Origin of the sequence: Streptomyces tailanensis (assembly GCF_008386495.1) — a bacterium.
GTDB classification, from domain to species: domain Bacteria; phylum Actinomycetota; class Actinomycetes; order Streptomycetales; family Streptomycetaceae; genus Streptomyces; species Streptomyces tailanensis.
This window is the reverse complement of record NZ_VTHJ01000016.1, coordinates 22,307-135,694: the sequence shown is the minus strand read 5'-3', so window position 1 is coordinate 135,694 and position 113,388 is coordinate 22,307. Positions and strand designations below refer to the sequence as shown.

Genomic DNA, 113,388 nt, shown 5'->3' with positions numbered 1-113,388 from the left:
TCGACCTTGAAGCGGTTGTGCTGGAGGGGCCGGGCCCCGTCCGCCGCCCGCTCGGCGGCCTTGGTCCACAGGGCCTCGGACGGGCGCTTGCCGATGAGCTCGCGCTCGACGGCGGTGAGCTTCCAGGGGATGGTGCCCACGCCTCCGGCGGCCACCTTGGCCTGGCGGATCACTCCGCCACGGATGTGCAGGGCGACGGCCGCCGAGGTGAGAGCGAACTCGTACGATTGCCGGTCGCGCACCTTCAGATAGCCCGACTTCAGCGGACGGGGAAAGGCCGGAATCTCCACTGCGGTGATCAACTCACCCCGGCGGAGGGCCTGTTCGCGGTTCGGTGTGCTGCCCGGCTTGAGCAGGAAGCTCGCGAAGGGCACCGTCCGCTCGCCGTCCGGCCCCAGCAGGACCACGGTCGCCTCCAGGGCGGCGAAGGCCACGGCGACGTCGGAGGGATGGGTGGCCACGCAGTCGTCGGAGGTGCCGAGGATGGCGTGTGTGCGGTTGACGCCGTGCAGGGCCGCGCAGCCCGAGCCCGGCTCGCGCTTGTTGCAGTCGGCGTTCACGTCACGGAAGTACGTGCAGCGGGTGCGCTGCATGATGTTGCCGCCGATGGTCGCCATGTTCCGCAGCTGCGCTGACGCGCTCAGCTCCAGCGCCTCGGAGATGACCGGATACAGGGCGCGCACTCCCCGGTGGGCTGCGACATCGGCCATCCGGACCAGCGCGCCGATGCGCAGGCCCCCGCGCTTGGCGACCGTGATCTCGCGCAGGGGCAGGGCGCTGATGTCGACCAGTGTGCGGGGGCGTTCGACGGTCTCGCGCATCAGGTCGACGAGTGTGGTGCCGCCGGCGATGTAACGGCCGCCGTCACGGCCCGCGGTGAGGGCCTGCCGGGTGTCGGTGACCCGGGTGTAGGAGAAGGGATGCATGGGGGCCGTGCCTCATTTCCCGTGCGCGGTCTGCTCGACCGCCCGCACGATCTTCACGTAGCAGCCGCAGCGGCAGAGGTTGCCGCTCATGAACTCCCGGATCTCCTCCGGGGAGCCGGTGTGACCCTCGTCGATGCAGCCGACGCCGGACATGATCTGGCCGGAGGTGCAGTAGCCGCACTGGAAGGCGTCCTGGTCGATGAACGCCTGCTGCAGCGGGTGCAGCCGTTCGCCCTTGGCCAGGCCCTCGATGGTGGTGACCTCGGCGCCGTCCAGGCGGACCGCCAGCGTCAGGCAGGAGTTGACCCGGCGGCCGTCGACCAGGACGGTGCAGGCGCCGCAGGCACCGGCGTTGCAGCCCTTCTTCGAGCCGGTCAGGTTCAGGTGCTCGCGCAGCAGGTCGAGGAGCGAGGTCCGGTTGTCGACCGTGACGGTGTGCCGCTTGCCGTTGACGGTCAGGGAGACGCGGCTGCCGGGCGGCGCTTCGGCGGCTTCCGCGGGCTCGGCGCCGAACACGGACGGCCCCGCTACCAGACCGCCCGCCACGACAGCACCACCGACGGCGGTGGTCGCGATGAACGTACGCCGGGACGGCGCGGACGCGGATCCTTCGGGAGATTGCTCGGGAGATCCCTCGGGGGGAGAAACAGTTGACTCGGGGGGCTCGGTGGACATGACCACTCTCTCGGTCGAGGGAAGGCGGATGGTGGTACCGACCACCGTCATGTGCACGAATCGGCGTGAGGACGAGTCATCACGGCCTCTTTCAGGAGGACGTGACGGCGCACATGCGGGTGGGGGCGTGATGGTGCCGCAAGACGGTCATGCGGCAGATTCCGCGTCGGACCCGGGCCGTGTGCAGCCGCCTGGGAAGCGGGCGGGTGGCGCGCGTCCTGGGCGAAGAACGGCTTCGCGCGCGCCAGTGCCTCGGTGTCCTTCAGGACATCGCCGGGCGCGGTGCCGATGCCGCGAAGGACGCCGCCGAAGTTCATCTTCATGAACGCGGCCCAGTTGTTCACCGCGCTGACCAGCGGTTCGGCGATCCAGGGCAGGTCACCCGCGGAGGTGGTGACGCCCCAGAGGGTGCGTCCGGCCATGGCAGCCCGGAAACCGAGACCGGGGATGTACATCCAGGAGGTCCAGCCGTCCAGGTAGCGCTTGGTGTGGGAGGACAGCGAGTACCAGTACACGGGGGAGACGATCACGATGTCGGTCGCGGCGAGGGTGGCATCGAGGAGCAGCGCGTGGTTGCCCTCCTCGGGCCGCGAGGGATCCCCCGCGCCGTGCCGCAGGTCGTCGAAGTCGGGGAGCGGATGCTCGGCGAGCGAGATCCACTGCTGCTCGACGTCCGCGGGCAACTGCCTGGCGGCCTCACGCGCGAGTAACTCGGTGTTCCCGTTGCTGCGGTGGCTACCGAGGATGAAAAGGAAACGGCGGGACAATGGGGGGATCTCCTTGGTCGGCGCGTGGACGACTGCTGCGGGTGAGCAGCCCCGCCAGGTGGCGTCGTGGGCTGCCGAGTCCCGGCGGTGCCGGTGGGACCGGCGTCCGGGGACACGCTTCACGCCGCGACGGACCAGGCGGGCCGTCGGCCCAGGAGTGGTGCGGCGACCGGAGGTCGAACACGATCTGCAGCCGCCTCACCAGGCCTTCGGTGCGGCACGGCATCCACTGTGCGGCACGGGGAGCGCCACAGCGAGCACAGATTTTTGGGACGACTCGGGTACGTACCACTGCCGTTGGTACGTCTGGCAGTAGCAGCCAGAGCGATCCGACCGCCGGCGGTGGCGTTTCGGTGCCGTCGTCGTAGCCGATCAGGCCGAGAGCACCGAGAAGGTGGGCTCCGTGGGCACCGCACCGTTGGAGGCACTGCTGGGGCAGATGACCCACGCGGTCCAGGAGAGCTGATCGGCGGCCTTACGGCGGCGTGTGATCGCGGGGTGATTCAGCCTGTTCTTGCGAGGAACCCCGGGCGTTCACGCCCGGGAGGAACCGCATCTGGTGGTGGCGGTGCGGAGCACCGCGGAATCGGGCCGGAGGCGACAGGGCCGCGCCGTGGCGCTGTGGCCCTGGGACGGGGGCTGGTCGCTCGTTCGGGTGAGGGAAGGGGAACGTGTGGTGGGTGCTCGTACGGGTGTGTCCGTTCAGGGTCATGAAGCTGGTGGTGCGGGTCAAACTCCTGCCGACGCCCGTGCAGGCGGCGGCACTTGAGGCGACCCTGCATGCCTGCAACGAGGCCGCCACCTGGGCCGCCCACGTCGCCTTCGAGGAGAAGGCGGCCAGAGCCCTGGCCCTGCGCAAGCACACCTACCAGCAGATCAAGACCCGTCGGAATCTGGGTGCGCAGGCCGCCCAGCACGCGATCAAGAAGACCTGCGACGCCTACACCACGCTGCGCGCCAACCTCCGTAACGGAAACTACGGCAGGCCCGGCTCCAGGCGGTACGAGAAGGCGGCCGGCAAGCCGGTCACCTTCCGCGCGGATGCCGCGCAGCCCTATGACGACCGGATGCTGTCCTGGCAGCACGAGCAGCGCACGGTGTCGGTCTGGACCACGGCCGGGCGGATGAAGAACGTCGCGTTCACCGGCGAGCCGGGGCAGCTGGCGGTGGTGGCCGCGCACCGCAAAGGTGAGTCCGATCTGCTGTGCCGGGGCGGGCAGTGGTACCTGCTGGTGACCTGCGACATCGCGGAGGCCGAGGGGAACGCACACCCGGTGGGGTTCGTCGGGGTGGACCTGGGCATCGTCAACATCGCCACCACCTCCACCGGCACGCGGCACAGCGGGCGCCGTCTGAACCGGCGCCGTGAAGCGGACCGGAAGCTGCGCACCAAGCTGCAGAAGAAGAACACCAAGTCCGCCAAGCGGCGGGCGAAGAAGCGCGCGGGCAAGGAGAAACGCCGGGCCCGCGACATCAACCACAAGATCAGCAAGCGCATCGTGGCGGAGGCTCAACGCACCGGTCGCGGAATCGCCCTGGAAGACCTGTCGGGCATCCGCGAACGGGCACGGCTGAGAAGGCCCCAGCGCGTCACGCTGCACTCCTGGTCGTTTCACCAGCTCGGCGCGTTCATCGCCTACAAGGCGAAACGCGCCGGGGTCCCGATGGTGTACGTCGATCCGGCGTACACCAGCCGGGAGTGCTCCCGCTGTCACCACATCGAGAAAGCCAACCGGCCCTCCCAGGCCGTGTTTGTCTGCCGGTCGTGCGGCTTCGCTGAGCACGCCGACCGCAACTCGTCCCACAACATCAGCCACCGCGGCTGGTACGCGTGGGTCCGCGGGGCCGAGTCACAGGCCCCTGCCCTCACCCTCATCGCCTGACCGGCGACACCATCGAGTGTGAGAGCTGGACGCAGCCGGGACCACCGAAGCCATCGGTGAACCCGAGCAGCAAGCCCGTCGCTTCAGCGACGGGTAGTTGACTCTCACCACGTGCGCCTCCGATCGGGTCCTGCTCCGACCAGCCCGGCGAGTCGGCGTACGAGCGTGCCGTGCCCAGCCAGTAGCCCTCGGGACGCTGCCACGCCTCCATCGGCTCCACGGATGTACAGCGACGGCTCCGTCCCTCTGCGGGTGCAGGGGGAAGGAGCCGTCGGTCGGCCGTCGGGGGCCGGTCGGGTCAGCGGGTGCCGAGGAGGGCGCGCCAGGTCTGCGGGCCGATGATGCCGTCGGCCTGCAGCTGGTGGTTCTTCTGGAAGGCGACCACCGCCGACTTCGTCTTGGAGCCGAATGCGCCGTCGACCGCGAGGCCGTAGCCGTAGACGTTCAGTTGCGTCTGCGCTGCCTTGACCGCCTGGCCGGACGAGCCGTACCTCACCGTCTGGATCAGCTTTGACCAGGTGTTCGGGCCGATGACGCCGTCAGCGGCCAGGGACCGGGACTTCTGGAACTGGATCACCGCGGAGCGGGTCTTCGGGCCGAAGACGCCGTCGGCCTCGACCGTGTAGCCCCGCGCGGTCAGCAGCTGCTGGGCGGACCGCACGTCCGCGCCCTTGGAACCGTTCTGGAGGATCGGCCAGGAGACACCCGGGGAGGGGAGCTGTCCGCCGCCACCGCCGTCACCCAGGTTGACCGGGCGGAAGGGGTCGTAGTTGTCACTGCCGATCCCGTACTTGAGCTGCCGGTGGGTCGTGCCGTACGTACCGCGCTGTTCGTACGCCCAGTAGGCGCTGTGCGACGTGTTGGCCCACTTCTCGAAGATCACTACGTGACGGAAATCGCCGTCAGTGGTGCTGTAGTCGATCAGCAGGTCACCCTTCTTGAGCTGGCTCATGCTGCTGAGCCGTGTGGTGACGCCGTTTCGCGAGTCGGCCAGCCCGACGGTGTTCAGGCCGGGCTTCCCCAGCCCGAGCGCCATGGAGACATAGCCGGAGCAGTCCTGGCGGTAGCCGTCCTTCCACGTGCGCTCCATGCTGTAGGGGACCGGGCCTCCGTTGTTGGCCGTGAGCCAGGTGCGGGCCCGGTTGATCATCGTGTCGCGCGAGAGCGTGGCCGTGGCCATGGTCGACAGCTCGCCGGCCTGGGTGACGAGCTTGCTGTCGGCCTCGGGCTCGGGCCCGTAGCCGGTCTCCTTCTGGGCGGCGACCGTCACCGGCGCCGAGGAGTCGCTGTCGGCGAACGACGGTACGACGGCGATTGCGGCCGCGACACCTCCGGCGGCGACGCCTATGAGAGTGACCTGCGCGCGGCGCGTGAGTCGGCTGCGAAGAGACATGATTCCCCCGTATTTCCTTTTGTTGTGGCACGCCGAGCCGAGTGGGCCGACCAGGGCTTGGAATGCTTGTCGTTCATCGAGTGCCGCCTGCGGCCCCTGACGGGGCATCACGATGGCAAGGATTGCTGCCCGGTCCCGGCGTTGTTGCGAAGGACGGGACCAGCCAGGCGGTTTCATCCGGATCACTGGGTGGACCGGAGGGGACGCACGCGGCCTGTCCCCTCCTGCACGAGGGGACGGGCCGCGTGTGTCAGGGGCGCCGGCCGTCCTTGATGCGGCCCTGCGGCACCTGCCAGGTGCCGCTGCACTTCCCGTCGTCGGGGTCGCGCCAGATCTTGATGGCGTAGGCGTCGTTCGCGTAGCTGCCAACCGACGGCCCTCGGAAGGACGTGTGGTCAGCTGCAGGTGCGGTAGTTGTAGCCCGCGAGGCGCCAGGCGCCGTCCTGGACGAACCCGTACCGGTTGTTGTCGTCGCGCCTCAGGGTGAAGTCGTGGGCCGCGCCGTCGTACGTGAGGTAGAGCGTCCCGGAGGACGTGCTGCCCGAGCTGTACCGCAGCTTGTTGTCCGCCTTGCCGAGCGTCAGGGGGCCGACCCGTCCGTCGTCGTCCAGGCCCCAGCGCGTCTGAAGCCGCTTGCTGGCGTATGTGGTGTTGGGGCCGAAGACGCCGTCGATGTCCGCGTAGTCGTAGGCGGTGCCGTTGCTCTCCGTCGCGCCCTCGGCCCAGAGGATCTTCTGCCACAGGCAGGTGGCGTTGGACCTGGCGTAGCTGGCGGACGACAGCGTTCCCTCGTTGCTCCAGTCGTCCGTCCATGTGGTGCCGTAACCGGTGAAGTACCCCTGGGAGGAGGTGGCCGAGGCGGGCGAGGCGCTCATGGCCAGCGCGCCCGTCGCGACGGCGGCGGTGACGGCGGCTGCGAGGCGGGTCCGGGTCATACCGAAGTTCATTGTGTTCCTTCCCCAATTGGCGTGCGTTTGCCGGAGCCGACCGCACCGGCCGGCTCCGCAACGAGCCTGCGGGTTCGGTGTGATGTTGGGCCACAGCTGACGCAGAAGTGACCTCATCCCGGGACGTCCCGCGCGCTGACCTGCGGAGATGTCGCCCGCCGAGTCCCTGCGGCGGGACCGCGACGAGGGGATGGCTGATTCCGCGCCAGGGCGGGGTCGCGCCGGGGCGGGGTGCCCGCTCTGTGATCCCCGTCCCAGCTGATGCAGAATGAGACGGGAACACGGGGGGCGGGCCTGCGGTCCCGGACGCGAGTGGGGGGAAGCGTGTCGCGCTGGAAGGCACTGCCTGTAGAACTGCATCCACACGCCCATCAGTTGATCGTGCGACTGCGCAGGCTGAAGGACCGCAGCGAACTGAGCACGCGGCAACTGGCCGCGAAGACCGGGTACAGCGCGAAGTCGTGGCAGCGATATCTGAACGGCAGGTCTCTGCCGCCCCGGGAGGCCGTCGAGGCGATGGCCCGCGTCGGCGGTGACGATCCGCACCGGCTGCTGGCGATGCACGAGATCGCCGCCCAACGCTGGGCGGAGGGAAGGGCGGTCACCACCGACACCCCCGAGGACTTCTCCGCGACACCGGAACACACCCCCACGGAGCAGCAGCCGTACGGGCGTCACCTGCGCGTCGCGGTCACGGTGGGAGCCGTGGTCATGGCGCTGTCCGTCTCCGCCGCGCTCCTGCTGGCCGTGCGGCTCGCCGAGGCCCGTGCCCAGCTCGCGCACGACCGCAGCGATGCTGTCGCGACGGCCCTGGCCACCGTGTCGGAGTCCATGGTGCCGGTCATCTACACCTGTCGGCTGGAGCAGCGTGACGGCCGCTGGTACGCGGGCCTGAGCCGGACCACGGACATCCTCCTGTCCAACACCCACGTGGGGCTCGAAGTGGCCGAGGCGCAGTGCCTGCTGCGCCGGGCGGGCACTGAGCCAGGGGACATCGACGGCGTCTTCGGCCCCAAGACGCGCCGAGCGGTCGAGCGCATGCAGAAGCAGAACGGGCTGGTCGTGAACGGAGTCATCGACCCGCCCACCTGGCAGGCCCTGCGGGAGGCGGATCCGAAGTGACCGCGGAACACACCCGGCTGGTCGCGGCGCTGCGGGAGCTGCGGGCCGGTGCGGGGCTGAGCCTGGCGGCGCTGGCTGAGCGGACGGCGTACAGCAAGTCCTCGTGGGAGCGTTACCTCAACGGCAAGAGCCTGCCTCCTCGCCAGGCCGTACGGGAACTGTGCCGGCTCGCGAACGAACCGGACGGGCGGCTGCTGGCCCTGTGGGAGATCGCCGAGTCACACTGGAGCGGACGCGCGGTGGCCCCCGCACCCGCCCCTCCCACGGACGAGTCGCCGCGGCCACAACCTCAGGAGGCGCCACCACCCGCCGGGACCGGGCGGCGGCGACGTGGCGGGAGCAGGCTCCTGGTGGTGCTGGCGTCGGCGTACACAGTGATCGTCGGTGGTGCTACGGCCCTGCTGTTCCTCCTGCTGCCGGACTCGGAGTCTCAGGAGGACGAACCGCTACAGGCCTCCGTCCCGTTCTCCCTCGCTCCCCAATGCCACGGAGCCGCCTGCGAGGGCCGGGACCCGATGCGCCTGATCTGCGGCCTCGGCCCCGACACCCTCGCCTCGTACCCCACTGCCACCGGCGCCCACGTCGAGCTGCGCTACAGCAAGAAATGCGGCGCGAGCTGGGCCCGGATCTGGGGGACCGAGATCGGCGACCGGGTGGACGTCACGGCAGGCGGCCCGACCCACAGCGTGCGCATCAGGAACAAGGACGACGCGGCAACCTTCATCTATACGGAGATGACCGAAGTCCGTCCCGGCAGCACCGTCCGGGCCTGCTTCCGGCCCGCGTCGGCCGACGGCGAACGGGAGTGCTTCGAGGCCCGTGTGGGCGGGGCCGCCACCACGACCCAGCTGCCCTCACCTCCAGTGGCGTCAGGCTCTCGCGAGTAGCGTCCGGCCCTCGGACGTGTCGATGCCGAAGTCGGGAATCCTCGGCACGCTCCTGCGCCGGGATCGGCCGGGATCGGCCGGGACCCGCCGAGAAATGCGCGAAGAACTGGCCGACGCCGCCTGATCGCATCGAAGGCACCGTGCTGCGATTCGGCCCGGGCGTGACCAACGCCGTCGCGTACCGCACCCACCGGACGCTCCCCTCCGTACCGCCGCCTCTCGTGCCCCCGCGCCGATGACTGCGCAGCCATGCTCTGCTCGTGCTGGTGGTGCTCTGTGCCCTCGCGTTCTTCGCCTGGCAGCGCCTCGGTCGGCCCCTGCGGTCACACCGAGGGCGGCCGCTACAACTCCCTTGACACCACAGGTCCGTGGAAGACGACGGACATCTCCAGCAACTTCACCGTGAAGCTGTACGACCAGGCCAGCCATGGCGCGGACTAGCTCGACAGGCCCCACCGCGTCCCCGCCCGCACACCGCGCACCGACCCCGGCGTGTGCCGACTCGCCGGTGGACCGGCTGGGTGGGGCAGGCGCCCGGTCACTCCGGCCGGTCGCTCCGGTGCCACCTTCGGCAGACGACGGACCAGTGGTGCGTGCAGCCACCTCCCTGTCGGCACGGTGACGAGGACCGGGCACGCCCTGCTGGCTTGGGAGGCGGCCGTGTTGGGTGCGGCGGTAGCGCTTCCGGTCTACGAATACGTGCCTCCGGCTGAGGCCCCGAGAGGCCCTCAGTAGAAACCGGTTGCTATAAAAGTCGGCCGACCTCTTGACGATGAACTTGCTCGTGCAGCAGATTGCCGCTTGACGGACCAATCCCGCCCATACGCCGCTGTGGCGCCGGGCTTTCATGCGCTGAACAGGGATTATCACCCGCCCGAACGTTTCACCAAGGAGTCCCCATGAGCTCGATCCTGTCCCGGCGAACTGCCCTTCAGGCCGCAGGAGCCGTCGCTGTCGGCAGTATGGTCAGCGGTGTCGCGGGCACCGCTCAGGCTGCGGTTGCAGAAAACGGTTCCACGGACGACACCGTTGTCATCCACCCGACCTTGCCGCAGGTGCCGGTCAACAACTCCTTCACCGTCAAGGTCCGGCCGCTCGGCGGCACCTGGCAGAGACTCGACATCTACCTGGCCAAGCTCGCGCTGATCGACGCCGTCACCGGCAGCAACCCGGTCCAGAAGTCCTCCTGGGCAGCCTTCGACTTCTCCGGCACCGTCGAGGTCGAGGTCACCTACAACCCGGGCGGCGCGGAGAAGTTCCGCATCCGGCCGGACTCGTACGGCATCAAGCCCGAGGTGCTCGGCGACACCGCGCGCTTCACCCTGGACCGGCCTCGCAACGTCGTCGTCCAGGTCGACGACAAGATCTTCGACTGCCTGCACCTGTTCGCTAACCCGATCGAGCAGGACGTGCCCGCCGAGGGCGACAAGAAGGTCATGTACTTCGGGCCCGGTTTCCACACTCCCCCCAACGGGGAGCTGACGGTGCCCAGCAACACCACCGTCTACCTGGCCCCCGGTGCGGTCCTCCAGGCACACGTGAGAATCGAGGGGGCGGAGAACTCCCGGATCATCGGCCGCGGAGTGATCTACAACTCCAAGTGGGGCGCGATGCTCATCCGCAAGTGCGAGAACGTCACGATCGACGGCATCACGATCCTCAACCCCCGGTACGAGAACATCCGGGTCGCCGAGTGCCGGAACCTCACCATCAAGAACCTGCGCGCCTTCAGCCGCGAGGGCTGGGGCGACGGCATCCAGCTCTACTGCTCCGAGAACGTCACGATCGACGGCTGCTTCCTGCGCACCTCCGACGACTGCATCGCCCTCTACACCCACCGCTGGGACTTCTACGGCGACACCCGCAACATCACCGTCAAGAACACCTCCCTCTGGGCCGACGTCGCCCACCCGATCAACATGGCCGTGCACGGCAACCCCGACCCCGCCGCGCCCGAGATGCTGGAGAACCTGAACTTCGAGAACATCGACATCCTCGACCACCGTGAGCCGCAGGTGAACGCCCAGGGCTGCGTCGCCATCCAAGCCGCCGACGGCAACCTCGTCCGGGATGTGAGGTTCGACGACATCCGCGTGGAGGACTTCCGCTGGGGCCAGCTCTTCCACATAAGGGTCATCAACAACCCGAGATGGAACATGACGTCCGGCCGCAGCATCGAGAACGTCTACGTCAAGGACCTCAGCTACAACGGCAAGAACGCCGACACGTCGATCATCGCCGGGACCGACGCCGAGCGCACCGTCAAGGACGTCACCTTCGAGAACCTCCGCGTCAACGGCAGGGTGATCCGCGACAGCGGGGACAAGCCGCGCTGGTACCTGGCCTCGGACGGCGTGCCCATGTTCGTCAACGAGCACGTGCAGAACCTCCGCTTCCTCACCACCGCGGAGGCCGCGGCCCTGTAACCGCAGACGGCCGGCCCCGGCGCCCGATCGAGGGACGCCGGGGCCGGCCGCCCTTTGCTGTGCGGCAGCACCACAGCTCCGGCCTGGCTTGCCTTCGGCGCCTCAGACCAGGCGGTTGACGACGGGGCGCGGACACCGCGGGGAGGCGGGCCGCCGCAGGGACGATCCAGGGAGCCGCCCCGGAGCGGTGGCGGAGCCATTGCCCGAGGCCAGGGCCCTTCTGACGGATCTCCGCGGCGTCGCGACGCCCGGCACGCACCCACCCTCGACTTCGCTCGAGCGGGAGGTGCCCCCACCGCCGCACCGCGCGAAAGCCCAAGTAACGCCTCCCCCACTCTCGGCTCCGCTCGAGCGGGGGGACTCCCATCGAGGACTTCTCGAGGACTTCCGCGCGGCACTCCGAGAGCACGCACGACGCGCTCCCAGCTTGGGAAGCGGGCGCGCTGGCGCGGCCGCCGGGGTGTCGACCTGTGGGGATTCGGTGTGCTGACACCGTCACGCGGGCCTGGTGTAGCGCTGTTGCGCGAGGGTTTGCGCGTCCGCGCGGAACTTCGCTCGTTGGCGTCGCGGAGCGTGCGCAGGATGCGCTCCAGGTGGCGGCGGTCCTCGGCCGGGATCGGTCCTGTGACGTGGCTGCGGAGATGGGAGACGTGGGCGGTCAGGGCGCGGTCGAGCGCCTCGGCGCCCTTGTCGGTCAGTGCGGCGAGTGCGGCTCGTCGGTCGGCGGGGTCGGGGTCGCGGCGGATCAGTCCCTCCTTCGCCATGCGGTCGGCGAGCCGGGTGAAGCCGCAAGAGCTGAAGGACACGGCCTCCGCCAGGTCCGTCATGCGCAGTCGGTGCCCGGGCGTGCGGCCCAGTCGCAGCAGCACCTCGAACCAGGTGTCCGGGACTCCCAGGTCGCGGTGTACGAGAGGTTTGAGGCGAGCGAACGCCTCCACGAACAGGCCGTAGAGCGTCACATCGTCGTGCTTGTGAGTGCACAACCCTGCCGGTGTCGGAATCGCCGATCAGACACCACAGCGCCTTCCTGGCTCATGCCGGACAGGATCTCGACGCCAGGCTGACCGGCAGTGCCAAGGCGACGCGAGCGAGGTTGATGTGAATCGCCTGCTGCACACGGCACCTCGTCGCGCGTTTGACGCTCATCCTCCTCGACGTCGCGAACCGTCCGGCCGCAAGTTCCTATCAAGCCGTAGGGAAATCCCCACAGTTCACGGCAGCCGACCTGTGAGAGTGAACTCTCAAGTAGCGTCTCCTGACACTCCGCTCCAACGGCCTCCCCACCCCCCCCATTTCGACGGAGACCACCCATGTCCGCTGTGACGAACGCATCCGGGTCCGGCGCGCGACTCGACAACGAAACGGCCGCCCGCGAGGTCGACACCGCACTCGCACCCTGGCCGCCGGACGCGTGACGACGGTAACCATGCCAGGCGCGCCGCCGCTGCCACCGCCCGGGTCGGCAGCGGCGGAGCCGGGCCGGGGCGAGGGCGTCGTGTTCCCGGGCATCGGACACCGGCCAGGTTTCCCCGCCGGGGTTCCGCGCAGCTGGAGAACCTCACCGTCTGGCCCGTATGGGCGTGATCACCATTCGCGTAGCTCGGAGCGAGTACGCAGAGGTCGCCACTCGACTTCACATTCACCACCGGATGAGAGAGACATACACAGCATGCGATCGATCAACCGACTGACAACGTCAGCCGTCGGAGCGGCCGTGCTCCTGGGCTGCGTCTCGGGACCGGCCGTGTCACAGGCGAAGCAGGACGGCACACGGGTGCTGGTGTTCTCCAAGACGGCCGGCTTCCACCACGGCTCGATCTCCGCCGGCATCGCGGCGGTGAAACAGCTCGGCGAGACGGGCGGCTTCACGGTCGACGCGACGGAGGACTCCGGAGCCTTCACGGCCGACAACCTCGGGCGCTACGACGCGGTCGTGTTCCTGTCGACGACCGGTGACGTCCTGAACGCCGCCCAGGAGACGGCCTTCGAGGGCTACATCCGCAGTGGCGGGGGCTACGTCGGCATCCACGCGGCCGCCGACACCGAGTACGACTGGGCCTTCTACGGCGGGCTCGTCGGTGCCTACTTCGAGTCGCATCCGTGGTGGCCGATGCGCGCGACGGTGCACGTCGAGGACCGCGCCCACCCGGCGACCGCTGACCTGCCCACCACCTGGAACCGCACCGACGAGTGGTACAACTTCCGCTCGAATCCCCGGGAACGGGTCCGCGTCCTGGCCTCCCTCGACGAGTCCTCGTACTGGGGCGGCACCATGAACGGCGACCACCCGATCGCCTGGTGCCAGAACTACCAGGGCGGCCGCTCCTTCTACACCGGCGTCGGCCACAGCAAGGAGTCCTTCGCCGAACCCGCCGTCCGTCAGCACCTGTCGGGCGCAATCCAGTGGGCCACCGGCGCCGTCCAGGCGGACTGCCGGCCGGAGAACGGCTAGCGGCCGCTCTTCGACGGCACGGCCGCGTCGCTGTCGGCACGGCCGCGTCGCTGTCGGCACGGAGGCAAGCGGGACCCGGCGCCTTCGAACTGAGCGACGACGCAACACCGACGTCGGCCGGCGGCCTCGGGATGCTCTGGCACGCCGCTGAAACAGTTCGTCTCCGTCCGCAGCAACGGGGGCAGGGAGTGGAGGGACATCGCCCTCCGGACCGCAGTCGACTACGCGACGTACCTCCTCCTGACCGCGCTCGGCCCGGTCAGGACGCCCAAGCAGGCGGACGGGCGGCCCGAGGCCGGCATCGACAGCCCCCGGTGGAACTCTTCCCCCGTTCCCGCCGGGGGCTCTGCGTCCGCCGGGGCTCCCGCCATCCCTGCGACTGATCCGCACCTCCGCCACAGGTCGACCGGGTTCCGCTCCGGCGCGACGCTGTTGGCGCCCCTCCCGCGGCGAAAGCCGCCGTGAGCCCCGGCCAGGTGGCCTCTCCCTGCCCGCGACGGCTCCGCCCCAAGCCGTCCCGCCGCCGGCGGCGTACAAGTTTCTGGTCGAGGGGCTGCGCGTCGCGCGCGTACACCGCCCGCTGGTGGTCGCAGGGGCTGGCAGCCTGAAGACCTCCTCGGGCCGGGAGCGGGTCGACACCCCGGTCCCCACCCTGTGGGGAAAGTCTGGGAGGCCCGCCGCCGAGGCGGCATGGGGATCAGGAGACACGACGGCGGGCCGGTCAGCGGGACGGGAAGAAGGGCGCTCCCTTCCGGCGCAGCACCTTCGGGCGGACGTGGCGAAAGGCGCGTGAGACCGTCGGCCTGCCCGAGGATTTCCGGTTCTACGACCTCCGGCACACCGGGCACACGCTCTCCACGCGGTCCGGTGCCACCCTGAAGGACACGATGGTCCGAGCCGGGCAGGCCTCGGAGAAGGCCGCGCTGATCTATCAGCACTCCGACGAGGAGCGACAGGAAGAGGTCGCCGCCGGCCTCGACGCCACGGTCCGGAAGGCTCGGGAGGAGGCTGCCCAGAAGGCCGCCGAAAGGTGTTCTGGCACGGATCTGGCACGCGGCGAGTGATCACAGTGGACAGCAAAAGGGCCCAGGTCTTTGACCTGGGCCTTCTTCGTGGAGCGGGTGACGAGAATCGAACTCGCGCTCTCAGCTTGGGAAGCGACGGCGCTTGGGCGGACCGTATGGCTCTGACGTGCACATATGTCGTGTGCGTGGTGTAATCGCGCGTCGGTTCGTGCCGCTGTCGACCGTGGCTGTCCGCTCTTATGGGCACGCTGTGGGCACGGGCGCCGCCGGCAGCCAGTCATACGCGCGCACGATGCTCGCACCGACCGGACCGCATCGTGTCTCGGGCTGACCCGGGGTGTCCGTCGCGACTGCACATGGACCCTCGACGGTGTCGGCTCACGCGGTCCTCGAAGCCCTGCTCATCCTCCTGGGAATCAGCGTCCTGGGCCGTTGCCGTCGTAGGCTGCCCGAGGCGGTCATGGCTCGGGGGTCGTGGTGTTCGCGGGGGTTCTCGCAGGGTCCAGCGCGCGGATGATGCGGGTCAGGTCGGCCAGGGCGGCCGCGAGGCGGACCGGGTTGCCCGCGTCGTCGAGTTCGGCGATGTGCCAGCTTCTGGGGATGGTGTCGCCGTCGCCGTCGCCGTCGCCGTCGCCGTCGCCGCCCTCGCCGCCGCGCAGGCGCCGCACGTCCTTGACGGTGAGCCGCTCCACCGGGATCCGTTTCGCCGCGAACCGGCCCGGGCCGGGGTGGGGTGTGACGGCGGGCGGGCCGCCTCCGAGGACTATGTGGGTGCCGAAGCCGTGCGGGTTGTAGTCGGTGGGCTCCAGGAAGCGGGCGGCCAGGAACCTCCGCCTCGGCGGGCTCCTGGGTCGCTTCGCTCGCTCCGGTCGCTGCGGCGTCTCCGGGCGTACGGATGCGGGTCGCGCGCCAGGCCCAGGTGAAGAGGCCCAGCGTGGCCAGGGAGCCCGCGGCCGCCCACGTGAGGGTCACGGGAGAGGTGGGCAGGGTGGTGGGGTTGAGGTAGCAGAGCGGCAGCAGCCACAGGGCCGTGGCGACGAGCGCGCCCGCGAACGGAAGCGCCGACGGCAGGACCTCGTCGTCGGCCAGTCGGCGCCCGCGCCCGCGCCGGCGCAACAGCGCCCGGGAGCCGGGATAGACCGCGCCGAGGGCGCACGCGGCCGCGATGACGGCTACCTCTCCGGCGCCGGTGAAGTGCTCGCGCCACACGTGGTGTTCTCCGGTGACCTCTCTCACCTGGCGGCGCCAGACGGTGAGTTCGACGCGATCGCCGGGCTCGAACCCCTGGGCTCCCTCTTGCGAGACCGAGAGTCGCTCCAGAGGCCGGCTGTCGGCGAAGTACAACCAGCTGCGCTGCTTCGCTGTGCCGACCTCGGTCCGCGCGATCACGGCAGGCAGGGTGGTCAGGCACTCTCCGCGTTCCGCGGCGGGTGTCTCGGTGGTGCACGGGGCAGCCGACGCCCACGCCTGCTTCTCCGACTCGACGATCGGCACGAACCATGCGGCCAGGCCCGCGCCCGCGAGCAGCAGCGCGCACAGGCTCAGTGACACCGCCGAACCGCGCCGGGCGGTGCGTTTCGAGATGACGAGGACGTGCCTCGACTCCGGGGCTCCGTAACGGCGGTGCAGCGCGCGGAGCGCGTCCAGTTTCGCGTCGAAGTCCGGTCGGTCGTCGGAAGACCCGCTCAGCGGCAGGGGCAGGCGCCGTGTGTGTCCGTCGCGCAGTACCACGCCGATACGACGGAACTCCTGCCCGTAGCGCCCGTACTGCAGGTATACGCGCAGGTCGGCGATGTCGCGCCATGGCACGCTCCGGCGGCGCAGCGGCGTCCGGGAGTGCACCCCGAAAGCGTCGGCGCCCACCTGGACGATGCCCCCGCAAAGACACGCGATGCTCACCAGCGCGACGAACAGGCCCACGTACGCCCACCCGTCCACGAGTCCGCCCCAGAACACCATGCGTACCGCGGTCAGGGTCGCCCCCGCCGCCCCAAGTCCGGCGAGGAACCACAGGGCGCGCTTCTGGAGCGCAGAGCGCCAGGTCACTTCCCGGCCATCGGTCATGCGCGGAATCGTGCCGTCAGCCGGGCTGCACCCGCTTGTGCGGTGTGCGGCAGCTTTCCGACCCGACACTGCCGGATCGGGTACGTCGTGGAGCCCGGATCGCCGAGTGCCGCGCGTGTTACGGGAATAGGTCCCCGGGGTTACGGATGCGCGGCCCGCCTGCTGGAGTCAAGCGGCTGACCAGGGGTTTCATCGATCTGGATAGGTACACGATGAAAGTTGTACATCCTGATGCTGGTGCTCATGTCCTGACGTCCGCTCCACTGCTGTCTCTCCTGACTTGAGAAACCCCCCAGATGGGCAGGATCGGCGAATGACGGACAACAACGGCGGATTCCTCAGAGTGCTCGGCAGAGGGGACGTTCTGGCACTGGCCTTCGGGGCCATGATCGGTTTCGGGTGGATCGTTCTCACCTCCGGTTTCATCAGCGACGCGGGGCCGGTGGGCGCGGCGATCGCCATCACCATCGGCGGCGTGGTCGTCACGCTCGTCGGGCTGACGTACGCGGAGCTGGTCTCCGCCATGCCGCACGCGGGCGGCGAGCACCACTACGCGCTGCGGGCACTCGGTGGCCGGGGTGCCTTCCTGGCCTCCTGGGCCATGGTCCTCGGCTATGTGTCGGTCGCCGCGTTCGAGGCCGTCGCGCTGCCGCACAGCATGGTCAACCTCTTCCCCGACATGCTCGTGGGCCACATGTGGACGATCGCCGACTACGACGTTTACGCGAGCTGGGTCGCCGTCGGCGTGATCGCCGCGATCGCGATCACGGCCGTGAACTACATCGGCATACGTCCCGCGGCGGTCTTCCAGACCATCGCGGTGCTGTTCCTGCTCTGCGCGGGCGCCGCGCTGCTCGTCGGAGCCCTCAAGGGCGGTTCCGCCGACAACATGGAGCCGATGGTCAGCGGAGGCATGGACGGGATCTTCACGGTGCTGGTCGCCGTGCCGTTCCTCTTCGTGGGCTTCGACGTGATCCCGCAGTCAGCCGGCGAGATCAAGCTCCCGTACCGCCAGGTGGGCAGGCTTCTGGTGATCTCCGTGCTCTGTGCGACCGCGTGGTACGTCATGATCATGCTCACCGTGGGCTCTGGTCTCAGCGCCTCGGCCCTCGCCGAGTCCAACCTCGCCGCCGCCGACGCCATGACCGCCCTGTGGAACAGCCAGGCCATGGGCAACGTCCTGGTCATCGGTGGCATCGCGGGCATCCTGACGAGCTGGAACGCCTTCCTCATCGGCGGCAGCCGACTGCTGTACGCCATGGCCGAGTCCCGCATGATCCCCGCCTGGTTCGGCAAGATGCACCCGAAGTACCGCACCCCGGCGAACGCCGTGGTCTTCATCGGCGCCCTCTCGGTACTGGCCCCGTTCTTCGGACGGCCGATGCTGGTCTGGCTGGTCGACGCGGGCGGCATCAACATCGTCGTCGCCTACCTCGTCGTCGTGCTGTCCTTCCTGGTGCTGCGCCGCCGGGAGCCGGGCATGGAGCGCCCCTTCCGTACCCCGGCCGGACCGGCTGTCGGTGTCGCCGCGCTGGTGCTCAGTCTGGGGCTCGGCGTGCTCTACCTGCCCGGCATGCCCGCGGCCCTCGTCTGGCCCTCGGAGTGGGCGATCGTCGGCGTGTGGTGGCTGGCCGGCGCGTTCTTCATGTGGCGACTGCCCAAGGTGGCGGCGGGCGAGGACGCCGAACAGCGCCTCATCGCTGCCGTCGCCGCCCGCTGACCGGGATCCCTTCGTGCCCGGTGACGACCGGGTGCGAAGGGATCCGCAGGTGCTTCGGACCATGCGGCAGCCGGAGTGCCACTCCCGTGCGAGTCCCGAACAGGCTGTGGTCTGCGTTCTGGCAGGCCCAGCTGCTGTTGGTCTGCGACCGAGCCGATGTCATCGGTCGTTGTTGGTCGCCCGGGAGCGAACGTCGGACGGTCCGGCGACGGCTCGAGCGGCTGCTTCCTGGATCGCCTCTGCGACCTCGTCTGCCCTCGTACGTCGACCCAGCCACACCGACAGGTTGGCCTTCTGTACAGCCATCGCCGTCATGTGCCGACTCTCCGAGGTCTCGATCTCGATGCCGCTGTATCCGGCCTGCGCCCGGGTGACCGTCGCCAGCGGCGCGGTGCGCGTCCAGCCCAGATTGCGAATGATGACCTCGTGATCGGTCAGGGTCAGAGAGGTCCAGAACGAAGTCGCGAAGAACGCGCCGGCGACGGCCGACAACACGACTGGGACGAAGACACCGCCGTTACGCAGCATGGTGTCGAGATCCGCAGCGATGGCGGCCAGTACACCGAACCCAACGACAACCGAGAAGACGCGCCCCAGCGGAGAGACACGCCACGTGCGCTCGGAGTCGGATGCGCCCTGCGGCACATGTATCAGGTCTTCCATGAAAAGAGGACGATACCGACTCCTGCACAGAGGCCGATGGAGTCTCAATGACCCGGTCAACCAGCCCGTGGTGGTTGCGGTCGGTGGGCAGACCGCCAGTTCGGAAGATCGCCTGTGTGGGTCCCTGTCGGCCTGCCAAGTGCTTGCTGAGAGAACGCGGCTGTAGTCGTGATTCACCGTGGCCCCCAGCCTCCCGCCTGAACGGGCACGCAACGGGCACGGCACACTGGGAGACATCGGCAGTGGTGCGTGATTCTGGCAGGGGGCAACGTGGACAAGGGGTGGCCCGAGCGCTGGTGGACGACGGCTCTCCTGGCTGTGGTGCTGACCGGCATCGTGGCCTACGACGTCTGGTGGGTCGTGGAAGTGCTTGCGAAACCGGTAGTGGACTGGTGGGGCCTTCTCGGGCCCTGCCTGGGGGGAACTTGGCTCGCACTCATGGCGGTTCAGGCTGCCCGCCGGGCGATCACCCTCCACAGGAGGACACGAGCCGTGATTGGTGACACGCAGGCCGACCACTGACTGGTTCTTCCGGCTCTTGTGACCGAGCTGTGGCGAGCTGGGTTCTTTGCTGGTCAGGGCAGTGCCCCCGGGCGCCTGAGCGGTCATCAGTCGTCGGCCGCTGCCGAGCAGCCCCGGAAGACCCAGGGACGGCCCGGAAAGCCGAGCCATCCCTGGAGCCACCTTCCCTCGCAGCTGTGCGAGTAATTGTCAATAGTTGTGGATCAGCATGTTCTCGGTGGTCAACTTGGTCGGGTGCTGCGGTAGTAGAGCATCCCTTCGTGGTCTGGTTCGAGGTCGGGGAGGGTGAAGCCGGCGGATACAGCGCAGTTGCGACTGGAGTGGTTGTCGGCGTCGATCCCGCAGAAGAACGTCTGGACATCGCCGACGTCGGGGTGGGTGAGGACGGCTTGGAGGGCGGAGCGGCCGTATCCGTGCCGCCACCGGTCGGGGTCGACCAGGTAGGCCAGGCCCATGGCGAGCCGGGGGTCGGCGTCGGACAGGATGGGGCCCTCGGGACCCTCGCCGTGGTAGCGGACCCAGCGGTCATAGACGTCGCCGCAGATGAACGCGACCGGCCTCCCGGCCTGATCCAGGCCGATCCACCCGTGGGAGCGCAGCACCATCGCGCCGCGGAAGGTAGTGCAGGGGTGCTGGCTGATCAGCCGCAGCTGACGGTGGATCCAGAACCGGCCGCCCAGGCGTCTTTGGACCTCGGGGTGGTCGAACCAGTGCTCGATCTGGTGCGCCCTGGTCTCGGTCAAGGGGTGCAGCCGCATCCGCGGGCTGTCCGGCTGTGTCTGCGAGGGCCGGCTCATGCTGCCGCCTCGCGTTCGACGAGGACGCCGTTTTCGAACGTGGCGCCCGCGCGGACCAGGGCGACGAGGTGGACTTCGGTGACCGCGCGCCAGCGGGCCTGGGCGGATTCGACGAGCTTGAACACCATCGCGAGGGCTGCGGCCGGGCTGCCTGCGCCGCGGGTGACCTTGGTGCGGAGCTTGACGGTGGAGAACGTCGACTCGATCGGGTTCGTGGTCCGCAGGTGGATCCAGCGCTCGGCCGGGAAGTCGTAGAACGCCAGCAGCTCCTCGGCGTCGTCGGTGATCTTCGCGACGGCCTTGGGCCACTTCGCCCCGTAGGTCCTGGCGAACGCCTCGATGGCCTTCTTCGCGTGCGCGCGGTCCTCGGCGTTGTAGATCTCCTGCATCGCCTTCGTCGCGCCCGGCTGCGCGGACTTCGGCAGGGCGTTCGTGACATTGCGGGCCTTGTGGACCCAGCACCGCTGATGGCGGGCGGCCGGGAACACCTCGGCCAGCGCCTTCCACAGGCCCATCGCGCCGTCCCCGACGACCAGCTCGGGGTCACGCATGCCCCGGCGGCGGCAGTCCCGCAGCAGGTCGGCCCAGGACTCGGTGGACTCGCGCAGCCCCTCGGCCAGCGCGATCAGCTCCTTGGTGCCGTCCAGCCGCACACTCATCAGCACCAGGACGCAGGAGTGCGCCTGCCCGAGCCGGACCTTGGGGTGCACCCCGTCCGCCCACACGTACACGTAGTCGGACTCGGCGAGGCCGCGCTGCTGGAAAGCGGCGTGGTCGTCCTGCCACTGCTTCGTCAGCCGGGTCACGGTGGCCGACGACAGACCGGCCGCAGAGCCGAGGAACTGCTCCAGCGCGGACACGAAGTCCCCCGAAGACAATCCGTGCAGGTAGAGCAGCGGCAGCACCTCGCTGACCTTGGGCGACTTGCGGCACCACGGCGGCAGGATCTTCGAGGAGAACCGCATCCGCTCGCCGGTGGCCGCGTCCACCCGCTTGTCGTTCACGCGCGGGGCCGTGACCTCGACGGGACCCGCGGCGGTGGTCACGGTGCGGGGCCGGTGATGGCCGTTGCGGACCACCAGGCAGCGCCCGGAACCGTCCGTCTCGGCGGCCGTGGGCGTCGTGCTTCGACCTGCCCCCATACGTCTCCCTGTTCGCCCCACTCCAGCCCGGCGGCGCGCACCAGCAGAGTGCTGACGAGGAGGGAGGTCTCTTTGGGGCCGGGGAGCCCGCTGGCGCTGTCGGTCAGGTGCTGGTGGTAGTCGAGGACTCCGACGCTGTCGGTGTGGAACAGGATGTGGGCGAGCGCCATACCGTACGGGCCGCCGAAGGCGATCGTTTCCGACTCGTACAGGGAGGTCCACCACCGTTTGGCGACGCCCAAGGACAGGGCGCTGTCGAGTACTTCGGTGAGGTGTGCGATGGCGTCCTTCATCTGCGTACCTGGCCCCGGCTGGACGCGTAGGCGCCAGCAGGGGCACTTGCGCACGAACCCACCATGCTCCGATCGGCCCGGTGCGCAAGGCGGGCAGGGGATAGGCGCGGAAGGTTCGTTCCGCTGTGGGGTAGTCGGTGAACTCGATGTTTACCTGGTGCCAGCTGCCGAGTTGGGGGTCGAGTGCTGACCGGCCGGCGTCACGGTAGCGCTTGGTGGCCTCGGCGAGATGCTCGGGCGACGTCTGCGCTTGCATGGCGGCTTCCGTGAGCGGGGTGCCGGTGAGGACGGCCAGGATGGCCTGCTCGATGGTGCTGCTGTCGTGCAGGTTCATCCGGATCCTTCCGGTGGCGGGGTCAGATGAGGAGGAGGCAGGCGTCCCAGTCGCTGGCTGGGAGGGTGCCTTCCTGGATGTTCTGGGAGGCGAGGGTCGCGCCGACCGAGCCGTTGAGGAAGCCGGTCTCGGCTGGAGGTTCGGTGGTCAGGAAGCGCTCGCTGAGCTGTGGCAGGTGGTGGACGAAAGCGCGTGGTTCGCCGGCGTCCTGGGTGACGCGTTGGACGACGCGGAGTAGGCCGCCGAGGCCGTGGCACAGGCCGCGGCTGGTGAGTTGGTCGAGTTGGGTGGGGTCGGCGAGGCAGTAGCGGAGTGCTCGTTCGGCCATGCGTTTGCGGTCGGGGTCGTTCAGGGCGAGGGCGGCGAGTTGTTGGGCGCGGGCCAGGCCGGGGGTGCCGTAGCACCAGGAGGGGGCGGCCAGGTGCGGGGGCACGGTGGTGGTTTCGGTGATCCAGCGCGGCCAGCGGGTGCCTCGGTGGTCGTTCACTCGTATCTGGTCCAGCCAGCGGCAGATCCGCAGCATCGCCTTCTCGTGGCCGGGCACGGTGATGCCGCGGAGTTTGGCGAGTGCGAGGAGGGCGAGCGGGCCGGTGATGCCGTGGGCCAGGCTGGCGTTGGCGTGGCCGCCGGGGGTGGGAGCACTGAGGTTGACGCGGCTGTGGCTCATCCACCAGCCCAGGCGGGGTCGCCCGTCGGCGGTGTGGAGCGGCTCGGTCAGGCGCACCAGGTACTCCAGCACGCCCTTGAGCTCGTCACCCTCAGGGGCGCGGCGTAGGAGGAGGGCGCCGAGGCCGGTCAGGCCGCGCAGGAGGTCGTATTCGGCAAAGGTGGTCGGCTCGCCGCGGTCGATGCGGGCGTGTGCTGCTGTCAGTCGGCGTCGGATGTGGGCGGCAACGATGCGGTCGAGCGTTTGCAGGGCGCCGGTGTACCGGTTGCTGTCGACGGTGGTCCAGTGCAGCACGTACGTCATCGCAGGCGCGCCGAGGAACAGGCCGGTCTCGTTGCCGTCCAGGAGCGGGCCGATGTCGGCGAGTTGCTGATGGACGGTCTGCCAGGATCCGGTGCCCTGGCGAGCGCGTTCGACGTGGAGCAGGGCGATGCCGAGGGAGCCTCGGGCGAGGGACTGCCGGAGTGTGGCGTCCGTGTCCGGGGCGGGCGGAGCGGTGGTCACCGCAGGGCTCCTTCTTCTCTTGCGGTCCAGGAAAGGGCGGCGGCGCGGGCCAGGCGGCGGCAGATGGCTTCGCTGTCGGGGGCGATGCCGGCGGCCCGGTTGTGGTGCATGTGCAGGAGGGACGGCAGAACCGCGGCGGGGTCGGCACCGTGCGCTTCGAGAGCCTGGCGGTAGGCCGTCAGGGCGGTGCGGCGCAGGGCCCACGTTGTCACGACGTGCTCACCGTTGGGCAAGGCTCGCAGGGCCGGGTGGTCGGGGCCCTGGGAAGAGAGGCGTACGGCTGCGGAGAGTACGTCGCGGGTGGTGGCTTCGCCGTCGTTCTTCAGGAGATTCGTCGTAAGCCATGCCCGTCCGTCCGCTGGGGAGCCGAGGAAGGCGTCGGCGATGTTGACGAAGCTGCTGGCGGTGACGGCGGGCCGGAGGCTCTCGGGGATGGGGAGGGCCATCTGTGCGAGGGCGGCGGCGGAGTCTGCGGCGAAGACTTGTTCGGCGGCGTCCAGGTGGGGCCGGTGCCGTAGCGTCCGGTTTCCGGCTCGTCGGTGTCCCACTGCACGCGTTGGAGCAGGCCCTCGGCACGTAGTGCGTTCGCCCAGGCGGCGACGTGCTGTGCCGCTTCGCCGAAGGCGTTCGGGTTCGGGAGGCGGAGTCGCAGCCGGAGGTGGCTGTCGGGGTCGTTGTAGCGGGTGAACCACCACGTCGGTGCGTCGGCGTCCCAGTCGTGGAGGAGACTCGGGAGGTGCGAGGTCAGCAGTTCGGTGCCCGGTCGGCGTTGCCGTACAGCTTCAGGTAGGCCCACTCGCCGGCGCCGGGCAGGCGGCTTGAGTCGTGGCGGACGACGGTTGCCGTGCGGTTGATCGGCGCGAGGGAAGGCGGTTGGTCGGAAGCGAAGGACACGGTGATTTCGTGGGCGCGGCCGACCCAGCCGAAGGCCGCCTCGTCGGGCGCTTCGTGCACGGTCACCGTTCCGTGGCGGTCCAGTTCGGCGCGCAGGAGTTGGCGGTGGGCGCTGATGTCGAGGTCGAGGCGGAGCCGTTGGTCGTTGCCCCCGACGTACACGGTGCGAGGCACGCCGTAGCGGATGCGCCAGTCGGTGAAACGGAACATCCAGTCGCGACTGTCGTCGGAGAGGTCGCGTGCGTTCAGCCGCCAGCAGGCGGCGGACAGGATGGTGCGGCCGGCGCGGACTTCGGGCAGGAACGGCAGCCGGGCCGCGGCACCCCAGGCGAAGGGGGTGAGTATGGCGGTGTGGGAGCGGTGCAGTTCAGTGACGAAGCGGACGAGGGGGTGGGTGGCGCTGCTGAGTTCCACGGCGTTCATGACCGAGGGCTCGATGAGCTGTCCGGTGGAGAGGGAGAGCAGGTAGAGGCGTCGGGAGTCGGCGATGACGCCGAGGTCGTCCAGGTCGAGCGTGGCGTCCGGGTTGTACTCGCCGACCGAGAGGACGTGCGGGACGACGGCTGGAGCGCGGCCGACGTTGCGGGTCGGGATGCGCAGGGGTGGGCTGGACACCTGCCCGCGCACGGCTCCGGCGGCCAGCGTTGGCAGGGCGGCGTACAAGGCAGTCATCCGGTCGCGGTCCGACTGATCCAGCATCGTCAGGAAACGGCCCGTCGTGGTGCCGGCCGCGAGAGACAGACCAGCGGTGACCAGATCGAACCGGCCGTGCTCCAGGTCCTCCAGTGAGGGCGACAGCACGGTGAAGCACAGTTCGACGTGCGCGGGTACTTGCGTGGGTTCCCCGAGTGACATGGCCTCGATGTCCTCCTCGGTGAGGACGACTTCGCGCCGATCATTGAGGGCCGCCGACTGGGCGAGGGCGAGGAGATGTTCGTCGCGGCGGGTCGTGGCCAGCACCGGCCGCTTCAGGACCGTGCCCCGGTAGCCGACGGGGAAGCCGAGGCCGGTGTCCGGGTCGGTCAGGTCGCGCAGGGGGACGATCGCGCCCATGCTGTAGCGCTCCAGGAACCGTGCACGGTAGTCCTGCCACGCCGGAGAGCCGTTCGGGTACGGCGAGATGCGGGACATGACTTCCAGGGCACGCTCCGCCTCCCGCGCGACCGCTGTCGGCAAGATGATGTCGCAGTCGGGACGCACGTTCACGACCAGGGTGTGGGTGGTGGCGTCGGTGAGGGTGTTCATTCGCGCAGCCGCCTGGACGCGCAGGGCTTGCTGCTCATCCTGGGCAGCGATGTCGTGCAGGGTGAGGAGCTGGTGGATCTTTCGCAGCTCCTCGGCTGTCTCCGCCCCACCTGATGTGGCGTCGGCACCCGTGGCGTCGAGCTGCGCGATGAGATGTCCGAGCGCGTCGTCGCACGTCATGGGGGCGTGGAGGCTCGTCAGCAGGACGCGATGGGCGACGAGGCTGGACAACATGTCCTCGATCACCGCAGTCGGCGTATCTGGGGAGTCGCCGTGGAGTTTGGCCACGAGGTCGCCCACCGTGATCGGCGTACGGGCCAAGGTAAGCACCGCTTCCACGGCTCGGGTTCGTCGCAGTGTGGTGTCGGTGGGGCCATTCGTGCCGGACTGGTGCGGTACTGCCACCCGAGTGCCTCGTACCGTGCAGGTCGGATCTGCCATCACGGGCAGGCGCCGCAGCACCTCGCGGTTGCCTTCCAAGGCGGTGATGGCGGCGTTCAACCACTCGGCATCGGCCCGGGCGAAAGCACGGTGCTCCTTCCCCCATTTCACCCGAGCGGTGCGGCCGATGCTCACGGGGGCGGGGCCGGCGAACAGCCCGAACGGTGTGGCGCGGTGCTGCATGCGCAGCAGGTAGCGGGCGAGCGAGGCCGCGGTGCGCCGGACGGAGCGCGGCCGTTGCCGCTCTCCGCTGAGCACGTCGCGGATGGCGGCGGCGATCAGCGGCGCGGCGAACTCGATGGCCGCAGCCCGGGTGTCGTCCGCCCAGACCTGGGCGATCCAGTCGCGTCGGCGTTCGACGTCGGCGGGGGTTTCCCCATCCAGGTCGGGCCAAGGAGGAAGCGTCGCGGCCAGCGGGAAGACTGATGTGCGGATCATGCTCGCGTCGATTGCGTGGTACATCGCTGTGCCTCCTTCTTCGTCACGGCGGTGCGCGGGGCCGGGCGTGTCAGATTCCGCCCGGCCCCTGGTTGGGTCAGCCGCCGATGCAGGTGCTGTTGGTGCAGGCGGACTGGCAGGTGGAGGTGCAGTTGTCGCTGGTGTCGTTCAGCAGCGAGCCGATGACCGGGGTGGAGGCGAGGGTCTCGATGTTGAGGTCGAAGTCCGACCCGGTGTTGGTGCTGTAGTCGGTCGCGGCCTTCAGCGTTGTCGTGGGATTCTGCTGTGCCATCACGTACTCCTCACGGGAAAAGGCGGGTGGGATGTGCTGTGCCGGCCTGGCCGTGGCGCCGCCGACGGCGTCACGGCCAGGTGATCGTGACCCGCGTGTGGGGTCGGTCGACGAGACGGCCCGCGGGAAGCCGGTCGTCCGGCGTACCTGCCGGGTGGACCTCGATGTGCGCACGGTGGGCCCGGTGGTCGCTGTGCCAGACCTGGATCTCCTCCACCAGACGGTCCGCGACCTTCTGTCCCTGCGGCCCGTGGCCGATCGCCCCGAGCTCGTACCGGTCGGGGTCGTCGGTGGGGCGCGCGGTGCGGTAGGCGAAGCTGTCCCCGTCCACCAGCGTGGGGACGCCGATCGGCGACGCGGAGCCGACCAGCCCACGCTTCCGTGCGCCGATCTTGGCAGCCATCAAGGGGAGGTTGTCGAGGGCGGTCGTCAGCCACAGGTCCAGGTGCTCGGTGGACTCGTCGCCGGCCACGGTGACGCCCGACCACGCCTCGACACGCGGCATGCCCAGGGCCACACCCAGGGCCTCGGCGTCAGGCTCGGGATGGCCGTCCAGGCGGAGGGCGATCTCCTCCCCTTCCAGGTCGTGGAGCAATACCAGGCGCACGCGGTTCCCCCCGACGCCCTGCATCGGCACGAACCCGCACAGCTCGAACCCGTCACTGACGAGCCGCTCCCTGTCGCGGACGAACGCCACCGTGCGGGTCATGCCACGCATCCGCAGCGGCACCACGAGCCGACCACCCTCCTTCAGCTGGTGGACCCAGGCGGGCGGGATGTCGGCGGCCTGCACGGTGACGACGATGCGGTCGTACGGCGCGTGGCCGGCTACGCCATGCTCGCCGTCGGCTGTGATCACGGTGACAATCCGGTCGTAGCCGGTCGCCTTGAGGAACTCCTCGGCACGCTGGGTGACGTCGTGGTCGATGTCCATCGTGACGACGCGGCCCTGCTCGCCCACCATCTCGGCGAGGTAGGCCGCGTTCACCCCGCCGGAGCCGATCTCCAGGACGTTCATCCCCGGCTGGATGTCCGCCTGCTCGATCTGCATGGCCTGGATGCGCGGGGCGGACACCGAGCTGATGTTCACGCCCGTCGCATCCGTCTTCGTGACCGGGGCGAACTCGGCCTCGTAGGTCTTGGCCATGTCCACTTCGGGGGTGGCCAGGTGCCGGGGTACCGAACGGAACGCGGCCACGACGCGGCCACTGCGCGCGGCCCCCAGTTCGATCAGCCGCTCCACCATGGCATCACGCATCTGCTGTTCGGATGCGGGGGCGTTGTGCTTCTCGGACGTTGGGGCGGGAGTGTCATTCACAAGCATTCTCCTTCTCGGCACTACGTCGTCTTCTTGAACTGGGCCAGCCTGTCTGCGGTGTTGTCGGCCAGGTCAGCGGCGAGTTCGCGCACGTCAAGGGGAAGGCCCTCGTCCTTACTGGCATTGATTCCGGCGCCGACGGCGCCGATCAGGTCGAACAACGTGTCGTCGTCTGGTTCCTCGGTTGCCAAGGCGGCTCTCTCTTCTTGTGGCGGTGCGACCCGCTCCCGCTGTGACCTGTCCTTCTGAGGTCGGGGATACCTCCAGCTCGAACAGCGGGAGCGGGGTTGAAGGCCCGCCCAGGACGCGGCCGTTCTCCTACGCGACGTGGGCGGGCGGTCTGTTGAGTGGCGCTTTGGTGGGCCACTGGCCGAGGGGACTGGGCTGTCCGGGAGCCGGGGCATTCCGCAGGCGGGCGGCGCGCTCGCTCATAGTCCAGTGGAGCTGTTCGAGCCTGAAGACGCATCGCTGGCAGGCGCAGAGGGGAAACGCCGTGCCCGCCATCGCGATCTCGCCGACCTCGGCCACGGGGACGTTCGTCTGCTCGCACCTGAAGCAGCTGCCGGTCGCCCAGTCGAAACGGCTCCACAACTCTCCTGGCCTCACCCCCATGGCGGGCCTCCTCCCGGGAGATGGGGCATCGGGTTACCGCCGACGAGCAGAAAGGCGACGGGGCGCGCATGCCACACGAAGGAGCACGACCCCGCTGCGAGCGGCAGCGTGAAATCCACACCTTGTTGAAGAGCTGAGACGGCGTCCCGCCAGCTCTGGGCACGTCGGTCCACGAGAGGGTCGATGAAGGCCGGCTCAGCGGCCGAGGCGATGACGCGGACTTGAATGCGTGCCCATCGGACAGCCGAAGCGGCGGTCGGCTGCGCGGCACAGCTGATGCGCCGCCCATCCGTATGACGCCACTCGCACCAGAACCCGGACTCAGGCCCGCAGACGGCGCGTGCCGGCGTGGGAGAGACATGAAGGAGCACGGGGTGATCAGGGCGCATGGCCGCCTGCCTCCGGGCAGATCCACAGCAGTCGGCGGGTGAGACTGGCGACGTCGCGCATGTAGAAGAAGGCGCTGAAGGCCGGCGTCTCCTTCGTAGGACGCTCTGACAGATCCAGCAGCTTGTTCGCCCGTCTGACCAGATGCCTGATGTCGGGGTCCTCGTCCGCGCCCAGGTCCATGCCGAGAAGCCGGTTCAGCTGCTCGATGACGGCCGTGGTCCTGATGTCGATGCTTTCGCGGGTGGAGGTGCCCAGCTTGATCCTCAGGGCGGCGTCGGTGCTGTCCGCGATCAACTCCGTGTCGATGGGCTGGTTGTCGACGGCTGGAGCCTTGCGTCTGTCCGTCACGGTGCTCACCACGCATCTCCCCTCGGTACCGCAACGTGCGGCGGCTGCCTCGGTTGCTCGGGTTCGGAGACGAACGTAGAGGGCCGTCACCCAAGTCCCAAGGAGATTGCGCGAGTTTGCAGCAAGCCGATTGACGGCCCACAACAGCCCATCGACCATCGTCATGTCGCGCAATCCCAAGCAAGGCAGCAGACAGGAGAACCACCATGAAGCTACGGTTCCTTGGTAAGAACTCCACGGTCGGCGACTGCCCGACCCTGTACGCCACAGACCGGGACACCTACCTCGTCCAGGGCTGGAAGATCTTCGCGAACGACCTGCTGACGCAGCTTGAGATCCCGGAGGGGGAGACAGCGGTGGAGGTGCCCACAGAGCTGTTCGAGCACCTCACGAAGGACGACCTGGCCGCCGGGGAGATCAGGCGTGTCGAGGATCCGATCATGATCCTGACGCCGAGCGGTACGTTCGTCGTCCAGGGCCGCGAGGTGACCGACCCCGAGGCTCTGGCCCAGATGGAGATTCCGGACTACGAGACCGTGGTCGAGGTCCCCAAGGCCGCGATCACCGCCCTACTGGAGGAACCGCGTGGAGCTGATCTCCAGCGCCGAGCGCAACCAGCTCTTTGAGAGCTTCGCGCAGGACGCATTCCATCTGGAGCTGAGGGACGACTACTCCGTCCCCGACGAGGACAGCCCGTTCACGAGCTGGCTCCGCGGTGAGACCGTCGACTACTCCTACATGGAACCCTGGACACAGCTCATCCGGCGCGTCACCGCGCAAGGGAAAACCGTCCGACGCGTCCGAGTCGTCACCGAGCCGCACACCCCCTACATCCAGTGGGAGCACGCCACCACCGCCCTGAACGAGGAGGCCGGTGAGGAGATCCGCTGGCTGCCCCGGCACCGCCTGCCGGAGGGCATCACCTTCCCCGTGGGAGGCAACGACTGGTGGCTGTACGACGACCGCCTGCTCGCCGTGGGCCACTTCGCCCCCGACGGCCGTGTGCTCGGGTCGGAACTGATCGAGGACCCGGACACCGTGGCCGAGTGCGTACGCCTACGGGACCTGCTGTGGTCCGCCGCCATCCCGCACCCCGAGTACAAGCCCTGACCAATCCGTGAGCACCCAAGTACAAGAGGCACTGCAAGCGCTCGGTGCCCGGCTGCGCGGCTTCCGCAAGGATGCCGGATTCGCCAGCGGCCGGGCATTCGCGCGCGCCACCACGTGGCAGGAGTCGAAGGTCTCCCGCATCGAGAACGGCAAGCAGCGCCCCAGCGAGGATGACATCCGCGTCTGGTGCGAGACGACCGGCCAGGGCGACCAGCTCGGCGACCTGGTCGCGATCGTCCGCCACGTCGACGAACTGTGGCTCGAATGGCGCCGACACCTCCAGACCGGCGTCGAGAAACGACAACGCCAAGCCATCCCGGTCTACGCCAAGACCAAGGTCTTCCGCATCTGGCACCCCACACTCATCTGGGGAACCCTCCAGACCGCGGACTACGCCGCCGAGGTATTCCAACAGGGCGTCAGCTACTACGAGATACCCAACGATACCGAAGCGGCCGTGGCGAAGAGACTCGAACGCCAGCAGTACCTGTACCAGGGCGAACGCATCTTCAACGTCCTCCTCGGTGAACAGGCCCTCTACACCAACTTCGGCGGCCCGGAAGTGATGAAGGGACAGCTCGACCGCCTCCTGGCGGTGATGCGCCTTCCCCGCCTCAGCCTGGGCATCGTCCCCAAGTCCGCCCCGACCCTCATCTGGCCGGGCAACGCGTTCTCGATGTTCGACAGCCGACTCGTCCTCCTCGAGACCTACTCGGCTGAGTTCTCCGTCTCCCAGCCCCGAGAAATCGAGCTGTACACCAAGGCGTTCGCCCTCCTGAAGCAGTCAGCGGTCTACGGCACCGCCGTCCGAGACCTCATCTCCACGGCGATCCAGCACTACGACCAGATCCCCAACGACTAGGAGAGCGCACCGTGCAGCCGATGACCCCGAACTGGCGAACCAGCTCCTATACAGAGACGCAGAACTGCGTCGAAGTGGCAGACAACGACCCGACCAAGGTGATGATCCGGGACACCAAGGCACGCGGCCGGGGAATGATCGAAGTCCAACCAGCCACGTGGACGGCTTTCGTGGAGCACACCAGGCAGAGACAGCACTGAGGCGTTCGCGTAGGGCCCTGTGGACGGTGCCGATCATCCTCATTTGTCAGATCAGCGAGAGGTGCTCGGCTCACTTCGCTGTTGTAGGGTCTCGCCGCTCGTGACATGTCGATCTTGCGTGACCTGGGCGTTCTTGGCTGTCTCACGGCCTTGTCACCCATGATCAGTCTCAAATCCGTGGCATTTCCTCGCGAAGGCGAGGGCGAGGGCGAGGTCGAGATCAGGCGGCTTGTCCGAGTCGGCTGAGTACACCACGCTGAGCCCCGAGCACGAGGACTACATGTGAGCTCAGATCACGCACCGATGAGTTTCCCGCGCCGCGCCGGTCTGTACGCGTGAGACCGACTCACGGAAGGCTGGCGCCATGCGGAAACTGATCTACGGCATGAACCTGAGCCTGGACGGCTACATCGCCGCGCCCGGCGACGACATCGGCTGGAGCGTGCCGAGCGACGAGCTGTTCCAGTTCTGGTCCGACCAGTTGCAGGCGACCGACCTGACGCTGTACGGGCGCAAGCTGTGGCAGACGATGAGCTCCTACTGGCCCACCGGCGACCAGCAGCCCAACGCCACCCCGGCGAAGATCGAGTTCGCGCGCCGCTGGCGGGACATGTCGAAGGTGGTGTTCTCCTCGACGATCGACAAGGTCGACTGGAACACCCGCCTGGTCACCGGCGACGCGGTCGCCGAGATCACCCGGCTCAAGGCCGAGGACGGCGGCCCGATGGACATCGGCGGCGCGACGCTCGCCGGGGCGGCCATGCGGGCCGGGCTGATTGACGAGTACGTGCTGGCCACCGCGCCGGTCCTGGTGGGCGGCGGCACGCCGTTCTTCACCGCGCTGGACAACTGGGTGAACCTGAACCTGGTGGAGACGCGGACGTTTCCCGGCGGCGTGGTCCTGACCAGGTACGAGACGAGGCGCTGAGCAGCAGCACCCACGCGCTAGTCTCACGGTGATGTCGTATACGACATCGGTACGACATAGCCCGTGAGATTACGACATCAGCCGCGAGACCCTACAGCTGTCCAAAGACATCAGTTCGCCCCAGGCAGACAGAAAAGATCCCGAAAGGGCTGGTGCCTGGCGCCGGCGGCATGTCAACCTGCAACACCTCGCCAGAGGTCCCAGGCTAGTTAGGGCACGCGGAGGGCACGCAACCCCCAAATTGGACTAGACAAAAACAAACCCCAGGCCGCTGACCTGGGGTTTCATCATGGAGCGGGTGACGAGAATCGAACTCGCGCTCTCAGCTTGGGAAGCTGATGTTCTACCATTAAACTACACCCGCGTAAGGCGCCGGTCGGTGCCGGTGTCGGAACGCGTCGTTACTTTACCTCATGTCGGGCCCCGCGTGTTGGAAGCGTGGGGCCCGGGTTGGTTTCAGGGGTGGGGATGGGGCTGCGGGGGGCGGGAGTTGGGGCGTACGGTGGAGGCGTGGAAGAGGGTCTGGGTGGGCCTTCGGGGGACTCGGAGTGCCGCCTGGAGGGCCGTCCCTTTCATCCCGTAATGTGGCTTTCGTCGTCAGGTCGACGTCAATTCGACAGCCAGACGCGGCTCTTGGGGAAGGGACTCTTGGACTTGATGGAGCGCACCGTCGTCCGCTGTGCCGATGGGCACGTGTTCAGCACCGCTTCGTTCCCGATGCAGCAGGCCGAGCGCCTCGGTCCTGGTCGGCTCATGCGCTGCCCTCGCTGTGCGCGGCTGCGCAGCGTCGTGCCGGTGGCCTTGGAGAAGCGGTAGCAGTAGCAGGGAAGCAGGACGCGCGGTCCGCCCGATTGTGGGGGGTCCGCGCGTCTTGCGTATCCTCGGGACGTGCTTCTCTCAGATAAGGACATCCGGGCCGAGATCGACGCCGGTCGCGTGCGGATCGAACCGTACGATCCATCCATGGTGCAGCCGTCGAGCATCGATGTGCGTCTCGACCGGTTCTTCCGCGTTTTCGAGAATCACCGGTACCCCCACATTGATCCGTCCATCGAGCAGGCGGATCTCACGCGGCTCGTGGAGCCGGAGGGGGATGAGCCGTTCATTCTGCATCCCGGGGAGTTCGTCCTCGCCAGTACGTATGAGGTCATCTCCCTTCCCGATGATCTCGCTTCCCGGCTTGAGGGGAAGAGCTCGCTGGGGCGGCTCGGGCTCGTTACCCATTCCACCGCCGGATTCATCGATCCCGGTTTCTCCGGGCATGTGACCCTCGAGCTGTCGAACCTCGCGACGCTGCCGATCAAGCTGTGGCCCGGAATGAAGATCGGGCAGCTGTGCATGTTCCGGCTGAGTTCGCCGGCCGAGTTCCCGTACGGCAGTGAGCGGTACGGGTCGCGGTACCAGGGGCAGCGGGGCCCGACCGCCTCCCGGTCCTTCCACAACTTCCACCGGACCCGGGTGTGAGCGCGTCCCACATGGCCCAGACATCCCAGACGCGCGAGAACCTCACCTACGACGCCTTCGGCTCCGCCGTGCGTGAGCTCGCGCAGATCATCGCCGATGACGGGTACCAGCCGGACATCATCCTCTCCATCGCGCGTGGGGGTGTGTTCGTCGCGGGTGGGCTCGCTTACGCCCTTGATTGCAAGAATCTTCATCTGGTCAACGTCGAGTTTTATACGGGTGTGGGTACGACCCTCGAAATGCCCGTCATGCTCGCTCCCGTCCCGAATGCCATCGACTTCTCCCACAAGAAGGTGCTGATCGCGGACGATGTCGCCGACACCGGAAAGACGCTGAAGCTCGTCCATGACTTCTGCGTCGAGACCGTGGCCGAGGTTCGGTCCGCGGTGATCTATGAGAAGTCCCACTCTCTCGTGAAGTGCGAGTACGTGTGGAAGCGGACCGATGAGTGGATCAATTTCCCGTGGTCTGTCGAGCCGCCGGTCGTCCGGAGGGACGGGCAGGTTCTCGACGCCTGAGGGGCGTGAGCACGTGAGAAGGGGCTCCCGGCGTCGTACGCCGGGAGCCCCTTACTCGTACACGTTCCTGCTAGAACGTGCCCAGCTTGATCAGTGACAGGATCGCGATCAGTTGGATCGCCGATGCGCCCAGGGCCTTCGGCCACGGGAGGTCGTGGGACTTGGAGACCATCAGGGTCAGGAGGGCGCCCGCGGCGACCCAGGTGGCCCAGCCGAGGATCTGGACGAAGGAGGCGTCGCCGCCGGCGAACATGGCGACGACCAGGCGGGGCGCGTCCGTGAGGGCCATGATCAGCATGGAGAGGCCGACCGTGGGCTGCCAGGCGCCGGCGCCGCCGAGCTGGCGGGCCAGGGTGTGGGTGACCACGCCCAGGATGAAGGTGCTCACCACCATGGTCACGGCGGTGACCAGGACGATCGGTACGGCGTTGGAGAGCGTCGCGTTGATCGCGTCCTCGCGGGCCGTGTCGAAGCCGAAGACCGCGAGCAGGCCGTACAGGAACGTCACGATGAGGGCGGGGGCCCATACCGCGTAGTCGCGCATCACCAGGAAGGTCTGGTTGGGGCTGGTGATGATCCCCTTGAGCAGGGCCTTCCAGGGCAGGCGCGGGCCGAGCGGGGCCGGCGGGGCCTGGCCCGCGCGGTAGGGCTCGCTCTGGTGGTACGGGTCCTCGCCGACCGAGAACGCCTGCGTGTGGCCGGGGTTGTTGGCCGCGTAAGGGTCCGCGCCGGCGCCGGGGTGCGAACCGTCGTCGCCGAAGTACTCCGGCTCGCCGTGGTTCCCATGATTGCCTTGGGGCCCGTAGTTTCCGGGGTGCCCGCCGCCGTTCGTCTGGGGCCAGCCCTGGCCGCCGCCGCCCCGGCCGCCGCCGTACGGCGGCCCAGCGGGCGTCTGGGGATAGCCGTACGACGGGCCGCCGGCCTGCGGGGCCTGCTGTCCGTACGGGGGGTGTTGCGGTCGCGCTTGAGGAGCGCCGTTGTCCCGGCCGCGTCCGATCCTGAATCCAGCCACGTCATCGAACGTACCTGGTCCCGGCGAGTGGTGTGCCGGACCCGGGGCAACCGGCCCGGCTTTGCGGCCGAGCTGTGACATCCCCTAAGGGTTCGTCAGCAGGGCGTGCAGGGGAATTCAGGGGCTGGTCAGGGGCAGGTCGGGCAACCCTCGCGAGGCGCTCTCTCAGTGGCTGCTCAGGGTTTTGCCGTACGACAACGCCGTCGTCGGGGACGGCAGGCCCAGCTTCGCCGGGGTGAGGGCGTACGAGCCTGTCGTGGAGGTCTTCGGGAAGAGCCAGACTCCGCCCGAGTTCGTGTTCTCGCCGGGGGCGCCGATCACCGTGTCGGGGGTGCCGTCCTTGTCGTAGTCGCCCGTCGCGACCGTCGTGCCGAAGGCGTCGGAGGGCTCGGCGGCGCCGGGGACGCGGGGGCGGTTCTGGTGGTACTGGACGGACGTGGCCTCACCGTACGGATCGACGATGCCGGAAGTGTGGCCGAGCAGGAGCGTGGCGGCGCCGGCACGGGCGCGGGCGCCGATGGCCTCGCCGGGGGCGCCGGCGATCAGGTCGTCGCGGCCGTCGCCGTTGAAGTCGAGTACGGCGAGGGAGGCGCCGAAGCGGTCGCCGTCCTCGGCGACGCCGTAGACGCCGACCGTGTCCTGGTTGAGGGTCTGGGCGCGGAGGCCGAAGGAGCCGTTCTCGTTCCCGTACTTGATGTGGATGCCGCCGCCCTTGGCGTACGACTCGGGGCCGCACGGGTCGTCGATGTTCTCGTCGGCGATCTCACGGCACTCGCCGAGGACCAGGTCGTCCAGGCCGTCACCGTCGAAGTCGCCGGCGGCGAGGGCGGAGGCGGCGCCGTTGCTGGAGTTCCAGGTGTTGGCCATGCGGCGCTCGGCCGGGTCCCAGGACCACAGGCGTACGTGTGACTGGGTGTACGGGGCGTTGATCGTGTGGAAGGCGAGGGCCAGGTCGTCCGTGCCGTCGGCGGTGAAGTCGCCGGTGGCGAGGAGCGGGGCGCGGCCGCCCATGGGGGTGGCGAGGACCGTGGTGACGACGACGTCCTCGCCGCCGTCGACGACAGCGCGCAGGACGACCTTGTCGCGGCCGCCGATCACGATGTCCCGGCCGCCGTCGCCGGTCAGGTCGGCCGCGGCGAGCGACCAGCCGTACGCGGAGGAGGGGGACGGGCCCGTGAGGACGTTCGAGCCCGGGCCCGGGCGGCCCTGGGTGGCGCTCTTCGCGCCGCCGATCGCGACGACCACGCCCGCGTCCTTGCCGCGGCCGGTGACGTCCTCGCCGGGGGCGCCGACCAGCAGCTCCGCGACGCCGTCGCCGCTCGTGTCCGTCAGGGCCACGGCCGCGCCGAAACGGTCCCCCTGCTCCGGGGTGCCCGGTACCACTGCGGTGGCCTGGCTGACGCGGATGCCGCCGTGGTTGCCCAGGCCCTTGGCTCCGCCCCAGAGGACGTGCACGTAGCCGGCCTTCGCCTTGCCGTTCACGGCGGCGTCGGGGACGCCGACGGCCAGGTCCGGGTAGCCGTCGGCGTTGAAGTCGCTGGTGACGGGGGTGGTGGGGGTGGGTTGCGGTGCGGCGCCTGCGGTGGGTGTGAGGGTGAGGGGCAGGGCCGCCGTGGCGGTGGCGATGGCCAGGGCGTACGTCCGTCTGCGCACGGGGGCTCCAAGTCGGTGGCCGAACACGGGTTCTGAACAGGGGGTTGTGGTTCGTTCACCTGTGTGACACCTGGAGATCGTGCGAGGTTGTGCGGGCCGTCAGGACCAGAATTGCTTCTCCTTGTCCAGGTCCTCCTGGCACTCGTCGATGTCCGTCATCTTGTCGCCGACGATGCGGACGACGAGGGCGCCGTTCTGTTCGAGGCGCTTGCCGCCGCGCTCGGCGGTGTAGCGGTGCACGGTGACGGCGTGGCCGCGGCCGTCCACGAGAACGCGTTCCAGGTCGACGCTGAAGGTGCCGCCCGTCTCCTCGAAGAGGCGCTGGTAGAGGTTGATGCAGTTGTCCTGGCCCTTGTAGTCGCCGGACAGCATGTGGTCGCCGGGGACGTGGTGTGTGCAGTCGCCGGCCATGAGGGTGCGCAGAGTGTCCATGTCGCCGCGCGAGAAGGCGTCGTAGCCCTTGCGGACGAGGGCGGCGTGGGGGTGTTCAGCCATGGGGGATCGCCAGCTTTCCCATGTGTGGGCGTATGGAACCTATTGGACTGATATGAGCCATTATCTTCCACTGGCCTCCGTCAGGCGAACGCGGGCATGATCCGGTCGTGGATCAGGCGGAGTTGGGTGTTCACGTCGGCCGCCTCCGGGAGGTCGCGGCCGGTGAAGGCCTTGACGAGAGCGCGGTCGGTGAGGGCGCAGATCATGTGGTTGACGCCGCTGGGGGCGATCTCGCGGCGGATCTTCTCCGCGCACTCCTCCGGGGTACCGGCGACGGAGAGGCGTTCGGCGATGTCCGGGGTGGTCAGTTCGATACCGCGGGCCAGGTCGCCGGCCGCGATGGCGTCGATGACCGGTTTGAGTTCGCCGGGGTCCACGCCGTTGCGGCGCAGCTGTTCCTCGGGCATGGAGGAGGCATAGATGCCGACCATGCTGCGGGCCGCGTCCTTGGCGGCCGCGGAGTCCGGGCCGGTCGCGAAGACGACCCAGGCGCCGATGTCCAGGGACCGCCAGTCCCGGCCGGCGCGTTCCGCTCCGGCGCGGATGTGCCGTACGGCGTAGTCGTACGCCTCCCGCGTGTAGCTCAGTGCGTGATGGCAGCCGTCGGACAACTCCCCAGCCGCCTCGAAGGACTTGGGGCCGCGCATCGCTCCGAGCTTGAGCGGCAGCCGGTTCTGGACCGGTCGGGCGAAGGTGAACAGTCCGTCGTAGGAGAAGAATTCGCCGTCGTACGAGATGCTGCCCTCGTCGAGGAGGGTGCGTACGACGTACAGGGCCTCCTTGACGCGGGAGAGGGGGCGGGTGCGGGCCCAGTCGATGCGGTACTGCGCCAGCAGGCCGAACCGCCGGCTGCGGCCGTGACCTGGCCGACCCGTCGAAACGCCACGTCCCCATCCCGGCCATCGCGGCCCGCTGGGGCTACCCACGCCCCGCCGACTTCACCCGCGCCTTCCGTGCCCACCACGGCATCACGCCGAGCGACTACCGGGAGCGGATGCTGTCCCTGGCCACGGCCGCGGAAGGCCCGGCGAGGGCCGTCAGTTGATCTCGCCGATCACCGCCCTGCCCAGTGGGCCGCCGTCGCGCGGCGCTGGTCCAGCGCTCGCCGAGCAGCCCCTCCACGACGTGCCCGCACAGTTCGCGCGGTGTTCCGCGCCAGTGTCGTCTTGCCCGAGCCCGGGCCGCCGATCACGGTCAGGACGTTGGACCTCTCCTCCTGTTCGGCGTCCCGCAGTACCGGTGCCAGGCTTCTGCGTTCCCCGCCGGTCACCGCGCCCAGGTGCGGCTCCCTGGACACGGTGTGCGGTGGCTGCGGTACGACGCTGACGTCCATGTACACCTGGCGCATCCGGAACACGAACTCGCTCTGGGTGGCGATGCCGACCGTCTCCATGTCCCGGACGCTCGCGCGGAGTTGGCGTAGGTACACCCGTCCGCTACGCAGAGCGAGGCGTACCGCCAGGTCCAGCTGAGTTTGCCCTCGTTCAGGACCTGGTTGGTCGCCACGCCGCCCGCGGCCAGCAGTCCCGCGCTGCCCATGACCCGGAATCCGCGTCGTGCCCCCGTCATCCCCGCCCCCCTGTTCACCCCGGGAGTATTCAGGGCCAGTGAGGGCTGTTACTCACCGTCCTTGTTCGACGTACTTCTTGAAGTGCTCCAGATCGTTGCGGACCACGCGTTCGACCGCGTTCGCCTGGGCGAAGCCTCTCGGGCCGCCGAAGGTGTCCCTGACGACGTCCGGGTCGTATTCCAGGCGGGCCTGGACGCGGGTGTGGGTCTTGTCGAGCGGCAGCAGGGAGAAGGAACCCGTCAGCTCGGGGGTGCCTCTGGTGTGCCACTCCAGGACGCGGTTGTCCGGGCCGTCGACGTACTCGGCGTCGACCTCGCGGGTGTGGTCGCCGGCCTCGATGGACAGATGCGCCCGGCCCTTCGCGTCCGTACGGGCGTCGCGTACTCCGTCCACGAAGCGTGAGTAGTTCTCCACGTGGTGCAGGCTGTCCCAGGCCTTGTCGATCGGGACTCCGACGTCGACATGTTTTTCGAGGGTGCTCATGGCCCACCTCCACAGGTCACGACGTATGGCCTTCTCTTTCCAGTGTGCGCCTGCAAGCGCTAGTCCGGCTTGGTGCCGAGTTCGCACCAGACGTACTTCCCGTTCGTGCCGTTCACCGCGAACCAGCCCCAGTCGTCCGCGTACGCGTTCACCAGGTGCAGGCCTCGGCCGGAGGTGGAGGTGTTGTTGGGGGTGGCGGTGGTGATCGTGGGCGGTGTGGGGTCCGTGTCCCATGCGCCCAGGCGGAAGGCGGGGCCGGACTGTCTGATCTTCATGGCCGCCGGGCCGTCGGTGTGGCGGAGGGTGTTCGTGACCAGTTCGGAGGCCAGGAGCTCCGCCGGTTCGAGGAGGTCGGTGAGGCGGTGGGTGGTGAGGATGTCACGGAGGGTGCGGCGGCAGATGCCTACGGCTCGGGGGTCGTGGGGGACGTAGAGCGTGTACTCCCAGTGGGTTTTCGACATGGGTGGTCTCCCGGTGGGGTCGTACGGAGGAGTGGGGAGCGCTGTGGTCTCGGGCGGTGGCTCTGCCGCGCCCGCCATGGCAGGGCGGTGCGGTGCGCTTCCGGGACGTTCCGGTGTTTCCGCAGCGTGTGCGTCGCGTCACTGACGGTATGGGAATCATTTGAACCCCGTCAAGCTGAACCGGGATAATGGGGCATCAACTCCCAGGAGGTAACGGGTACATGCCAGCACGGAGCATCATCACAGCGCGCCAGGAGCGGCTTGGCGCTGAGCTGCGCAAACTCCGGGAACGGGCTGGGCTCAGTGGTCGGGAAGCAGCGCGGGCGCTGGGGATCGCCGAGAGCAAGCTCTCCGCCACGGAGATGGGGCGGGTCGGGGTGAGTGCGAATCGCGTTCGGTACCTCGCCAGTCAGTACTCGTGCGACGACGCTGCTCTGGTCGAGGCACTGGTTGCCATGGCGACCGAGCGCGGGAAGGGGTGGTGGGAGGAGTCCCGAGGGTCGCTCCCGCGCGGGTTTCTCGACCTCGCTGAACTGGAGCACCACACGCGATACGTGAAGTCGGTCGAGATCGTCAACATTCCAGGGCTGTTGCAGTCCGAGGAGCATGTGCGGGCGCTCTACGAGGATTCCCCTTTGGGGCTGACCCAGGAGCAGCGGGAGCTCCGCGTGGCGTTTCGGCTGCGGCGGCAGAAGGTCCTGGACAGGGATGATTTCCTCTACGAGGTCGTCATCCATGAGGCTGCGCTGCGGATCAGGAAGGCCGATCGCGAGGTTGCCCGGCGGCAGTTGGAGCACATTCTGGAGCAGTCCGAGCGGCCTCAAGTCAGCGTGCGCGTCGTGCCGTTCGACAGGGACGGATTCCGGAACAGTAGTCCGATTCTCTTGCTGGTCGGCCCCGTTCCGCAGCTGGACACTGTCTTGCGGGACGCTCCGCATGGGGGTGCCTTCCTGGATGCGGAGGCCCAGCTCGCTACGTACCGGAGATGGATCGCCGAGGTCCAGAAGGCCGCACTTGGAGTCGTAGAGTCAAGGGACTTCGTTCATGAGCTGGCTCGACACACCTGAAAGGCGCGACATGGCAGAGGTTTTCGTGTGGCAGAAGTCCTCCTTCTCCGAAGGGGACGACGCCCCCAACTGCCTTGAGATTGCCACCACCCCAGAAACCCCCCTCCTCCGCGAAAGCGAAGAGCCCGGCAAGGTCATAGCCACAACCGTCACCGGGCTCGCCGCCCTCATACGCTCCCTGCGGCGTTACGGCTGAAGCATGCCCGCGATGATGTCGCCCTTCACCGACTGCGCGCCCGTCGTCGTCACGCCCTTCGACGAACCCCGCAGCAGGACCGAGCCGTAGTTCGCGGTGACGTACAGGTCGGCCTTGCCGTCCCTGTTGGTGTCGCGGAGGCGTACCGTGCCGCCGAAGGCGTCGTCGGATGTCAGGGCGCCCGGGACGCCGGTCGTGTCGCGGGCGAACCACTGGGAACCTGTGGCCGTGAGGCCGGACTTGGTGCCCTTGAGGACGTGGACGGCTCCCGCGTAGCCGTGGGTGCCCAGCTTCTCGCCGTAGGCGCCGATCGCCAGGTCGCGGTAGCCGTCGCCGTTGACGTCGCCGGCGGAGAGGGACGCGCCGAAGGAGTCGTCGGGCTCGGGGGTGTCCTTGATGCCCTTCGTCGCCTGGGTGAAGCGGGCGGACTTGGACGGGCCCGAGGACGCGCCGTACCAGAGCGTCACTCGGCCCTTGTAGCGGTCGTACAAGGGTGTACCTATGGCGATGTCGCCGTAGCCGTCCTTGTTGAAGTCGGCGATCAGGCCGTCTCCGCCGCGCTCGGCCTCGCCGCCGTTGCCCTTGACGGACTCGATGCGCAGGGTCTTGCCGGGGTAGAGCTTGGCCTTGCCGCCGGAGATGAACCAGGCGTCCGAGGCGATGTACTCCGGGTAGACGACGTCGCCGATGATGACCAGGTCGGTCTTGCCGTCCTTGTTCACCTTGCCGGAGATCACGGCCGTGGAGTAGAAGGACGAGCTGTCCTTGTCCAGGACGGTCACGGAGCCCTTCACGCCCGATTTCGTGATCGCGCCCCGGTAGACGTACGTCTTGCTGCCGCGGACCAGGGCCAGGTCCGGCTTGGCGTCGCCGTTGAAGTCGCCGGTGGCGAAGTCGCGGGCCAAGCCCGAGCCGCCCCTGGCGGGGAGGGTGGTGCCGCCGGACAGGCCCTTGGACGAGCCCCAGAGGATCGTGACGGTGCCGTTGTTCTTCTTCTTGCCGACGTCCTCGCCGTTCGCGGAGACGGCCAGGTCGCCGTAGCCGTCCTTGTTGAAGTCGGCCGCCGTGCGGACCTCGCCGAAGAAGTCGTCGGTCTCGTCGGCACCGGGGACGCCGGCGCTGGCCTGCGAGATGAACTGGACCTTCGTGCCGGGGCCGTTCGCCGTGCCGAAGGTGACGAGGACGCCGCCGCCCTTGCTCTCGTCGAGGTCACGGCCGTACGCGAAGGCCGCGTAGTCGCGGTGGCCGTCGCCGTTGAAGTCGTCGGCGTACTTGGCGGGGGCGGCGGAGGCGGGGGCGATGGAGAGGGAGAGGGGTGTCACGGTCGCCGCGACGAGCGTCGCCGCGACCGTGGCGGTACGGAATCGCATGAACGTCCTTGGAAGGGAGGGGAGGTGAGGTGAGTGCGAGGAGGGGCCGCATCCCTCGTCGACCGAGGAACGTGGTCACCAACTTGCTTGCTCTACAGGTCAGTTGGCCGCGTTGCCGCCGAACCTCGCGTCACCGCTCGTGGAGACGCCCACCGGCTTCGGGCCGATCAGACGGGCGCCGGAGGTGACGATCCGCTTGCCGTCGGAGCGCAGGTAGGTCAGTGAGCCGTTGTACGTGTTCTCGCCCATCGCGCCGACCGTCAGGTCCGCCCGGCCGTCACCCGTGACGTCGGTCAGCTTCACCTCGGCGCCAAAGATGTCCTCCTTCTCGGCCGAGTCGGGGACGCCGGCCGTGTTCTGGGTGAAGTACTGGGCGCCCGACTTCACGTTGATGCCGGACGACGAGCCGTACAGCACGGTCACGGCACCCGCGTCGACCTTCCCGCTCACGTCCTCGGCGTATGCGCCCACCGCCAGATCGGCGAACCCGTCGCCGTTGATGTCGCCGAGCGACAGCTCACCGCCGAAGTGGTCGTTGGCCTCGGACGTGTCGGGCACGCTGCCGCTGTTCTGGGAGACGGTGACCGCCTTGCCCGGCCCGGAAGCGGTGCCGTACACGATGTGGACCTTGCCGCCCTTGACCGCGACGGAGGGGTTGCCCTTGGTCGGCTCCCACTCCTGGCCGGTGACGATGTCGCCGAAGCCGTCGCCGTTGATGTCGGCGATGCCGGTGAGGTAGCCGCGCTTGAGCTCCTTCACCCCGCCCGCCTTGCCGAGGCCGCCGGACGCGCCCGGGAAGGAGAAGTTGGTGTCCCAGCCGGCCGAGCTGTCGGTCTCGTAACCGTTGACGACCAGGTCGGTGCGCTTGTCGCCGTTGACGTCGCCCGCGGTGAGGACCAGCGCGCCGGCATTGCTGCCGGTCTGGATGTTCGCCTTGATCGTGTACGTACGGCCGATCTTGCCGGACTTGGTGATCCCGCGGTCGAAGACATACACCTTGTTCCCGGAGTGACCGACCGCCAGGTCCTCCTTGCCGTCGCCGTCGAAGTCGCCGGCGGCCAGGGACTTGCCCCACTCGGTGTGCGACGAGGGCGCCGGGTCCTTGATCGCCGTACCGCCGGAGAGGCCCTTCGCCGAGCCCCAGACGATCGTCACGGTGCCGCCGTCGGCGTCCTTGCCCACGCTGTCCTGGTACGCGGAGACGGCCAGGTCGTCGTAGCCGTCGTCGTTGAAGTCGCCGTAGGCGCTGACCCAGCCGAAGCCGTCGCCGGTCTCGGCCGAGTCGGGGACGCCCTTGGTGTTCTGGCTGATCGTGGTGCGCTTGGCGGCCGACAGGCCGCTCTTGGAGCCGTACAGGGCGACGATCTGGCCGGCGTTCTTCTTGCCGCCGACGGTGGCGTTGCCGGCCGAGAAGGCGACATCGCCGTAGCCGTCCTTGTCGAAGTCCGCCTTGGGGTGGTGGACGCCGTCGGCCGCCGTCGCCGTCACGGCCGAGAACGTCAGCAGACCGCCCGTCAGCGCGACCGTGGTGGCCGTCGCGAGGGCGAGTCGCAGGTGCTGCTGCTTGCGCATGCGGGAGTCTCCTGCTGCACGCGGGTCACCCGGACGGGGCGCCCGAAGTCGATGAGATGCCGCCCCGCCACGCCTCGGGGCGGGTGGGGCGGCTTAGAGGAGACCGTTGGGGATGCGCGAGGGTTGTACGTGAATTCGATTAATTTCTGGGGCAGTTGGGGGCGTTCGGACTGTTGGGGCTTGGCTGGGGATCAGCCGAGCGCCCCACGGCGGCTGCCGGTCGTCAGCGTCGCTACGGCCGTCAGCGTCGCCGAAGCCGCTGGGCCGGCCCCGGCGACCACAGCCACGCCCGCCTGTGGGTCCGGCCCGCGATGTCGGGGCTGTGTACGGCCGCCACCACCGCCATCACGGGCCAGTTTCGGCCACCCGCCGTGCGGCCCGCCGCGCGCGGAAGGAACAGCGTCATGCCACTCATGTGAACCACCGGATCAGCAAGGAGATCGTGTCCGTCGCGCAACGCACCGGTCGGGGGATCGCTGTCGAACAACTCGACGGGATCCGGGACCGGGCACGGCTTCGTCGCGACCAGCGGGGCACGCTCTCCTCGTGGCCGTTCCATCAGCTCGGACAGCACCTCGCCTACAAGGCCCGCAAGGCCGGGGTGCCGTTCTTGGAAGTGGACGCGGCCTACACCTCGCAGCGCTGCCCGCGCTGCGGGCACACCGGTCGGGCCAACCGGCCCGACCGGGACCGTTTCTCCTGTCGTCGGTGCGGCCTCGCTGGGTCTGCCGACCACGTCGCCGGGGTCAACGTGCGCAACCGCGCACGCTCGGCGTGGGTGTTCGTCACCGCACCCGTCCCCGCACCAGCCTGAACAGGCCGGAACGTGGGGAGATGCGACCCGTGACCGTCCTGTCGTAGGGGGCAGTCGGGAGCGCGACAAGGTGTGAACGACCGAGTACACAAGCGGCCGTTCACGGCCGAGAAGGTGACAAGCCCCTGCTGTCCTCAGTTGGCAGCGTTGGCGCCGAAGAGCGGGTACGCGTCCGTGGAGACGCCGACCGAGGTCGGGGAGAGGGAACGGGAGCCGGTCGTGGTGATCTTCGTGCCGCTGGACGGCAGATAGACCACCGAGCCGTTGCCGGTGTTCTCGCCGAACGCGCCGACCGTGAGGTCCGCCTTGCCGTCGCCGGTGACGTCGGTGAGCTTCACCTCGCCGCCGAAGTAGTCGTTCTTCTCGTCCGAGCCGGGCACGCCGGCCGTGGACTGGGCGAAGTACTGGGAGCCGGAGGAGACGTTCAGGCCGGACTCCGCGCCGTACAGGACGGTCACCGCGCCCGTGTCGGAGATGCCGTTCAGGTTCTCGCCGGGCGACCCGACCACCAGGTCCGTCCTGCCGTCGCCGTTGATGTCGCCGAGGGACAGTTCGCTGCCGAAGTAGTCGCCGGTCTCGGAGGAGCCGGGTACGTTCCCGGAGTTCTGGGTCACGGCGACCACATTGGCCGGGCCGGAGCCGGAGCCGTAGATGATGTGGAACTTGCCGCCCTTCGACGCCTCCGGGATGGACGGACTGCCGTCGGTCGTGGGGTCCCAGTCCTGGCCGGTGACGATGTCGCCGTAGCCGTCGCCGTTGATGTCGCCGATGCCGGTGATGATGCCGCGCTTCAGCTCCTGCGCGCTTGCCGCGTCCAGGCCGGAGGCCGAGCCGGGCACGTAGAAGTTGGTGTTCCAGCCGTAGTCGCTGTCGGTCTCGAAGCCGTTGACGACCAGGTCGGTCTTCTTGTCGCCGTTGACGTCACCGGCGGTGAGGACGAGCGAGCCCCTCTGGCCGCCGGACTGGATGTCGGTGGTGAAGGAGTACCGGCCGCCGTATGTGCCGGACTTGGTGATCCCGCCCTTGAAGACGTACACGCGGTTGGACGAGGAGCCGACCGCCAGATCCTGAGTGCCGTCGCCGTCGAAGTCGCCGGAGGCGAGGGAGCTGCCCCAGCGGTCGTGCGAGGAGACCGCCGGGTCCTTGACCGTCGTCGCGCCGGACAGGCCGTTCGCCGAGCCCCACGCGATGAGGACCATGCCGCCGTCGGTGTCGCCGTCGACGTCCTCCTCCTGCGCGGAGACGGCGAGGTCGTCGAAGCCGTCGCCGTTGTAGTCGCCGTAGGCGCTGACCCAGCCGAAGCCGTCGTCGGTCTCGGCGCTGCCGGGCACGCCGGTGGTGTTCTGGCTGATCGTGGTGCGCTTGGTGGACGTCACACCGCTCGCCGAGCCGTACAGGGCGACGATCTGACCGGCGCCCTTCTTGCCGCCGACGGTGGCGTAGCCGGCCGAGTAGGCGACGTCGCCGAAGCCGTCGCCGTTGAAGTCTGCCACGGGCTGGTGGACCGAGTCGGCCGCCGTCGCAGTCACGGCCGAGAAGGTGATGAGACCGCCGGTGAGCGCGGCGGCGGAGGCCGTCGCGAGGGCGAGTCGCAGGTGCTTGTGCATACGGGAATCTCCTGCGGCATGCGGGACGCCTGGACACAGACGTCCGCAGTCAATGGGGTGCCTCTTCCGGCCAGGCTTGTCCAGGGTTTGTCTGGAATTCGCCTGGGGTTCACAGGGGAGTCGGCGAACAGGAGACCGCTGGAGGTGGGGGAGGGTTGTACGGGACTTCGAGAAATTTTCGGGGCGGGTGGAACCGGTGGGGCGCCGGGGCCCTCTTCCCTTACTGGCCCGAACGTTCTCCGGAGGCCCGGCGTCTGTGGAGCGAAGCGACCGCGACGACGAGGAGACGTGACAGTGAGCGATTACGGCGTACGAGGCACCCTGGCGTCCCTGGTGCTGCCCCTGGTGCCCCTCGTGATGTTCCCGCTCACCACCGGCTGCGCGGCGGTCGCGACGAGCGGTGGAGGTGGGGAGGGGGAAGCGTCGTGCGCGTTCGCCGTGGAGTACGGCGGCCGTGAGTACATCGATGTGGGCAAGGTCGACCACACGCTCGGCGCCGAGGTGGGAACGGCCCAGCACTCGATCTGCGTCGACACGGGCGGGAGCGAGGAGGACACGGGCGACGACATCCCGTCCGAGGACCTCACCGTGTACGAGGCGTACGCCATCAAGGGCATCGACACCGACGACGCCATCGCGGTCCGTGAATCACCGGGAGCCGAAGTGTCCGTCATGGTCCACAGGCCTGAGGACGAGCCCCTCACGGACGCGGCGGAGAGGATTTTCGGCGGAGACGGTGACGGAGAAGGAGACGGAGACGGCAGTGGACAAGGGTGACGCGATAACCGGGCAACTGTTGCAGGCCACCACAGGGGCGAAGCTGGTATGGGAGGCGCACGAGGAGGGCGCCTACCGGACGACGGTCGGCGACTTCACCTTCTCGGTCGAGGAGGGCGGAGTCTTCGACGACACCTACACCTACATCCTTCGCATCTCGAGCGAGGAGCAGAGCGAGATCATCAGGACCCGGACGAGGGCGGGGGATAGGGGATCGAGGCACCTGGACGCCCAGGTGAACGAAGAGCTGAAACTGCTGTACGTGCTGGCGCGGGAGTCGGCGAGCGGCCGACCCGCCTTCTTCGACAAGGTGCACGGGACGCTGGTCGACCTTTTGACGGAGGAGTAAGACACGTGTCGGCTGAGCGGATCGAGCTGGTCGAGCGCGTCGATGAGTGGGACGAGGTGCTCGGTGTCGTCGACAGGGGTGAGGCGATCCGGCGTGCGTGGCTGCATCGGATCGCGACGGTCGTGTGCAGGGACGCCGACGGCCGGGTTCTCGTACACCGCCGGCCCGATGACGCGTCACGCTTCCCGGGGCACCTCAACTGGATGCTCGGCGGGGCGACGGAGGTCGGCGAGTCGTACGAGGACGCCGCCGCACGGGAGTTGGCGGAGGAACTGGGGGTTCGGGTCCGGCCCCGGTTCGTGTTCAAGTACCTGTGTGCGGGGGCGATCAGCCCGTACTGGCTCGGGCTGCACGAGGTGGTCGTCACGGAGCAGGTGAATCCCGACCCCTCGGAGATCGCCTGGCACGACTGGCTGACCGAGGCCGAACTGGTCGACCTGGCGCGCCGACCGGGCTTCGTACCGGACTCGCGGGAGGCATTGGACCGCTATCGCGCCCTGTCATCAAACCCGTGGCGTGAGCACTCACCTCGTCGGCCCTCTCGGCAATACCCCGACAATTAGACGCGTGTTCGATATGCGACTGAAAGTCCGGCTTCTGGGTTTTGTTCATTGTCCGTCCGGACGTGGAGCGTTTCACTACACTCGACGCGCACACGGAAGGGGAGGCTCGGTGCGCATCACCATCGGTTCCGCTGAGCGGGACGACACCGGCGTGGCGATCGCCGATCTCTACGACTGGCTGCGTGGCGACACGGAGTTCCGGCGGGGGGTGGAGGCGATCGGTCTCCAGAGCCGTGGCGAACCTGGGGCGATGGGCGACGCGGCGCATGTCATCGAGCTTGTGCTGGAGCATGGAATCGCCGCCCTCAACCTCGCGGTGGCGTATGCGACGTGGCGTACGGCGCGTCCTTCCGCGCCCGCGGTGACCATCACCTTCCCGGGCGGGGCCCTGACGGTCCAGGACGGGAACGAGGAGACCGTGCGGCGCATCGTCGAGGCACTGCGCACCACCGAAGCCGCCGAAGCCACCAGTACAGCCGAAGCCACCGGTACAGCCGAAGCCACCGGTAGCGCGGAAGGGACCGCGGAAGTCCGGTAATGCCCCTGCCCGATACCGCCACATCGCGGGCCGTCATCATCGGTGTCTCGGACTACACGGAACTCGACGCTCTGCCGGCCGTCGCCAACAACGTGACCGACCTGGGTGCCCTCTTCACCCGCGATGATCTTTGGGGCCTTCCCAAGGAGCACTGCACCACTCTGCTCAATCCCGCCACCGCCAAAGAGGTCCTGGAGGCGGTCTACGACGCCGCAGCCGAGACACGCGACACCTTCGTGCTGTATTTCGCCGGGCACGGCCTGGTCTCGCCCCACTCCGAGCTCTGCCTCGCCCTGCCGGACACCCACCGCGGTCGGCTCTACCGCGCCCTGGAGTTCTCCACGCTGCGAGACGTCGTGCTGGACGCCGGCGGCGGGGCACGCAACAAGGTGGTCATCGTGGACTGCTGCTTCAGCGGGCGGGCACTGGAGGGCCACATGGGCCCACTGGTGCGGATGGCGGATCAGGCCGTGATCGACGGCTCCTATGTCATGACCGCCTCCGCGGAGAACAGACTGTCGCTCGCGCCGCCGGGCGAGCGCTTCACCGCGTTCACGGGTGAACTGCTCAGGGTGCTGGCCGAGGGGATTCCCGACGGCCCGCAATTCCTGGACATGGAGACCATCTACCAGTCCGTGCTGTGCGAGTTGCGCGCGAAGGGCCGTCCCATTCCGCAGCAGCGGAGCCGCAACGGCGGTCGCTCCATCACGCTCGTACGCAACCGCCAGGGACAACGGGTACCGCCGCTCCCCGCCGCGCGGGAGCGCACGGAACCGCCGCCCGCCCTCGCCGAAGCCTTGCGCGGCACTCCCGCCGAACTGGCCGACCACTCCGAGGACATGCGCCGCCGCGGGGCGACCGGGGAGGCCGACCAGCTCCTCATGGCCGCCGCGTCCCGCTGGCCCGTCCAGGAGGTCGCGGCCCTCCTGCTGCACCTGGAGCGAGCGGACCGGCGTACGGAAGCCGGGCACGTCTGCGCGAGCCTCGCCGCGCGGCAGACATCCGACGCCGTCGGGTGCCTGCTCGTGCTGATCCAGCTGGAAGCCGACATCCTGGCCGACGAGGTGCTGTCCCGCCTGGCGCAACGGGACCCGGCCGAGGTGGCGGCCGGCGCCCTGTTGCTCGTACGGGAGCAGCAGACGGCCGCCGCGGTCCGGCTGATCTCACTCGTACTGATCCGGCGGCAGCCGTCGGACGCGGCGCGGCTGACGGAGTCCCTGCACGGGAAGGTCAGGAGCGAGCTCCTGCACCAGGTGCTCGACGCGATGTGGACGGAGCGCTCGGCGGAGGACACGCTCACCGTCGCGGATCTGTTGCGAACCGCCGGAGTGAGAGGCCTCGCCTTCCGCCTGTACCGGCGCCTGCCGCGCGCCCTCGCCGCCGCGAAGTCCCGGCAGGAGCTCGCCCTGCTCCTGCGGGAGATGGTGGACGGCGGCCACTTCGACGGCACCCGGGAACTCCTCGGAGCCCTGCTCACGGAGGAACCCGCGCCACTCCACCAGGTGTGCCTGGCCTTCGCACTGCGGTCTCTTGATCTCGACTGGGCCGACCAGGCCGCCCGCGAGGCCGTGGGCCGGGCCACCCTCGAACAGGTGCTGGACGCCGCCGCGCAACTGCGCCGTGACCACCCGGGCGGACTGCTGGATCTGTTCCTGTGGGCGAGCGAGGGGCGAGACCCTGCCGACGTCGTACGCTTCGCCGATGCCCTGCGGGACGTGGGACGCCCGCTGGACAGCCGGCAACTGCTGGAGACCGCCGCGGAGCGTGGGCCCGCCGTGGCCGGGCTGCTCGTCGCCGCCCTCCGGGGCGCCGCGCACGGTGAGCCCGAGCGGCTCCTCGCATGGATGGCGCGGCAGCCCGCCGTCTTCTCCGCGACCGCCGCCCTGACCCTCCGGGACGCCGGACTCCCGGACGATGCCGAGGCCCTCGTCGCCGCTGCTCGCAACCGCCCGCAGCCCGAGGTGCTGGACGCACTGGTGCCTCTCGCGGACGCCCTGGGCATCGACGTCCTGTACGCCGAAGTCGCCGCTCACGCGCGGGCGGCACGGCTCGAACCGCTGCTCAGCAGCCTGTGGGCGAACGGCCGCCTGGCGGAGGCCGACCGGCTGCTCGAACTGCTGACGGAGGGCGCGGGTACCCCTCTCGAGGACGTGCTGACCTACGCGGCCCAGCGCCACAACGGGTGGTCACAGCTGGTCGAATTCCTGTTCCCGGTCATGGGGCGGCTGACCGGCCCCGCCGTTGTGCGTGTGCTGCGCTGCTTCGCCGACAGACCGTCGTCGCGGCGCGGGAAACTACTGCTCGCCATCGGCCGGACGCTCTGCGAGACACCCGGCGAGGAACTGGCCGGACTGGTCCGTCATGTGGGCGAGCAAGGCGGGCGAGAGGCGCTGGATCTGCTCGACGCGCGGGTCCGGGAGCTCTTCACCGAACTTCCGGGACCGGATGTCGGGCGCCTGTGCGCGGCGCTGGCTCCCGTCGAGGGGTTCGATGTCCAGGCGGGACTGGTGTGTGTGGCGAACCGATTTGACTTCGTGGAAGTCCTCCGGGATTCGGCGTTCACGGAAGCCGCCGTGACCCGCCTGTGGCAGCTGCGGGCCGAGCGGGTCGGACAGGCGCAGGCGTGGCGGGAACAAGGGCGGGCCGCTGACGCGGTGCGGGTCTGGGAGGAGTGGTCCTCGCTGGGCAACGCACGCCATCCCCTGCGCCGTGGAATGGCCCCGGAACGGCTGAGGCGAGCAGGGCGTGAGCTGTCCCCCGCGTCGTTGTGCGAGTTTCTGAGCCTGCTGGAAACCCCGCCCGGCGCGGTGGCGCACATGGAGGAAGTGTTCCTGGGGCTGTTCTCACGTCAGGACTCGGACGTCGTGGTGGCGCGCGTCGTACAGGCGCTGCATGATGCGGGGCGGCGACACCGGATCAGGCATCTGGGCATCTGGGTTGCCGAGCACAACCGGCCCTGGGTGGTGGACCGGATGATGCGCAGGCTGCGTGACCTCGGCTTGGGAGAGATCGCCGAGGAGTTGAGGAACGGACGCGAAGGACCCGACGGTGCCGCCGGGGGCGGGGAGACCGTACCGAAGGGTGCGCCGTGGCGGGCGCTGTTGGCGGCGGTCGTGGGCGCCGGGGTCGGCCTGGGGCTGACCTTGTTGTTGGTTCCCGGGGACTCCGAGAGTCCGGCAGGCCATCGGGCCTCTCCGAGTGCTTCGTCGGCCTCACCGTCCCGCAGCACCGCGCTGCCCGACAGGCCGGCCGCCGATGAAGTGGCCGACATCGGCAACCAGCCGGTCAATACGGCGGCGATCATGGGACTGAGGGCCTGCACCGGCGCCGACATCAGCGTACGGCTGACCTCGGTTCGCAACAGTTACACCGACGGCGAACCGCACCTGAAGCTGTCGGTGAGCGCGGACACCGATGCCGCCGGCCGGGTGCCTTGCCGGATCAACCTCAGCCGCGCCGATGCCCACCTCGTGGTGACGCAAACCGGGGATTTCGGGGAGACGTGGAGGTCATCCGCCTGCGCGTCCGGCCATGACGGGCAGCGCTGGGTACAGCTTGCCCGCGACAAGCCGGTCACCGTCGACTTCCACTGGGACCGCGGGTCCAACACCAAGGGCTGCGATCGGGACGGCTCCGCCTCCGCCGGTACCTACCTGGCGGAGGCGCACGTGCTGAAGGAGCGGGCGATGACGAGCTTCGTCCTGCAATCGCCGGAACAAGAAGTGGCCGTCACACCATCGAAGACGCCGCCGCCCAGCCGATCCGTGTCCACAGCCTCCAGCGGCTCGGTCGGTGGCACGGAGAACGAGGGCCGAGACGGCGCGCGGTCCGCCACGCCGAGCGAGAGCGACTTGTTTGAACAGCCGACAGAAACCCCCGAACCCACCGACACCGGCAGCGGGGGAGGCAACGGCAACGGCGAAAATGGCGGCCTCTTCGGCGGTCCCGACGGCGGATGAGCGAGCCGGGCCGCTCAAGTGAGTCGAAACGCCGACGCCCCCGGCCCGGATGGGGCAGGGGGCGTCGGCGGCGTGTCGCTGGACCGGCGGCGGTCTACTTCACCGGCTGCGGCTCCGGCTCGTTCTCCGTCTCGGCCGTGCCCGCCGGGGGCTCGTCCTCGTCGGGGACCGGGGTCTTGACGGACTCCAGGAGGAGCTGGGCGACGTCGACGACCTGGATGGACTCCTTGGCCTTGCCGTCGTTCTTCTTGCCGTTGACCGAGTCGGTCAGCATGACCAGGCAGAACGGGCAGGCGGTGGAGACGATGTCCGGGTTGAGCGACAGGGCCTCGTCGACGCGCTCGTTGTTGATGCGCTTGCCGATCCGCTCCTCCATCCACATGCGCGCGCCACCGGCGCCGCAGCAGAAGCCGCGTTCCTTGTGGCGGTGCATCTCCTGCTGGCGCAGGCCGGGGACGGCGGTCATGATCTCGCGCGGGGGCGTGTAGATCTTGTTGTGGCGGCCCAGGTAGCAGGGGTCGTGGTAGGTGATGAGGCCTTCGACCGGGGTGACGGGGATCAGCTTGCCCTCGTCGATCAGGTGCTGGAGCAGCTGGGTGTGGTGGATGACCTCGTAGTCGCCGCCGAGCTGCGGGTACTCGTTGCCGAGGGTGTTGAGGCAGTGCGGGCAGGTGGCGACGATCTTCTTCGCCGACTTCGGCTTGCGGGACTCCTCGGTCACCTTGCCGTCGTCGTCCATCTCCTCGCCGAACGCCATGTTCAGGGCCATGACGTTCTCCATGCCGAGCTCCTGGAAGAGGGGCTCGTTGCCGAGACGGCGGGCGGAGTCACCGGTGCACTTCTCGTCGCCGCCCATGATCGCGAACTTGACGCCCGCCATGTGCAGCAGCTCGGCGAAGGCCTTCGTGGTTTTCTTCGCGCGGTCTTCCAACGCGCCCGCGCAGCCGACCCAGTACAGGTACTCGACCTCCGACAGGTCCTCGATGTCCTTGCCGACGACCGGGACCTCGAAGTCGACCTCCTTCAGCCATTCCAGGCGCTGCTTCTTGGCCAGGCCCCAGGGGTTGCCCTTCTTCTCCAGGTTCTTGAGCATCGTGCCCGCCTCGGACGGGAACGCGGACTCGATCATCACCTGGTAGCGGCGCATGTCGACGATGTGGTCGATGTGCTCGATGTCGACCGGGCACTGCTCGACGCAGGCGCCGCAGGTGGTGCAGGACCACAGGACGTCCGGGTCGATGACGCCGCCCGCGGCGAAGCCGCTGTCAGATACAGCCTCGACGGTGCCGATCAGCGGACGCTCGGCCTCCGCGAGGGCGGCCGCCGGGACGTCCTTCAGCTGCTCGGGCGTCGCCTTCTCGTTGCCCTCCATGTCCTTGCCGCCGCCGGCCAGCAGGTACGGCGCCTTGGCGTGCGCGTGGTCGCGCAGCGACATGATCAGCAGCTTGGGGGAGAGCGGCTTGCCGGTGTTCCAGGCGGGGCACTGCGACTGGCAGCGGCCGCACTCGGTGCAGGTGGAGAAGTCCAGCAGGCCCTTCCAGGAGAACTGCTCGACCTGGGAGACACCGAAGACGTCGTCGTCACCGGGGTCGGTGAAGTCGATCGGCTTGCCGCCGGACGTCATCGGCTGCAGGGCACCCAGGGCGGTGGCACCGTCGGCGTTCCGCTTGAACCAGATGTTCGGGAAGCCGAGGAAGCGGTGCCAGGCGACACCCATGTTGGTGTTGAGCGAGACGACGATCATCCAGATGAACGACGTGCTGATCTTCACCATCGCGGTGAAGTAGACCAGCGTCTGCAGCGTCGGGACGCTCAGCCCCTTGAAGGCCAGGACCAGCGGGTACGAGGCGAAGTACGCGGCCTCGTAGTGCTCGACGTGGTGGATCGCGCCCTCAAGGCCGCGCAGCACGTAGATCGCGAGACCGATGGTGAGGATGACGTACTCGACGAAGTACGCCTGACCGGACTTGGAGCCCGCGAACCGGGACTTGCGGCCCGCCCGCGACGGCAGGCTCAGCAGGCGGATGACCATGAGCACGGCGATGCCCAGGATCGTCATCACGCCGATGAACTCGATGTACAGCTCGAACGGCAGGAAGCCGCCGATGACCGGCAGCGTCCAGTCGGCCTCGAAGAGCTGACCGAAGGCCTGCGCGAGGGTCGGCGGCAGAGTGAGGAAGCCGACGGCGACGAACCAGTGGGCGATGCCCACGATGCCCCACCGGTTCATGCGCGTATGACCGAGGAACTCCCGCACCAGCGTGACGCTGCGCTGGTAGGGGTTGTCGGTACGGCTGCCGGCCGGGACCGGCTGGCCCAGTTTGAAGTACCGGAAGAACTGACCGATGGCGCGTGCGAGCAGCGCGACGCCGACCACGGTCAGAACCAGCGACACGATGATCGCGGCGAGTTGCATTGGGGGCTCCTCGGGCCTGCGAGGGGTGCGTCTTCGAGTCTCCCTCGAAGGCGACGACTTCTCATTACTAAGCGGTAACTTATGCAGTCCGTCTGAGACTACCCACTTCTTTTGCCGCACTGTAGCCAGGAGGGCGGTGATCTGTGTCGCTGAGGGTTGCCTGAGTAATCGCGGCGTGATCGTGTGCGTTGTCGCGCGAGGGGCTCCGTAAAGCCGATCGTGTTATTCACCTGAAATCATGGCATAACGGAATATCCTCCATCCGTGCTGTACGGGATCCTCGCCTCCGCCTCCGCCCTGCTGCTCACCGCCGTGCTCGCGGCGGTCGTACGGGCGCCCTCGCTGCGGTTCGGGTTCGTCGAGCGGCGGCGGGCGCGGCCGGTGCCGTTGCTCGGGGGTGTGGCGCTGGTCGGTGCCGTGGGGGCCGTGGCCTGGGCGGGGGAGCGGACCGGGGTCGCGCCGCTGGGGGAGGAGGGCGGGCGGCTGCTCGTCGCCGGGGCGGCGGTGGCCGGGCTCGGGCTGGTCGGGGATCTGTGGCGGCTGCCGTTCGTGGTGCGGGCCGTGGGGTTGGTCGCGGCCGCCGCGTACGTCATGCCGTACGAGGATCTCGGGGTCCTCGGCGGGGTGCTGGGCGTGGTGTGGGTCGCGTTCGTCGTGCACGGCTTCAAGGGGCTCGGCCGCTCCGACGGCGTCCTCGGGGTCATCGGCGTCGTCACCGCCTTCGCGCTCAGCGCGTGCGCCGCCGCCGAGGTCGTCGACGGTCTCGCCGCGCTGCTGAGCGTGCTGGCCGCCGGGCTCACCGGGTTCCTGATGCAGAACTGGCCGCCGGCGCGCATCGTTCTCGGGGAGTGCGGGGCGCTGTTCGTGGGGTTCCTGCTCGCGGGCGGCGCCGTACGGGTGTACGCGTACGCCGCGCAGCACGGGGTCGGCGTCGCGGTGCCCTTCGCGCTGACCGCGCTGGTGACCGCCGACGCGGTGCTGGTGCTGGTGTCACGGCGGCTGGCCGGGCGCGAGCTGTGGCGCAGCGGACCCGACCATCTCACCCACCGGCTGCGGCGGTTGGGGCTCACGCCGGTGGGGGTGGTGGTCGTACTGGGGGTGTGCGCGGTCGCCTCGGTGGCCGTCGGGGTGGCCGTCCACATGCTGTGGATGAAGGCGAGTGGGGTGTGGTGGGTGGTGGGGGCCGCGGTGGTCGTGGTGGTGGGGCTGCTGAGGGTGCCGGTGTACGGGGTCGGGGGCGCGGCCCGGACGATGTCCCGGCCGCGTGGGCCGTCCACGATGCCGACTGGGCGTGTGCCTGACGGCCTGGCTCTCAAACGCCGGGCGTATTAGGTGGGCATACGCATCAGGAGATGCCCCCGGCGGAAGCGCTCCCCCGCTCCCTCGTCCGGCTCACGCAGCATCCGGCCGACCTCGGTGAACCCTGCGTCGCCGGCCAGCTCCGCGAGGGCGTCGATCGGCCAGCGGTAGGCCGTACACGCCTTGTGGTCGAACGGCCCGACCGGGTCGCCCTCCGACTCGAAGAAGGCAAGCAGGAGGTGGCCGCCGGGCGCGATGACCCGCCGGAACTCGGCGAAGTACGAGGGCAGGACCCGCGGTGGGGCGTGGATGACCGAATACCAGCACACGATGCCGTTCAGTTCGCCGTCGGCCAGGTCGAGGGCGTCCATGGAACCGACCTCGAACCGCAGCTCCGGGTACGCCTCGCGGGCGAGACCGATCATCACCGGCGACAGATCGACACCGAAGACGTCCTTCAGCCCCAGATCCCGCAGATGCGCGGTCACCCGTCCCGGCCCGCACCCCAGCTCGGCCACGGGTCCGGGACTGGTGGCTCTCGCGGCCTCGGCGAACGCGGCGAGTACCGCGCGGTCCAGCGGAAGACGGTCGAGGTCGTCGCGGGGGAGCCCGGCGTAGCGGACGGCGACGGCGTCGTAGGCGTCCGCTGTCGCGCGCAGGTGGGAGGAGGGGTCGGTCACAGGCGAGGACACGGGGTCAGTCACAGGCGAGGACACTAGGGCCCGGCCGCCGGCGCCGGCGACCGAGTATCGGACAACCTCGTGGTGCCGCTAGCGTGTGGCGTCCATCATGGGCCGCATGAATGATCACGATCACGAGCTTCCCGCGGCGGTGGACACGAAGGCGCTGCTCGCCCTGTCGGACGAGCACCACGATCGCCCCGTACGCCCCCTGGGCACCCATGAGGCCGCCGGTCACGTGGTCAAGGCGTACGCCCTGGAGGCGCCGGGCCGAACCGTGACGGAGCAGGACGCGGACGCCGCCCTGAGGATCGCCGAGGCGCACCTCGCACTCGGCCGTACGCGCGGGTCGCTGGGACTCGCCGTACTGATCGTGCACGCGGGAGGGGACGGCGACTACGTCCTCGTCCACACGTGGATCGAGGGGCTCATGGCCGATCTGGCGATCTTCACCGGCCCGGTGGGGCGACTCGACGAACTCCGCCCGGGCCGCACCGGCCTCGCCCCCTGCGTCTGGGAGGCCGCCGTCCTCAGCCACGAGCGCGACGCCTACTCCCGCCACGTCCTCGACGGCGGAGCGACGATCGCCGACCGCCTGAGGGCCTGGCAGGACGACACCCTGGAGGGCACCCTCCGGTGACCCCCGCCCCACGCGTACGCCCCGCCCGCCCCGCCGACCTGCCCCGGATCGCCGAGCGCCTCGCTCCTCTTCGACACCCCGGAACCCCGGCTGCGCTGCCTGGTCGCCGAGCTCCCCGACGGCGAGGTCGTCGGCTACGCCAGCTGCGCCCCCGAACTCTCCACCTGGCAGGGCCGCGAGTACCTCCACATGGACTGCCTCTTCCTGTGGGCCGACAGCCGGGGCTCGGGCCTCGGCGCGCTGCTCATGGAGGCGGTGGTGGCCGAGGCCCGCGCCCTCGGCCTGGACGAGGTCCAATGACAGACCCCCGCCTGGAACGAGGGCGCCGTCCGCTTCTACGACCGCCTCGGCGCCCACGCGAAGGAGAAGCTCCGCTACGGCCTGACGGTGACCGGGCTCGCACAAAACCCCAGGTCAAACCCACCTTGCGTATAAGCAAAACATAAGAGTTGAGCCCCCTCGGCTCAGCTCTGTTGACCCAGCGGGAGGCGTCATGCACACTTGAGTCCGTTCCACTCAAGTCATTGCTGGAGGAATTGAAATGGCACGTGCGGTCGGCATCGACCTGGGCACGACTAACTCCGTCGTCAGCGTTCTGGAGGGCGGCGAGCCCACCGTCATCACCAACGCCGAGGGTGCCAGGACCACGCCGTCCGTCGTCGCCTTCGCGAAGAACGGTGAAGTGCTGGTCGGCGAGGTCGCGAAGCGCCAGGCGGTCACCAACGTGGACCGGACGATCCGGTCTGTCAAGCGTCACATGGGTACCGACTGGAAGGTCGAGCTGGACGGGAAGCCGTTCAACCCGCAGCAGATGTCCGCCTTCATCCTGCAGAAGCTGAAGCGGGATGCTGAGGCGTACCTCGGTGAGAAGGTCACGGACGCGGTCATCACCGTTCCGGCGTACTTCAACGACTCCGAGCGTCAGGCGACGAAGGAAGCCGGTGAGATCGCCGGTCTCAACGTGCTGCGTATCGTCAACGAGCCGACCGCCGCCGCCCTCGCCTACGGCCTCGACAAGGACGACCAGACGATCCTCGTCTTCGACCTCGGTGGCGGCACCTTCGACGTGTCCCTCCTGGAGATCGGCGACGGTGTCGTCGAGGTCAAGGCCACCAACGGTGACAACCACCTCGGTGGTGACGACTGGGACCAGCGCGTCGTCGACTACCTGGTGCAGCAGTTCCGCGCCGGGCACGGTGTGGACCTCGCCAAGGACAAGATGGCGCTCCAGCGGCTCCGCGAGGCCGCCGAGAAGGCCAAGATCGAGCTCTCGAGCTCCACCGAGACCTCGATCAACCTGCCCTACATCACCGCCTCCGCCGAGGGTCCGCTTCACCTGGACGAGAAGCTCACCCGGGCGCAGTTCCAGCAGCTGACCGCCGACCTTCTGGAGCGCTGCAAGACGCCGTTCCACAACGTCATCAAGGACGCCGGGATCGCCCTCTCCGAGATCGACCACGTCGTTCTCGTCGGTGGCTCCACCCGTATGCCGGCCGTCGCCGAGCTCGTCAAGGAGCTGACCGGCGGCAAGGAGGCCAACAAGGGTGTGAACCCGGACGAGGTCGTCGCCATCGGCGCGTCCCTCCAGGCCGGTGTCCTGAAGGGCGAGGTCAAGGACGTTCTCCTCCTCGACGTCACCCCGCTGTCCCTCGGTATCGAGACCAAGGGCGGCATCATGACCAAGCTCATCGAGCGGAACACGACGATCCCGACCAAGCGGTCCGAGATCTTCACCACCGCCGAGGACAACCAGCCGTCCGTGCAGATCCAGGTCTACCAGGGCGAGCGCGAGATCGCGGCGTACAACAAGAAGCTCGGGATGTTCGAGCTGACCGGTCTGCCGCCGGCGCCCCGCGGCGTCCCGCAGATCGAGGTGTCCTTCGACATCGACGCCAACGGCATCATGCACGTGACCGCCAAGGACCTGGGCACGGGCAAGGAGCAGAAGATGACCGTCACCGGCGGCTCCTCGCTGCCGAAGGACGAGGTCGACCGCATGCGCCAGGAGGCCGAGCAGTACGCGGAGGAGGACCAGAAGCGTCGCGAGGCCGCCGAGAGCCGTAACCAGGGCGAGCAGCTCGTCTACCAGACGGAGAAGTTCCTCAAGGACAACGAGGACAAGGTCCCGGGCGACATCAAGACCGAGGTCGAGGCCTCCGTCGAGGAGCTGAAGGCCGCGCTCAAGGGCGAGGACACCGCCGAGATCCGCACCGCCACCGAGAAGGTCGCCGCCGTCTCGCAGAAGCTCGGCCAGGCGCTGTACGCGGACGCCCAGGCCGCGCAGGCCGCGGGCGGGCCGGAGGGTGCCACCGCCGGTGGGGCCAAGGCCGACGACGACGTCGTCGACGCCGAGATCGTCGACGAGGACCGTAAGGACGGTGCCGCGTGACGGAGGAGACCCCGGGCTTCGACGAGCAGCAGCCGCAGTCGGCTCAGCCGCAGCAGCCCGACGTCCCCTCCGGCTCCGAGGACGCTGAGCCGAAGGCCGCCCCCCAGGAGGGGGCGGCCCCGGCCGGGGACGCGGGGGCAGCGGCCCAGGTGGCCGGCCTCACGGCGCAGCTGGACCAGGTGCGTACGGCGCTCGGTGAGCGCACGGCGGACCTCCAGCGGCTCCAGGCCGAGTACCAGAACTACCGGCGTCGGGTCGAGCGCGACCGGATCCAGGTCAAGGAGATCGCCATCGCGAACCTCCTGACCGAGCTCCTGCCCGTACTCGACGACATCGGCCGCGCACGGGAACACGGCGAACTCGTCGGCGGATTCAAGTCAGTCGCGGAGTCCCTTGAGACCGTCGCGGCGAAGATGGGACTCATGCAGTTCGGCAAGGAGGGCGAGCCCTTCGACCCGACGATCCACGAGGCCCTGATGCACAGTTACGCGCCCGACGTCACCGAGACGACGTGCGTGGCGATTCTTCAGCCGGGGTATCGCATCGGCGAGCGCACCATCCGCCCGGCGCGGGTGGCCGTGGCCGAGCCGCAGCCCGGCGCGCAGACCGTCAAGGGTGAAGAGACCGAGACGGCCGACGACAAGGAGAGCGGTGGCCCGGACGAGGGCTGACGCCGACGGCGTACATGGTGACGTGCACGGTGAGTGGAAAAGGTGGAAGGAGGGACGTCGAGGATGAGTACCAAGGACTTCATCGAGAAGGACTACTACAAGGTCCTCGGCGTCCCCAAGGACGCCACCGAGGCCGAAATCAAGAAGGCGTACCGCAAGCTCGCCCGCGAGTACCACCCGGACGCCAACAAGGGCAACGCCAAGGCGGAGGAGCGCTTCAAGGAGATCTCCGAGGCGAACGACATACTCGGCGACCCCAAGAAGCGCAAGGAGTACGACGAGGCCCGCTCCCTCTTCGGTAACGGCGGCTTCCGTCCCGGACCCGGCGCCGGCGGCGGCTCGTTCAACTTCGACCTGGGCGACCTCTTCGGCGGCGGCCCCCAGGGCGGCGGCCAGGGAGCGGGCGGCTTCGGCGGCGGCATCGGCGATGTCTTCGGCGGCCTGTTCAACCGGGGCAGCTCCGGCACCACGCGGGTGCAGCCCCGGCGCGGCCAGGACATCGAGTCCGAGGTCACGCTGAGCTTCACCGAGGCCATCGAGGGCGCGACCGTACCCCTGCGGATGTCCTCGCAGTCGCCCTGCAGGGCCTGTTCGGGCACCGGCGACGCCAACGGCACCCCCCGGGTGTGCCCGACGTGCGTCGGCACCGGCCAGGTCGCGCGGGGCTCCGGCGGCGGCTTCTCCCTCACCGACCCGTGCCCGGACTGCAAGGGCCGGGGCCTCATCGCCGAGGACCCCTGCGACATCTGCAAGGGCTCGGGCCGCGCCAAGTCGTCCCGCACCATGCAGGTCCGGATCCCGGCGGGCGTCTCCGACGGCCAGCGGATCCGGCTGCGCGGCAAGGGCGCGCCCGGTGAGCGGGGCGGCCCGGCGGGCGACCTGTATGTGGTCGTGCACGTCGACCCGCACCCGGTGTTCGGCCGCAAGGACGACAACCTCACGGTGACCGTGCCGGTGACGTATCCCGAGGCGGCGCTCGGCGGCGAGGTCAGGGTCCCGACCCTGGGCGGCCCGCCGGTCACCCTGAAACTGCCCCCGGGCACCCCCAACGGCCGTACGATGCGGGCCCGCGGCAAGGGCGCCTTCCGCAAGGACGGCACCCGCGGCGATCTGCTGATCACGGTCGAGGTGAGTGTCCCGAAGGACCTGTCGGGGAAGGCTCGTGACGCACTGGAGGCGTATCGCGAGGCGACCGCGCGCGAGGACCCGCGGGCGGAGCTGTTCCAGGCCGCGAAGGGAGCATGAGTGTGATGGACGGCCGCCGTAGAAACCCGTACGAGCTGACGGAAGAGACACCGGTGTACGTCATCTCGGTGGCCGCCCAGCTTTCCGGTCTGCACCCGCAGACCCTGCGTCAGTACGACCGCCTCGGCCTGGTCTCCCCGGACCGCACCGCGGGCCGCGGCCGCCGCTACTCGGCCCGCGACATCGAACTGCTGCGCACCGTCCAGCAGTTGTCGCAGGACGAGGGCATCAACCTGGCCGGCATCAAGCGCATCATCGAGCTGGAGAACCAGGTCGCCGCCCTCCAGGCGAGGGTCGCCGAGATGGAGGCCGCCCTCGACGGCGCCGCCGCGGCGATGCGGCAGCGCGAGGCCGCGGTGCACGCGTCGTACCGGCGCGACCTGGTGCCGTATCAGGAAATGCAGCAGAGCAGCGCGTTGGTGGTGTGGCGGCCGAAGGGGCGGCAGTCGGACTGACTGACTGACCCGGTTTTGGCTGACGGTTCGTCAAGTATGGGCAGGGGCCCGGGGGTTCATGTGAACCCCCGGGCCCCTGTGGTCAGTTGGAAGCCTCGGAAGTCGGCTCGCTCAGCGGGTCCAGCTCGGTCGCGACCACGACGTTCGGCGAACGGGTCCACTTGTAGTGGGAGTTCCAGTCGTCGTCGACGGCGTCGATGAAGAAGCAGCGCTCCTCACCGTCCGGGACGGTCTGGTACTCGTACGAGGTGGTGCCGGCCGACAGCCACTCCACCTCGCCCGCGTAGCACATCCCCTCCTCCTCCTCGTCGCCGACGAGTTCGCCGCCGTAGACGACGTAACGGGCCAGGTCGGGCGTCGGGTTGGCGTCCCAGTTCAGCGCGAAGCCGTACTCGGTCGGCGTGGCCGTCAGCCCCGTGACGGGGGAGGGCGGGGTGTCGTCCCGGCGCGTCCCGCTGACGGAGGCGGAGGGCGTGGACTCGTTGCCCGCCGCGTCGACGGCGGTCACCCGGTAGTGGTAGGTGACGCCCACCTCGGCGGTGGCGTCCCGGTAGGAGAGCTGGTCCGTGGTGCCGATCTGGGCGTAGGGGCCACTCGCGCTCGCCGCCCGGTGGACCCGGTACGACGACGCTCCCGCGACCGCCGACCAGCCGACGCGGACCCCGCCCGCCTCGGAGGCGTCGGTGACGTCCACGCCCTGCGGGACCGCGGGCGCGACCCGGTCGACGGTGGTGACGGCCTTGTCGGCGGTGCCCTTCGACTCGTTCCCGGCCTGGTCGAGGGCGCGCAGCTCGTAGTGGTAGGTCGCGCCGGTGACCGGGAGGGTGGCGTCCGTGTACGACGTTCCCGTGGTCGTCATCAGCGGCTCGGCGAAGGAAGCGCCCCCCGCACGGCGGTACACGCGGTAGCCGCGGAGGTCCATCTCCTTGTTCTTCGCCCAGCTCAGCGCGGCCTTGCCGGTGGTCTTGTCGTACGCCACCGCGAGGCCCGCCGGCGTCAGCGGGGCGACCGTGTCGACGGTCGCGGAGGTGCGGGGGGCGTAGGCGAAGGAGACGTTGGCGGCGCCGGTCCAGTTGACGAAGTCGATGCGGAGGGTGTGCTTGCCGGAGGGGATGGTGAGGTTGAGCGTCTTCTTCTGGGTGGTGGAGACGTTCTTCCAGAGGCTGATCTTGCGGACGCCGTCGACGTAGACGCGGATGCCGTCCTGGGCGGCGGCGGTGAAGGTGAAGGGGCCGCCGGAGCCGAAGTCGCGGGTCACGGTCCAGCGGACGCCGAAGTAGTTCTTCGGCAGGCCGGTGGCGGGGGCTCCCGTGCCCCAGTTCTGGTTGATCGCGCTGTCGCAGTCGGTCTTCTTCGGGGTACCGGAGAAGGTGGTGTTGGCGTAGAACTGCCGCTTGAAGACGGGGGAGGTACAGGTGACGGCCGCGTTCGCCGTCGTGGCGGTGGCGGTCAGCAGACCGGCGGCGGTGGCGAGTACGACGGCGGTGGCTGCGGTCACCGTCGTACGTCTGGCTGAGGTCATGAAGTCCTTCAGGGTCCTTCAGTGCGTGATGCCGATCGGCGCGTGATGCCGATCGGCACCGGCGGGGGACACCGCCGGTGCCGATCAGACATACGAGGGAGCTGTTTGGTTGTACGGGTCAGCCCAGGTCAGGCGTCCAGTCGCCCAGATAGTCGGCCTTCTCGTACGAGGCGGCCTCCTCGGCGGTGAGAGCTGGGGACGGTCCTCGGTGGCCGAGGCGGCGGAGCCGGCGCCGGTGTTGGCGTACTCGCGGAAGAAGGAGTCCTTCCAGGAGTACGTCGTGGTGCCGGAGGTCCAGTTCCGGTAGGGCGCCGCCTTGATGGCGGCGGGGAGGGACGACTCGCGGTGCGGCCGTGCCCGCTCCCAGCGCGGTCAGCGCGGCCTGCACGCTGGTGAAGTCCCCGTCGCCGTCCGGGTCGACGACCGCGTCGGCACCGGGCACGGGGGCGACCTTGTGCGGCCGGGTCGCGGTGACAGTGGCGGAGTCGGCGGAGACGTTGCCCGCGTCGTCGACGGCGCGGAGCAGGTAGGCGGACTCGGTGCCGGGGTCGGCGGCGGTGTCCAGGTAGGTGGTGGCGCCGGTGGCGGTGTCGAGGTAGGTGAAGCCGGTGTCCCCCGGGCGCTTCACCCATACCTGGTACGCGGTGGTGTCGTCCGTGTTGGCCGCCCAGTTCAGCTGGTTGCCGTCGGCGGTGCCTCGGCGGTCAGCCCGGTGGGCGCGGCCGGGTCGGTGCGGTCGGCGCGGGTGGAGGAGACGGGGGCGGTGCGCTCGGAGACGTTGCCCGCGGCGTCCACGGAGGCGAGGGCGTAGTGGTACGTCGACTTCTCGGCGGCGGTGTCGTCGTAGAACGAAGTCCCGGTCGAGGAGCCGATCTTGGCGTAGGCCCCGTCGACGGCGGTCGCCCGGTAGACGAGGTGACTCTCCGCCTCCTCAACTCCCTGCCAGGTCAGCCGGTTTCCCTCGGCGGCGTCGGTGACGGCGAGGTCGTAGGGGAGGGCGGCGGGGGTCTTGTCGACGGTGGTGACGGGCTTGGTGGCCGAGCCGGTGGAGGTGTTGCCGGCCTTGTCGAAGGCGCGGACCTGGTATTCGTACGTCTCGCCGGTCTTGGGGAGGGAGGTGTCGGTGTACGAGGTGGAGGTGGTCGTGGCGAGGGGAGTGGAGCCGAAGTCGGTGCCCTTGAGGCGCCGGTAGACGCGGTAACCGGCGAAGTCCATCTCCTTGTTGGCGGCCCAGGTGAGCTTGGCGCGACCGGTGCCCGCGTCGTACGCGACCGTCTGCCCCGTGGTCGGGAGGGGTGCGGTCTTGTCGACGGTCGCGGAGGTGCGGGGGGCGTAGGCGAAGGAGACGTTGGCGGCGCCGGTCCAGTTGACGTAGTCGATGCGGAGGGTGTGCTTGCCGGAGGGGATGGTGAGGTTGACGGTCCTGCGCTGCGTCGTCGAAACGTTTTTCCAGACGTTCACCTTGCGTACGCCGTCGACGTAGACGCGGATGCCGTCGCGAGCGGTGGCGGTGAAGGTGAAGGGCCCGCCGGAACCGAAGTCCCGGGTGAGGGTCCAGCGGACGCCGAAGTTGTCCTTGGGGAGTCCGGAGGCGGGGGCGCCCGTCCCCCAGTTCTCGCTGATCTTGGCGTCGCAGTCCGTCTTCTTCGGCGTACCGGAGAAGGTGGTGTTGGCGAAGAGCTGCCGCTTGAAGGTGGGAGAAGTGCAGGTCACGGCGGCTTCGGCGGTCAGCGCGTAGACGCCGCCGGTGGCGGCGCCGATCGCGGTGGCGACGGCGGTCGTACGCACCCGACCGCGGCCGTGCCTGCGCCGGTGCCGCGCGCGTGCGCTCGCGCTCTGTCTCGGAGGAGAACCCTCGGTCATCACTTCGGTCATGCCCTCGGTCATCACTGGCAGCCCTTTCGGCCCATGGGGACGACGGAAACGAACGGAAACGAACGGTGTCGGCATGGGGGAGTGGGGCGCTACAGCGCAGGTGGGGCTGCTGGGGAAGCTGTGCGCGTAGCGGGGAGGATAAGGGACGGTTCTGTGGGGGTTGGTGGTGAGGCTGCGCCTCCGTGCGGCCGTATGGCAGTGATTGGCAGATTTGTCTCGGCTCCGGGGCCGCTGACCGGGGGCTGCGGGGGTCTGGAGTGGGACGGAACTGCCAATCCCTCGACAACGGAAGGGGAGGGTCGTGTCCATACGGCTACGGCTACGGCTACGGCGGTCGGTGGTCGGGAACGTCGCGTTCGGGGCGGGGCTGGTCCTAGTGCTGACGACCACGATCCTCGGGGGTTTCGGGGGCGTGGCCCTGCTTCTGGAGCTGGCTGACAGGGCGTTCCTGTCCTCCGTGGTGCCCGACGACGGGCGCGGCGCCGTGGTGATCGGCGGCATCGCCTTCGGCGCCGTCACCGGAGGGTTCGTGCCCGCGCTCCTGATCGGCATGGTTCACGGCACCGAGACCAAACCGAGAGTCCGCCCCGGCAAGGCCGCGCGGAACGTGGCCGCCCTACTGGCCTTCGACGTCTACGTGGTGGTCTTGGCCGTCCTCGTCTCCCAGCTGGGCCGGCTGCTGCCCGAGCAACTCACCACGCTCGTCGGCGTCTTCGCCATCGGTTTCAGCTGGATGCCGCTGGCCCTGCTTCCGAGGGAGAAGTTCGGCTCTTGATGTGCAGCAGGAGCCGCGCCAAGCCGCGTGTGTCGGTCCCGAGGATGGTGTCCGGGGTGTCGCTCTCGCGGAGGCGGATGGTTCCGTCGGGGGTGGTGGCGAGGTAGAGGCACTCGCCCTGCGGGCCGCCGCTGAACGTTGACTTCTGCCAGGTGAGTTCAGGCATCCGGAGCTCCTCAGAGGGTGTACAGCACATGCTGGATGAGGGCCAGCGAGTCCTTCACGGAGTGTGCTTCCGGGGCCAACGATACGTCGACGGGGGCGAGGGCGTACTTGGTGAGTCCGTCGAACAGCGCCCCATACTGGGCCAGGCTGTCTCGATCGCCCAAGTATTGGAAACCGGAGGGGTATTCGAGCACCACAGTGCCCAGTTCGGGGACGGCAGGGATGAGGTGCACGAAGTTCCCGGTGAGGGCCGCGTGGGCCTGAGAGGTGAACGGGTAAATCTGGATGGTCACGTTGGGGAGGCGGGACAGTTCGATGAGCTGGAGCAACTGGCCGCGCAGCACCTGAGTGCCGCCGAAGCGCATGCGCAGGGCGGATTCGTGGATCACGGCGTGTACGGACGGTGGACTCTCGCCGGTCAGGATGTGCTGCCGCACCATACGGAACTTGAGCGTGTCCTCGATGTTCTCGAAGCCCAACTCCGGGCTGGTGAAGAGAGCCTGGGCGTAGTCGGCGGTCTGGAACAGCCCGGGGATGAGAAGTGATTGGTGCATCCGCAGCGATACGGCGCCCGCTTCCAGCTCCGCCAGGTTCAGCGGCCCCTGCTCCATGGGCTTCTTGTAGGCGGTCCACCAGCCCTTCCCGCTCGCCTCGGACATGGCGACAAGAGCCTCGATATAGGTCTCATCTTTGCACCCGTACAGCTGGCACAGCTCCCGGAGTCGCTCCGTCAGGATCGTCGTCTTCGCGGTCTCGATCTGACTCAAATGAGCCCGACCCATTCCGATCCGTTCCGCGGCTTCCCCAGCATTGAACCCGGCTTGTTCGCGCAGTTGTTTGAGTTCGTAGCCGAGTCGCCGTTGGCGTTCGCTGATGATGGTGCGCAATCCCACGGTCACTCCTCGTCCAGTCGCCCAAAGTCTGTCCGCATCGAGGAAGTTCGTCCACCGATCCGGTGACTAGCTTGAAAATTGTAAACCTCTATCTCTACCGTGAGTGTGGGTTCGATCACGCACCGAATCCAACCAACTCCCCCTGCCCATAAGCCGACAGAGCACCCACACGGGCGACGCCATCGCTGGTCAGCGGGATCTCGCCCTCTTCCCCGATAGGAGCCCGCATGTACCCGTCCCGCCACGCCGCCCACCGCCCCGCCCAACTCACCCACGAATACAGCCTCTTCGCCCCGGCCGACGCGACCGCTCCCCGCCTCTGCCGGGACTTCGTACGCGCCGTCCTCTCCACCCACGACCGGGAGCACCTGATCACGCCCGCCGCCCTGTGCACCTCGGAACTCGTCACCAACGTCCACCTACACACCAAGGGCACGGCCATGCTCCGCGTCCGCCTCACACCGGCTCGGCTGCGGGTGAGCGTGTTCGACGAGAGCGCGGACCCTCCCGTGCTCGTACGGCCCGCCGGAGGGGGCGCCGCCTGCTGGGGCCGCGGCCTCGCGCTCGTCGCGGAGATGGCGGACGAGTGGGGCGTCGCGGACGGGCGGGCGGGGCGGTTCGCGAAGGGGGTGTGGTTCGAGCTGGGGCTCGCGGGGTGAGCCGGTCGCCGTGTCACCAGCTCGATCGAGAGGAAGCAGCGAGTAATGACCACTCCCCTTTTTCCCACTCCCGACCAAGTCCTGTGGCAGGCGTGGCAAGCCATGGAACTCCCCGAGGGCTACCGTGCGGAGATCATCGAGGGGGCCATCGAGGTGTGGCCCATCGGAGCCTTTCCGCACGCACGGATTGCCAACCGTCTCTGGGAGGCCCTCGGCCACTTCCTCCGGGAGGCTCAGGACGGCGCCCACGTCGTGTGGAACGCCATGACGGTGACTCACGACCACAGCGCGTGGATCCCGGACGGCTTCGTGGCCCCCGAGGGCCTGGAGCCGTACGTGGACGAGGACGACGTCGGCGTCGATGCGTCAGCCGTAGGAGCGGTCTTCGAAGTCGTCTCCCCGGGCAAGCGCAACCAGGACCGCGACCGAGTCAAGAAGCGCCGCGAGTACGCCCGCGCGGGCATCCCCGTCTACGTTCTCATCGACGACTACGACGGCCAGGGCGCCGTCACCCTCTTCACCGGGCCCCGCCCCGACAAGGCCGACTGGGAGGACATCCACCGCGTCCCCTACGGCACCGACGTGACCATTCCCGAAGGCCCCGCCAAGGGCTTCGTCATCGACGAGGCGATCACCGGGCCGAAGCGGAGCTGAACCGCGCGGTCCGTCAGCCGCCCATACCGAGCCCAGGGCCGGGGCGGGTGCCGCCCGCCGGGCGACGCGCAGTGAACGTCGCCGCGCGGTTCCCTGTCAGTCCAGCTGCTCCGTAGTCCCGTCCGGATGGATGAGCAGCCGGATGGCGCCGCCGTAACGGTTGTCGGTGATGGTGGCCGGAGTGGGGGCGCCGAGTTGCTGGGCGCGTTGCTGGAGGATCGAGAGGACGACGTCCTGGATGTCGCCGTAGGGCGGGGCGGTGACGGGGACGCCGTCGATGAGGCCGGCGTTGGGGGAGAAGACGTGTACCTGGGCGTCCTGCGCGCCGGGGTTTGCGGCGGCGGGTGGGGTCGGGGTTGGTTCGGTCATCGGGGTCTGGTCTTCCTTCCGGCTCAGGCGCTCTTCGCCTCTCCCCGCTCGGGGAGGACGGTGTCGTCGATGGCCTCGACGTCCAGGACGCGAGCGTACGTGCCGCGGGAAAGCCGTTGCAGGCGGCCTGACTTGACCATGGTGGACAGGACGTTGCTGATGGTTTTCGCCGGGTCGCCGTAGACGCCGGAGGGCAGGGCGCGCAGTACGTCGCGGGAGGAGAAGGCGCCGGGGAAGCCAGCCACGGCCTTCTCTACGGCGGCGCGGATGCTGGGCGCGGAGGCGGTACGGCGGGCGTGCCCCGCGGCGGGGTGGTCGACGTGCGCGGAGTGTGTCGCCGGGCGGGTCGTGGGGGCGGCCGATCGCGGGAGGTGGTCGTGGATCTCGCGCAGGGCGGTGCGGATCGTCTCCAGGCGGGCGTCGTCGTCGGCCTCGTCGGACGTGGCCGCCAGCATGGTCGCGACCTTCTCTACGTTCCCGAGGGTGGCGGCCAGTTCGCGCAGCAGCGGCTCCAGGAAGTCGCGGCGCAGCGCGGCCACCGGGTCGGTGGTGGCGAGTTCGACGGAGACGGAGCCGGTGAGCGGGCGCGGCGGGGGAGGGCCCGGGGTGTCGTCGGCGTCCGCCGAGGCGGGGGCGCTGTCCGGGAGCAGTGACGCGACGGCTTCGCGTACGGCCGGGACATCGACGCCGTAGTCGTGGGCCGTGTCGCCGCCGGGCAGGCACGTCAGCATCGCGAGGAGCTGCTCGAGGCTGGTGAGCGCGGGCAGGGCGGAGCGCACCAGCGGGCCGAGCACGGCCTGCCGTACGGCCAGGGCGGGATCCTCGTACGAGAAGGCGATCCGTTGCCCGGCCTCGGCCGCTGCCATGCGTTCCTCGCTCCTGTCGTCCGACGGTTCGGGCGTCGTGTACGACGGCCCGTCCGCAGTGGGGCGCCGTCTGTGAGATGTCTGTGGAATGGTGTGCGAATGCAACAGCGTCGTCGGCGCGCCGCCTTGCGATTGCTCTGCCAACAGCCCCTGCTGGTAGGCCAGTTGATCCTGGAGGAGGTCGAACGCGTCGAGGATCTGCACGAGTTCCGGCAGTTCCGGGACAGTCGGCCGGCGGGTGGACGAATGTGTGATCGCCCCGTCGGCGCGGGACCTGAGCCGGGCCAGCCGCCGGGGTACGGAGCCGGAGTCGAAGCGGATCGCGGCGTGGGGCGGCAGATCGCCGTTCTCGTCGCCGATACCGAGCGCGCGGCGCATCCGACGCCGGTCGTCTCGGGTGGTGGCGGCCGTATACCCGTACGGTTCCGCGTACGCGACGGCGTCCTGCAGGCACTCCGCCCACAACGGACAGGAGGCGCACAGGTCACGGGCGGTGCGGAGCAGGACGAGACGCTGACGGTGCTGGTCGGGCGAGAGGCCGACTTGCGAGGTGACCGAGGTGACCGAGGTGACCGAGGTGACCGAGGTGATCGAGGTGTTCGGGTTCTCCGTGGTGTCCAGCAGCGGGTGCTGGAAGACGTCTGGCCGACGGCGGCAGGGTAGCGCCGCGTCCGGTATGTGGGCTTCCCGGGTGACCGCCTTGCGGGCAGGTCGTATGGGCAGCGCGGCCAGCGTCGTATGGCTCGCCATACGCATGTGTGTTGTCCCCCGTGGTGATCCGTGATCGCGGGGGACTCTAAGGCATCTTGTCAAACTGATGCAACGCATGTGCAAAGCGCTGACCGGAAACGAACAGTGACGCGACGAATCATTCACAGAAGCCTCAACTGTCCGCCGTTTCAGGGGCTTCGCGCCGCCGCGTCCGCCCGATGCCCTGCCGGACTCGCCTGACCCGCCCGATCACAGCCTTTGCGCCCGCCCCGCGCACCGCCAACACCCCGAGCACACCAACGAATCCGAGCGGCACGCCCGCGTCCGGCACGAACATGCCGACGATCGACGCGATGGCGAGAATCACATCGCCGAGCACGACGGTGACGCCTCGTCGGCCAGGGTGCTCCTTCACCATCCAGGCGCCCAGCAACGCCATCCCCGCGAGGGCCCAGTATCCGAACGCGGCCGTCCCGGTGACGGCCGCACTCGTGTTCATGCGCGCCGCATCACCTACTGCGGAGAAGTAGCCGGTGAAGGCCAGGGCGAGGATGGTCGACGCGAGGGCCAGGAGGAGTTGGGTGCGACGGCGGAGCAGCCAGACCACTCCACCGAGCAGCAGCAGGACGCAGACCATGACGAACGCGGAGCCACTCTGCGAGGCGATCGCGAAGAGGGTGTAGGCGGCGGCCAGACCGAAGACGATGCGGGGGAGCATGCGTACGGCCCAGGGGTCGGTCTTGTCCTGGTGGAGGAGACGGCGGAGACGGGACGGCGCCGGGGGGCTCGTACGAGTGTCCTTGGTGCGGCTCATGGATCGATCACTCCCCCATGCCTGTGCCGTGTGCCTGCTCGGGTGCAGGAGGGGCCTGCGTGGGAGCGGCCTCAACCGGGGCCGGGGCGGCGGGCGCCGCCACAGGCTTCACGGTGACTCCGGGCAGGAAGTGCATGCCGGCGACGGCTTGCGGCGCGGCTTCGAGCGGCTTGCTCGGCTGGGAGGCCACCTTGGCGTTCACTTCCACGCCGGGCAGGTAGACGCCGTGGGTGCTGGCCATGGCGGTGGGAGCGGACTCCGGTGCTGGTGTCGTCGGCGTCTGCTCGGTGAGGGAGACCGCCGTCGGCTGTTGTTCCTCGATGCCGGGGGCGGTGACTTCCTGTTCCGCGCTCAGGTCCAGATCCTGCTGGGCGCGCTTCTCGGCTTCGGCTTCGGCCTGCTGCTGATCCAACAGCGCCACCCGCTCGCACACTTCGAGGATGGCGGCACGCTGGAGCTCAGGGGTGGGTAGTGATTTGACGTGCTCCAGGTCCAGGTATCCGGCCTCCCAGTACTTCTCGGGCGGTGGGTTTTCGGGGTTGGGGGCGAAGAAGTGGACGTGTGAGCGGACCCGTCCCTCGGACAGGAGTTGTTGACTCTCGGGCGGGAGGCCCTTCAGGGTCTCCTCGGAGAGGTCGTACATGAAGTGGATGTTCTCGGCGCCGATTGTCCTGCGCAGTTGGGGCAGTTCGGTTTCGTAGGCGACGCTCCACGGTGCGAGTTCTCCGGCGAAGACGATTGCCTCGCCGTCGGTGGCTTTGGCGTAGTTCTCCGAGAGGGCGCCCCAGGCTTTGCGGGCTGCGGCCTCGCCTTCGTCCTCCAGGAAACCGAGGCTCGTTTGCACCTGGGGGTTCCACAGGTGGAGTTCGCCCAGAGCCTTTCCGCCCGGTGTGCCCTCTAGGTAGCGGGCGCTGTCGGCCTCATTGTCGTTCTCCATGTCGGACCAGATGGCAGCGAGGTGCTGGCTGCTAAGAACTTTGCCCGACGGAAGGTCCGGGTGGGGAATACCGTAGGACCAGAAGGCCGACTTCATGCCCTCGCGAAGAGCCTTGACGTCAAGCCCTTTAGCGTAGTCGACGAGGTATTCCTCGACGGTCTTGTCGGCTGCTGCGGCCGACTCGAGGATCTCGTTCGCGATGCGCTTGGCCTTCGCTTTGGGAAGAGGAGCGCCTGCTTCGATCTGGAGGGTGAGAGCGCGTTGGATGGGTGTCCGGGTGACGGTTTCTACGCTCACTGTGTTTCCTGCGGGTAGCACACCACGCTGATCATGACCGCCCGCAGCCCCACTCCACGGGGGGTGACTCCGCCGCTGAGCACTTGGAGCGCGATGACCGGATCTTCGCTGCCCGTACCCCTCCAGACAGCGAGTCGGTACGGGTCGCGGTCGCTCAGGCGCATTTCGCGTGAGGGAAGCCAGTGGTCCGTGCCTCGTGGCTCGGGAAATGTAGGGGAGTCCCAGGCGCCGGAGAATTCCGGTGTACCAAGAACTCCTCGGGCGGCGGCTTCGTACCTGGGCCAGGCATCCGCCGCAATCTCCAGCACTTGATCGTTCTCGCTGGAGTTACCGGCCCGGAGATGCCAGGTCGTCCAGCGGAGAGATTGGACCGGGCTCCAGCCCCCCTCGGCCACGGGCGTCAGGCTCAGTCGGCCGCCCGTCGCGGTGCGCACGGCCAGGACGCGGTCCTGGGGCAGTGGCTTCCAGCCAAACAGCGCACACCAGTCGTTCAAGGCCGGGCCCGGGTTGGGCGGGCCGGCCCAGATCGCGGGCCAGTCCACGTGCTCGAGTCCGGCCAGTTCTTCGGCCAGGCGCTGCGGCGATTCGTCGATCTGGAACGTCGGCATGTGTGCTCCTGCGTCTGTCTCGCGTGAGTCTCGGTGCTGTCAGGCCGGTCCGGGATTTGCCCCGTCCTGCGGCGCGTGACAGTTGAGCCCGATCCTCGCATCGGCGGGTGTCGGCTCGGTCGGTGAGCCCGTCCCGAGTGTCATCTTCAACTCGATCACCGGGGCTCCCGGGGTACGGAACCACCACATGGCGACCCGGTGAGGATCCCGGTGGGCCATGCGCCACTCAGGGTTGTACCAGGGGCCACGGCCGGGGAGTTCAGGGAAACCGGGGGTGTTCCACATGCCGTTCCAGTACGGGTCGCCCATGAGACCGCGCAGAGCGTCGACATAGGCCGTCCAGCGGGCCTCAGCCATTTCGGTGACTCGCTGATTTTCGTCCGTGCCCCCGGCTCGCGCGGCCCACAGCACCTGCTCGACCCGGGTCACCGGCTGTCCCAGTGCGGCCGAAGCCAGGTGCAGGCGGCCGCCCAGCGCCGTACGTACCCGCAGCCCGGCCTCGAACCATAGAGGCTGCCAGCCAAAGCCCGCGCACCAATGGGCGCGCTTGGCCGCGTCCTCCGGCACCCCCGCCCACACCGTGGGCCAGTCCACGCCGAAGAACCGCTGGAGTTCCCCGACCAACTGGTCGGGGGTGCGGTCGGCGGTCAGGACGGGCATGGGGGCTCCTCGTGAGGGGGGAGGCGGGGGCGGGTTAGGACAGCGGTTCAGACGCGGCCGTCAGGGGTGCGTGGGTCCCGTGGTGCCGGTGTCGGAGGCGTGGACGGACGGGGCGCAGGTGACGGCTCGGGGGCCGGTGTACGGGGGCGAGGGGTGGTCGGCTGTGGTTGCGGGTCCTGCGTCTGCTGTGAGGTCTGCGAATTCTGGGGTGCCTGCGGAGTCTGAGGCGTCTGCGAGGCGCCCTGACCGCTGGAACCACTGACACGGCCGCCACGGGAGGAAGAGGTCGATGGTGGGGCCTGCTGGAGCCCTGCCTTTGCCTTGTCCTTGAGCTGTTCCTGCCCCGACTCGTACGCCGCGTACGAGGCCTTGCGCTGTTCCCGTTGGGACATGCCGATCCAGCCCTGCTCCTGGAGCGCTTTACGGCCCTTGCGTCCGGTGAGCAAGTTGGCTGCCCCCGCGGCGGTCTTGCCCACGACCCGCCCGCCGGCCTTGGCCGTGTTCACCATGGCCTTGTCCCCCTTGGCGACCACCTTGTCGCTGCCCGCGCTCGCCGCCTCCCGGATGCCCATCGCGTCACCGGCACCGCCCGCGAACTCGGGGCTGAAGTTCCCGGCGAGGAGCTTCTTCAGCATCATCACCACGGCGGCGGTGACCAGGACCAGCATCAACAGCTGCGTACCCAGGGCGACCTGGGCCGGAAGGATGATCTGGTACAGGACCAGCAGGACGGTCAGGATCACTCCGAAGCCCGCCCGCAGCACGAAGCTGTGGATGAACGTCTCCAGCCAGCCCTTGAGCAGCTTCTGCTGTGAGGGATGGATACCGAGTGTGGCGACCAGCGGCAGCATGATGATCAGGATCAGCGTGACCGCGTGCCAGAGCAGGGTCAGCGCGCTGAGGACGATGACCATCAAACCGACAATGAAGGCGGCGATGAGGGAGTAGAAGGCTATGCCGACTCGGTCGGCGGCGTTCATGCCTGCCCAGTCCGGATAGGGCACCGGGTAGTACGTGCCCTTGGCGATGTCCCCGCGGATCAGCGTCCAGTCGTAGAACTGGTCGAGGCCCTTTTCCTCTTCGCCCTCTATGGACTCTGTGTCGATGTCGGTTATGGACTGTGTGATGGCCTGGCGCACGCGGAGATCCGCGCAGCGGGTGCTGTCCTCCGTACCCCAGTAACAACCGGTGTGCTTCGGGACTCCCATCGAGACCCCTTCCGGGACCGTTTCCGGGCAGTAACCGTTCGTGGCGGTCGATTTGTCGCTCTTCAACCTGAAGATGCAGGTGTTGCCTGCCTCTCCGAACTGGCCGAGTGCCCACGGGCGGAACGCCAGCGTGTCGTACATCGCGCAACTGGAGAGCCGAAGACCCTCATTTCCTCGGCTGTCGTTCAGATCGCACGGCGGCTGCGGCGTACCTGACACGCTGGACAGCGCGGTCGAAGTAAGCGTCGAATTGGCCTCCGCGATCCATTTGTCGGCGCCTGACACGAAGAGGTTGTAGTTGCTGCCGGACAGAACGGCTATGACCGCGATCGTGGTCAACCCTGTCCAGGAGATCCCTGCCCAGACCTCGCGCATGTCGCCCTTGCGCCACTTGGCGAACACCCAGAAGCCGACCAGCACGATCATCACCGGGACGGCTGGTTCGAGAACGTGGGACTTGAGCGTCTTGACGGCGTTGTCCCGTCCCGAGTAAAGGGCGGCGAAGGGACTCGGGTTGGAGGCCATCTCCTTGATCGAGATGGAGAACCGAGTCAGGACCTTGGTGCCGTTGAAGATGAGGTTTGCCATGCTGTTGTTGACCCAGGCCATGAGCGAACAGTCATCCGCCCCGCTGAACCAGGCGCCGTTGTTCTTTTGGGCGTCTTCCTTGTCCTTGAAGGTCATGGACCAGTTGAGACCCCGCATGCCGTTCAGTTCGTACAGGGTGTAGCTGCCCGCGTCCTTCGGTTTCACCAAGTCTTCGGTGGCGGGTTTTCCTTCGCTCAGGAGACCGCCGATCGGCGCGACGGCCGGGCTCCATTGCGCAACCGTGGGTATGAAGGCCTCGCCATTACTGCCCGGGGAGTCCCTGTGGTAGGTCTCGTCCCCGGTGAAGTCGCAGGTGAAGTCCGCGGACGCCGACGTCGGCGCGGCCAGGGTGAGGGCGATCAGCGCCAGCACCAGGAAGAGGCCGGCACGGACGGCTGCGCCGACTTTTCGAATGCGGCGGCTCAGCGCGTTGCGCGGGGGCATCTGAAGTCCTAACGGGGAGGGGGCGAGAGGGAACACCTTGGTCGCGCGAGCTGTGGGACCCGCCTACGGGATCAGTCCTGTTACTGGTCCAGGGGATCGAGAAGATAGTTCGTCAGCACGCAGCCACTCGCCAATGCGTCTTCCGTGCGATAACCCTCAGGCGCCTTGAAGCCGGGATCGCAGTTCTGGGTGAGGGTCTTGGACCGGAACATGAAGGTATAGCCTCCTGGGGTGACGGGTGGTTCGGGCAGGCATCATGCGGCAGACGGTTCCGGCGTGGCGGCCCGCGCCGTCGCCGGGTCCTCCTCCGCCTCCTGCAGGAACGTCCAGTCCCAGACGCTCAGCGGCGGGTTGATGCCCTGACGGGCCGGGCGGGTCGTGCCGTTCGTGTCAGTCGCCGCGAGGATCTCCTTGAAGACCAGGTCGACGGCGACCGTCCCGACGCGCTTGTCGGCGTCGCGCTGAAGGCAGACACCGGTGCGGAGTTCCTGCAGGGCGTTGATGACCTTCTGGTCGTCCTCGGGGCGGCCGAGGAGCGGGGCCACGAGGGACGCCTCCTGCGCGGACTTCTGCTTGAAGGCGAAGACCGTGTGGATCTGGTTGGCGCCACCGCTGCGGGCCTCAGAGTCCTCGATCTGGACGAGGTCGATGGCCTGCTGGGTGATCAGGACGGTCACGGCCAGGTAGGAGCGGCCCTGCTTCAGGGCGCGGCGCATCAGGTCGCGGCCCGACTCCGTGGCCGTGACGACGTACGCCTCGTCCACGAACAGCGCCTTGGGGCGCAGGCCGATCTCGCCCGTCACCGGGTTCTTCTCGTAGCCGACGTCCAGCATCTGGCTGCCCAGCTCCACGACCGCCATCAGGGCCGTCGCCGCGAGGCGCTCCGCCGGGTTCCAGTTGCGCGGGTCGGAGGCCGCGGGGGACTGGAAGCCGCGCAGGGTGATGACCGTACGGCGCTTGCGCATCGCGGACAGCGGCTGCGGGTGTTCGGCGAAGGCCAGACGGGCGTAGGGGAGCGTGCGCAGCTCGGTCAACAGCATCTGGGCGAGCTTCAGGTCCTTCGCCGCTTCCCGGTCGTTCGTCGCGAGCGCGTGCTCATACGCCGCAACGACCTCGTCGACCACCTGCCACAACGTCGGCCGAGGCACCTGCTGTTCGGCGTCCCTGGCCGTGTAGCCGTGGTCAACCGCTTGGCGGATCGCGGAGTTGTAGCGGCCGATCACCGTGGCCATGCCCTCGATGACGGGGAGGCGTACGCGCTGGTAGTCCTCGTCGCCGAGGAAGCCGCGCAGCATCGACTCGGCGAGGAGCCGCCCGGCGGGTACGTCACGTGCGATTACCCAGGGGTCCAGGACACCCGCCTGGCCCTTGAGGAGGTCGACGACTTCCGTCTCCGCCCAGAACTCCGGGTTCACCGGCTGGAACCGGCTGGCCGGGGTGCCGAGGAGACCCGCCTCCGCGTCGCCCGCGAACGCCGGGTCGTTCACCTGGGAGCCGAAGGCCAGGTAGTAGCACAGCTGGGCGAAGTCGGTCTTGGGGTCGATGACCAGGCAGCGGACGCCCGACTCCGACTCCTCGTAGAACTTCTGAAGGGCCAACGACGACTTTCCACCACCCGACGCACCTACGATCGCCAGGCCACCGCCGTCATTTCGGGCCGGACCCACGTGCAGTGAGTAGTGGACTGGCATCTTGCCCGCCCAGCCGACGAGGTTGCCGACCCAGCCGAGGCGCTTGCCGGAGCGCTGCTCGGGGTTGTCGCCCAACTCAGTGCCGGCGGTGGGGAGTCCGGCGCCCAGCTGCTCGACCTCCTGCAGTCGCAGGTAGGGAGCGATGGGGAGCTTCGGGGCGTCACCCGGGAGTTGGGACTGGAGCAGCCGCCACTGCTGGCGGGTCGGACGTAGCAGGGTGACCTTCAAGTCCTGCTTGAACTGCATCTCCAGGACCCGGCGGCGGCGTTCGAGTTCCTTCACGCTCGGAGCCGAGATCGTGAAGCGGATCTGCGCCTCCATCCCCGGCATCTTGTGCTCCTCGATGTCGTCGACGAGCTCCTGGGCGCGGGTGACCTGGTGGGCCAGCTTGGTGTCCGGGGTGCGGCCGGAGTTGGCCATGTCGTTCATCTCGTCGACGAGGTTGCCGCGGATCTTGTCCGCCCGGTCCTTGAACTTCAGGTATGGGATGAGCGTGAAACGCATGTCGATCTCGACGGGGAACTCCACGTGCTGGGCCGCGTAACGCGCCCACGCCGTCGACTGGCGGAAGCGGGTCTCCGCAGGCCAGTTGGCGGCGACGAGGGTGGTGGTGTAGCTGGTCTGCTGTTCGCCGGTGACCTCGTCGTACTGGTTGAGGACGATGTGGGTTTTGCGGTTCTCGCCGGAGAAGTCGACGACCAGGTCGAAGGCATTGGGGCCCCACGCGCGCGAGCCGAGCACCGGCTCGGGCGGGACGGGCAGGTCGCCGTGGAGGGGCTTGCGGATCAGCCAGACGAGTTCTTCGCGGGTGAGGGGCGTGCCCTTGAGGGTCTCCAGGCTCTCGTGGACCTCGGTCGCCACCTGCGTCCATTCCGCGACGACGGAGGGCGACAGGTACTCGTCGGCGACCCCGGTCGCGGTGGCGGCCACGTGGTCGGCGGCACCGCTTACGCCGCGTAGCAGGCCCGGCTCGTCGTACGGTTCGTCGTCCTCGGACATCACCCCGGAACCGCCGCTGTTGCGCTTGAGTGAACCCAACTTCACCAGCAGGACGTTGCGCTCCCGGTTGGCGCCGATGCGTTCCTGGTACTCGGCCTTGCGGAGGTTGTAGGCCTTGTAGTTGTCGGTCGGGTCCCAGGCGATCGCGTTCAGGTCTTCCGCCCAGGTCAGCGCGGTGATCGGCTGGTAGACCTTGCGGTAGTGGCACTCGACGTTGCGGTCGCCGCGGGCGAGGTTGAGCAGACCGCGCGGCGGGCCCTCGGCCATCGCCTGGAGTTCCTGGGCGTTCAGGTACTCGTCGATGGCGTTGGGCAGGACGAGGCCGGTCCACACCGAGTCGCCGTGGACGAAGATCATGTCGTCGGCATAGCGGTACGGCAGGCGGAGGTCCTCGCGCCGGGACGAAGCGCCCGACGCGGAGGACGACTTGGAGCGGCTGGACGATGAGCGTGCCCGACCGCCGCCGCCTTGGCCCGGCTTCTTGCTCGACGTGGCGGCCATGATCATGGCGACCACGAAAAAGGCGGCCGCCCCGCCCAGAAGGATCAACATGAACATGGACATGGAGGAGTCATCCTGCGGTAGTCGGCTTGGTACGGGGGTGGATCAGCGGGGGAACTGGCATCTGTTCAGCGGGGTGTCGAGAAGGCCGTGCCGCGCTCGGCGGCGGCCCTGCGGGCGTCTTCGTAGCGTGCCTGCCAGCGCGGCGACCCCGGGTTCCAGAGGATGACCTGCCAGTGCAGTTCCTCCGGCTCCTGGTCGGCGGAGAGTCCCTGCAGCCGCTTGGGCTGGAACCACCAATCGGTCCACACCACCAGCTGCTGGCTCAGCGTGAGCGCCGAGGGGAGCGGGCGGCCCCAGACGAAGTAGACGGCGAACGGCGGTCCGAAGTAGAGAACCGACGTGAGCATCGACATGCCGAGGAAGGGGAGGAACGCCGAGAGGGTGAACAGGGTGATGAGCCACACCAGCCCGAAGCCGAAGGCAGCGCCCAGTGCGGGCAGCAACAGGCCCGGCAGGGGAATGTTGCCCCAGTTCCAGATCCGTTTCGGCCGGTTGACCAGGTCGGTGTGGTCGTAGGCGACCAGCGGTTCGGGTGCCTCCTGCGTCATCGCGGCGAACTCCCTCCGTCGATAGCTTGATTGAGGAGCCGGTCAGCTATCGCCGTTACCGATCTGGTCGCCGAGCGAGATGAGCAGACCGGCGAGACCGCTGGCACCACCGATGACGAGAGCGGCGAGTGCGATCATGCCGAAGCCCTGGAAGGCTTCGCGCATGCCGTCGCCACGCTTCATCGACATCAGCATGCGGATACCGAGGACGAGAAGGGCGATGACGGCGACCAGCGTGCCGGCGCTGGTGAGGATCTCCTGGACCTCACCGAACATCTCCTTCATCTTGTTGGTTCCGTCGCCGTCGGCGGCCAGGTACATGGTGGTTCCTCTCGGGTGGGGAAAGACGAGTGATGAGGTGAGGGCGTGGGCGGTCAGGACTTCTGGGGCTTGTCGTCCCCGGACGGCTGGGATGTGGCGGAGGGAGACGCCGAGCCGGAGGGGGACGACGGTGCGTCGGTGCCCTCCTCCGGCACGGTTGCCTCGTCGGAGTCGGCCCGGCCGCCCTCCGCATCCAGCACGCCGCCGCGGATGTCCTTGATGAACCAGCCCTGCGCCGTGTTCACGACGGTCATCCGGTACGCGCGGCTCACGGTCGCGCCCTTGGGATCGCCCCAGGTGACGCCCACGCGGAGCTGCACGGCCTGTCCATTGCTGTAGGTGTACGAGTCGGCGCCCTGGAGACTCTTGGGCACCAGCGCGACCACATTGTCGATCGTCGGGTCCGTCAGCCGGCCGGCCAGGCCGGCGGTGGCCACCTGTGTGGCGCCGGGCGCGGCGAAGCGGGCCATGGCGGTGGAGTCCGACGCGCCCCATGCCTCGAAGTAACCCGGCAGTACCTTCTCCTTGAGCTGCGCCGCGAGCTCGTCGTCGACGACCTCGTCCTTGTCGATCTCGGGCACGTCCGCGCGGGCGGGCAGCGGCATCTGGCCGACATCGCCGGCGACGCGCATGCCTTCGCCGGTCGCGAGGTCCTTCACGTACACAGGCACGGTGAGCGTGGTCAGGGAGCCGTCGTCGCTACGGACCTGGATCCCGAGGTAGCGGCCGCGGTCGCCGTACTCGGGAAGCTCCTCGAGGGTGCCGTCCCAGACGGCGGACAGGGCGGTGCTGGACCCCTCGCCGCTCCAGCCGCACTCGGAGTCGACGCCGGAGGAGGCATAGCGGGCGAGGTTCTCGCGGCGGTCGGCCTCCGTCTCCGGCGAGTACGTCATGCACAGCAGCGCGTACTGCTCGGCGAAGGTCGCCGCCTGTTGCGTCGGGAACTCGGTGAGGCGGTACTTGGCCACGTCGTCGGAGTCGAGACCGGCCGTGACGGAACCCGACGACGCGCCGACCACCAGCCCCATCACACCGCACGAGCCCAGCGCGAAGACACACGTGGTGATCAGCAGGGTGGCTCGCAGCGCGACATGCGTACGGCGGCCCCCGGCGGGGGCCCGGCCGCCCGGCTTGGGGACGTCGAAGTCGCGGGCGGGAGCCGGCTTGGCGGCGGCCGGGGAGGGTGCGGTGCCGGTGGTGGCCGAGGCGGAAGCGCCGGCCGGGGCGGTGGGCCGAGTCCTGAGGGTGAGGGTGTGGTTGCCGGCAGCGGGAGGCTGAGGCGCGGACGCGGGGGCGTTGGCGGTCGGGGCCACAGGTTGGGGCGCCGCCGCTGCCGGGGATGCCGCCGTGCCGCCCTTCTTGCGCTGCTCCTTCGCCGCCTTCTTCTGCTCGTACGCGGCCTTGCGGGCCGCGCGCTCCCGCTCGCGCTTCTCCTTCTTCGACTCACTCGCCGGACGCGTCTCGCGGGGCGGCAGCGCGGGTACGGCGGCCTGCCCGGCCTGGGGTGTGTTGCGCACCCAGGCGGCGGCGACCTGCGCGCGGGCCGCGTCGGAGGGGAGTTGCTGCGGCTGGGGGTGGGTGGGCTGCGGGGCAGGGGGCTGGGCCTGGTGCGGGGCAGCGGGGTGTTGCCCCTGGCCCTGCGCCTGCCATGCCTGCTGATGCGGCTGTTGGGGAGGACCGAAGGACCCGGGCTGCCCGGAAGGCTGGCCTCCGCCGACCGCGCCAGCAGGGCTGTTGTGGTCTGTCATCGAGTCGGTTACTCCAGCGAGTCGGTTCCCCGTCCGCCTGGGCGGGCACGACCGCACCGCACGACGGGCCCTGGCCCAGCCAGGTGCGCAGGCAGTGTGACAAAGACCTGTCCCCCGACCGCCGTCGCTTTCCTCGCCGGGAGGAGGAGAATTCCCGAGAGCGCGGAGTTCGGGAAAGCGTTCGGGAAAAGTGTCAGGGATACGCCGGGAACCCGCTCGGCCGTCCCGACCCGCCCTGGGCCCACAATGCGCTGGGCACGTCTGCCGTACGCATGACGTTCCCGGCACCACCTGGACCCGACGGACCCGGCGAAGGACGACAGTTGACCGACCACAACGGGCACCCACAGCAGCCGCAGCCCGACCCGCGCGCGTGGGACGTTCCCCAGCAGACCCCGCCGGTCCAGCAGGCACCTGTTCCCGCTCCCGTCGCTGTACCGGTGCCCCAGGTCTTCCAGACCGACCACGCCTGGGTCGACGGCTACGAGCCGGGCAACCCCTGGCAGGCACGGCTGTGCGTCGAGACGCCGTACGGGACCTTCGCCTATCCCCTCACCCCCAACACGATTCCCGAACTCCTCGAGCAGATGGTCGTGGTGGCCCAGGAGCAGCAGGGCCTGCCGGTCGGCTTCGACGCCGACCCCGAGCCCGGGGCCCCCTCGGCCGACGTCGAGGACGCCGACGAGAAGCAGCAAGGGCCGACCACCGATCTCCACAGCGGCCGCGCTGCCCGGTTGACTGGCTGGGCCGTCGTGCACGACCTGTGGGAGCGCGAGGATCCGACGGCGCGGATCGTGATGGGCGCGATCGTCGTGGTGCTCTTGCTGCTCGGTATTGTCCTGGCCTGATTGTTCCGACTGCCCGACCGAAGGGGTTGCGATGCTGACGGAGACGACGGGTCGTACCGCACAGGACCTCGCCGCCGAACTGACGGTTCTGCGGGGTGTGGACTGGGCTTCCGTGTGGGCGGGGCCACCGCAGAGCGGGATCGAGCTGCGGCAGTGGTGTGGGCGGTATGGGTGGGAGCCGCTGACGACCGACAGGCAACTGGTCGTGCGCGGCCGGGCCGGGGGCGAGCTGACGTTCTACGCGAATGGTCTGTGGGCTCCTGTCACCGGCATCGGCTACGACGCCTGGCGGGTGAGGGCCGGCGGGGCGGATGCGAACGCCGCCGTACTGTCCGCCGCGGACGGGACCTGGCCCAGCTACTTGGAGGCGGCCGTCGACGCGCTCGGCACTCCGGTGTGGACGGGTTCCTGGGAGGCGCGGGACTTCCCGGAACCGGCGGAGCCGAGCCACTGGGACAGCGCGGAGGCGCGCATGCGTAAGCGCAGCCCGTACCGGTTGGCGTACTGGGCGGTGAGCGGCGCGGTGTTCGTGCTGCGCCAGACGGTGGCGTTCCCCACTTGGACGCAGGACCGGCCGGGCAGCTCGATGATCACCCTGTCCGTGTATCCGGAGCCAGGGAAGCAGGGGGCTGAGTGAACTTCGACGCCTACCCGACGCAGGACGAGATCGAGCGGGCGCTGGTTCTCCAAGAGGAGTACGACCGGTCGGAGCCGCAGTCGGTGGAGGAGGCCGGACCCGTCGTCGACCGCATTTACGCGGATCTGGCTGCCGCGCGCGCGGCCGGTCGGCCGGTGTCGGACCCGATTTCGTACGTGTGGGATGTGGCAAGCGAAGAGCCCGTCACCCGCAAGGACCGGGGGGAGGTCCGCGCGTTCTGGAGCTATGAGTCGCAGCCCGAGGGGGCGCCCCGCCCGGTCCGGCACCGCTTCCTGGCACAGGCCTGTGGTGAGACGCGGGGACTTCAGGTGCTGGAGGAGACTCCGGCGGGCAGCCGCCTCGACACGTACCACTTGTGGAACGAACACGTGCAGACCGTGCTCATCCTGGAACACGGTCTGGACCCCAAGGCAGTGCGGGAGCTCGCCCCCAAAGTCTGGGACACCCTCTCCGAGCGTTACGCCAAGGCCGCCGAGGTTCCCGTTGTCGCCTTTGCGGCGGACATCGGGGCCGGCTCCGTGCTGGGCAAGACCGAGATGCCGCGTCTGCTCACGCACGAGAAGGTCGGCAAGGACAACATCAGGTTCCCGCTTCCGTTGCCCCGGCACGAGCATCTGCCGCCGGAGATCGACGAGTTGATAGCGGACGAAGCCATACGGGCCCAGGTGCGCATGGAGGACTTCGCCAACAGCAAGTCTCCGAAGGAGTTCGCGCGATCGCTCGGCGATATCGATGTGCCCGAGCACTTGCGGAAGCGCCATGCAAGCGCGGTTCAGCGCCTGGAACTCGCCGATTCGTACGAGGCGTTGGCCGCCCAGCCGACGGAGCCTCAGCGCGCCGCAGTGAATGAGTTCCTGCCCGGCGTCGACGTGCGCCCAGTGGCCCGCCCGGCCGCCCCGAGAGGCCCCACTCCCCTCGGCCACGGAGTCCTCAACCCGGCCGCGGCCCTCACCCTCCCGCCGCCCCCGGCCCCCGAACAGCAGCCCGCAGGAGTGGAGCGATGACCGGTACCGAAGCCGACGTCGAGGAGCCGGAGTTCTACTTCGCGGACGTCTACGTCTTCGTCTCCGACTACCTCGCCCAGATGATCCGCCGCCGTATCAACGGCTCGTCGGCCACCTGGTGCCCCCAGTGGTGGGAGCACCCCGAGGCCGGTGCCCGGCTCTCCGCACTCTGGCTGGCCTGGGAACATCTGCGCCAGGACCCGGCGCTCGGCATGTCGACGTGGTGGCTGCACCACGCCGACCCGCATCTGCGGGTGCTGATGGATGCCGACTCGGGCCCGTTCGCGGCCTGTTCGCCCAAGGATGGGCATACGGCGTATCCCTTCGACCCGCTGCCGGTGGATCCTCGGCCGGAGTGACTGCCGTTGACACCCCGATGACCATAGAACCAAGGAAAGTCAGAGGCATTCGTATGCGCACAAGGAATCCGGTCACCGCAGCCGTGCTCCTCTTTTCCGGCAGAATGATCTCGACTGGCTACAGGTCGGCCACGAAACAGGAGCGGCGCGCCCACGGCAAGGGCTTTCATCCAGGTTCGGAGCGCCGCCCGATCGAGAGGAACGGGGAACCCGTGGGACGCCTTGTCCAGGCCGGAATAGCGGCCGGAGCCGCCCTGCTGCTCACCGCATGTGGCGGCGGAGCAGCCGAGGAAGACGGGAAGAGCGCAGCAGACGGAGGCAGCAAGAAGAAGCCCGCAGACGTCGCGGCCGCGTCTCTTGCGCAGAAGAACTCGCTGACGGTGGCCTGGTGCCACGAGATACCGGCAGGGGAGGACGACGTCTCGTACGGGCTGACCCTGCGCTCGTACTCCGCGAAGGACGGCTCCGTGGTCGCGGAGCGCCAGACGGTCCTGCCGGCCGAGGTGGTACCGGAGACGGTGTGCGAGGACGGCGATGACGGCGTGGGGGCCAGCTACGCCTTCACCAAGGACTTCTCGATGGTCGCGGGCATCCGGGAAGCGGACCTCAAGAAGAGGGCCGGAGCGTACGACCTGAGCAGCGGTGAGGAGGTCTCTCCGCCGCCCGAGGACGAATTCACCGAGCGACTCGACAACCCAGGGGTCGCCTTCCATCCCGTCACCGGGATGCTCTGGGCGCAGCAGGGCATCTACGAGGGCGAGGTCAGCTTCGTCACGCGGGATGCGAAGAAGGGCTACTCGACCGAGAAGACCTTGTCTACCGCCGAAGCCCTCAGCCAGGACGCCACCACGACCGCCACGGCCAAGGCGGCTAGGGGCGGCTCCATCCCGGTGACGCCCAACGGCGCAGTCGATGCCTGGTGGTCTGACCATGAAATTGCGGACGGAATCAGGCTGAGCCGCATCATGCCGGACGGCGAGGACGAGGTGATCGAAACCAAGCAGGACAAGCTGGGGATGCGCTGCACGCCCGCGTTCTGGCGCACCAACACGTCCCTGGTGTGTGGACTGCGGCAGATCACGTTCACGTCCGACTACACCTCGGTCGTGAAGGACGAGGAACTCGTCCCTGCCAACGACCGCTCCAACAGCGCCCCTATCGCGTCCCCGGACGGCAAGGGCTTCGCCTTCATCTCCGAAAGCGAAGACCGGTTGGGCCTGTTCCGCGCCGACTTCACATCCGGCGGCACCGCCCAGCCGGTGAAGGTCGCCGACCTGGAGGCGCCTCTCGACGGTGCCAGCGACCACATCGAAACGCTGGTCCGCTGGAACTGAGCCTGTACGCAGCTGGGTGCGCTGCGGCACCAGACTGGCCCCGTGCGCTTGCTTCGCACGGGGCCGCTCGCGGTTTGCCGTCAGCCGGTGACAAGCCGGAGACGGGTGCGCAGCGGGGCGGGTTCCCCGGATCGAGCCAGTCGTCGGCAGCCAGTCCGTACAGCGACGGGGGAGACCAGCGGTCTCCACAGTAAGAGGGGAGGTGCACAGGCTCTTCATCGGCCAGAGCTTCGCCGTCAAGCTCAACGCCGACGAACGCGACAAGGGGGCTCTCGTCCGGGCGGGCACGCTCGGACTCAACTGCTCGCCGAACTTCGTTCCTCCGGCGGGCTTCCGCAGCGAGCGGATGATCGATGGTTGTGTTCTCACCGGCTGCGTCGAATGAGCTACTGACTCGTTCCTCCACTTTCCCGAAGCCCCGCCCGCCCCTTTCCCGACTATTCCCCGCCGGGAAAGCCCTCGCCTGACCCGTACCACTGCCCCCTACCGTGTCCCGGTCAGCGCTAGACCGCCGTACTGGCTCAGCACAAGGGAGACGCGGGAACCGTGGAGTTGCCTGCCGAGAACAAGCGCACGGCATTGCTGGCTCTGGCGGTGCTCGGCGCCCTGCTGGCCGTCGCGCTGACGATGTTCATCGTTTTCGACGGAGACGACGAAGACGAAAGCGGCGGGAACGCGGCACCGACCGCCACCTCTGGCGGCGATGCGGGAGCCGGCGGAGCGGACGCGGACTCCGGCTCGGACGAGCCGGGCAATGCCGCCGCGACCCCCATCATCCCGCTCACCGAAGTGGCCGAGGCCCACACGGTGATGGCGAAGTACATGGCCGGCATCAACACCTACGACTACAAGAGCAACGCGGTCACCTGGAGTCCCCCGCTGCTCGCACTCACCACCGACGACACCCGGATGAAGCAGACGACCGCGCTGCCCTCCGGCAAGGCGTGGGCGACCTGCGTGGCGGAGCAGTGCGAGTCCAAGGGCACGGCCGTCGTCGTACGCGATGCGGTGATCTCCGACGACCTGGTGCGCGGCAGCGGCCGTACGATCTCCAGCCTGGTCAAGGTGACCTCCACGGTCACCTCGGGCGGGCAGTCGACGACGGAGTCCAACGAATGGCTCGTGACCGTCCGGGAGGACGGCCCCAAGTGGGTGGTCTCCGGGTTCGACATCTTCGGCCTCGGTGACGTCGGCGCCTCCGAAGAATCGGGGGAGTGAGCCTTCCATGGTGGCACCCGCCGCGCTGGCGGCCGCAGCGAAGGCCGTGAAGGTCGCCAAGGCCGCCAAAGCGGCTGGTCAGCTGGTCGCCGCTTCCGGCGGCTCGAAGGGCCGAGGTGGAGGCGGCGGCAAGAAGAAGAACGGCTTCAAGTGGTGGATCTTCCTCTGCGGCGGCGGAGGCCTCGCCATCGCGGGCATCTGTCTAGTCCTGCTGCTCGTCGCCAGCATGCTCGGCGGCGTCGGCAACGGCGCCTCGACCGCGGCCTGCGGCGACTACGCCGACAACGCCGAAGCCGGTAACACCGGTGACGCGGCCGCCACCAACCCGATCATGCCGGCCGGCAAGATGTACATGCCGAGCGAGACCGCGCGCAACGAGATACCGCCGAAGATGATCCTCGCCTCGATGCGCGCCGCGGCCCGCTACGACGGCCTCGACTGGACGATCATCGCCGGGCAGATGTACCAGGAGACGAAGTACGGGCAGGACCCGTCGGCCGCGCCCGGCGGCGCCAACTCCCTCGGCTACATGGGCATCCTGCAGTTCGGCAAGCCCGCCTGGACGGACTACGGCGACGACGGCAACAACGACGGTAAAGAGGATCTGTACAACATCGACGACGCGGCGTACGCCGCGGCCAACTTCCTGCACGCCAAGAAGGCCGAGACCCAGCCCTTCAAGGCGCTGCAGATCTACTCCGGCTCGACCGCCTCCAACACGATCTACCCGCGCGTCGTCCTCACCCAGGCGGCCCGCTACCGCGGTGCGCTCACCGGCGACGACGACCTCATCAAGCGCTGGTACGTCCATCTGAAGGAAACCGTCGAGAAGAACCCCGACTTCCCCACGCTGGGCAAGCAGTCGGACATCCCGGAGCCGGTCGGCAACGACGCTGAGCCCGGCAAGGCCCTCAGCATCGCCGCGACCTCGCCTCGGTCCTGGTCGACCCCGCCGCTGGAAGGCGAGAGCGAGGAGGTCGTCTCCGCCATGGCGCCGGCCGCGTACACGGTCACGAGCGACACGAGCGTGACGCCGGTCTCCTTCCCCGACGCCAAGCCGCCCACCACCGGCAAGGACTGGCAGTGGCCCATGAAGCAGGGCACCTACGTGAGGGGCTCGGAGTACCACAAGAGCGGCGGCATGTGGAGCCTCGGCTACCACACCGGCCTCGACCTGGTGGCTCGCAGCGGCACCCCGATCTACGCCCCGGCGGACGGCAAGGTCGTGGCCGCGGGCCCCGGCGGGGCGTACGGGAACATGACGAAGCTGCGGCACGCGGACGGCGTCATCACGCTCTACGCACACCAGACCTCGTTCAATGTGTCCGTCGGCGATTCCGTCAAGCGCGGTGACCAGATCGGCACGGTCGGCGCGTCCGGCAACGTCACCGGCCCCCACCTGCATTGGGAGGTCCTCGTCCCGGGCGTCGACAACCCGTTCGTCGCCGGCCAGGACCAGGGGCCCGGCATGGTCGACCCCGCGCAGTGGATGGCGGGCCGGGTCACGGCCAAACCCGACTACGGCACGGTTCCCGGATCCGACGACAAGTCCCGTGACGCCGAGTACGCCGACTGTGCGAAGGGCGGCAGCGGCACCTCCGTCGCCCCCGACGGCGCCGGCGCCTCCGGTGTCCTCCCCGACTCGGACGACCCGGTGATCCGCGCGGTCCTCGGCTGGGCGCAGCGCGGCATCGGCGTCCCGTACGTGTACGGCGCGCCGCGGCTGCAGGGCACGAACCCGACCAGCTTCGACTGCTCCAGCTTCACGCAGTGGGCGTACTACATGGCCAGCGGCGGGAAGATCGACATCGGCGGCACCACCTATGCGCAGGAGCCACGCCTCAAGAAGTACGAGGTGGACCTGTCCGAAGCCCAGCCCGGTGACCTGATCTTCTTCCGGCCGGAGGCCGACGGCTCTTCCGGGCACGTGGGCATCGTCTGGGACCCCAAGAGCAAGAAGATCATCCACGCCCCGCGCCAGGGCAAGCCGGTCTCCTTCAGCACGTGGGACGTCCAGGACGAGATCACCGGCGTCTACCGCGTGCCGATCCCGGCGGGCACGAACGCGGTCGAGGGCGACGGCACGGCAGAGACGTGAGGCACCCGGGGCGGGCCTGTGCCTGCACCCGCCGACCTGTCAATCCCCTTACGACTACAAGGCAGTTGATGAAGACACGTACGGGCCTCTTCGCCGGAGCCGTCCTTTCTCTGGGGCTGGTGACCGGCTGCAACGGGGACGGTGACACCGATGCCGGTACGAAGGCCACCGGCACCCCGAAGGCGTCCGCCTCGGCCTCCGCGGCCGCGCAGCCCGTCTACAAGGGCGAGCTGATCCCGGGACTGGCGGCGAAGCCCGCCTGGAGCCTCGGCCCGAAGGACGGAGAGTTCTACTCGTGTGTCGGTGACGCTCTCGACAGGCCGAACCACGACCCGATCTGCACGGTGGGTGACGCCGTCCTCCTGCTCCAGGACCTGTCCCCCGAGGCCGAAGACGCCGACACAGAACTGCAGACGGCACACTTCGTCGGCCACCTCTACGACGCGGCGACCGGGAAGGAACGAAAGACCTTCACCGTGAAGTGCCTCTACACCCCTGACGACGGCACGAACACCACCTACACACCGACGCCCGAGAAACACATTCAGGTCGGCGAGTGGAAGGACGGTTCCCCGGCCGTGCTGATCCGCGGCTGCGAGAACACGAAGGCCAGCGGTCTGAAGGCGGCTTCAGTCAAGACCGTCTACACCATGTACGACCCGAGCGGTGCCGAACTGGGCAGCTCCGCCCTCGTCGGCGAGGAGAAGGTCGAACTACCGGTGGTCCGGGGCCATGTACTGCTGCCCGAGGACGACTCGGACGACCGTAGCTACGCCCCGATCGGCGGCGGCAAGGAACTCGTACTGCCCGCGGAGTTCGCCGAGCAGACAGTCATCGGCACCGGCCAGGGATACGTCACCGAAGGCGACGGCGTCTACGATCCGGTGTCTGTGATCGACCGCAACACGGGCAAGACCCTGTGGAGCACGACGGAACTCACCCCGCCGAACGCGGTCGTCAAGCAACTGGATGACGACGGCGAGGTGGACGCCGAGCTGTATCCCCTCCGCGGGGACCAGGCGCTCCTCGTCTGGTCGGCGAGCGGCTCGAACGACGCGGTGATCACCACCGTGGACCTGCCTACCGGGGACACCGTGGCCGCCGGACCGCAGACCACGCTGGAGGAGCTCACCCGGGACAGGCGTCCCGTCGTCTCGCCCGACGGTAAGACGGCCGTCGTCAACTTCACGGACGGCGCCGTGGCCTGGAACACCCAGACCGGCGCCGAGCTGTGGCGGCAGGCGGCGGACGAAAAGGACATCACGCCAGGGTTGATCACGCCCCGTGGGGTCCTGTACGCGGGACTCGACAATGAGACCGGGGCCCTGGCCATGGGCACCAAGGAACTGATCGGCATGCTCCCTATGAACACTGTTCCCGATGAGTTCACCACCAACGGCTACACGCTCGTCCAGGACACCGAAGGCCACTTCTTCGCCTTCAAGGCCGAGAAGGCCTGACCGGGCCTCCGACGAGCCCAGGCCCCCACCCCACCCAAGAAAGGACGGACCCGCGGGTGACCGCAGAACAGCAGAAGAAGCCCCGCGCCGAGGACGACTGGACGATCGAGATCGTCATCGTGGTCGCGGTCGTGCTCCTGGGTGTCGTCGGCGCCTGGCTGGCCGCGAATCTGGGGGCGCCGTTCGCCGACGCTCCCGCGCCGCCCGGCAATCCGCTGACCTTCATGGTCGCCCTGGTCAAGGGCGACTACAGCTGGCCGGGTTCACCGGCCAGCGCGGTCGCCGCCGGGGAGGCCCTGCTGCTAGGCATTCTCGGCCTGGCCGCCTACCGCGTCCGCCGGCGCTTCCGTAACAAGCACGACGTCGACGGCGCCGCCGAACACCTCGCCAAGGGCGAGGAGTTGGGCAAGCTGACGATGAAGGGCGCGGCCGCCACCGCCGAGCGGCTCGGCGTGAAGGCGCAGACGCCCGGCGTCTTCATCGGACGGTCCGTCAAGGGGCGGCAGCCGCTGTTCGGGTCGTACGAGGACATGCACGTCGACATCTGGGGTCCGCGTACCGGTAAGACGACCCGGCGAGCAGTCCCGGCGATCCTCGACGGGCCCGGCGCGGTCCTCGTCACCTCCAACAAGCGGGACATCGTGGACGCCACCCGCGGTCCGCGCTCCGCCCGTGGGCCCGTCTGGGTGTTCGACCCGCAGCAGGTCGCCGCCGAGACGCCGAGCTGGTGGTGGAACCCGCTGTCGTACGTCACCGACGTCGCCAAGGCCCGCAAGATGGCCGACCACTTCGCCAGCGGCTCCCGGGACGCCAACGCCTCCACCGACGCCTTCTTCGACCCGGCCGGTCAGGACCTGCTCGCCAACCTGCTGCTCGCCGCCGCCTGCGGCAAGATGCCCATCACGCAGATCTACACCTGGCTGTCCAACCCCAAGGACGACACCCCGGAACGGATCCTGCGCGGCGCCGGGCACACCATGGCCGCCGACGGGCTCAACGGTGTCATCAGCGCCCCCGACAAGCAGCGCAGCGGCATCTACGGCGTCGCTCAGCAGATGGCGTCCTGCCTGATCAACCCGGAGGTCAACCGCTGGGTGACCCCGCCCGCCGACCCCAACGCCCCCCAGTTCGACCCGCACGCGTTCGTCCGCACCGGCGGCACTCTGTACTCCCTCTCCCGCGAGGGCCGGGACTCCGCCGGACCGCTCGTCACCGCGCTGACCGTGGCCGTCGTGGAGGCGGCCGAGGAGTACGCCACCACCCAGCGCGGCGGCCGGCTCCCGCTGCCGCTCATCGGCGTCCTCGACGAGGCCGCGAACGTCTGCCGCTGGCGCACCCTGCCCGACCTGTACTCCCACTACGGCTCGCGCGGCATCATCCTCATGACCATCCTCCAGTCCTGGGCGCAGGGCATCGAGGTGTGGGGCGAGCGCGGCATGGAGAAGCTGTGGTCGGCCGCGAACGTCCGCGTCTACGGCGGCGGCGTCTCCGACACCCGTTTCCTGGGCGATCTCAGCGAACTGGCGGGAGAGTTCCAGCTGACCGAGTATCAGGCGAGCCGGGAGTCGGAGTTCGGCGGCTGGAGCGGCAACCGCACGGTCAGCGAGTCCGTCAGCCGCCAACGCGTCCTCAATGTCTCCGACCTCGGCGCCCTGCCCCCGGGCCGCGCCGTCGTCTTCGCCTCCGGCACCAAGCCGGTCCTCGTCGAGACCATCCCGTGGTGGGAGGGCCCGTACGCCCGCGAGGTCCAGGACTCGCTCCGCAAGTACGACCCCGGGGCGCGCTGAGTCGACGCCGCGACGGCGCGGGCCGCGGCCCGGATCCAGCAGCACAGGCAGACGTGAAGCGGAAGGAGAGTCTGAGTTGGGTGAGATCCTGGGGATCCTGACGGGCGGGGCAGTGGCGTTGGCCGTTCCGTCCCGGCCCGATCTAATCAAGGACCCGGTCATCTCCTGGCTCCAGCGCGCCCGTACGGTGCTGGGGCTGCTGGCGTCCGTATGGCTGGTGATGGCCTATCCGCTGCGGAAGGGGCGGGAGGAGTTCGTTCTCGACAAGCTGGAGAACCTGGTGGTGGGGTGCGGCATCCTGCTGGGTGCCGGGGCCGTCGGGATCACGCTCTTCATCCTCGCGGCGCGCTCCCCGCTGGGGGGTGTGTACGCCCGCCGTCTCGTCGGGCCGCTGACCGTGATCGGGGTCATCGTCCTTGGGGTCGGGCTGTGCTGGCTCATGGTCCTGGTGCTGCGCGGCGAGATCATCTCCAGCGACGACATCGGTCGGTACGATCTCACGTTCGGGTTCTTCGGCGAGACGGTCGGCACGATGATCACCGGCCTGGCCATCATGGCGCTGTTGGTCCTGGGAGCCATCGGCTGCGTCGTCGTACTGCTCATCTCCATCTTCACCACCCTGCTGGTCACGTTCATGGCCCTGAACTCGTGCTTCCGCACGGCCGACGTCCACGAACTGCTCCCCGCCCTCCTCTCCCCCCTGCTCGTCTGGTCCCTCTTCGCCCTCAGCCTCGGCGACACCCACGACGTGGCGGCCCCACCCGCCGTCCTGTACTCCTTCCTCCTCGGCGGTCCGCTGACCGTGACGGTCCTGTCCGTATGGGAGATACGACGCCTGCGCCGCCGGTACGGGATCACCCTGCGGACGGCACTGGGCCGCGACCGCTGACGCAACTGTCGACCCAACTGACGGCATCCGCTGAACCATCCACGCCGAAACGGAGTCTCACCAGGGGATACGTCTACGAGCGCACCGCTCCCGGGGAGGCAAGCATGGCCATGGTCGGACTGTTCTGGATCGCCGAGGACGGCGGGGTGTACGTCGGGGCCGAGCCGGAGGGGATCGGGCGTGCGGTGCGGCTGACGCGGGACGGGCTGGAGGGGCTCGGCGCGGATCAGAGCGGTCACTGGGGCTGGGCGGAGGTCCGGTCTGTCACCGTGCGGGACGTACGGATCAGGTCCTCCGCCCGGCTGTTCGCCAGCACTGCCGTCGACATGGCGTTCAGCGCCGTCCTCGGCGGCAGCGACCTCCCGGGCGCCTTCGAGGTGCATGTCGAAACCGCCGACGGCACGGTCGAGTTGGACACGTACACGGCACCGGCCCTCGGCGGGTACGTCCAGTCCGAGTACGATCTGTTCGTCGCCCTGCTGGAGCGGTTCGTGGCCGGTACGGCGGACGTGGAGACCCTGGCGGAGTGGGGCCGGACCCACGCGAGGGAGGGGACGCCTGGGCGGGAGGAGCGGGAGGCGCTGCTGCGGAAGTGGGCGGCCGAGGACGCTGCCTGAGGCTGAGTGGACGGCCGACGGCGCGTAGGACCCGTAGGCCCCGTGGACCGGGCTGTAGGACCCGCGAACGGTCACCCCCTCGGGAACCCCGCGCCCGGTGGCCCGTCGTCCCCCAGAACCGCCGCCTACAGCGCGCTCGTCGCGGCGGAGGAAGCCAACCAAGGACGACCCCGCGCCGTCATCGAGGTGGCGCGGGCCGCGCAGGGCCGACTGGCCAAGGAGCGCGAGCAGTTGCGCTCGGCCGATCGTGAGGGGATCGCCGAGGCCCGCGCGCGTCACCCCCGCCCGGTACGAACCTGCTCACCCCGCCCCCGCCCCCGACCGCGCCACCCGGAATCCCACGTCGTCCACCCGGAACGTCGGATGGCTTCGTCTGCGTACGCCGGCCCGGCAGCTCCAGTGTTCGTCGAACCAGCCCCCGCCGCGCAGGACGCGGTAGGTGCCGTAGACCTCGGGGTCGTAGAGGTCCCAGCACCACTCCCAGACGTTGCCGAGCATGTCGTGCAGGCCCCAGGGGTTGGGGCGGCGTCCGGCCACCTCGTGGAGGCGTTCGCCGGAGTTGGCGCGGTGCCAGGCGATGTCGTCGAGGGGACCGTAGCGCGGGCCGGTCGTGCCCGCCCGGCAGGCGTACTCCCACTCGGCTTCCGTGGGGAGCCGGTAGCCGTCGGCGGAGGGTGACCACTCCACCGAGTCCCATTCGGGCAGGGAATATGCCGGGGTCAATCCCTCCTCCTCCGACAATGCGTTGCAGAAGCGCACCGCGTCCCACCACGAGACGTTCACCGCGGGGATCCGGTCGGTCAGTGCACGCTCCGTCGGCGCGCCGCCCCGCACCCGCTCGTACACCCCGTGCGTGACGGGGTGCACCGCGAGCCGGAAGGGAGTGACGTCGGCCACCCACCGTCGTCGGGTCCGTCGGTCGGAGAGGGTCACCGAGCCCGGGTGGACGGAGATCATCCCGGTCTCCGTCGTCATGTCCGCGTCCATCCCGGGAGCCTAGTCGTGGAGCCCGTCGTGGTCCCTGACCTGCCGACCCCGACCGAGCCGCCTGACTCCAGTGGCTCGAACCCCGTATGTCCTCAAAGGGCATGCACGCGGCGGCCGTTCGGGCACACCGGTTCCCGGCGGCAGGCGGTGGCTCGTGTCAGGTGAAGGTCGCGCGACGACAGCGAGAGCCCCTTGCTTTACCCTCTTCACACCGAGACCACGCAAGGCTGTTGTCATCTCGTTAAGTGATTACTCCTTGACGCTGAGGTGGTCACCGCGTTGGCTTTCAGCCACCTGGGTCGCAGTGCTGCGCCCACGCCCGGAAGGCCCTTGATGTGAACGCCCGTAACACCAGCAACGCCCTCACCATGCGTATAGCTCGCCGCACCGCCGTGCGCCGTACCGCCACCGTCCTCGCCGCGTCCGCCGCGGCCGTCTCCCTCGCCGCCTGCGGGGTCGTGGACGTGGGTGACAGCGCCGAGGCGAGCCCCACGAAGGGCGACGACATCACCGTGGGCGTGCTGTTCCCGGACAAGGACACCAAGCGTTACGAGCAGTTCGACTACCCGATCATCAAGAAGAAGATCGCCGAGCTGACGAACAACAAGGGCGTCACCAAGTACGCGAACGCCGAGAAGGACCCCGAGACCCAGATCACCCAGCTCGAACAGATGGTGGCCGACAAGGTCGACATCATCATCGTCGACGCCGTGGACTCCAAGTCCATCGCGAGCGCCGTGCAGACGGCGGACGAGGCGGGCATCCCCGTGATCGCCTACGACCGGCTGGCCGAGGGCCCGATCGACGGTTACGTCTCCTTCGACAACGAGCTCGTCGGGGAGGTGCAGGGCCGCGCCCTGGTGGAGGAGCTGGGCAACAGCGCCGCCAACAAGATCGTCATGATGAACGGGTCCCCCTCCGACCCCAACGCCGCGATGTTCCGTGACGGCGCGCTCTCCGAGCTCCAGGACAGCGTGACGATCTCCGAGACGTACGACACCACGGACTGGGACCCGAAGGTCGCCAAGGTCAACATGCAGAAGGCGGTCTCCAAGCTCGGCCTCGACAACATCGACGCCGTCTACGCCGCCAACGACGGCATCGCCGGTGCCGTCATCGACGTGCTGAAGACCGCCGGGGTCTCCAAGGTGCCGCCGGTCACCGGACAGGACGCCGACCTGGACGCGGTGCAGCGGATCATCGCGGGCGACCAGTACATGACCGTGTACAAGTCGTTCCCGCTGGAGGCGAACGCCGCCGCCGAGATGGCCGTCGCCAAGGTCCAGGGCCGCTCCATCGAGTTCGACGCCCTCGCCAAGGACAGCGTCGACTCCCCGACCCACAAGCGGATCCCCGCCCAGCTGGTCCCCCCGGTCGCGCTGACCAAGGACAACATCAAGGACACGGTCCTCGACGACGAGATCTACACCGTCAAGCAGATCTGCACGTCCGACTACAAGTCCGACTGCGACGCCCTCAAGCTGGACTAGAACCACCCTGCCCCCGGCTTCCGGCCGGACTCTCGGGCAGATCCTGTGGAGGCCCGCGAAATCCTCGTACCAAGATCACGGCATGGTCTAAGGTAGCCGTCTGTCATGTCGTGATCACGGGGGGCGACTGTCGGATGCCGACCAACGGGGCCATAACGAAGCCACGTGCGCGCACAACACGCCGCACGGCGATCACCAGAGCAGCGCCGGCACTCCCGCCGGCGCTGCTCACGCGTCACGGCGTCCGCCGCTCGGACGCCGCCGACGGCAACGGCATGGAGAAGACCGCCGGTCGGGTCCTCCACGGCCTGACGAGGGCCGGTCGGGTCCTCCACGGCCTGACGAGGGCCGGTCGGGTCCTCCACGGCCTGACGACGGCCGGTCGGGTCCTCCACGGCCTGACGACGGCCGGTCGGGTTCTCCACGGCCTGACGGCCGCCGAGGACGGCATCCGGACCGGCCTCGCCCTGGATCCCCGTACCCGGAAGTGTCTCGCCGAGGACATCCCCGTCCCCGTACCCGTCGTCGACGCACCCGCCGGACACGGCGCCTCACCACCGCCGACGCTTCCCCTCCTCTGCGCTGACGGCCTCCTGATCCCCGCTCACCACTCCCCGCTTTCCACCTCCCACCCCTCACTCCGCTCGATCACCCAAGGAACCCCCGTGCGTACCCGCTTGTCCGCCTCCGCCTGTGTCCTTCTCTTCGCCCTGACCCTCACCGCCTGCGGTGACGAGGTCGAGTTGCCCATGGCCTCGAACACCGAGGGGGTGGCGAGCTATGTGGACAAGAACGTCGGCGGCTGCACCGACACCGACTACTTCTCGTCCGGCGAGATTGCGCTGATCAAGAACGAGGTGAGCACCGCCCTCGACGGCGGCGGCGAGTGCGAGCTCGCTGACGACGGGGACATCGATTTCATGCACGTCAGCGACATGACCCAGTTCCAGAAGGACGTGGCGCTCATCGACGAGAACGAGGACGACCCCCTGCTGGTCGGGATGGACTTCGCCCTCGACGTGGACAACGACTACATCCAGACCTTCCTCGACAAGGGCCTGATGCTCCTCGACTGCAACCCGGGCATGCAGACCCCGGAGGGGTTCACCCGGGTCGAGGCCGAGGGCGGCTGCGTACTGACCAACTACGTACGGCCGTCGGACGATTCGACCGACTCCTGACGCCCGCCACCGCCCATCACCGAGACCTGACCCGACTCAAGCCACCCGCGTGAACTCGATCGTCACCTCCGGTGGCCCCCCGGGCACCCCCCGGTAGATTCCCTTGTGCGGGGTCACGTCGTCGTAGTCCCGGCCGCGGCCCACCACCACATGGGACTCGTCGGCGCGGACGCGGTTCGTCGGGTCGTAGCCGGTCCAGTCACCCGCCCAGTACTCGATCCAGGCGTGGCTCTGGCCGGCGACGGGGCGGTGGAGTTCGGCCTCGCGTTCGGGGTGGAGGTAGCCGGAGATGTAGCGGGCGGGCAGGCCGAGGCCGCGGAGCATGCCGAGCGTGAGGTGGGCGATGTCCTGGCAGACGCCGGCGCCCTGGTCCCACGCCTCGCTCGCGCTGGTGTGGACGCCGGTCGCGCCCGGCACGTACGAGACGTGGTCGGCGACCATCGACGACACGGCGACCGCGGTCTCGTGGACGTCGAGGCCGTCCGCCGCTGCCCGGGCCTTGTCCAGCAGGTCCGCCGGGAGTGTCGTACGACTGGTCGGCGTCAGGTACTCCAGGAGGCGGGAGTCGGCGCTCGCCGCTACGACCTCCGCCCACGCCGGCGCGGGCTCCGGCGGCTCCGGCGGGGCCGTCTCCACCAGGCTGGACGCGGTGATCGTCAGGGTGGAGTGGGGGTCGATCAGGTCGAAGCCGGTGACCTGGGTGCCCCAGTAGTCCCAGTACGACCAGGTGGGTGTGGACGGGTTGACGAGGATCCGCGCGTCCAGGGTGGTCTGGCCGGGAAGCGTCAGCGGGGTCATGCGGACCTCGTTGTGCGAGGAGGCCGCGGGCTGGGCGTACGCGACGCGGGTGGTGTGCTTGATGCGCAGTCGGCGAACCATGGCCGTCCTCACGCTCCTTCCTGGGCCCACTCGACGGGACCTTGGTACGGGAAGAACTTCTCGGCGACGGCCTCCGCCGACGCCATGCACGCCTGCTGCAAGTCCCGCAGCAGCGTGGGCAGTCCGGCCTCCAGGGCCTCGGAGTCGAGGTATTCGAGATGGGTGCGCAGGGCGCCGATCGGGCGGCGGGCCGGGTCCTGGCGGGGGCGGCCCAGCGCCGCCAGGCACTCCTCCGCCGTGGTGAGGGCGTGCAGCGCCGAGCGCGGGAAGTCGCGGTCCAGGAGCAGGAATTCGGCGACCTTGGGGCTGTCGCCGAAGCCGCCGTGCACGCGCGCGTACGCCTCGTCGGCGCCGCTCGCGCTCAGCAGGGTCGGCCAGTCGGGCGCGTGCGCCGCGTCCAGCACCCGCACCGACAGCAGCCGTACGGTCATGTCCACCCGCTCCAGGCTGCGGCCGAGGACGACGAAGCGCCAGCTGTCGTCGCGGCTCATGGTGGAGTCGGCGAGGCCGAAGAAGAGGGCCGCCCGGCGTCGTACCAGCTCCAGATACGCGTACGGGCCACCCGTGCGGCGCGCGGCCGTCCGCTGGTCGGCGAGCGCGTGCCAGGTGGAGTTGAGGCACTCCCACATCTCGGAGGAGACGGCCTCACGGGCGCTGCGGGCGTTGAGGCGGGCCGCCCCGAGCGCGCCCTCGATCGACCCCGTCGACCGGGCGTCGAACGCCAGCTGGTCCAGCACCTGCTGCATGTCGCAGTGCCGGCCGGGCGCGTCCACGCCGAGGATCGCGTACAGCGAGCGGCAGGCCGCGTCCTCGTCGCGCCAGGGGTCTTCCAGGAGGCGGTGGAGGTAGGCGTCGAGGATGCGGCCGGTCGCGTCGGCGCGCTCCACGTACCGGCCCGTCCAGGTCAGGGCCTCCGCTATCCGGGAGAGGATCACGTCGTTCACTGCTGTTGGGCCCCTTCCTGTACGAGCGTGCCGGCGCCGTCCGGTCCGAGCTGGCGCGGCGCCTTCTCCAGCGGGCCGTGGGCCTCCTCGTACCGCTGCTCGGCGGGGCCCTCGGCGAGCACCCAGGTGTCCTTGGAGCCGCCGCCCTGGCTGGAGTTGACGATGAGGTTGCCCTCCTGGAGCGCCACACGGGTGAGGCCGCCGGGGAGCACCCACACCTCGTCGCCGTCGTTCACGGCGAAGGGGCGCAGGTCGATGTGGCGCGGGGCCATGCGTTCGCCGGCGAGGGTCGGGGAGGTGGAGAGGGCGACGGGCCGCTGGGCGATCCAGCCGCGGGGGTCGGCGATGACGGCCTCACGGGTGCGTTCCAGGGTCTCGCGGTCGGCCTTCGGACCGATCACGATGCCCTGACCGCCTGCCCCGTCGACGGGCTTGATGACGAGTCGGTCGATCTGGTCGAGCACCGCGTCCAACTGCCCTGGCTCGTCCGGCCGGAACGACTCCACATTCGGGAGAATCGGTTCCTCACCGAGGTAGTAGCGGATCAGATCCGGTACGTACGTGTAGAGCAGCTTGTCGTCGGCGATGCCGTTGCCGACCGCGTTGGCCAGCGTGACGTTGCCCGCCATCGCGGCGCTCATGATGCCCGGGCAGCCGATCACCGAGTCGGGCCGGAAGTGCAGCGGATCGAGGAAGTCGTCGTCGAGCCGCCGGTATACGACATGGACGGGCATCTCGCCGCGTGTCGTCCGCATCCACACCCGGTTTCCCCGGCACACCAGATCGTGCCCCTCGACCAGCTGCACACCCATCAGCCGGGCCAGCAGGGCGTGTTCGAAGTAGGCGGCGTTGTTCGGGCCGGGGGTGAGCACGACGACCCGCGGATCCCCGATCCCGCCGGGCGCGGCGGCCCGGAGCGCGGCGAGCAGCTTCTGCGCGTAGCCGTCCACCGGCAGCACATGCTGCTCGGCGAACAGGGACGGGAACACCCGGGTCATCGCACGCCGGTTCTCGATGACGTACGACACGCCGGACGGCACCCGGACGTTGTCCTCCAGCACCCGGAAGTCGCCCGCCTCGTCGCGTACGAGGTCGATGCCGGCGACATGGATGCGGACGCCTCCTGGGGGCTCGACCCCGTGCGCCGCCCTATGGAAATGGGCGGAGTTGAGGAGCAGCCGCCAGGGCACGACACCGTCCTCGAAGGCCCGGCACGGCCCGTACGCGTCCGCGAGGTACGCCTCCAGCGCCCGTACGCGCTGGGCGACCCCGCGCTGGATGAGGTCCCACTCCAGCGCGTCCAGGATCCGCGGCACCAGGTCCAGCGGCCATGGTCGTTCCTCGCCCGCGAAGGCGTATGTCACACCCCGGTCCGTGAACGCACGGGCCATCTGGTCCGCCCTGAACCTCAGTTCGGCCGGTTCGATGGGCTGCAGGGCGGCCAGTACCGGCTCATAGGCGGTCCTGACCTCACCCGGCCGCTCAAACATCTCGTCCCACGCGTCGGCCAACGCGTACGCGTCAAATATGTCCGCCATGGCCCGACGTTAAGTGTGAGGCGTAACACGCAGATCACCGGCTGGTTTCCGCCAGTTCACGCGAGGAATCACGCTCCGGGCCGTCCTTCCGGGCCACATGGCGGGGCTACGGCGAGAGGGCTGCCCCCGTCGACTCCTGCGGTGGGGGCAGCCCGCTTCTTTGATGTGGTCAGAGAGGTGTGCTGCCGACCATGAGGATCTTGATCGAAACTGTGGAGCCGTCGATCTCGTAGGTGGCCCGGTAGACGCCGACGCGTAATCTCCGCAGGCTGGTGCCGCCGAGCTTGCTGCTCGCGGCGGGCTCCGGATCGTCTGCAAGCGCGTTGATCGCTTTGAGGAGTGCCTTCACGGCGTCGCCGTCACGGGTCCTGAGCCGCTTGAGGCCTTCGGAAGCAGGCCTTTCCCAGATGATGGTGTAGCTCAAGAGGTTTTCGCTCCCGTGACGAGGGCTTCGATCTCGGCCTGCGTGGACGTGGGGCCGCCCATGGCGCGTGTGTACAAGGACACGGCCACGTCGGCGAAGTCGATTGCTTGCTCACGGGCGTCTGGGTCCGCCGCCGAGTCCGCGAGTGCCTGGGTCCACCAGTGATTGAGGAACGCGTCGAAGCCGCCGGAGTCGGCCAGCGCGCCCAGCTCCGTGTAGAACTCGGCACGGTGGTCGAGTCGCAGGACAGCCCCGATTCCGTCCACGGTTCGCTGGACGACCTCGCCCGTGAAGCCGGTGACCTCCAAGGCCTCGGCCACCGCGTCCTGCCACTCCTCCGCCATGTGCGTCTCCTTTCGCCGTGCGGCCAAGGTACCGCTGCGGCACCTTCGCAGACGGCCGAGCAGACTACGCATGCGTCGCCCCCCGAATGTCCAGCTCCGCCCAAATCGTCTTGCCCACTGTGAGCTTCTCCACGGACCAGCGGTTGGCGAGCGTGCGGACGATGACCAGGCCCCGGCCAGACTGGTCGTCGGTGGCGGAGGGGCGGGGGTGCGGAAGCCGCTCGCCTCGTGGGTCGGTCACGGCGACGCGCAGGGCAGTGCCGGTGAGGGACGTCTCCACCCGGAACAGGCGGTCCCGCAGACACCCGTGCAGCAGGGCGTTCGTGCACAACTCGCTCGTCAGCAGCGCCGCGTCGCCAGCGACGTCGGGGTGCCCCCAGTCGACGGCGAGGCGGGCGACGTGTCTGCGGGCGAGGGGGATATTGCGGGGGAGCGGGGTGTAGCTGACGGCGTCGTAACGGTCGTAGGTCTTGAGACCTTTGGGGTGGCGGGGAGGACAGGAGTCGGTCATGGGAGCGCACCTCCTTGTGCGGGGCGAGGGTGCCCGCGGCGGACGCCAGGTGGGTGGGGGAGGTGGCTCTGCTGTGCGGCCCCGGTTTGGGCAGCGTGGTGCACTTCCGCCAACTGGTTTCGCTGAGTGGGCGATTGGGCACTAACCGTAGCCATCGTGCCGGGATGGCAGCAAGCTCTTTGCCAGAAAGATTTACTGAGGCTGCTCGCTCGCAGTACCGTGGCGCCACAGACTGTGACCAACTCGGCGGGAGGGAAGGCGGAATGGCAGGCAGGGATCCTGATCGCGGCAAGACTGTGTCAACGGTGTTGGCTCGCAGACTGGGCGGTGAGCTGTTGCGTATGCGTGAGGCGCGTGGGATGCGACAGCCTCATGCGGCAGAGGCGCTGTCGGCGTCGGTGGCCAAGGTTGCCAAGATGGAGCGTGGCGGGGTGCCGATGCGTGACCCGGACATCCATGCGCTGTGTCACCTGTATGGGGTGACTGACGAAGCGGTGATCAAGAGGTTGCTGACGCTGGCGCGGACGGATCGAGAGAGACGGAAAGCCAAGGGGTGGTGGAATCAGTACCCGCAGCTTCCCGCCATGATCGAGTACGTCGCCCTGGAAGACATCGCCACCAGCATCCGGACCTGGGAACTCGCCTTCATTCCGGGGTTGTTGCAGACGCCGGACTATGCGCGTGCCGTGGCGGTAGGTGCTGGTTCGTGGGAGGACCCGAGCCAGATCGAACCCTTCGTGGAGGCGAGGCTGGCCCGCCAGACGCGACTGCGGTCAGAACGCCCGCTGGAACTGTGGGCGGTGATCCATGAGGGGGCGCTGCATCAACTCGTCGGTGGTCGTGACGTGATGAGGGCGCAGTTGGGGCATCTGCTTGATGTGGCCACGTTGGACACGGTGAAGATCCAGGTTGTGCCGTGGCTGGTTGGAGCCAACCCCGGCATGATCGGTGCGTTCGCCATTGTCTCGTTCGCCGAGCCCGGAGCGCTGGATGTCGTACATATGGACGTACCTTCTTCTACGCTCTGGTTGGAGAGCGAAGAGGACGCGGCCCGCCACGGCCGGATTTTCGACCGGATCGCGCGGGTCGGGCTGGCGGAACGCAATGCGGTCCACCTGATCGAAACCATTCGCAAGGAGATGTAGGCAGTGGCCGAGTTCGACTTCGTCAAGTCCAGCTACAGCGGGGGAGACGCGGGCCAGCAGTGCGTCGAGGTCGCCCGCAACATACCCGGCACCGTCGCCGTCCGGGACTCCAAGGACCCGGACGGGCCAATACTCCGGCTCACGCCAGGGGCGTGGGCGGCGTTCGCGGTGTACATGGGGCAGGCTCGAAGGTGAGCGAACGACGCCGCCCGCGACCTTGGGCGCGCGCCGACGTTCCCCCCCAACCGCCCACTCGCGCAGGACACAACCACTGCCACGCCCGTTGCGTACCAAGCAGAACCATCTGAGAGAACACACTCCGCCGCAGTCCGCAGGACCTCACGCGAGAGTGCGCGCCTGCTACAGCGACACACACGTCAGCTCGATCCGGTCGTCGTCCCCCGTGCTCCGCTCTCAGGTGCGGTCCCCGGGTCGTCCCGAAGCCCGGACGGCCTTTCCGCCCTGGTCGGCTGGCCCGGCCGCCCCGCTATGGTGATCGCGCGCAGGGCCCACTCCACCGGTCCGTAGCGATAATGGCGCATCAGCCTGGCACTGACGAACAACTGCGTCAGGTAGAGGACAAGCGCGCCGTATACAGCGGCAGCATTACCCGTCCTGCCGTAGAGACCGAGCCCGTACCCGGTGAAGACCAGTGCCATGACCAACGACTGCAGCAGATAGTTGGTGAGGGCCATCCGGCCGGCAGGAGCAAGCCAGGATGCGACTCGGGCACCTCGCGGCGCTCGGAACCACAACAGGAGTCCGCTGCCGTACGCGACGGACAGGGCCGGCGCGGCGACCATGCCCAGGGTGAAGGACGTCACCTCCCAGTCGTCCGACAGCGGACCCACCGTGCCCAGAGCCATGAGGACGCCGCTGGGTACTCCCATGACAACACCCATTAGGCAGATCCGCCGCAAGCGGTTCGTGGGAACGCCACCGGCGAGTAATTGCCGTTTGCCCGCGACGAATCCCACCAGGAAGGCGGTGGTGACATGTCCTCCCGCGACCAGCATGCCGAGAAGGACATCCGGCCACGCCCGGATGTTGGCCGCGATCACATCGGCGGCATCGCCCCGGTACGCCTCCGTCAGCGCTGCTGCCTCCGCCCGCATTTCTGCCGTTGCCTCGACCCCGGTCATGGGAACGGCCACCGCCACGGCACCGATGAGCAGCAGCAGCACGGCGAGCACACCGTACAACCACAGCGCGGCACGCCAAGCCCGTCCGGGCGGTACACGTCGCGACGCGAACAGGATGAGACCGAGCAGGGCGTAGGTCGTCAGGATGTCTCCTGTGTACAGGAGGGCTGCGTGCGTGACGCCCAGTAGGAAGAGTGCGAGCAGCCTGCGCAGCATCCGGGGTTCGAAGGACTCCCCGGCTCGTTCCGCCGAGCTCATCTGCAGGGTAAAGCTGTATCCGAAGAGGAACGAGAAGAGCAGATAGAACTTCGTCTCCACGAACGCGGCGACCAGCCAGTGGGCGATCAGGTCCGCACCGGTCTCCTCAGGGCCGCCTCCCGTCTGTGCGAAGGGTCCGGCCATCACCAGCACGTTCGCAAGGAGGATCCCTCCGAGCGCGAAGCCGCGCAGCGCGTCCACTTCCAGGATCCGCAGTCCGGTCGGTGCCGGGTGCGCAGCAGCATGGCCGACCGTCTCCTGGGCCATCCGATGTCCTCCATCAACGGTGGGTGAACTCGCGGGCAGATCATTTCAGCCGACAGGGCCTTGTTGCGTCGCACTCGGGCGTAACTGCCGGTCAGCGTCAAGGAGGACATCTGTGTGGGTGCCGGACATGCCCACGAGGTGATCACATCCGGCACCGATCTACATGGCGTCCCGCCTGTGGTAGGCATATGCGCCGGCAAGCGCGACGACCAGGGTGAATGCGACGAAGACCGCCATGCCGGCGGCCACTGGGAGATCACTGCCCGCGAGCGCGGTCAGGAACTCGCGGTCCTCATCGGCGGGCTCGCTGTAGCCGGCGAGTCCTGCCCGGGCCGCGGCAAAGGGTAACCAGTCGCCGAGTGAGCCCAGACCTGGCAGTTGTCCGAGAACCATCCCGGCTATCCGCTCGCCGAGAAGTGGCCAGATAGTCAGAGCCAGAGCGGTGCCGACACGGTTACGCAGAAGTACGGCCACCGCTGTGCACACCACTGGCCAGCACACCATGAACAGCAGAAATCTCACGAAGGGAGGTCCCGCCTCTACCCAGTCGGGCGACGGGGCTCCCGTCAGCGTGAGGGTGAGCGTCCCGGCCAGCAACGTCAGCAGCGCACCGGCCACCACGGTCACGGCCGCCACCGCGGCACCGGTCAGCAGCTTCGCTCCGTAGGAGAGTGAACGACTGCCGACGGTGAGCCAGCTGGTACGCGCTGCTCCCCGCGCCAGTTCGGTGGCGACGGGGCCGGTACTCAGCGGCAGCAACAAAAACGCCAGCAAAGGGAGTTGGGTGGCCACAGCGTCCCACTGCAGTGCCACCGCGACCGTATCCGGACGGGGTGCGGCGCCTTCGGCCGCACTGAGGGCGAGTGTGACGCCACTGACCAGGCTCAGCAGAGCGCAAACCCCCAGAAGGATCCAGGTGGAGGTCAGCCCCGCGAGGTGGCGCCATTCGTAGCGGACCGCGTGGAGCACCGCCCGTCCCACAGGAACGGGTTCGCGTATCGGGAGTGCCGTCGGAGTCATGAGATCCGGAATTCCTCCTCGGCCACGGACAGATAGAAGTCCTCGAGCGATGGCGGCTGTTCATGCAGCCAGTGCAGGGTCACACCGTGTTCGGCCGCCATGTCACCGACCTGGAACCGGGTGGCGCCGGTGACGACGGCGCATCCGGGTCCGGTGGCCTCATAGGCGGCGCCCAGTTCACGCAGCGGATCGGCGAGCTTCTCCACATGCGGGCCCTCCACAGTCACCCGGCCGTGCGCGCGGGCTGCGAGCTCCGCCGTAGTCGCTTCGGCGACGACCTTTCCCTGAGCGAGGACAATCACACGGTCGACCAGTTGCTCCAGTTCTGCGAGTTGATGACTGGAGACCAGGACGGCCCGGCCTTCCCGGGCGAGAGCGAGGAGCAGATCGCGCAGCCAGCGGATCGAGTGCGGGTCCAGGCCGTTGGCCGGCTCGTCGAGGATCAGCACCGGCGGGTCTGCGAGCAGCGCCTGGGCAATGCCCACACGCTGGGACAAGCCGAGTGAGAGCTCGCTCAGCCGCTTCGCGCCGGCCTCGGTCAGGCCGACTTGCTCGAGCACCTCGTCGACTCTGCTGTCTGGCACTCCGGCACCGGCTGCGACCATCCGCAGGTGCCGCCGGACACGGTGCCTCGGATGGCCGGCCACCCCGCCCAGAACGGCGCCAACCATGCCGGAGGGGTTTCTCCAGTATTCCAGCGGGCGCCCGAAGAAGACCGCTTCGCCCTCTCCGGAGACAAGACCCAGCATCAAGCGGATGGCGGTTGTCTTGCCCGCCCCATTCGCACCCAAAAACCCGGTCACGACCCCGGGCTTCAAAGATATCGAAACCCCGTCGACAGCACGCTTACCCCCGAATTCCTTCCGTAGGCCTCGGGCCACCAGAAACTCAGCCATGCGTCACCCGTGGTTTCCCCAGAAAAAAATTCCCATAAGGATCAGGAGTCCGTATGCGACAACAGCACCGATTCCCGGATTCCTGCTTTGTGCGACGGATCGCACAAGCATGACTAGAGCCGGTATCCATCCTGCGGCATACACAATCCACCCGGCCGCAGTGACGGACGATCCACCGTCTATCTTGAAAATTATCCAGGCAACGAGGACAAATAGCGCTGGCGCGGCCCAGAGGTTCCGCTCGACGGTTTCTTGTCGCTCCGACATGAGATCTCCTGCACCATGGACGTCGTGGGTAGTCTCCCTGCCCCAGGGAGGCTACCCACGACGTCACGTACTACTAGAAGTGGTTGACGAGGTAGGTGATGACCTCGTCAATTACATACGCGGGAGCAGCCTTGATGGCCCACTTCAGCGGGTTGAAGTTGGACAGGCTGTCAACCCAGTTCTTGAAGGCGGCTCGCCCCTTCTTGGCCGCCTTGATGGCCGCCTTCCCGTATCTGCTGTTAACTATCTTGTCCACAAGCTTGCGGGCGGCCGAACCGAGGCCCTGGGCTTCCACGCCACCCTGGGTGATAGCACCGGGCGACGTGGAGGCTGCGTTCTGACCGGCAGTTGCCCCCAGACTCAAAGTGCCAGCGTCCCGGACACCCCCTGCTGTGAGCTGCGCGGAGGCGGTTGTCGGGGTGCGACCCGTCTCCACCGCCGACGCTGTCGGGGCCGCGACTCCGAGAGCAAGGGCCACCGTGATCGCGGCAGCGGTCATGCGTATTTTGTTGCGCATCCGAGAATCTCCTCCTTGCCAGCGAGTGTGCCCATTTCCAGGACGGTTCACGAAGGGTCACACCCTGACCGGTAATTCCGGCCGACATGGAAGAGTTTTCAATCCGCCTGCCACTTCCCGCTATTGTACCTTCGGGCATTGCCTGGGATGGCATATGAGCTCGTGGTGAGCAAAGGCGAAGAGGGCCGCCTCAAGTCGTGATTCGACGCCTATCTTGCTCATGATGTGTGTCAGATGCGCCTTTGCCGTGCGCTCGGATATATCCAGCTTCCGGGCGATCTCCCGGTTCCCGGCTGCTGTCCCGAGGAGTAAAAGCACCTGGCGCTCACGGATGGTCAGTCGCGCAGCGCCGCTGAGATCGCCGGGCACTTCCGGCCGGACATCCCAGCCCACTGAAATATCACTACTACTATGCACATCAGGTACATCTCTCCTGGTCAAAGCGATTATATCCTCCCCGTAAGGACTCCAAATCAGAGTATTGGCACTGCCAGTTACCGTAAGAGCGCCTCGCGGTGGCGGTCTGCCATTAGTGCGGCCTGAAGGCGCGATTGTACGTGGAGTTTCTGAGTGATTCTTGCCATGTGAGCCCGCACAGTGCGTTCAGCGATGCCGAGCTCCCTGGCCAAGTCCTCGTCGGCGAGCCCGTCCGCCAGCTTGAGGAGAACTTCCCTTTCGCGTTTTGTCAGGCCACCCAGCTTTTCCTGCGCGTCCGAGGCTGACGCAGGAGAGACGCTTGCGGGCGAACTAATGTTATGCATGCTCTTCCCCTTGAGGTCCTTCCCATATCCCCTTCCGGAGGTATTCCCTGCACGGCTGTACGGCTCCCGCTAGTCACATAAGAGCCGCGGTGTGAGTTATTGCTGCGCACGCGCTGCACGAAGACCCTGGAATGGTCGAGATTTATGAATTATTAATACCTGGTCATCGAAATTGTGCGGCATGTGAATAGAGACGTCGGTCGTTGCCGCTCGGTCAATCATGTATGGCATCTGTGTGCCTGGGGAGCCTCATGATGTGCGCATGCCTGATGCTGAGGGGGGATAAAATTGAGCATAGTGTTGCATATGGGATGTGTTATCGGCTCGTGAAACTGTGTAGACGGGGTGGGGGTACGGGTCCCCGGCCATGTTGCGGAGACGAGGCCCTCCGCACATAGTTGCGCTGCGGAACACATGACCGGGGGTGAGATGGACGATGGTGGGGCACAGGACGGGGGAGCATCCACACGATGCTGACCGACTGTGCGAGGTGGGGGACCGCGTGTATTCCCTGGCCGTACGGCGGGGCCGCGTGCCGCGCCAGGACGCCGAGGCGGTGCCCTGCCTGCTGGAACTGGCACTGCTGCACCCGGACCCCGACGACATGGACTGGCTGGTACCGACCTCTCCGCAGGAGGTCATGACGCGGCTGTTGCGGGGCATCCACGATGAGGTCAGTGCCAGTCAGAGGCGGATGGGTTCGGCGATGGCGGCCTTCGAGTGGTACGCCGCGCTCCGTCCGCAGGCCTCCGGGGTGGAGGGGACGGCTATCCGCGTCCTTGATGGTGCCGTACGCATCCATGCAGCGCTGGACGAGGCGACCGAGGTGTGCCGGACAGAGGTACTGACCATCCAGCCGGGCGGCATTCGCCCCGAGCACGAGTTGACTGAGGGCGTGCACCGGGCTCTCGCTCTGCGCGCCCGGGGCGTGCGCATGCGCGACCTGTACACGCACGTGGCACGACACGGTCAGGGCCTGCTGAACTACCTGGAGTTGATGGGCGAGTCGGTGCAGGCGCGCACCCTCGACGAGGTGATCGACCGCTTGATCCTCTTCGACCGCGCGGTCGCCTTCATCCCAGCGAACGCGGACCGCACGATGGCGCTGGAGCTGAGGCACCCGGCGCTGGTCCAGTACCTGGTGACGGTCTTCGAGCGCCTGTGGCGCCTGGCCATCCCTCTCCGGGCCCCGCTCCCGGACACCGGCATCGAGGGCATCTCCCACCGTGAGCAGTCCATCGCCGCCCTGCTGGCGGAGGGCCACCAGGATGCGGTGATCGCAGAAAGGCTGGGGATAAGCGTCCGCACGTGCCGCGCTCATATCGCTCGGTTGTCGGAAACCTTGAAGGCGGCAAGTCGTACGCAGTTGGGGGTGCGGATCGCGCAGGTGGGGCTGGACAGGGCGCGGCCGTCGCCCGAGGCCGCCGTGGTCAGTCTTCCCGATCAAGAATCCCGGACTGCCCGATGAGGTAGCCGAGTTGGGCGCGGCTTTCGCTGCCCAGCGTCGCGGCGAGTTTAGCGATGTGGACGCGGGCGGTGCGGACGTTCATGCCGAGGCGGTCGGCGATGGCGGTGTCGGTGTGGCCTTCGATGAGGAGGGCGGCTATGGCGCGTTGGCGGGGGGAGATGCCGTTTACCGAGGGCTGCCGCACGGGCTTGGGGTACATGGGTACGGCCAGGTGCCACAGACGGTCGAAGACCATGACCAGGTAGTCCACCAGCGCCGGGTGGCGGATCTCCACAGCGGCGGTGCGGTCCCTGCTCGCGGGGATGAAGGCGACGATCCGGTCGATGATGAGCAGTCGCTCGACGACCTCGCTGAGGGTGCGGGCCTCAGCGTCGCCGTTGAGGAGTTCATAGCGGGCGATCACCGGAGGCGAGTGGCGGAGCGTGTCCTGGTAGAGGGCGCGGATACGGCCGCCCCGGTCGAGAAACGCCTGGTCGCGTTCCAGGGATCCGCCTACGTCCACGGTCTTCCGGCCGCTGTGAGGCTGGACGGCGAGGAGTTCCTGCGTGGCGTCGGCCATGGCCTCGGCGATAGCCAGATTGATGCGCTGGAAGCCGTCGAGGAGAGTAATCGTCGGGATCTCCGCCGGAGCCGTACGGTGGCCGTCGATCCGCATCAGTGGCTCGAATGTCTCGGCCAGCCGGGCCTCACGGTGTCGCTCGTCAAGGACACGTTTCTCGACGTCGCGCAGCAGCAGGTGGAAAGCCACGGCTGGGGCGACGGGCTCAAGCCGGCCCGGATCCGCGACGGCGGGGTGCAGCAGCCCGAAGGTGACAAGGCAAGGGGCTTCGGCGGTGTCTTCGCTGGGCACATGCCCGTCGCGGAGAGCCCGTTCGTATAACTTCGTCCCCTCGGCGCACAACTCCTCCGCGCCGTGGTCCGGATGTAATGCCGCGTTCACTGCCCGCTGCCCCCCTGCTCCAGGATCCCCGACTGGGCGATGAGGTAGCCGAGTTGGGCCCTGCTGCCGCTGCCCAGGGCCGTCGCCAGCTTGGCGATGTGGGCGCGGCAGGTACGGACGTTCATGCCAAGGCGGCGGGCGATCGCCTCGTCGACGTGGCCCTCGACGAGGAGTTTGGCGATGGAATGCTGGATCTCGGTGATGCCCCCCGGGGCGGTTTCGTAGGGGGCGCCGGCGCTCAGAGGGACGGCGCGGCCCCATATGAACTCGAAGACCTTGATCAGGTAGCGAACGAGGCCCGGGTTGCGGAGTTCCAGAGCGACCTGCTGGTCGTCCCGGGTGGGGATGAAGGCGACGGTCTCGTCGCAGATGATGAGGCGTTCCACCAGTTCGTCGATGGTGCGGTACTCAACTTTGCCGTCGGAGAGCTGCGCCACGTAGCCCAACCTCTCTGGGCTGTACCGGGCCGTGTGCTGATAGAGGGTCCGTATTCTCACGCCGCGCTCGATCAGTGGCCTGTCCCGCTCCAGCCCGAGAAGCAGGCTGCGCTCGGAGCCGCGGTCGCTCGGCTGGATTGTGAGCATCTCCGTCTGGCACTGGGCCGTTGCGAAGTTAAGTGCCCCGTTGATGCGCTCGCTGCCCTCCAGCACCGTGATCGAGTCGGTGGTCGTGGCCCCTTGAACGCTGAGGGCCATGAACGGCTCAAATGCACTGGCCAACTCGATGGACAGGAGCCTGCGCTCGGTGATCTCGCTTTCGATGGGGTTGAGCCGCCGCGCCAGAGCTATGGACGGGGGAACGGGACGCAACCAGCCCGCGTCGTCCGGATCGGAGTGAAGAAGCGCGAATTCCATCAGACATGGGGCAGACTCCACATCCGCGCGTGCGATTCGTCCTGTCCGTAGAGCATCCGCGTAGAGGCGGCTCCCTTCCTCGCACAGCTCGGTCACCGGATGGGGATGTGTCCCTTTAGTTCTGTTCGTTGCCAAAACTCCACCCCCCAGGGTCCTGAACGTGCAGGAACATGATGCATCGATTGTGTGGCCATGACGTGCCCGAATGAGCCATCGTCGTATGCGACGGGGGAAGAGGAGACCTTCAGGTGAGGACGAAGCCGACTATGCGTAACAGAATGCTTCGCTCGGTGCTTGGCGTCGCCTTCTCAGCCGTTGTGGCCTTCGGAGCGCTGGGTGGCCTCTCCGATGCGAAGAGCGGCGTGTGGGCGGACAGTCACTGGCCATCGGCGAGCGCGGATGTCGAGGCGGTCGCCAGCGATAGTCATTGGCCGGCGCCTCCGGTGGATGACGGCACCGGGAGCTGACGTGGCGACTCCCCCCGACGACCGTTCCTTCCGCCGTGAAATGGCCACCGCCTACCGTTCCGGTTGGCACTTCATCGACCTGGCCACCGCCATCCCCCACAGCGGTGACTCGTTGATGGTGACCGTGTTCGGCGAGCCGGTGGTGGTGACGCGGGACGATGACGAGGACATCCGGGCGTACCGGTGTCTGCGGCGTCCGCGCGGCGCGCCGCAGCCCGTGCGGTGTGCCGTCCGGTACGGGATGGTCTTCGTCAATCTCGACCAGCGCGACCACCAGCTCGCCGAACCGGAGACCCCGGCCGCCACGGCCGTATCAGCCACCCCCCGCAGTGCCTGAAGCGATTCCCCCG

Annotated in this window: 107 protein-coding genes, 1 tRNA gene and 7 pseudogenes (1 of these 115 running past the window's edge); 52 read left to right on the top strand and 63 right to left on the bottom strand. The window is 68.7% G+C overall.

Annotated elements, in window-relative coordinates; genetic code table 11:
• The 3 genes in view from F3T56_RS15905 to F3T56_RS15895 are tightly spaced (at most 47 nt apart) and all read right to left on the bottom strand, a layout consistent with a single transcriptional unit that may run on beyond the window.
• Positions 1–926 carry the 5' portion of an FAD binding domain-containing protein gene (locus tag F3T56_RS15905; RefSeq protein ID WP_149825838.1) on the bottom strand. It extends 55 nt beyond the left edge of the window, so the window shows 926 of its 981 coding nt (coding positions 1–926); the start codon lies at positions 924–926; the stop codon falls past the left edge of the window.
• A 12-nt stretch (positions 927–938) separates the two neighbouring features.
• Positions 939–1,601 (bottom strand): (2Fe-2S)-binding protein, encoded by a 663-nt coding sequence (locus tag F3T56_RS15900; protein WP_149825837.1) that lies wholly within the window; start codon positions 1,599–1,601, stop codon positions 939–941.
• Positions 1,602–1,648: 47 nt separating this feature from the next.
• Entirely contained in the window at positions 1,649–2,491 is an 843-nt protein-coding gene (locus tag F3T56_RS15895) for a flavodoxin family protein (protein WP_425473575.1), read from the bottom strand.
• Between the two features lie 587 nt (positions 2,492–3,078).
• Between F3T56_RS15895 and F3T56_RS15890 the strand changes: the two genes are divergently transcribed.
• Positions 3,079–4,251, top strand: coding sequence for an RNA-guided endonuclease InsQ/TnpB family protein (locus F3T56_RS15890; protein ID WP_149825836.1), 1,173 nt, complete (start codon positions 3,079–3,081; stop codon positions 4,249–4,251).
• Positions 4,252–4,549: 298 nt separating this feature from the next.
• Here F3T56_RS15890 and F3T56_RS15880 read toward each other — a convergent pair whose 3' ends face one another.
• On the bottom strand, positions 4,550–5,644 hold the full coding sequence (locus F3T56_RS15880; protein ID WP_149825835.1) for a peptidoglycan-binding domain-containing protein: 1,095 nt from the start codon (positions 5,642–5,644) through the stop codon (positions 4,550–4,552).
• Between the two features lie 395 nt (positions 5,645–6,039).
• Positions 6,040–6,591: a peptidoglycan-binding domain-containing protein gene (locus tag F3T56_RS15875; protein ID WP_246203643.1), complete on the bottom strand. Its 552-nt coding sequence runs from the start codon at positions 6,589–6,591 to the stop codon at positions 6,040–6,042.
• Positions 6,592–6,915: 324 nt separating this feature from the next.
• Between F3T56_RS15875 and F3T56_RS15870 the strand changes: the two genes are divergently transcribed.
• The 4 genes and pseudogenes from F3T56_RS15870 to F3T56_RS15850 all read left to right on the top strand — a co-directional run bounded on the left by F3T56_RS15870 (position 6,916) and on the right by F3T56_RS15850 (position 11,026).
• Positions 6,916–7,713, top strand: coding sequence for a peptidoglycan-binding protein (locus F3T56_RS15870; protein WP_149825834.1), 798 nt, complete (start codon positions 6,916–6,918; stop codon positions 7,711–7,713).
• Entirely contained in the window at positions 7,710–8,600 is an 891-nt protein-coding gene (locus F3T56_RS15865) for a helix-turn-helix domain-containing protein (protein ID WP_149825833.1), read from the top strand. The genes F3T56_RS15870 and F3T56_RS15865 overlap by 4 nt, the downstream gene beginning before the upstream one ends.
• Positions 8,601–8,921: 321 nt before the next feature.
• Positions 8,922–9,038, top strand: a pseudogene (locus F3T56_RS15855) (cellulose-binding protein); the annotation flags it as partial.
• Positions 9,039–9,499: 461 nt separating this feature from the next.
• On the top strand, positions 9,500–11,026 hold the full coding sequence (locus F3T56_RS15850) for a glycosyl hydrolase family 28 protein (RefSeq protein ID WP_149825832.1): 1,527 nt from the start codon (positions 9,500–9,502) through the stop codon (positions 11,024–11,026).
• Positions 11,027–11,748: 722 nt separating this feature from the next.
• On the opposite strand, the pseudogene F3T56_RS49285 reads toward F3T56_RS15850, so the two are convergent.
• Positions 11,749–11,964: pseudogene (locus F3T56_RS49285) on the bottom strand (MarR family transcriptional regulator); the annotation flags it as partial.
• A 731-nt stretch (positions 11,965–12,695) separates the two neighbouring features.
• Between F3T56_RS49285 and F3T56_RS15840 the strand changes: the two are divergent.
• Together F3T56_RS15840 and F3T56_RS15835 are read left to right on the top strand one after the other, a co-directional pair.
• A pseudogene (locus tag F3T56_RS15840) lies at positions 12,696–13,627 on the top strand (ThuA domain-containing protein); the annotation flags it as partial.
• A 582-nt stretch (positions 13,628–14,209) separates the two neighbouring features.
• Positions 14,210–14,542: pseudogene (locus F3T56_RS15835) on the top strand (tyrosine-type recombinase/integrase); the annotation flags it as partial.
• A 419-nt stretch (positions 14,543–14,961) separates the two neighbouring features.
• On the opposite strand, the pseudogene F3T56_RS15830 reads toward F3T56_RS15835, so the two are convergent.
• Positions 14,962–16,567, bottom strand: a pseudogene (locus F3T56_RS15830) (PH domain-containing protein).
• Positions 16,568–16,880: 313 nt separating this feature from the next.
• On the opposite strand from F3T56_RS15830, the gene F3T56_RS15825 reads away from it, so the two are divergent.
• Positions 16,881–18,287, top strand: coding sequence for an APC family permease (locus tag F3T56_RS15825; protein ID WP_149825831.1), 1,407 nt, complete (start codon positions 16,881–16,883; stop codon positions 18,285–18,287).
• A 159-nt stretch (positions 18,288–18,446) separates the two neighbouring features.
• On the opposite strand, the gene F3T56_RS15820 is transcribed toward F3T56_RS15825, so the two are convergent.
• The 12 genes and pseudogenes from F3T56_RS15820 to F3T56_RS15775 form a co-directional block, all read right to left on the bottom strand.
• On the bottom strand, positions 18,447–18,950 hold the full coding sequence (locus tag F3T56_RS15820) for a hypothetical protein (RefSeq protein ID WP_149825830.1): 504 nt from the start codon (positions 18,948–18,950) through the stop codon (positions 18,447–18,449).
• 743 nt (positions 18,951–19,693) lie between these two features.
• On the bottom strand, positions 19,694–20,269 hold the full coding sequence (locus tag F3T56_RS15815; protein ID WP_246203642.1) for a GNAT family N-acetyltransferase: 576 nt from the start codon (positions 20,267–20,269) through the stop codon (positions 19,694–19,696).
• A pseudogene (locus F3T56_RS15810) lies at positions 20,266–21,369 on the bottom strand (IS256 family transposase); the annotation flags it as partial. The pseudogene F3T56_RS15810 and the gene F3T56_RS15815, both read right to left, overlap by 4 nt.
• Entirely contained in the window at positions 21,312–21,704 is a 393-nt protein-coding gene (locus F3T56_RS47825; protein ID WP_246203641.1) for a thiopeptide-type bacteriocin biosynthesis protein, read from the bottom strand. The gene F3T56_RS47825 and the pseudogene F3T56_RS15810, both read right to left, overlap by 58 nt.
• Positions 21,705–22,060: 356 nt before the next feature.
• A complete protein-coding gene (locus F3T56_RS15800; protein WP_149825829.1) occupies positions 22,061–23,209 on the bottom strand; it encodes a lanthionine synthetase LanC family protein in 1,149 nt (382 codons plus the stop codon).
• Positions 23,206–24,005 (bottom strand): annotated as a pseudogene (locus tag F3T56_RS47820) (thiopeptide-type bacteriocin biosynthesis protein). Before F3T56_RS47820 ends, F3T56_RS15800 begins: the two are co-directional and overlap by 4 nt.
• On the bottom strand, positions 23,954–26,251 hold the full coding sequence (locus F3T56_RS15795) for a lantibiotic dehydratase family protein (RefSeq protein ID WP_246203640.1): 2,298 nt from the start codon (positions 26,249–26,251) through the stop codon (positions 23,954–23,956). The pseudogene F3T56_RS47820 and the gene F3T56_RS15795 overlap by 52 nt, the downstream one beginning before the upstream one ends.
• A gap of 73 nt (positions 26,252–26,324) precedes the next feature.
• Positions 26,325–26,519: an FxLD family lanthipeptide gene (locus F3T56_RS15790; protein ID WP_149825828.1), complete on the bottom strand. Its 195-nt coding sequence runs from the start codon at positions 26,517–26,519 to the stop codon at positions 26,325–26,327.
• 70 nt (positions 26,520–26,589) lie between these two features.
• Positions 26,590–27,837 carry a methyltransferase, FxLD system gene (gene fxlM, locus F3T56_RS15785; RefSeq protein ID WP_246203639.1) on the bottom strand — a complete coding sequence of 416 codons (1,248 nt, stop codon included), beginning with the start codon at positions 27,835–27,837 and terminating at the stop codon, positions 26,590–26,592.
• Positions 27,838–27,857: 20 nt separating this feature from the next.
• Complete coding sequence (locus F3T56_RS46175; RefSeq protein WP_172638966.1) at positions 27,858–28,028, bottom strand: hypothetical protein; 171 nt, start codon at positions 28,026–28,028, stop codon at positions 27,858–27,860.
• Positions 28,029–28,155: 127 nt separating this feature from the next.
• A complete protein-coding gene (locus F3T56_RS15780) occupies positions 28,156–28,449 on the bottom strand; it encodes a hypothetical protein (protein ID WP_149825826.1) in 294 nt (97 codons plus the stop codon).
• 378 nt (positions 28,450–28,827) lie between these two features.
• Entirely contained in the window at positions 28,828–29,196 is a 369-nt protein-coding gene (locus F3T56_RS15775) for a hypothetical protein (RefSeq protein ID WP_149825825.1), read from the bottom strand.
• Positions 29,197–29,393: 197 nt separating this feature from the next.
• Between F3T56_RS15775 and F3T56_RS15770 the strand changes: the two genes are divergently transcribed.
• The 5 genes from F3T56_RS15770 to F3T56_RS15750 all read left to right on the top strand — a co-directional run bounded on the left by F3T56_RS15770 (position 29,394) and on the right by F3T56_RS15750 (position 32,287).
• The gene (locus F3T56_RS15770; RefSeq protein ID WP_149825824.1) at positions 29,394–29,813 is read left to right on the top strand and encodes a hypothetical protein; all 420 of its coding nucleotides are present in this window, start codon (positions 29,394–29,396) and stop codon (positions 29,811–29,813) included.
• Positions 29,773–30,297, top strand: a complete 525-nt coding sequence (locus F3T56_RS15765; protein ID WP_149825823.1) for a DUF6879 family protein — start codon at positions 29,773–29,775, stop codon at positions 30,295–30,297. The genes F3T56_RS15770 and F3T56_RS15765 overlap by 41 nt, the downstream gene beginning before the upstream one ends.
• Positions 30,298–30,304: 7 nt before the next feature.
• Positions 30,305–31,159: a helix-turn-helix domain-containing protein gene (locus F3T56_RS15760; protein WP_149825822.1), complete on the top strand. Its 855-nt coding sequence runs from the start codon at positions 30,305–30,307 to the stop codon at positions 31,157–31,159.
• Between the two features lie 20 nt (positions 31,160–31,179).
• On the top strand, positions 31,180–31,359 hold the full coding sequence (locus F3T56_RS15755; RefSeq protein WP_172638970.1) for a DUF397 domain-containing protein: 180 nt from the start codon (positions 31,180–31,182) through the stop codon (positions 31,357–31,359).
• 364 nt (positions 31,360–31,723) lie between these two features.
• Positions 31,724–32,287: a dihydrofolate reductase family protein gene (locus F3T56_RS15750; protein WP_149825820.1), complete on the top strand. Its 564-nt coding sequence runs from the start codon at positions 31,724–31,726 to the stop codon at positions 32,285–32,287.
• Between the two features lie 290 nt (positions 32,288–32,577).
• On the opposite strand, the gene F3T56_RS15745 is transcribed toward F3T56_RS15750, so the two are convergent.
• Positions 32,578–32,651: transfer RNA gene (locus F3T56_RS15745), tRNA-Gly, on the bottom strand.
• 524 nt (positions 32,652–33,175) lie between these two features.
• On the opposite strand from F3T56_RS15745, the gene dcd reads away from it, so the two are divergent.
• Both dcd and F3T56_RS15735 read left to right on the top strand, forming a co-directional pair.
• Positions 33,176–33,751: a dCTP deaminase gene (gene dcd, locus F3T56_RS15740; protein WP_149825819.1), complete on the top strand. Its 576-nt coding sequence runs from the start codon at positions 33,176–33,178 to the stop codon at positions 33,749–33,751.
• Between the two features lie 11 nt (positions 33,752–33,762).
• A complete protein-coding gene (locus F3T56_RS15735; protein WP_149825818.1) occupies positions 33,763–34,269 on the top strand; it encodes a phosphoribosyltransferase in 507 nt (168 codons plus the stop codon).
• Positions 34,270–34,339: 70 nt separating this feature from the next.
• Here the strand turns inward: F3T56_RS15735 and F3T56_RS15730 are convergent, their stop codons facing one another.
• The 4 genes from F3T56_RS15730 to F3T56_RS15715 form a co-directional block, all read right to left on the bottom strand.
• Positions 34,340–35,362 carry a Yip1 family protein gene (locus tag F3T56_RS15730; RefSeq protein ID WP_149825817.1) on the bottom strand — a complete coding sequence of 341 codons (1,023 nt, stop codon included), beginning with the start codon at positions 35,360–35,362 and terminating at the stop codon, positions 34,340–34,342.
• An 84-nt stretch (positions 35,363–35,446) separates the two neighbouring features.
• Positions 35,447–36,934: an FG-GAP repeat protein gene (locus tag F3T56_RS15725; RefSeq protein WP_149825816.1), complete on the bottom strand. Its 1,488-nt coding sequence runs from the start codon at positions 36,932–36,934 to the stop codon at positions 35,447–35,449.
• A 99-nt stretch (positions 36,935–37,033) separates the two neighbouring features.
• A complete protein-coding gene (locus F3T56_RS15720) occupies positions 37,034–37,429 on the bottom strand; it encodes a nuclear transport factor 2 family protein (protein WP_149825815.1) in 396 nt (131 codons plus the stop codon).
• A gap of 80 nt (positions 37,430–37,509) precedes the next feature.
• Positions 37,510–38,355: an LLM class flavin-dependent oxidoreductase gene (locus F3T56_RS15715; RefSeq protein ID WP_246203638.1), complete on the bottom strand. Its 846-nt coding sequence runs from the start codon at positions 38,353–38,355 to the stop codon at positions 37,510–37,512.
• On the opposite strand from F3T56_RS15715, the gene F3T56_RS15710 reads away from it, so the two are divergent.
• A complete protein-coding gene (locus F3T56_RS15710; RefSeq protein ID WP_342786943.1) occupies positions 38,292–38,474 on the top strand; it encodes a helix-turn-helix domain-containing protein in 183 nt (60 codons plus the stop codon). The genes F3T56_RS15715 and F3T56_RS15710 overlap by 64 nt on opposite strands.
• Positions 38,475–38,483: 9 nt before the next feature.
• On the opposite strand, the gene F3T56_RS15705 is transcribed toward F3T56_RS15710, so the two are convergent.
• The 3 genes from F3T56_RS15705 to F3T56_RS15695 all read right to left on the bottom strand — a co-directional run bounded on the left by F3T56_RS15705 (position 38,484) and on the right by F3T56_RS15695 (position 39,943).
• The gene (locus F3T56_RS15705) at positions 38,484–38,822 is read right to left on the bottom strand and encodes an ATP-binding protein (RefSeq protein WP_149825814.1); all 339 of its coding nucleotides are present in this window, start codon (positions 38,820–38,822) and stop codon (positions 38,484–38,486) included.
• Positions 38,823–39,050: 228 nt separating this feature from the next.
• On the bottom strand, positions 39,051–39,482 hold the full coding sequence (locus F3T56_RS15700; protein WP_149825813.1) for an SRPBCC family protein: 432 nt from the start codon (positions 39,480–39,482) through the stop codon (positions 39,051–39,053).
• A 59-nt stretch (positions 39,483–39,541) separates the two neighbouring features.
• The gene (locus F3T56_RS15695; protein WP_246203637.1) at positions 39,542–39,943 is read right to left on the bottom strand and encodes an ATP-binding protein; all 402 of its coding nucleotides are present in this window, start codon (positions 39,941–39,943) and stop codon (positions 39,542–39,544) included.
• 221 nt (positions 39,944–40,164) lie between these two features.
• Between F3T56_RS15695 and F3T56_RS15690 the strand changes: the two genes are divergently transcribed.
• Positions 40,165–41,010 carry a helix-turn-helix domain-containing protein gene (locus tag F3T56_RS15690; RefSeq protein ID WP_149825811.1) on the top strand — a complete coding sequence of 282 codons (846 nt, stop codon included), beginning with the start codon at positions 40,165–40,167 and terminating at the stop codon, positions 41,008–41,010.
• Between the two features lie 10 nt (positions 41,011–41,020).
• Positions 41,021–41,206 carry a DUF397 domain-containing protein gene (locus F3T56_RS15685; protein ID WP_149825810.1) on the top strand — a complete coding sequence of 62 codons (186 nt, stop codon included), beginning with the start codon at positions 41,021–41,023 and terminating at the stop codon, positions 41,204–41,206.
• Here F3T56_RS15685 and F3T56_RS15680 read toward each other — a convergent pair.
• A complete protein-coding gene (locus tag F3T56_RS15680) occupies positions 41,197–42,576 on the bottom strand; it encodes an FG-GAP and VCBS repeat-containing protein (RefSeq protein WP_149825809.1) in 1,380 nt (459 codons plus the stop codon). The two genes, F3T56_RS15685 and F3T56_RS15680, sit on opposite strands and share 10 nt — an antisense overlap.
• A gap of 99 nt (positions 42,577–42,675) precedes the next feature.
• On the bottom strand, positions 42,676–44,148 hold the full coding sequence (locus tag F3T56_RS15675) for an FG-GAP and VCBS repeat-containing protein (RefSeq protein WP_149825808.1): 1,473 nt from the start codon (positions 44,146–44,148) through the stop codon (positions 42,676–42,678).
• A gap of 295 nt (positions 44,149–44,443) precedes the next feature.
• Here F3T56_RS15675 and F3T56_RS15670 point away from each other — a divergent pair, with 295 nt between their 5' ends.
• Complete coding sequence (locus tag F3T56_RS15670) at positions 44,444–44,962, top strand: RNA-guided endonuclease TnpB family protein (RefSeq protein WP_342786937.1); 519 nt, start codon at positions 44,444–44,446, stop codon at positions 44,960–44,962.
• Between the two features lie 134 nt (positions 44,963–45,096).
• Here the strand turns inward: F3T56_RS15670 and F3T56_RS15665 are convergent, their stop codons facing one another.
• The gene (locus F3T56_RS15665; protein ID WP_149825807.1) at positions 45,097–46,569 is read right to left on the bottom strand and encodes a VCBS repeat-containing protein; all 1,473 of its coding nucleotides are present in this window, start codon (positions 46,567–46,569) and stop codon (positions 45,097–45,099) included.
• Between the two features lie 294 nt (positions 46,570–46,863).
• On the opposite strand from F3T56_RS15665, the gene F3T56_RS15660 reads away from it, so the two are divergent.
• From F3T56_RS15660 to F3T56_RS49280, 5 genes are all read left to right on the top strand, one after another.
• On the top strand, positions 46,864–47,346 hold the full coding sequence (locus tag F3T56_RS15660) for a DUF6281 family protein (protein ID WP_149825806.1): 483 nt from the start codon (positions 46,864–46,866) through the stop codon (positions 47,344–47,346).
• The gene (locus F3T56_RS15655; protein WP_216372965.1) at positions 47,333–47,695 is read left to right on the top strand and encodes a hypothetical protein; all 363 of its coding nucleotides are present in this window, start codon (positions 47,333–47,335) and stop codon (positions 47,693–47,695) included. Before F3T56_RS15660 ends, F3T56_RS15655 begins: the two co-directional genes overlap by 14 nt.
• Before the next feature lie 5 nt (positions 47,696–47,700).
• Positions 47,701–48,258 (top strand): NUDIX hydrolase, encoded by a 558-nt coding sequence (locus F3T56_RS15650; protein WP_246203635.1) that lies wholly within the window; start codon positions 47,701–47,703, stop codon positions 48,256–48,258.
• 109 nt (positions 48,259–48,367) lie between these two features.
• The gene (locus tag F3T56_RS15645; RefSeq protein WP_216372964.1) at positions 48,368–48,796 is read left to right on the top strand and encodes an effector-associated constant component EACC1; all 429 of its coding nucleotides are present in this window, start codon (positions 48,368–48,370) and stop codon (positions 48,794–48,796) included.
• Positions 48,796–52,755 (top strand): caspase, EACC1-associated type, encoded by a 3,960-nt coding sequence (locus F3T56_RS49280; RefSeq protein ID WP_149825804.1) that lies wholly within the window; start codon positions 48,796–48,798, stop codon positions 52,753–52,755. The genes F3T56_RS15645 and F3T56_RS49280 overlap by 1 nt, the downstream gene beginning before the upstream one ends.
• A 94-nt stretch (positions 52,756–52,849) precedes the next feature.
• On the opposite strand, the gene F3T56_RS15635 is transcribed toward F3T56_RS49280, so the two are convergent.
• Positions 52,850–55,171, bottom strand: a complete 2,322-nt coding sequence (locus F3T56_RS15635; protein WP_149825803.1) for a heterodisulfide reductase-related iron-sulfur binding cluster — start codon at positions 55,169–55,171, stop codon at positions 52,850–52,852.
• A 264-nt stretch (positions 55,172–55,435) separates the two neighbouring features.
• On the opposite strand from F3T56_RS15635, the gene F3T56_RS15630 reads away from it, so the two are divergent.
• Positions 55,436–56,503: an MraY family glycosyltransferase gene (locus F3T56_RS15630; RefSeq protein ID WP_149825802.1), complete on the top strand. Its 1,068-nt coding sequence runs from the start codon at positions 55,436–55,438 to the stop codon at positions 56,501–56,503.
• On the opposite strand, the gene F3T56_RS15625 is transcribed toward F3T56_RS15630, so the two are convergent.
• Positions 56,500–57,150, bottom strand: coding sequence for a class I SAM-dependent methyltransferase (locus F3T56_RS15625; protein WP_149825859.1), 651 nt, complete (start codon positions 57,148–57,150; stop codon positions 56,500–56,502). The two genes, F3T56_RS15630 and F3T56_RS15625, sit on opposite strands and share 4 nt — an antisense overlap.
• A gap of 118 nt (positions 57,151–57,268) precedes the next feature.
• Between F3T56_RS15625 and F3T56_RS15620 the strand changes: the two genes are divergently transcribed.
• The 6 genes from F3T56_RS15620 to F3T56_RS15595 all read left to right on the top strand — a co-directional run bounded on the left by F3T56_RS15620 (position 57,269) and on the right by F3T56_RS15595 (position 62,550).
• The gene (locus F3T56_RS15620; RefSeq protein ID WP_149825801.1) at positions 57,269–57,790 is read left to right on the top strand and encodes a hypothetical protein; all 522 of its coding nucleotides are present in this window, start codon (positions 57,269–57,271) and stop codon (positions 57,788–57,790) included.
• A gap of 90 nt (positions 57,791–57,880) precedes the next feature.
• Positions 57,881–58,090 carry a GNAT family N-acetyltransferase gene (locus F3T56_RS49710; RefSeq protein ID WP_342786942.1) on the top strand — a complete coding sequence of 70 codons (210 nt, stop codon included), beginning with the start codon at positions 57,881–57,883 and terminating at the stop codon, positions 58,088–58,090.
• A 241-nt stretch (positions 58,091–58,331) separates the two neighbouring features.
• Positions 58,332–60,179: a molecular chaperone DnaK gene (dnaK, locus tag F3T56_RS15610; protein WP_149825800.1), complete on the top strand. Its 1,848-nt coding sequence runs from the start codon at positions 58,332–58,334 to the stop codon at positions 60,177–60,179.
• Complete coding sequence (gene grpE / locus F3T56_RS15605; RefSeq protein ID WP_149825799.1) at positions 60,176–60,850, top strand: nucleotide exchange factor GrpE; 675 nt, start codon at positions 60,176–60,178, stop codon at positions 60,848–60,850. The genes dnaK and grpE overlap by 4 nt, the downstream gene beginning before the upstream one ends.
• 63 nt (positions 60,851–60,913) lie before the next feature.
• A complete protein-coding gene (gene dnaJ, locus F3T56_RS15600) occupies positions 60,914–62,095 on the top strand; it encodes a molecular chaperone DnaJ (RefSeq protein ID WP_149825798.1) in 1,182 nt (393 codons plus the stop codon).
• A gap of 5 nt (positions 62,096–62,100) precedes the next feature.
• The gene (locus F3T56_RS15595) at positions 62,101–62,550 is read left to right on the top strand and encodes a heat shock protein transcriptional repressor HspR (protein WP_149825858.1); all 450 of its coding nucleotides are present in this window, start codon (positions 62,101–62,103) and stop codon (positions 62,548–62,550) included.
• Positions 62,551–62,632: 82 nt separating this feature from the next.
• On the opposite strand, the gene F3T56_RS15590 is transcribed toward F3T56_RS15595, so the two are convergent.
• The 3 genes from F3T56_RS15590 to F3T56_RS15580 form a co-directional block, all read right to left on the bottom strand.
• On the bottom strand, positions 62,633–64,072 hold the full coding sequence (locus F3T56_RS15590) for a fibronectin type III domain-containing protein (protein ID WP_149825797.1): 1,440 nt from the start codon (positions 64,070–64,072) through the stop codon (positions 62,633–62,635).
• Positions 64,073–64,190: 118 nt separating this feature from the next.
• Positions 64,191–64,700, bottom strand: coding sequence for a hypothetical protein (locus F3T56_RS47810; RefSeq protein WP_246203634.1), 510 nt, complete (start codon positions 64,698–64,700; stop codon positions 64,191–64,193).
• Between the two features lie 44 nt (positions 64,701–64,744).
• Positions 64,745–65,947, bottom strand: a complete 1,203-nt coding sequence (locus F3T56_RS15580; RefSeq protein ID WP_246203633.1) for a fibronectin type III domain-containing protein — start codon at positions 65,945–65,947, stop codon at positions 64,745–64,747.
• A gap of 301 nt (positions 65,948–66,248) precedes the next feature.
• On the opposite strand from F3T56_RS15580, the gene F3T56_RS15575 reads away from it, so the two are divergent.
• A complete protein-coding gene (locus tag F3T56_RS15575; RefSeq protein WP_149825796.1) occupies positions 66,249–66,722 on the top strand; it encodes a hypothetical protein in 474 nt (157 codons plus the stop codon).
• Here F3T56_RS15575 and F3T56_RS15570 read toward each other — a convergent pair.
• Positions 66,673–66,888, bottom strand: coding sequence for a DUF397 domain-containing protein (locus F3T56_RS15570; RefSeq protein ID WP_149825795.1), 216 nt, complete (start codon positions 66,886–66,888; stop codon positions 66,673–66,675). The genes F3T56_RS15575 and F3T56_RS15570 overlap by 50 nt on opposite strands.
• A 10-nt stretch (positions 66,889–66,898) precedes the next feature.
• Positions 66,899–67,780: a helix-turn-helix domain-containing protein gene (locus F3T56_RS15565; RefSeq protein ID WP_149825794.1), complete on the bottom strand. Its 882-nt coding sequence runs from the start codon at positions 67,778–67,780 to the stop codon at positions 66,899–66,901.
• 227 nt (positions 67,781–68,007) lie between these two features.
• Here F3T56_RS15565 and F3T56_RS15560 point away from each other — a divergent pair, with 227 nt between their 5' ends.
• Positions 68,008–68,439 carry an ATP-binding protein gene (locus tag F3T56_RS15560; protein WP_149825793.1) on the top strand — a complete coding sequence of 144 codons (432 nt, stop codon included), beginning with the start codon at positions 68,008–68,010 and terminating at the stop codon, positions 68,437–68,439.
• A 45-nt stretch (positions 68,440–68,484) separates the two neighbouring features.
• A complete protein-coding gene (locus F3T56_RS15555; protein WP_246203632.1) occupies positions 68,485–69,093 on the top strand; it encodes a Uma2 family endonuclease in 609 nt (202 codons plus the stop codon).
• 96 nt (positions 69,094–69,189) lie between these two features.
• On the opposite strand, the gene F3T56_RS15550 is transcribed toward F3T56_RS15555, so the two are convergent.
• The 11 genes from F3T56_RS15550 to F3T56_RS15500 form a co-directional block, all read right to left on the bottom strand.
• Entirely contained in the window at positions 69,190–69,462 is a 273-nt protein-coding gene (locus F3T56_RS15550) for a hypothetical protein (RefSeq protein WP_149825792.1), read from the bottom strand.
• A gap of 23 nt (positions 69,463–69,485) precedes the next feature.
• Positions 69,486–71,078, bottom strand: coding sequence for a WhiB family transcriptional regulator (locus F3T56_RS15545; protein ID WP_149825855.1), 1,593 nt, complete (start codon positions 71,076–71,078; stop codon positions 69,486–69,488).
• A gap of 133 nt (positions 71,079–71,211) precedes the next feature.
• Entirely contained in the window at positions 71,212–71,853 is a 642-nt protein-coding gene (locus F3T56_RS15540) for a hypothetical protein (protein ID WP_149825791.1), read from the bottom strand.
• Between the two features lie 7 nt (positions 71,854–71,860).
• On the bottom strand, positions 71,861–73,087 hold the full coding sequence (locus tag F3T56_RS15535; RefSeq protein WP_149825790.1) for a hypothetical protein: 1,227 nt from the start codon (positions 73,085–73,087) through the stop codon (positions 71,861–71,863).
• Positions 73,084–73,695 (bottom strand): hypothetical protein, encoded by a 612-nt coding sequence (locus F3T56_RS15530; RefSeq protein WP_149825789.1) that lies wholly within the window; start codon positions 73,693–73,695, stop codon positions 73,084–73,086. The genes F3T56_RS15535 and F3T56_RS15530 overlap by 4 nt, the downstream gene beginning before the upstream one ends.
• Before the next feature lie 39 nt (positions 73,696–73,734).
• The gene (locus F3T56_RS15525; RefSeq protein WP_149825788.1) at positions 73,735–74,355 is read right to left on the bottom strand and encodes a hypothetical protein; all 621 of its coding nucleotides are present in this window, start codon (positions 74,353–74,355) and stop codon (positions 73,735–73,737) included.
• A gap of 47 nt (positions 74,356–74,402) precedes the next feature.
• The gene (locus F3T56_RS15520) at positions 74,403–76,595 is read right to left on the bottom strand and encodes an ECF transporter S component (RefSeq protein WP_149825787.1); all 2,193 of its coding nucleotides are present in this window, start codon (positions 76,593–76,595) and stop codon (positions 74,403–74,405) included.
• 254 nt (positions 76,596–76,849) lie between these two features.
• Positions 76,850–79,849, bottom strand: a complete 3,000-nt coding sequence (locus tag F3T56_RS15515; protein ID WP_246203631.1) for an ATP-binding protein — start codon at positions 79,847–79,849, stop codon at positions 76,850–76,852.
• 65 nt (positions 79,850–79,914) lie between these two features.
• Positions 79,915–80,397, bottom strand: coding sequence for a hypothetical protein (locus F3T56_RS15510; protein WP_149825786.1), 483 nt, complete (start codon positions 80,395–80,397; stop codon positions 79,915–79,917).
• 42 nt (positions 80,398–80,439) lie between these two features.
• Positions 80,440–80,718: a TrbC/VirB2 family protein gene (locus F3T56_RS15505; RefSeq protein WP_149825785.1), complete on the bottom strand. Its 279-nt coding sequence runs from the start codon at positions 80,716–80,718 to the stop codon at positions 80,440–80,442.
• Positions 80,719–80,771: 53 nt separating this feature from the next.
• Positions 80,772–82,466 (bottom strand): conjugal transfer protein, encoded by a 1,695-nt coding sequence (locus F3T56_RS15500; protein WP_149825784.1) that lies wholly within the window; start codon positions 82,464–82,466, stop codon positions 80,772–80,774.
• Between the two features lie 323 nt (positions 82,467–82,789).
• Here F3T56_RS15500 and F3T56_RS15495 point away from each other — a divergent pair, with 323 nt between their 5' ends.
• From F3T56_RS15495 to F3T56_RS15440, 12 genes are all read left to right on the top strand, one after another.
• Positions 82,790–83,314 carry a hypothetical protein gene (locus F3T56_RS15495; RefSeq protein ID WP_149825783.1) on the top strand — a complete coding sequence of 175 codons (525 nt, stop codon included), beginning with the start codon at positions 82,790–82,792 and terminating at the stop codon, positions 83,312–83,314.
• A 31-nt stretch (positions 83,315–83,345) separates the two neighbouring features.
• Positions 83,346–83,951, top strand: coding sequence for a hypothetical protein (locus F3T56_RS15490; protein WP_149825782.1), 606 nt, complete (start codon positions 83,346–83,348; stop codon positions 83,949–83,951).
• A complete protein-coding gene (locus F3T56_RS15485) occupies positions 83,948–84,976 on the top strand; it encodes a hypothetical protein (RefSeq protein ID WP_149825781.1) in 1,029 nt (342 codons plus the stop codon). The genes F3T56_RS15490 and F3T56_RS15485 overlap by 4 nt, the downstream gene beginning before the upstream one ends.
• Complete coding sequence (locus F3T56_RS15480) at positions 84,973–85,335, top strand: DUF4913 domain-containing protein (protein ID WP_149825780.1); 363 nt, start codon at positions 84,973–84,975, stop codon at positions 85,333–85,335. The genes F3T56_RS15485 and F3T56_RS15480 overlap by 4 nt, the downstream gene beginning before the upstream one ends.
• Positions 85,336–85,547: 212 nt before the next feature.
• Positions 85,548–86,669, top strand: a complete 1,122-nt coding sequence (locus tag F3T56_RS15475; protein ID WP_149825779.1) for a TolB-like translocation protein — start codon at positions 85,548–85,550, stop codon at positions 86,667–86,669.
• Positions 86,670–86,871: 202 nt separating this feature from the next.
• Complete coding sequence (locus F3T56_RS15470; RefSeq protein WP_149825778.1) at positions 86,872–87,054, top strand: hypothetical protein; 183 nt, start codon at positions 86,872–86,874, stop codon at positions 87,052–87,054.
• 161 nt (positions 87,055–87,215) lie between these two features.
• Positions 87,216–87,887 (top strand): hypothetical protein, encoded by a 672-nt coding sequence (locus F3T56_RS15465; protein ID WP_149825777.1) that lies wholly within the window; start codon positions 87,216–87,218, stop codon positions 87,885–87,887.
• Between the two features lie 7 nt (positions 87,888–87,894).
• On the top strand, positions 87,895–89,985 hold the full coding sequence (locus tag F3T56_RS15460) for a peptidoglycan DD-metalloendopeptidase family protein (RefSeq protein WP_149825776.1): 2,091 nt from the start codon (positions 87,895–87,897) through the stop codon (positions 89,983–89,985).
• Positions 89,986–90,053: 68 nt separating this feature from the next.
• Positions 90,054–91,445, top strand: coding sequence for an outer membrane protein assembly factor BamB family protein (locus F3T56_RS15455; RefSeq protein WP_149825775.1), 1,392 nt, complete (start codon positions 90,054–90,056; stop codon positions 91,443–91,445).
• 56 nt (positions 91,446–91,501) lie between these two features.
• Positions 91,502–93,232: a type IV secretory system conjugative DNA transfer family protein gene (locus F3T56_RS15450; RefSeq protein ID WP_149825774.1), complete on the top strand. Its 1,731-nt coding sequence runs from the start codon at positions 91,502–91,504 to the stop codon at positions 93,230–93,232.
• A 76-nt stretch (positions 93,233–93,308) separates the two neighbouring features.
• Entirely contained in the window at positions 93,309–94,121 is an 813-nt protein-coding gene (locus F3T56_RS15445; RefSeq protein WP_149825773.1) for a hypothetical protein, read from the top strand.
• Between the two features lie 104 nt (positions 94,122–94,225).
• Positions 94,226–94,738, top strand: a complete 513-nt coding sequence (locus F3T56_RS15440; protein ID WP_149825772.1) for a hypothetical protein — start codon at positions 94,226–94,228, stop codon at positions 94,736–94,738.
• Positions 94,739–95,038: 300 nt separating this feature from the next.
• On the opposite strand, the gene F3T56_RS15435 is transcribed toward F3T56_RS15440, so the two are convergent.
• Positions 95,039–95,725, bottom strand: coding sequence for a formylglycine-generating enzyme family protein (locus F3T56_RS15435; RefSeq protein WP_149825771.1), 687 nt, complete (start codon positions 95,723–95,725; stop codon positions 95,039–95,041).
• Between the two features lie 368 nt (positions 95,726–96,093).
• Between F3T56_RS15435 and F3T56_RS15430 the strand changes: the two genes are divergently transcribed.
• Together F3T56_RS15430 and F3T56_RS15425 are read left to right on the top strand one after the other, a co-directional pair.
• Entirely contained in the window at positions 96,094–97,215 is a 1,122-nt protein-coding gene (locus F3T56_RS15430; RefSeq protein WP_172638965.1) for a sugar ABC transporter substrate-binding protein, read from the top strand.
• 134 nt (positions 97,216–97,349) lie between these two features.
• Complete coding sequence (locus F3T56_RS15425; protein WP_149825769.1) at positions 97,350–98,396, top strand: hypothetical protein; 1,047 nt, start codon at positions 97,350–97,352, stop codon at positions 98,394–98,396.
• 36 nt (positions 98,397–98,432) lie between these two features.
• Here F3T56_RS15425 and F3T56_RS15420 read toward each other — a convergent pair whose 3' ends face one another.
• From F3T56_RS15420 to F3T56_RS15395, 6 genes are all read right to left on the bottom strand, one after another.
• Positions 98,433–99,275, bottom strand: a complete 843-nt coding sequence (locus F3T56_RS15420; RefSeq protein WP_149825768.1) for a transglutaminase family protein — start codon at positions 99,273–99,275, stop codon at positions 98,433–98,435.
• Between the two features lie 8 nt (positions 99,276–99,283).
• Complete coding sequence (locus tag F3T56_RS15415; RefSeq protein WP_149825767.1) at positions 99,284–100,219, bottom strand: alpha-E domain-containing protein; 936 nt, start codon at positions 100,217–100,219, stop codon at positions 99,284–99,286.
• Complete coding sequence (locus F3T56_RS15410) at positions 100,216–101,757, bottom strand: circularly permuted type 2 ATP-grasp protein (RefSeq protein ID WP_149825766.1); 1,542 nt, start codon at positions 101,755–101,757, stop codon at positions 100,216–100,218. The genes F3T56_RS15415 and F3T56_RS15410 overlap by 4 nt, the downstream gene beginning before the upstream one ends.
• A 169-nt stretch (positions 101,758–101,926) precedes the next feature.
• Positions 101,927–102,181 (bottom strand): type II toxin-antitoxin system RelE family toxin, encoded by a 255-nt coding sequence (locus F3T56_RS15405; protein ID WP_149825765.1) that lies wholly within the window; start codon positions 102,179–102,181, stop codon positions 101,927–101,929.
• Positions 102,178–102,525, bottom strand: coding sequence for a hypothetical protein (locus F3T56_RS46170; protein ID WP_172638964.1), 348 nt, complete (start codon positions 102,523–102,525; stop codon positions 102,178–102,180). The genes F3T56_RS15405 and F3T56_RS46170 overlap by 4 nt, the downstream gene beginning before the upstream one ends.
• Before the next feature lie 64 nt (positions 102,526–102,589).
• Positions 102,590–103,036, bottom strand: a complete 447-nt coding sequence (locus F3T56_RS15395; protein WP_149825764.1) for an ATP-binding protein — start codon at positions 103,034–103,036, stop codon at positions 102,590–102,592.
• Between the two features lie 263 nt (positions 103,037–103,299).
• On the opposite strand from F3T56_RS15395, the gene F3T56_RS15390 reads away from it, so the two are divergent.
• Both F3T56_RS15390 and F3T56_RS15385 read left to right on the top strand, forming a co-directional pair.
• On the top strand, positions 103,300–104,181 hold the full coding sequence (locus F3T56_RS15390; RefSeq protein WP_149825763.1) for a helix-turn-helix domain-containing protein: 882 nt from the start codon (positions 103,300–103,302) through the stop codon (positions 104,179–104,181).
• Positions 104,182–104,184: 3 nt separating this feature from the next.
• On the top strand, positions 104,185–104,376 hold the full coding sequence (locus F3T56_RS15385; RefSeq protein WP_149825762.1) for a DUF397 domain-containing protein: 192 nt from the start codon (positions 104,185–104,187) through the stop codon (positions 104,374–104,376).
• A 182-nt stretch (positions 104,377–104,558) separates the two neighbouring features.
• Here the strand turns inward: F3T56_RS15385 and F3T56_RS15380 are convergent, their stop codons facing one another.
• The 6 genes from F3T56_RS15380 to F3T56_RS15355 form a co-directional block, all read right to left on the bottom strand.
• Positions 104,559–105,848, bottom strand: coding sequence for a DUF418 domain-containing protein (locus F3T56_RS15380; RefSeq protein ID WP_149825761.1), 1,290 nt, complete (start codon positions 105,846–105,848; stop codon positions 104,559–104,561).
• 159 nt (positions 105,849–106,007) lie between these two features.
• Positions 106,008–106,868 carry a hypothetical protein gene (locus tag F3T56_RS15375; RefSeq protein WP_149825760.1) on the bottom strand — a complete coding sequence of 287 codons (861 nt, stop codon included), beginning with the start codon at positions 106,866–106,868 and terminating at the stop codon, positions 106,008–106,010.
• The gene (locus F3T56_RS15370; protein WP_149825759.1) at positions 106,865–107,764 is read right to left on the bottom strand and encodes an ABC transporter ATP-binding protein; all 900 of its coding nucleotides are present in this window, start codon (positions 107,762–107,764) and stop codon (positions 106,865–106,867) included. Before F3T56_RS15370 ends, F3T56_RS15375 begins: the two co-directional genes overlap by 4 nt.
• 340 nt (positions 107,765–108,104) lie before the next feature.
• Complete coding sequence (locus F3T56_RS15365; protein WP_172638963.1) at positions 108,105–108,548, bottom strand: hypothetical protein; 444 nt, start codon at positions 108,546–108,548, stop codon at positions 108,105–108,107.
• A 120-nt stretch (positions 108,549–108,668) separates the two neighbouring features.
• A complete protein-coding gene (locus F3T56_RS47805) occupies positions 108,669–108,917 on the bottom strand; it encodes a response regulator transcription factor (protein ID WP_281291843.1) in 249 nt (82 codons plus the stop codon).
• Positions 108,918–109,042: 125 nt separating this feature from the next.
• Positions 109,043–109,309 (bottom strand): helix-turn-helix domain-containing protein, encoded by a 267-nt coding sequence (locus F3T56_RS15355; protein WP_149825756.1) that lies wholly within the window; start codon positions 109,307–109,309, stop codon positions 109,043–109,045.
• A 436-nt stretch (positions 109,310–109,745) separates the two neighbouring features.
• Here F3T56_RS15355 and F3T56_RS15350 point away from each other — a divergent pair, with 436 nt between their 5' ends.
• Positions 109,746–110,777, top strand: a complete 1,032-nt coding sequence (locus F3T56_RS15350; protein ID WP_149825755.1) for a helix-turn-helix transcriptional regulator — start codon at positions 109,746–109,748, stop codon at positions 110,775–110,777.
• Here the strand turns inward: F3T56_RS15350 and F3T56_RS15345 are convergent.
• Both F3T56_RS15345 and F3T56_RS15340 read right to left on the bottom strand, forming a co-directional pair.
• Positions 110,740–111,717, bottom strand: a complete 978-nt coding sequence (locus F3T56_RS15345) for a helix-turn-helix transcriptional regulator (protein WP_149825754.1) — start codon at positions 111,715–111,717, stop codon at positions 110,740–110,742. The genes F3T56_RS15350 and F3T56_RS15345 overlap by 38 nt on opposite strands.
• Positions 111,714–112,706, bottom strand: a complete 993-nt coding sequence (locus F3T56_RS15340) for a helix-turn-helix domain-containing protein (RefSeq protein ID WP_149825753.1) — start codon at positions 112,704–112,706, stop codon at positions 111,714–111,716. Before F3T56_RS15340 ends, F3T56_RS15345 begins: the two co-directional genes overlap by 4 nt.
• Before the next feature lie 333 nt (positions 112,707–113,039).
• Between F3T56_RS15340 and F3T56_RS15330 the strand changes: the two genes are divergently transcribed.
• Positions 113,040–113,375 carry a Rieske (2Fe-2S) protein gene (locus F3T56_RS15330; RefSeq protein WP_149825751.1) on the top strand — a complete coding sequence of 112 codons (336 nt, stop codon included), beginning with the start codon at positions 113,040–113,042 and terminating at the stop codon, positions 113,373–113,375.
• The last annotated feature ends 13 nt before the right edge of the window (positions 113,376–113,388 follow it).

Excerpts from the sequence above, each read along its gene's own strand:
- F3T56_RS15900 (WP_149825837.1), bottom strand. The coding sequence starts at position 1,601 with ATGTCCACCGAGCCCCCCGAGTCAACTGTTTCTCCCCCCGAGGGATCT.
- F3T56_RS15890 (WP_149825836.1), top strand. The coding sequence starts at position 3,079 with ATGAAGCTGGTGGTGCGGGTCAAACTCCTGCCGACGCCCGTGCAGGCG.
- F3T56_RS15880 (WP_149825835.1), bottom strand. The coding sequence starts at position 5,644 with ATGTCTCTTCGCAGCCGACTCACGCGCCGCGCGCAGGTCACTCTCATA.
- F3T56_RS15875 (WP_246203643.1), bottom strand. The coding sequence starts at position 6,591 with ATGAACTTCGGTATGACCCGGACCCGCCTCGCAGCCGCCGTCACCGCC.
- F3T56_RS15850 (WP_149825832.1), top strand. The coding sequence starts at position 9,500 with ATGAGCTCGATCCTGTCCCGGCGAACTGCCCTTCAGGCCGCAGGAGCC.
- F3T56_RS15825 (WP_149825831.1), top strand. The coding sequence starts at position 16,881 with ATGACGGACAACAACGGCGGATTCCTCAGAGTGCTCGGCAGAGGGGAC.
- F3T56_RS15820 (WP_149825830.1), bottom strand. The coding sequence starts at position 18,950 with ATGGAAGACCTGATACATGTGCCGCAGGGCGCATCCGACTCCGAGCGC.
- F3T56_RS15815 (WP_246203642.1), bottom strand. The coding sequence starts at position 20,269 with ATGAGCCGGCCCTCGCAGACACAGCCGGACAGCCCGCGGATGCGGCTG.
- F3T56_RS47825 (WP_246203641.1), bottom strand. The coding sequence starts at position 21,704 with ATGAAGGACGCCATCGCACACCTCACCGAAGTACTCGACAGCGCCCTG.
- F3T56_RS15795 (WP_246203640.1), bottom strand. The coding sequence starts at position 26,251 with ATGTACCACGCAATCGACGCGAGCATGATCCGCACATCAGTCTTCCCG.
- F3T56_RS15790 (WP_149825828.1), bottom strand. The coding sequence starts at position 26,519 with ATGGCACAGCAGAATCCCACGACAACGCTGAAGGCCGCGACCGACTAC.
- F3T56_RS15780 (WP_149825826.1), bottom strand. The coding sequence starts at position 28,449 with ATGGGGGTGAGGCCAGGAGAGTTGTGGAGCCGTTTCGACTGGGCGACC.
- F3T56_RS15770 (WP_149825824.1), top strand. The coding sequence starts at position 29,394 with ATGAAGCTACGGTTCCTTGGTAAGAACTCCACGGTCGGCGACTGCCCG.
- F3T56_RS15755 (WP_172638970.1), top strand. The coding sequence starts at position 31,180 with ATGACCCCGAACTGGCGAACCAGCTCCTATACAGAGACGCAGAACTGC.
- F3T56_RS15750 (WP_149825820.1), top strand. The coding sequence starts at position 31,724 with ATGCGGAAACTGATCTACGGCATGAACCTGAGCCTGGACGGCTACATC.
- F3T56_RS15735 (WP_149825818.1), top strand. The coding sequence starts at position 33,763 with ATGGCCCAGACATCCCAGACGCGCGAGAACCTCACCTACGACGCCTTC.
- F3T56_RS15730 (WP_149825817.1), bottom strand. The coding sequence starts at position 35,362 with ATGTCACAGCTCGGCCGCAAAGCCGGGCCGGTTGCCCCGGGTCCGGCA.
- F3T56_RS15720 (WP_149825815.1), bottom strand. The coding sequence starts at position 37,429 with ATGGCTGAACACCCCCACGCCGCCCTCGTCCGCAAGGGCTACGACGCC.
- F3T56_RS15705 (WP_149825814.1), bottom strand. The coding sequence starts at position 38,822 with ATGGAGACGGTCGGCATCGCCACCCAGAGCGAGTTCGTGTTCCGGATG.
- F3T56_RS15700 (WP_149825813.1), bottom strand. The coding sequence starts at position 39,482 with ATGAGCACCCTCGAAAAACATGTCGACGTCGGAGTCCCGATCGACAAG.
- F3T56_RS15695 (WP_246203637.1), bottom strand. The coding sequence starts at position 39,943 with ATGTCGAAAACCCACTGGGAGTACACGCTCTACGTCCCCCACGACCCC.
- F3T56_RS15690 (WP_149825811.1), top strand. The coding sequence starts at position 40,165 with ATGCCAGCACGGAGCATCATCACAGCGCGCCAGGAGCGGCTTGGCGCT.
- F3T56_RS15685 (WP_149825810.1), top strand. The coding sequence starts at position 41,021 with ATGGCAGAGGTTTTCGTGTGGCAGAAGTCCTCCTTCTCCGAAGGGGAC.
- F3T56_RS15680 (WP_149825809.1), bottom strand. The coding sequence starts at position 42,576 with ATGCGATTCCGTACCGCCACGGTCGCGGCGACGCTCGTCGCGGCGACC.
- F3T56_RS15675 (WP_149825808.1), bottom strand. The coding sequence starts at position 44,148 with ATGCGCAAGCAGCAGCACCTGCGACTCGCCCTCGCGACGGCCACCACG.
- F3T56_RS15665 (WP_149825807.1), bottom strand. The coding sequence starts at position 46,569 with ATGCACAAGCACCTGCGACTCGCCCTCGCGACGGCCTCCGCCGCCGCG.
- F3T56_RS49280 (WP_149825804.1), top strand. The coding sequence starts at position 48,796 with ATGCCCCTGCCCGATACCGCCACATCGCGGGCCGTCATCATCGGTGTC.
- F3T56_RS15635 (WP_149825803.1), bottom strand. The coding sequence starts at position 55,171 with ATGCAACTCGCCGCGATCATCGTGTCGCTGGTTCTGACCGTGGTCGGC.
- F3T56_RS15620 (WP_149825801.1), top strand. The coding sequence starts at position 57,269 with ATGAATGATCACGATCACGAGCTTCCCGCGGCGGTGGACACGAAGGCG.
- dnaK (WP_149825800.1), top strand. The coding sequence starts at position 58,332 with ATGGCACGTGCGGTCGGCATCGACCTGGGCACGACTAACTCCGTCGTC.
- dnaJ (WP_149825798.1), top strand. The coding sequence starts at position 60,914 with ATGAGTACCAAGGACTTCATCGAGAAGGACTACTACAAGGTCCTCGGC.
- F3T56_RS15595 (WP_149825858.1), top strand. The coding sequence starts at position 62,101 with ATGGACGGCCGCCGTAGAAACCCGTACGAGCTGACGGAAGAGACACCG.
- F3T56_RS15590 (WP_149825797.1), bottom strand. The coding sequence starts at position 64,072 with ATGACCTCAGCCAGACGTACGACGGTGACCGCAGCCACCGCCGTCGTA.
- F3T56_RS15580 (WP_246203633.1), bottom strand. The coding sequence starts at position 65,947 with ATGACCGAAGTGATGACCGAGGGTTCTCCTCCGAGACAGAGCGCGAGC.
- F3T56_RS15570 (WP_149825795.1), bottom strand. The coding sequence starts at position 66,888 with ATGCCTGAACTCACCTGGCAGAAGTCAACGTTCAGCGGCGGCCCGCAG.
- F3T56_RS15560 (WP_149825793.1), top strand. The coding sequence starts at position 68,008 with ATGTACCCGTCCCGCCACGCCGCCCACCGCCCCGCCCAACTCACCCAC.
- F3T56_RS15555 (WP_246203632.1), top strand. The coding sequence starts at position 68,485 with ATGACCACTCCCCTTTTTCCCACTCCCGACCAAGTCCTGTGGCAGGCG.
- F3T56_RS15550 (WP_149825792.1), bottom strand. The coding sequence starts at position 69,462 with ATGACCGAACCAACCCCGACCCCACCCGCCGCCGCAAACCCCGGCGCG.
- F3T56_RS15545 (WP_149825855.1), bottom strand. The coding sequence starts at position 71,078 with ATGGCGAGCCATACGACGCTGGCCGCGCTGCCCATACGACCTGCCCGC.
- F3T56_RS15540 (WP_149825791.1), bottom strand. The coding sequence starts at position 71,853 with ATGAGCCGCACCAAGGACACTCGTACGAGCCCCCCGGCGCCGTCCCGT.
- F3T56_RS15530 (WP_149825789.1), bottom strand. The coding sequence starts at position 73,695 with ATGCCGACGTTCCAGATCGACGAATCGCCGCAGCGCCTGGCCGAAGAA.
- F3T56_RS15525 (WP_149825788.1), bottom strand. The coding sequence starts at position 74,355 with ATGCCCGTCCTGACCGCCGACCGCACCCCCGACCAGTTGGTCGGGGAA.
- F3T56_RS15520 (WP_149825787.1), bottom strand. The coding sequence starts at position 76,595 with ATGCCCCCGCGCAACGCGCTGAGCCGCCGCATTCGAAAAGTCGGCGCA.
- F3T56_RS15515 (WP_246203631.1), bottom strand. The coding sequence starts at position 79,849 with ATGTCCATGTTCATGTTGATCCTTCTGGGCGGGGCGGCCGCCTTTTTC.
- F3T56_RS15510 (WP_149825786.1), bottom strand. The coding sequence starts at position 80,397 with ATGACGCAGGAGGCACCCGAACCGCTGGTCGCCTACGACCACACCGAC.
- F3T56_RS15505 (WP_149825785.1), bottom strand. The coding sequence starts at position 80,718 with ATGTACCTGGCCGCCGACGGCGACGGAACCAACAAGATGAAGGAGATG.
- F3T56_RS15500 (WP_149825784.1), bottom strand. The coding sequence starts at position 82,466 with ATGACAGACCACAACAGCCCTGCTGGCGCGGTCGGCGGAGGCCAGCCT.
- F3T56_RS15490 (WP_149825782.1), top strand. The coding sequence starts at position 83,346 with ATGCTGACGGAGACGACGGGTCGTACCGCACAGGACCTCGCCGCCGAA.
- F3T56_RS15480 (WP_149825780.1), top strand. The coding sequence starts at position 84,973 with ATGACCGGTACCGAAGCCGACGTCGAGGAGCCGGAGTTCTACTTCGCG.
- F3T56_RS15460 (WP_149825776.1), top strand. The coding sequence starts at position 87,895 with ATGGTGGCACCCGCCGCGCTGGCGGCCGCAGCGAAGGCCGTGAAGGTC.
- F3T56_RS15455 (WP_149825775.1), top strand. The coding sequence starts at position 90,054 with ATGAAGACACGTACGGGCCTCTTCGCCGGAGCCGTCCTTTCTCTGGGG.
- F3T56_RS15440 (WP_149825772.1), top strand. The coding sequence starts at position 94,226 with ATGGCCATGGTCGGACTGTTCTGGATCGCCGAGGACGGCGGGGTGTAC.
- F3T56_RS15435 (WP_149825771.1), bottom strand. The coding sequence starts at position 95,725 with ATGGACGCGGACATGACGACGGAGACCGGGATGATCTCCGTCCACCCG.
- F3T56_RS15430 (WP_172638965.1), top strand. The coding sequence starts at position 96,094 with ATGCGTATAGCTCGCCGCACCGCCGTGCGCCGTACCGCCACCGTCCTC.
- F3T56_RS15425 (WP_149825769.1), top strand. The coding sequence starts at position 97,350 with ATGCCGACCAACGGGGCCATAACGAAGCCACGTGCGCGCACAACACGC.
- F3T56_RS15420 (WP_149825768.1), bottom strand. The coding sequence starts at position 99,275 with ATGGTTCGCCGACTGCGCATCAAGCACACCACCCGCGTCGCGTACGCC.
- F3T56_RS15410 (WP_149825766.1), bottom strand. The coding sequence starts at position 101,757 with ATGGCGGACATATTTGACGCGTACGCGTTGGCCGACGCGTGGGACGAG.
- F3T56_RS46170 (WP_172638964.1), bottom strand. The coding sequence starts at position 102,525 with ATGGCGGAGGAGTGGCAGGACGCGGTGGCCGAGGCCTTGGAGGTCACC.
- F3T56_RS15395 (WP_149825764.1), bottom strand. The coding sequence starts at position 103,036 with ATGACCGACTCCTGTCCTCCCCGCCACCCCAAAGGTCTCAAGACCTAC.
- F3T56_RS15390 (WP_149825763.1), top strand. The coding sequence starts at position 103,300 with ATGGCAGGCAGGGATCCTGATCGCGGCAAGACTGTGTCAACGGTGTTG.
- F3T56_RS15380 (WP_149825761.1), bottom strand. The coding sequence starts at position 105,848 with ATGGCCCAGGAGACGGTCGGCCATGCTGCTGCGCACCCGGCACCGACC.
- F3T56_RS15375 (WP_149825760.1), bottom strand. The coding sequence starts at position 106,868 with ATGACTCCGACGGCACTCCCGATACGCGAACCCGTTCCTGTGGGACGG.
- F3T56_RS15370 (WP_149825759.1), bottom strand. The coding sequence starts at position 107,764 with ATGGCTGAGTTTCTGGTGGCCCGAGGCCTACGGAAGGAATTCGGGGGT.
- F3T56_RS15365 (WP_172638963.1), bottom strand. The coding sequence starts at position 108,548 with ATGCGCAACAAAATACGCATGACCGCTGCCGCGATCACGGTGGCCCTT.
- F3T56_RS15355 (WP_149825756.1), bottom strand. The coding sequence starts at position 109,309 with ATGCATAACATTAGTTCGCCCGCAAGCGTCTCTCCTGCGTCAGCCTCG.
- F3T56_RS15350 (WP_149825755.1), top strand. The coding sequence starts at position 109,746 with ATGGTGGGGCACAGGACGGGGGAGCATCCACACGATGCTGACCGACTG.